The sequence below is a fragment of the Micromonospora sp. WMMC250 genome (assembly GCF_027460215.1).
Lineage (GTDB): Bacteria > Actinomycetota > Actinomycetes > Mycobacteriales > Micromonosporaceae > Micromonospora > Micromonospora taraxaci.
This window is the reverse complement of the sequence record NZ_JAPZBJ010000002.1, coordinates 6,292,942-6,407,010: the sequence shown is the minus strand read 5'-3', so window position 1 is coordinate 6,407,010 and position 114,069 is coordinate 6,292,942. Positions and strand designations below refer to the sequence as shown.

Annotated in this window: 104 protein-coding genes, 2 tRNA genes, 3 rRNA genes and 1 pseudogene (1 of these 110 only partly in view); 31 read left to right on the top strand and 79 right to left on the bottom strand. The window is 70.6% G+C overall.

The annotated features are described in order from the left end of the window. Nucleotides 1-42: 42 nt before the first annotated feature. The gene (locus O3438_RS29145) at nucleotides 43-1,431 is read right to left on the bottom strand and encodes a serine hydrolase domain-containing protein (protein ID WP_269682780.1); all 1,389 of its coding nucleotides are present in this window, start codon (nucleotides 1,429-1,431) and stop codon (nucleotides 43-45) included. A gap of 76 nt (nucleotides 1,432-1,507) precedes the next feature. Further along, complete coding sequence (locus tag O3438_RS29140; protein ID WP_088988083.1) at nucleotides 1,508-1,867, bottom strand: histidine triad nucleotide-binding protein; 360 nt, start codon at nucleotides 1,865-1,867, stop codon at nucleotides 1,508-1,510. 46 nt (nucleotides 1,868-1,913) lie between these two features. Here O3438_RS29140 and O3438_RS29135 point away from each other — a divergent pair, with 46 nt between their 5' ends. Then, entirely contained in the window at nucleotides 1,914-2,675 is a 762-nt protein-coding gene (locus O3438_RS29135) for an SDR family NAD(P)-dependent oxidoreductase (RefSeq protein WP_269682779.1), read from the top strand. 72 nt (nucleotides 2,676-2,747) lie between these two features. Beyond that, nucleotides 2,748-3,659 carry a polyphosphate kinase 2 gene (ppk2, locus tag O3438_RS29130; protein WP_269682778.1) on the top strand — a complete coding sequence of 304 codons (912 nt, stop codon included), beginning with the start codon at nucleotides 2,748-2,750 and terminating at the stop codon, nucleotides 3,657-3,659. A gap of 4 nt (nucleotides 3,660-3,663) precedes the next feature. Here the strand turns inward: ppk2 and O3438_RS29125 are convergent, their stop codons facing one another. The 3 genes from O3438_RS29125 to hrcA all read right to left on the bottom strand — a co-directional run bounded on the left by O3438_RS29125 (nucleotide 3,664) and on the right by hrcA (nucleotide 6,639). After that, a complete protein-coding gene (locus O3438_RS29125; protein ID WP_269682777.1) occupies nucleotides 3,664-4,398 on the bottom strand; it encodes a 16S rRNA (uracil(1498)-N(3))-methyltransferase in 735 nt (244 codons plus the stop codon). 1 nt (nucleotide 4,399) lies between these two features. Next, entirely contained in the window at nucleotides 4,400-5,545 is a 1,146-nt protein-coding gene (gene dnaJ / locus O3438_RS29120; protein ID WP_030491782.1) for a molecular chaperone DnaJ, read from the bottom strand. A gap of 71 nt (nucleotides 5,546-5,616) precedes the next feature. Then, nucleotides 5,617-6,639 carry a heat-inducible transcriptional repressor HrcA gene (gene hrcA, locus O3438_RS29115; protein WP_130403671.1) on the bottom strand — a complete coding sequence of 341 codons (1,023 nt, stop codon included), beginning with the start codon at nucleotides 6,637-6,639 and terminating at the stop codon, nucleotides 5,617-5,619. A gap of 226 nt (nucleotides 6,640-6,865) precedes the next feature. On the opposite strand from hrcA, the gene O3438_RS29110 reads away from it, so the two are divergent. Then, complete coding sequence (locus O3438_RS29110; protein ID WP_269682776.1) at nucleotides 6,866-7,495, top strand: DUF4870 domain-containing protein; 630 nt, start codon at nucleotides 6,866-6,868, stop codon at nucleotides 7,493-7,495. A 39-nt stretch (nucleotides 7,496-7,534) separates the two neighbouring features. On the opposite strand, the gene hemW is transcribed toward O3438_RS29110, so the two are convergent. After that, nucleotides 7,535-8,758, bottom strand: a complete 1,224-nt coding sequence (hemW, locus tag O3438_RS29105; protein ID WP_269683790.1) for a radical SAM family heme chaperone HemW — start codon at nucleotides 8,756-8,758, stop codon at nucleotides 7,535-7,537. A gap of 19 nt (nucleotides 8,759-8,777) precedes the next feature. Here hemW and O3438_RS29100 point away from each other — a divergent pair, with 19 nt between their 5' ends. Continuing rightward, nucleotides 8,778-9,587, top strand: coding sequence for an enoyl-CoA hydratase-related protein (locus O3438_RS29100; RefSeq protein WP_269682775.1), 810 nt, complete (start codon nucleotides 8,778-8,780; stop codon nucleotides 9,585-9,587). A gap of 61 nt (nucleotides 9,588-9,648) precedes the next feature. On the opposite strand, the gene O3438_RS29095 is transcribed toward O3438_RS29100, so the two are convergent. Next, on the bottom strand, nucleotides 9,649-10,413 hold the full coding sequence (locus O3438_RS29095; RefSeq protein WP_269682774.1) for an SDR family NAD(P)-dependent oxidoreductase: 765 nt from the start codon (nucleotides 10,411-10,413) through the stop codon (nucleotides 9,649-9,651). A 345-nt stretch (nucleotides 10,414-10,758) separates the two neighbouring features. On the opposite strand from O3438_RS29095, the gene O3438_RS29090 reads away from it, so the two are divergent. Further along, nucleotides 10,759-11,619, top strand: coding sequence for a hypothetical protein (locus O3438_RS29090; protein WP_269682773.1), 861 nt, complete (start codon nucleotides 10,759-10,761; stop codon nucleotides 11,617-11,619). Nucleotides 11,620-11,840: 221 nt separating this feature from the next. Then, entirely contained in the window at nucleotides 11,841-12,743 is a 903-nt protein-coding gene (locus O3438_RS29085) for a phytanoyl-CoA dioxygenase family protein (protein ID WP_088988074.1), read from the top strand. Between the two features lie 218 nt (nucleotides 12,744-12,961). Here the strand turns inward: O3438_RS29085 and O3438_RS29080 are convergent, their stop codons facing one another. Next, entirely contained in the window at nucleotides 12,962-13,603 is a 642-nt protein-coding gene (locus O3438_RS29080) for an MOSC domain-containing protein (protein WP_269682772.1), read from the bottom strand. A gap of 134 nt (nucleotides 13,604-13,737) precedes the next feature. Here O3438_RS29080 and O3438_RS29075 point away from each other — a divergent pair, with 134 nt between their 5' ends. Together O3438_RS29075 and O3438_RS29070 are read left to right on the top strand one after the other, a co-directional pair. Further along, nucleotides 13,738-14,217, top strand: coding sequence for a hypothetical protein (locus tag O3438_RS29075; RefSeq protein WP_269682771.1), 480 nt, complete (start codon nucleotides 13,738-13,740; stop codon nucleotides 14,215-14,217). Then, nucleotides 14,214-14,528, top strand: coding sequence for a winged helix-turn-helix domain-containing protein (locus tag O3438_RS29070; RefSeq protein WP_269682770.1), 315 nt, complete (start codon nucleotides 14,214-14,216; stop codon nucleotides 14,526-14,528). Before O3438_RS29075 ends, O3438_RS29070 begins: the two co-directional genes overlap by 4 nt. 34 nt (nucleotides 14,529-14,562) lie before the next feature. Here the strand turns inward: O3438_RS29070 and O3438_RS29065 are convergent, their stop codons facing one another. The 7 genes from O3438_RS29065 to O3438_RS29035 form a co-directional block, all read right to left on the bottom strand. After that, the gene (locus O3438_RS29065; RefSeq protein ID WP_269682769.1) at nucleotides 14,563-15,393 is read right to left on the bottom strand and encodes a carbohydrate ABC transporter permease; all 831 of its coding nucleotides are present in this window, start codon (nucleotides 15,391-15,393) and stop codon (nucleotides 14,563-14,565) included. After that, complete coding sequence (locus O3438_RS29060) at nucleotides 15,390-16,376, bottom strand: carbohydrate ABC transporter permease (RefSeq protein ID WP_332367474.1); 987 nt, start codon at nucleotides 16,374-16,376, stop codon at nucleotides 15,390-15,392. The genes O3438_RS29065 and O3438_RS29060 overlap by 4 nt, the downstream gene beginning before the upstream one ends. After that, complete coding sequence (locus tag O3438_RS29055) at nucleotides 16,373-17,659, bottom strand: sugar ABC transporter substrate-binding protein (protein WP_269682767.1); 1,287 nt, start codon at nucleotides 17,657-17,659, stop codon at nucleotides 16,373-16,375. Before O3438_RS29055 ends, O3438_RS29060 begins: the two co-directional genes overlap by 4 nt. A gap of 271 nt (nucleotides 17,660-17,930) precedes the next feature. Next, nucleotides 17,931-18,215, bottom strand: a complete 285-nt coding sequence (locus O3438_RS29050; protein ID WP_145779401.1) for a GlsB/YeaQ/YmgE family stress response membrane protein — start codon at nucleotides 18,213-18,215, stop codon at nucleotides 17,931-17,933. Nucleotides 18,216-19,071: 856 nt separating this feature from the next. Next, nucleotides 19,072-19,356: a GlsB/YeaQ/YmgE family stress response membrane protein gene (locus O3438_RS29045; RefSeq protein WP_145779401.1), complete on the bottom strand. Its 285-nt coding sequence runs from the start codon at nucleotides 19,354-19,356 to the stop codon at nucleotides 19,072-19,074. 421 nt (nucleotides 19,357-19,777) lie between these two features. Beyond that, nucleotides 19,778-21,652, bottom strand: coding sequence for a translation elongation factor 4 (lepA, locus tag O3438_RS29040; RefSeq protein ID WP_269682766.1), 1,875 nt, complete (start codon nucleotides 21,650-21,652; stop codon nucleotides 19,778-19,780). Between the two features lie 116 nt (nucleotides 21,653-21,768). Continuing rightward, nucleotides 21,769-22,305 (bottom strand): DUF4240 domain-containing protein, encoded by a 537-nt coding sequence (locus tag O3438_RS29035; protein ID WP_269682765.1) that lies wholly within the window; start codon nucleotides 22,303-22,305, stop codon nucleotides 21,769-21,771. Between the two features lie 61 nt (nucleotides 22,306-22,366). Here O3438_RS29035 and O3438_RS29030 point away from each other — a divergent pair, with 61 nt between their 5' ends. Both O3438_RS29030 and rpsT read left to right on the top strand, forming a co-directional pair. Beyond that, on the top strand, nucleotides 22,367-23,353 hold the full coding sequence (locus O3438_RS29030; protein WP_269682764.1) for a phosphotransferase family protein: 987 nt from the start codon (nucleotides 22,367-22,369) through the stop codon (nucleotides 23,351-23,353). Nucleotides 23,354-23,704: 351 nt separating this feature from the next. After that, entirely contained in the window at nucleotides 23,705-23,971 is a 267-nt protein-coding gene (rpsT, locus tag O3438_RS29025) for a 30S ribosomal protein S20 (protein WP_030336508.1), read from the top strand. Between the two features lie 244 nt (nucleotides 23,972-24,215). Here the strand turns inward: rpsT and O3438_RS29020 are convergent, their stop codons facing one another. From O3438_RS29020 to pepN (O3438_RS28970), 11 genes are all read right to left on the bottom strand, one after another. Further along, on the bottom strand, nucleotides 24,216-24,638 hold the full coding sequence (locus O3438_RS29020) for a hypothetical protein (protein ID WP_269682763.1): 423 nt from the start codon (nucleotides 24,636-24,638) through the stop codon (nucleotides 24,216-24,218). After that, nucleotides 24,635-25,615: a DNA polymerase III subunit delta gene (gene holA, locus O3438_RS29015; RefSeq protein ID WP_269683789.1), complete on the bottom strand. Its 981-nt coding sequence runs from the start codon at nucleotides 25,613-25,615 to the stop codon at nucleotides 24,635-24,637. The genes O3438_RS29020 and holA overlap by 4 nt, the downstream gene beginning before the upstream one ends. A 134-nt stretch (nucleotides 25,616-25,749) precedes the next feature. Further along, nucleotides 25,750-28,146, bottom strand: coding sequence for a ComEC/Rec2 family competence protein (locus O3438_RS29010; RefSeq protein ID WP_269682762.1), 2,397 nt, complete (start codon nucleotides 28,144-28,146; stop codon nucleotides 25,750-25,752). Further along, a complete protein-coding gene (locus O3438_RS29005; protein WP_269682761.1) occupies nucleotides 28,143-28,976 on the bottom strand; it encodes a helix-hairpin-helix domain-containing protein in 834 nt (277 codons plus the stop codon). The genes O3438_RS29010 and O3438_RS29005 overlap by 4 nt, the downstream gene beginning before the upstream one ends. Nucleotides 28,977-29,146: 170 nt before the next feature. Then, nucleotides 29,147-29,809 (bottom strand): hypothetical protein, encoded by a 663-nt coding sequence (locus O3438_RS29000; protein ID WP_269682760.1) that lies wholly within the window; start codon nucleotides 29,807-29,809, stop codon nucleotides 29,147-29,149. Nucleotides 29,810-30,045: 236 nt separating this feature from the next. Beyond that, nucleotides 30,046-30,420, bottom strand: coding sequence for a VOC family protein (locus tag O3438_RS28995; RefSeq protein WP_269682759.1), 375 nt, complete (start codon nucleotides 30,418-30,420; stop codon nucleotides 30,046-30,048). 223 nt (nucleotides 30,421-30,643) lie between these two features. Next, nucleotides 30,644-31,498, bottom strand: coding sequence for a DegV family protein (locus O3438_RS28990; RefSeq protein ID WP_269682758.1), 855 nt, complete (start codon nucleotides 31,496-31,498; stop codon nucleotides 30,644-30,646). A gap of 72 nt (nucleotides 31,499-31,570) precedes the next feature. After that, complete coding sequence (locus O3438_RS28985; RefSeq protein ID WP_269682757.1) at nucleotides 31,571-32,200, bottom strand: histidine phosphatase family protein; 630 nt, start codon at nucleotides 32,198-32,200, stop codon at nucleotides 31,571-31,573. Continuing rightward, entirely contained in the window at nucleotides 32,197-32,604 is a 408-nt protein-coding gene (gene rsfS / locus O3438_RS28980) for a ribosome silencing factor (protein ID WP_269682756.1), read from the bottom strand. The genes O3438_RS28985 and rsfS overlap by 4 nt, the downstream gene beginning before the upstream one ends. Before the next feature lie 110 nt (nucleotides 32,605-32,714). Next, nucleotides 32,715-33,311 carry a nicotinate-nucleotide adenylyltransferase gene (nadD, locus tag O3438_RS28975; protein WP_269682755.1) on the bottom strand — a complete coding sequence of 199 codons (597 nt, stop codon included), beginning with the start codon at nucleotides 33,309-33,311 and terminating at the stop codon, nucleotides 32,715-32,717. Between the two features lie 108 nt (nucleotides 33,312-33,419). Continuing rightward, nucleotides 33,420-35,936, bottom strand: coding sequence for an aminopeptidase N (gene pepN / locus O3438_RS28970; RefSeq protein ID WP_269682754.1), 2,517 nt, complete (start codon nucleotides 35,934-35,936; stop codon nucleotides 33,420-33,422). Between the two features lie 69 nt (nucleotides 35,937-36,005). Between pepN (O3438_RS28970) and O3438_RS28965 the strand changes: the two genes are divergently transcribed. Beyond that, nucleotides 36,006-36,224: a DUF397 domain-containing protein gene (locus O3438_RS28965; protein ID WP_030491749.1), complete on the top strand. Its 219-nt coding sequence runs from the start codon at nucleotides 36,006-36,008 to the stop codon at nucleotides 36,222-36,224. Between the two features lie 90 nt (nucleotides 36,225-36,314). Here O3438_RS28965 and O3438_RS28960 read toward each other — a convergent pair whose 3' ends face one another. Then, nucleotides 36,315-36,722 carry a hypothetical protein gene (locus tag O3438_RS28960; RefSeq protein WP_269682753.1) on the bottom strand — a complete coding sequence of 136 codons (408 nt, stop codon included), beginning with the start codon at nucleotides 36,720-36,722 and terminating at the stop codon, nucleotides 36,315-36,317. A 141-nt stretch (nucleotides 36,723-36,863) separates the two neighbouring features. On the opposite strand from O3438_RS28960, the gene O3438_RS28955 reads away from it, so the two are divergent. Together O3438_RS28955 and O3438_RS28950 are read left to right on the top strand one after the other, a co-directional pair. Next, the gene (locus O3438_RS28955) at nucleotides 36,864-38,111 is read left to right on the top strand and encodes a cytochrome P450 (RefSeq protein WP_269682752.1); all 1,248 of its coding nucleotides are present in this window, start codon (nucleotides 36,864-36,866) and stop codon (nucleotides 38,109-38,111) included. Between the two features lie 76 nt (nucleotides 38,112-38,187). Then, entirely contained in the window at nucleotides 38,188-39,153 is a 966-nt protein-coding gene (locus O3438_RS28950; RefSeq protein WP_269682751.1) for a glycosyltransferase, read from the top strand. A gap of 62 nt (nucleotides 39,154-39,215) precedes the next feature. Here the strand turns inward: O3438_RS28950 and O3438_RS28945 are convergent, their stop codons facing one another. Genes O3438_RS28945 through O3438_RS28935 form a run of 3 tightly spaced genes read right to left on the bottom strand, consistent with a single transcriptional unit; the run spans nucleotide 39,216 to nucleotide 41,183 of the window. After that, complete coding sequence (locus O3438_RS28945) at nucleotides 39,216-39,866, bottom strand: DUF3618 domain-containing protein (protein ID WP_269682750.1); 651 nt, start codon at nucleotides 39,864-39,866, stop codon at nucleotides 39,216-39,218. Then, nucleotides 39,863-40,330 carry a phage holin family protein gene (locus O3438_RS28940; protein ID WP_269682749.1) on the bottom strand — a complete coding sequence of 156 codons (468 nt, stop codon included), beginning with the start codon at nucleotides 40,328-40,330 and terminating at the stop codon, nucleotides 39,863-39,865. Before O3438_RS28940 ends, O3438_RS28945 begins: the two co-directional genes overlap by 4 nt. Before the next feature lie 31 nt (nucleotides 40,331-40,361). Next, a complete protein-coding gene (locus O3438_RS28935) occupies nucleotides 40,362-41,183 on the bottom strand; it encodes a hypothetical protein (RefSeq protein WP_269682748.1) in 822 nt (273 codons plus the stop codon). A 230-nt stretch (nucleotides 41,184-41,413) separates the two neighbouring features. On the opposite strand from O3438_RS28935, the gene O3438_RS28930 reads away from it, so the two are divergent. Together O3438_RS28930 and O3438_RS28925 are read left to right on the top strand one after the other, a co-directional pair. Next, the gene (locus O3438_RS28930) at nucleotides 41,414-41,905 is read left to right on the top strand and encodes a DUF4383 domain-containing protein (protein WP_269682747.1); all 492 of its coding nucleotides are present in this window, start codon (nucleotides 41,414-41,416) and stop codon (nucleotides 41,903-41,905) included. 63 nt (nucleotides 41,906-41,968) lie between these two features. Continuing rightward, nucleotides 41,969-42,628: a DUF6766 family protein gene (locus tag O3438_RS28925; protein WP_269682746.1), complete on the top strand. Its 660-nt coding sequence runs from the start codon at nucleotides 41,969-41,971 to the stop codon at nucleotides 42,626-42,628. A gap of 15 nt (nucleotides 42,629-42,643) precedes the next feature. Here the strand turns inward: O3438_RS28925 and O3438_RS28920 are convergent, their stop codons facing one another. From O3438_RS28920 to O3438_RS28870, 11 genes are all read right to left on the bottom strand, one after another. Continuing rightward, nucleotides 42,644-43,093, bottom strand: a complete 450-nt coding sequence (locus O3438_RS28920) for a GNAT family N-acetyltransferase (RefSeq protein WP_269682745.1) — start codon at nucleotides 43,091-43,093, stop codon at nucleotides 42,644-42,646. A 70-nt stretch (nucleotides 43,094-43,163) separates the two neighbouring features. Further along, the gene (gene obgE / locus O3438_RS28915; RefSeq protein WP_269682744.1) at nucleotides 43,164-44,624 is read right to left on the bottom strand and encodes a GTPase ObgE; all 1,461 of its coding nucleotides are present in this window, start codon (nucleotides 44,622-44,624) and stop codon (nucleotides 43,164-43,166) included. Nucleotides 44,625-44,719: 95 nt separating this feature from the next. Then, entirely contained in the window at nucleotides 44,720-44,974 is a 255-nt protein-coding gene (gene rpmA / locus O3438_RS28910) for a 50S ribosomal protein L27 (protein ID WP_007464062.1), read from the bottom strand. Nucleotides 44,975-44,985: 11 nt separating this feature from the next. Then, a complete protein-coding gene (gene rplU, locus O3438_RS28905) occupies nucleotides 44,986-45,300 on the bottom strand; it encodes a 50S ribosomal protein L21 (protein WP_007464063.1) in 315 nt (104 codons plus the stop codon). 166 nt (nucleotides 45,301-45,466) lie between these two features. Next, on the bottom strand, nucleotides 45,467-45,946 hold the full coding sequence (locus tag O3438_RS28900; RefSeq protein WP_269682743.1) for a hypothetical protein: 480 nt from the start codon (nucleotides 45,944-45,946) through the stop codon (nucleotides 45,467-45,469). Nucleotides 45,947-46,063: 117 nt separating this feature from the next. After that, nucleotides 46,064-49,162, bottom strand: a complete 3,099-nt coding sequence (locus O3438_RS28895; RefSeq protein ID WP_269682742.1) for an Rne/Rng family ribonuclease — start codon at nucleotides 49,160-49,162, stop codon at nucleotides 46,064-46,066. Between the two features lie 131 nt (nucleotides 49,163-49,293). Continuing rightward, nucleotides 49,294-50,106: a TIGR03936 family radical SAM-associated protein gene (locus O3438_RS28890; protein WP_269682741.1), complete on the bottom strand. Its 813-nt coding sequence runs from the start codon at nucleotides 50,104-50,106 to the stop codon at nucleotides 49,294-49,296. 148 nt (nucleotides 50,107-50,254) lie between these two features. Next, the gene (gene mycP, locus O3438_RS28885) at nucleotides 50,255-51,622 is read right to left on the bottom strand and encodes a type VII secretion-associated serine protease mycosin (RefSeq protein ID WP_269682740.1); all 1,368 of its coding nucleotides are present in this window, start codon (nucleotides 51,620-51,622) and stop codon (nucleotides 50,255-50,257) included. A 10-nt stretch (nucleotides 51,623-51,632) separates the two neighbouring features. Continuing rightward, complete coding sequence (locus O3438_RS28880; protein ID WP_269682739.1) at nucleotides 51,633-53,096, bottom strand: hypothetical protein; 1,464 nt, start codon at nucleotides 53,094-53,096, stop codon at nucleotides 51,633-51,635. A gap of 11 nt (nucleotides 53,097-53,107) precedes the next feature. Further along, nucleotides 53,108-53,548 carry a hypothetical protein gene (locus O3438_RS28875; protein WP_269682738.1) on the bottom strand — a complete coding sequence of 147 codons (441 nt, stop codon included), beginning with the start codon at nucleotides 53,546-53,548 and terminating at the stop codon, nucleotides 53,108-53,110. A gap of 246 nt (nucleotides 53,549-53,794) precedes the next feature. Next, complete coding sequence (locus O3438_RS28870; RefSeq protein ID WP_269682737.1) at nucleotides 53,795-55,789, bottom strand: TIGR03960 family B12-binding radical SAM protein; 1,995 nt, start codon at nucleotides 55,787-55,789, stop codon at nucleotides 53,795-53,797. Nucleotides 55,790-55,867: 78 nt separating this feature from the next. Between O3438_RS28870 and O3438_RS28865 the strand changes: the two genes are divergently transcribed. Further along, nucleotides 55,868-57,157 carry a hypothetical protein gene (locus O3438_RS28865; RefSeq protein WP_269682736.1) on the top strand — a complete coding sequence of 430 codons (1,290 nt, stop codon included), beginning with the start codon at nucleotides 55,868-55,870 and terminating at the stop codon, nucleotides 57,155-57,157. Between the two features lie 205 nt (nucleotides 57,158-57,362). Here the strand turns inward: O3438_RS28865 and O3438_RS28860 are convergent, their stop codons facing one another. Both O3438_RS28860 and ileS read right to left on the bottom strand, forming a co-directional pair. Then, on the bottom strand, nucleotides 57,363-58,052 hold the full coding sequence (locus tag O3438_RS28860; RefSeq protein WP_269682735.1) for a lysophospholipid acyltransferase family protein: 690 nt from the start codon (nucleotides 58,050-58,052) through the stop codon (nucleotides 57,363-57,365). Nucleotides 58,053-58,149: 97 nt separating this feature from the next. Further along, a complete protein-coding gene (gene ileS, locus O3438_RS28855) occupies nucleotides 58,150-61,296 on the bottom strand; it encodes an isoleucine--tRNA ligase (protein WP_269682734.1) in 3,147 nt (1,048 codons plus the stop codon). Nucleotides 61,297-61,672: 376 nt separating this feature from the next. On the opposite strand from ileS, the gene O3438_RS28850 reads away from it, so the two are divergent. The 3 genes from O3438_RS28850 (at nucleotide 61,673) to sigJ (ending at nucleotide 64,242) form a co-directional block, all read left to right on the top strand. Then, the gene (locus O3438_RS28850; protein WP_269682733.1) at nucleotides 61,673-62,803 is read left to right on the top strand and encodes an acyltransferase family protein; all 1,131 of its coding nucleotides are present in this window, start codon (nucleotides 61,673-61,675) and stop codon (nucleotides 62,801-62,803) included. Nucleotides 62,804-62,929: 126 nt separating this feature from the next. Further along, nucleotides 62,930-63,370: a carboxymuconolactone decarboxylase family protein gene (locus tag O3438_RS28845; RefSeq protein WP_269682732.1), complete on the top strand. Its 441-nt coding sequence runs from the start codon at nucleotides 62,930-62,932 to the stop codon at nucleotides 63,368-63,370. Next, entirely contained in the window at nucleotides 63,319-64,242 is a 924-nt protein-coding gene (gene sigJ / locus O3438_RS28840) for an RNA polymerase sigma factor SigJ (RefSeq protein ID WP_269682731.1), read from the top strand. Before O3438_RS28845 ends, sigJ begins: the two co-directional genes overlap by 52 nt. Before the next feature lie 9 nt (nucleotides 64,243-64,251). On the opposite strand, the gene ndk is transcribed toward sigJ, so the two are convergent. Continuing rightward, nucleotides 64,252-64,677 (bottom strand): nucleoside-diphosphate kinase, encoded by a 426-nt coding sequence (ndk, locus tag O3438_RS28835; protein ID WP_269682730.1) that lies wholly within the window; start codon nucleotides 64,675-64,677, stop codon nucleotides 64,252-64,254. A gap of 142 nt (nucleotides 64,678-64,819) precedes the next feature. Between ndk and O3438_RS28830 the strand changes: the two genes are divergently transcribed. Beyond that, on the top strand, nucleotides 64,820-66,325 hold the full coding sequence (locus O3438_RS28830; protein ID WP_269682729.1) for a VOC family protein: 1,506 nt from the start codon (nucleotides 64,820-64,822) through the stop codon (nucleotides 66,323-66,325). 34 nt (nucleotides 66,326-66,359) lie between these two features. Here O3438_RS28830 and O3438_RS28825 read toward each other — a convergent pair whose 3' ends face one another. The 3 genes from O3438_RS28825 to O3438_RS28815 are packed head-to-tail and all read right to left on the bottom strand — an operon-like array spanning nucleotide 66,360 to nucleotide 70,743. Continuing rightward, nucleotides 66,360-66,797: a DUF4233 domain-containing protein gene (locus O3438_RS28825; RefSeq protein WP_269682728.1), complete on the bottom strand. Its 438-nt coding sequence runs from the start codon at nucleotides 66,795-66,797 to the stop codon at nucleotides 66,360-66,362. Next, nucleotides 66,794-68,128, bottom strand: coding sequence for a bifunctional folylpolyglutamate synthase/dihydrofolate synthase (locus O3438_RS28820; protein WP_269682727.1), 1,335 nt, complete (start codon nucleotides 68,126-68,128; stop codon nucleotides 66,794-66,796). The genes O3438_RS28825 and O3438_RS28820 overlap by 4 nt, the downstream gene beginning before the upstream one ends. Next, a complete protein-coding gene (locus O3438_RS28815; RefSeq protein WP_269682726.1) occupies nucleotides 68,125-70,743 on the bottom strand; it encodes a valine--tRNA ligase in 2,619 nt (872 codons plus the stop codon). Before O3438_RS28815 ends, O3438_RS28820 begins: the two co-directional genes overlap by 4 nt. A 69-nt stretch (nucleotides 70,744-70,812) precedes the next feature. Between O3438_RS28815 and O3438_RS28810 the strand changes: the two genes are divergently transcribed. Further along, entirely contained in the window at nucleotides 70,813-71,499 is a 687-nt protein-coding gene (locus O3438_RS28810) for a hypothetical protein (RefSeq protein ID WP_269682725.1), read from the top strand. A 23-nt stretch (nucleotides 71,500-71,522) separates the two neighbouring features. On the opposite strand, the gene O3438_RS28805 is transcribed toward O3438_RS28810, so the two are convergent. The 4 genes from O3438_RS28805 to O3438_RS28790 all read right to left on the bottom strand — a co-directional run bounded on the left by O3438_RS28805 (nucleotide 71,523) and on the right by O3438_RS28790 (nucleotide 77,168). Continuing rightward, nucleotides 71,523-71,762, bottom strand: coding sequence for a hypothetical protein (locus O3438_RS28805; RefSeq protein WP_269682724.1), 240 nt, complete (start codon nucleotides 71,760-71,762; stop codon nucleotides 71,523-71,525). Between the two features lie 198 nt (nucleotides 71,763-71,960). Further along, nucleotides 71,961-72,077: ribosomal RNA gene (gene rrf / locus O3438_RS28800) — 5S ribosomal RNA — on the bottom strand. Between the two features lie 88 nt (nucleotides 72,078-72,165). Next, nucleotides 72,166-75,274: ribosomal RNA gene (locus tag O3438_RS28795) — 23S ribosomal RNA — on the bottom strand. 379 nt (nucleotides 75,275-75,653) lie between these two features. Continuing rightward, nucleotides 75,654-77,168, bottom strand: a 16S ribosomal RNA gene (locus tag O3438_RS28790). The 16S, 23S and 5S rRNA genes sit together here, the layout of an rRNA operon. A 660-nt stretch (nucleotides 77,169-77,828) precedes the next feature. Here O3438_RS28790 and O3438_RS28785 point away from each other — a divergent pair. Next, nucleotides 77,829-78,053 (top strand): hypothetical protein, encoded by a 225-nt coding sequence (locus O3438_RS28785; RefSeq protein WP_269682723.1) that lies wholly within the window; start codon nucleotides 77,829-77,831, stop codon nucleotides 78,051-78,053. A gap of 4 nt (nucleotides 78,054-78,057) precedes the next feature. Here O3438_RS28785 and O3438_RS28780 read toward each other — a convergent pair whose 3' ends face one another. Beyond that, entirely contained in the window at nucleotides 78,058-78,855 is a 798-nt protein-coding gene (locus O3438_RS28780) for a carbon-nitrogen hydrolase family protein (RefSeq protein ID WP_269682722.1), read from the bottom strand. Nucleotides 78,856-78,894: 39 nt separating this feature from the next. Continuing rightward, nucleotides 78,895-79,728: a DMT family transporter gene (locus tag O3438_RS28775; protein WP_269682721.1), complete on the bottom strand. Its 834-nt coding sequence runs from the start codon at nucleotides 79,726-79,728 to the stop codon at nucleotides 78,895-78,897. Between the two features lie 41 nt (nucleotides 79,729-79,769). On the opposite strand from O3438_RS28775, the gene O3438_RS28770 reads away from it, so the two are divergent. Further along, on the top strand, nucleotides 79,770-80,396 hold the full coding sequence (locus tag O3438_RS28770; protein WP_269682720.1) for a helix-turn-helix domain-containing protein: 627 nt from the start codon (nucleotides 79,770-79,772) through the stop codon (nucleotides 80,394-80,396). A gap of 24 nt (nucleotides 80,397-80,420) precedes the next feature. Here the strand turns inward: O3438_RS28770 and clpX are convergent, their stop codons facing one another. The 5 genes from clpX to O3438_RS28745 form a co-directional block, all read right to left on the bottom strand. Continuing rightward, a complete protein-coding gene (clpX, locus tag O3438_RS28765) occupies nucleotides 80,421-81,716 on the bottom strand; it encodes an ATP-dependent Clp protease ATP-binding subunit ClpX (protein ID WP_088988029.1) in 1,296 nt (431 codons plus the stop codon). A 211-nt stretch (nucleotides 81,717-81,927) separates the two neighbouring features. Continuing rightward, the gene (locus O3438_RS28760; RefSeq protein ID WP_088988028.1) at nucleotides 81,928-82,590 is read right to left on the bottom strand and encodes an ATP-dependent Clp protease proteolytic subunit; all 663 of its coding nucleotides are present in this window, start codon (nucleotides 82,588-82,590) and stop codon (nucleotides 81,928-81,930) included. Between the two features lie 10 nt (nucleotides 82,591-82,600). After that, the gene (locus tag O3438_RS28755) at nucleotides 82,601-83,242 is read right to left on the bottom strand and encodes an ATP-dependent Clp protease proteolytic subunit (RefSeq protein ID WP_088988027.1); all 642 of its coding nucleotides are present in this window, start codon (nucleotides 83,240-83,242) and stop codon (nucleotides 82,601-82,603) included. Nucleotides 83,243-83,436: 194 nt separating this feature from the next. After that, nucleotides 83,437-84,783: a trigger factor gene (gene tig, locus O3438_RS28750; RefSeq protein ID WP_145779356.1), complete on the bottom strand. Its 1,347-nt coding sequence runs from the start codon at nucleotides 84,781-84,783 to the stop codon at nucleotides 83,437-83,439. A 138-nt stretch (nucleotides 84,784-84,921) separates the two neighbouring features. Next, nucleotides 84,922-84,995, bottom strand: a tRNA-Pro gene (locus tag O3438_RS28745). A gap of 326 nt (nucleotides 84,996-85,321) precedes the next feature. Between O3438_RS28745 and O3438_RS28740 the strand changes: the two genes are divergently transcribed. After that, nucleotides 85,322-85,395: transfer RNA gene (locus O3438_RS28740), tRNA-Gly, on the top strand. Between the two features lie 235 nt (nucleotides 85,396-85,630). On the opposite strand, the gene O3438_RS28735 is transcribed toward O3438_RS28740, so the two are convergent. Both O3438_RS28735 and O3438_RS28730 read right to left on the bottom strand, forming a co-directional pair. Further along, nucleotides 85,631-86,476 carry a hypothetical protein gene (locus tag O3438_RS28735; protein ID WP_269682719.1) on the bottom strand — a complete coding sequence of 282 codons (846 nt, stop codon included), beginning with the start codon at nucleotides 86,474-86,476 and terminating at the stop codon, nucleotides 85,631-85,633. Then, nucleotides 86,473-86,982: a SigE family RNA polymerase sigma factor gene (locus tag O3438_RS28730; protein WP_269682718.1), complete on the bottom strand. Its 510-nt coding sequence runs from the start codon at nucleotides 86,980-86,982 to the stop codon at nucleotides 86,473-86,475. The genes O3438_RS28735 and O3438_RS28730 overlap by 4 nt, the downstream gene beginning before the upstream one ends. Before the next feature lie 215 nt (nucleotides 86,983-87,197). On the opposite strand from O3438_RS28730, the gene O3438_RS28725 reads away from it, so the two are divergent. After that, a complete protein-coding gene (locus O3438_RS28725; protein ID WP_269682717.1) occupies nucleotides 87,198-89,342 on the top strand; it encodes a M14 family zinc carboxypeptidase in 2,145 nt (714 codons plus the stop codon). A gap of 183 nt (nucleotides 89,343-89,525) precedes the next feature. On the opposite strand, the gene O3438_RS28720 is transcribed toward O3438_RS28725, so the two are convergent. Continuing rightward, a complete protein-coding gene (locus O3438_RS28720) occupies nucleotides 89,526-90,071 on the bottom strand; it encodes a hypothetical protein (RefSeq protein WP_269682716.1) in 546 nt (181 codons plus the stop codon). 140 nt (nucleotides 90,072-90,211) lie between these two features. Here O3438_RS28720 and O3438_RS28715 point away from each other — a divergent pair, with 140 nt between their 5' ends. Further along, nucleotides 90,212-90,553 carry a hypothetical protein gene (locus O3438_RS28715; protein WP_145779351.1) on the top strand — a complete coding sequence of 114 codons (342 nt, stop codon included), beginning with the start codon at nucleotides 90,212-90,214 and terminating at the stop codon, nucleotides 90,551-90,553. A 9-nt stretch (nucleotides 90,554-90,562) separates the two neighbouring features. Here the strand turns inward: O3438_RS28715 and O3438_RS28710 are convergent, their stop codons facing one another. The 4 genes from O3438_RS28710 to O3438_RS28695 all read right to left on the bottom strand — a co-directional run bounded on the left by O3438_RS28710 (nucleotide 90,563) and on the right by O3438_RS28695 (nucleotide 93,726). Next, complete coding sequence (locus O3438_RS28710) at nucleotides 90,563-91,030, bottom strand: ribose-5-phosphate isomerase (RefSeq protein WP_269682715.1); 468 nt, start codon at nucleotides 91,028-91,030, stop codon at nucleotides 90,563-90,565. A gap of 89 nt (nucleotides 91,031-91,119) precedes the next feature. Further along, nucleotides 91,120-92,319, bottom strand: coding sequence for a DUF1015 family protein (locus O3438_RS28705; protein WP_269682714.1), 1,200 nt, complete (start codon nucleotides 92,317-92,319; stop codon nucleotides 91,120-91,122). A gap of 87 nt (nucleotides 92,320-92,406) precedes the next feature. Further along, the gene (locus O3438_RS28700; RefSeq protein WP_269682713.1) at nucleotides 92,407-92,928 is read right to left on the bottom strand and encodes a hypothetical protein; all 522 of its coding nucleotides are present in this window, start codon (nucleotides 92,926-92,928) and stop codon (nucleotides 92,407-92,409) included. 171 nt (nucleotides 92,929-93,099) lie between these two features. After that, nucleotides 93,100-93,726 carry a mycothiol-dependent nitroreductase Rv2466c family protein gene (locus tag O3438_RS28695; protein WP_269682712.1) on the bottom strand — a complete coding sequence of 209 codons (627 nt, stop codon included), beginning with the start codon at nucleotides 93,724-93,726 and terminating at the stop codon, nucleotides 93,100-93,102. Between the two features lie 219 nt (nucleotides 93,727-93,945). Between O3438_RS28695 and pepN (O3438_RS28690) the strand changes: the two genes are divergently transcribed. From pepN (O3438_RS28690) to O3438_RS28680, 3 genes are all read left to right on the top strand, one after another. After that, nucleotides 93,946-96,495 carry an aminopeptidase N gene (gene pepN / locus O3438_RS28690; protein ID WP_269682711.1) on the top strand — a complete coding sequence of 850 codons (2,550 nt, stop codon included), beginning with the start codon at nucleotides 93,946-93,948 and terminating at the stop codon, nucleotides 96,493-96,495. A 251-nt stretch (nucleotides 96,496-96,746) separates the two neighbouring features. Then, nucleotides 96,747-100,013, top strand: a complete 3,267-nt coding sequence (locus O3438_RS28685) for an RHS repeat domain-containing protein (protein WP_269682710.1) — start codon at nucleotides 96,747-96,749, stop codon at nucleotides 100,011-100,013. A 52-nt stretch (nucleotides 100,014-100,065) separates the two neighbouring features. After that, complete coding sequence (locus tag O3438_RS28680) at nucleotides 100,066-100,251, top strand: hypothetical protein (RefSeq protein WP_269682709.1); 186 nt, start codon at nucleotides 100,066-100,068, stop codon at nucleotides 100,249-100,251. Between the two features lie 74 nt (nucleotides 100,252-100,325). Here the strand turns inward: O3438_RS28680 and O3438_RS28675 are convergent, their stop codons facing one another. The 14 genes and pseudogenes from O3438_RS28675 to O3438_RS28610 form a co-directional block, all read right to left on the bottom strand. Then, nucleotides 100,326-100,733, bottom strand: coding sequence for a DUF5130 family protein (locus O3438_RS28675; RefSeq protein WP_088988018.1), 408 nt, complete (start codon nucleotides 100,731-100,733; stop codon nucleotides 100,326-100,328). Further along, nucleotides 100,720-101,040 carry an aa3-type cytochrome oxidase subunit CtaJ gene (ctaJ, locus tag O3438_RS28670; protein ID WP_442929671.1) on the bottom strand — a complete coding sequence of 107 codons (321 nt, stop codon included), beginning with the start codon at nucleotides 101,038-101,040 and terminating at the stop codon, nucleotides 100,720-100,722. The genes O3438_RS28675 and ctaJ overlap by 14 nt, the downstream gene beginning before the upstream one ends. Before the next feature lie 51 nt (nucleotides 101,041-101,091). After that, a complete protein-coding gene (locus O3438_RS28665; RefSeq protein ID WP_269682708.1) occupies nucleotides 101,092-102,555 on the bottom strand; it encodes an amidase in 1,464 nt (487 codons plus the stop codon). Nucleotides 102,556-102,663: 108 nt separating this feature from the next. Then, complete coding sequence (locus tag O3438_RS28660) at nucleotides 102,664-103,665, bottom strand: amidohydrolase family protein (protein ID WP_269682707.1); 1,002 nt, start codon at nucleotides 103,663-103,665, stop codon at nucleotides 102,664-102,666. Continuing rightward, nucleotides 103,665-104,189 (bottom strand): 3-hydroxyanthranilate 3,4-dioxygenase, encoded by a 525-nt coding sequence (locus tag O3438_RS28655; RefSeq protein WP_269682706.1) that lies wholly within the window; start codon nucleotides 104,187-104,189, stop codon nucleotides 103,665-103,667. Before O3438_RS28655 ends, O3438_RS28660 begins: the two co-directional genes overlap by 1 nt. After that, nucleotides 104,186-104,608: a RidA family protein gene (locus tag O3438_RS28650; RefSeq protein WP_269682705.1), complete on the bottom strand. Its 423-nt coding sequence runs from the start codon at nucleotides 104,606-104,608 to the stop codon at nucleotides 104,186-104,188. The genes O3438_RS28655 and O3438_RS28650 overlap by 4 nt, the downstream gene beginning before the upstream one ends. Continuing rightward, nucleotides 104,605-105,378, bottom strand: coding sequence for a 2-keto-4-pentenoate hydratase (locus O3438_RS28645; protein WP_269682704.1), 774 nt, complete (start codon nucleotides 105,376-105,378; stop codon nucleotides 104,605-104,607). Before O3438_RS28645 ends, O3438_RS28650 begins: the two co-directional genes overlap by 4 nt. Further along, a complete protein-coding gene (gene dmpG, locus O3438_RS28640) occupies nucleotides 105,375-106,472 on the bottom strand; it encodes a 4-hydroxy-2-oxovalerate aldolase (RefSeq protein ID WP_269682703.1) in 1,098 nt (365 codons plus the stop codon). Before dmpG ends, O3438_RS28645 begins: the two co-directional genes overlap by 4 nt. Continuing rightward, on the bottom strand, nucleotides 106,469-107,401 hold the full coding sequence (locus tag O3438_RS28635) for an acetaldehyde dehydrogenase (acetylating) (RefSeq protein WP_269682702.1): 933 nt from the start codon (nucleotides 107,399-107,401) through the stop codon (nucleotides 106,469-106,471). The genes dmpG and O3438_RS28635 overlap by 4 nt, the downstream gene beginning before the upstream one ends. Next, complete coding sequence (locus O3438_RS28630) at nucleotides 107,398-108,195, bottom strand: 2-keto-4-pentenoate hydratase (RefSeq protein WP_145779339.1); 798 nt, start codon at nucleotides 108,193-108,195, stop codon at nucleotides 107,398-107,400. The genes O3438_RS28635 and O3438_RS28630 overlap by 4 nt, the downstream gene beginning before the upstream one ends. 20 nt (nucleotides 108,196-108,215) lie before the next feature. After that, complete coding sequence (locus O3438_RS28625; RefSeq protein ID WP_269682701.1) at nucleotides 108,216-109,724, bottom strand: 2-hydroxymuconic semialdehyde dehydrogenase; 1,509 nt, start codon at nucleotides 109,722-109,724, stop codon at nucleotides 108,216-108,218. Continuing rightward, complete coding sequence (locus O3438_RS28620; protein ID WP_269682700.1) at nucleotides 109,721-111,058, bottom strand: FAD-dependent oxidoreductase; 1,338 nt, start codon at nucleotides 111,056-111,058, stop codon at nucleotides 109,721-109,723. The genes O3438_RS28625 and O3438_RS28620 overlap by 4 nt, the downstream gene beginning before the upstream one ends. Nucleotides 111,059-111,135: 77 nt before the next feature. Further along, nucleotides 111,136-112,398, bottom strand: a pseudogene (kynU, locus tag O3438_RS28615) (kynureninase); the annotation flags it as partial. Between the two features lie 14 nt (nucleotides 112,399-112,412). Beyond that, complete coding sequence (locus O3438_RS28610) at nucleotides 112,413-113,315, bottom strand: tryptophan 2,3-dioxygenase (RefSeq protein ID WP_269683787.1); 903 nt, start codon at nucleotides 113,313-113,315, stop codon at nucleotides 112,413-112,415. A 148-nt stretch (nucleotides 113,316-113,463) separates the two neighbouring features. Here O3438_RS28610 and O3438_RS28605 point away from each other — a divergent pair, with 148 nt between their 5' ends. Together O3438_RS28605 and O3438_RS28600 are read left to right on the top strand one after the other, a co-directional pair. After that, complete coding sequence (locus tag O3438_RS28605; RefSeq protein WP_145779335.1) at nucleotides 113,464-113,928, top strand: Lrp/AsnC family transcriptional regulator; 465 nt, start codon at nucleotides 113,464-113,466, stop codon at nucleotides 113,926-113,928. A gap of 102 nt (nucleotides 113,929-114,030) precedes the next feature. Further along, nucleotides 114,031-114,069: the 5' portion of a hypothetical protein gene (locus O3438_RS28600; protein ID WP_269682699.1), read on the top strand. The gene runs 486 nt beyond the window's last position; only the first 39 of its 525 coding nucleotides appear in the window; it begins with the start codon at nucleotides 114,031-114,033; its stop codon lies off the right edge, out of view.

Sequence of the window (114,069 nt, the reverse complement as noted above, 5' to 3'; positions counted from 1 at the left end):
GTTCGACGCGGGCCGCATCGCGCCCATTTCCGCTGGCCGCGATCAACGCCCGGCCCGGAAGTCGTACCGGTCGAAGGTCTCCTGGTGGCGGGTGAACCGGTACGTCGCCCAGTGCATCCGGACCACCACGCCGGCCTCGTCCCGGGTCAGTCGCAGCAGCTCGCCGACCTCCCGACCGGAGGCCGTGCGGAACACGTCCGGCTGCTCCGGTAGGGGCTCGAAAACCGCCGGCGGACGGCCGGCCGGGTCCCCCACCCCACGGGCCCGCAGGGATCCGTCGTGCCAGGAGAAGACGTACTCGGAACCCTCCCCCCACCAGCGGCCGAGCACGCCGCGCAGGGCCGCCGGCGCGGGCACCCCCGGCCGCCACGGCGCGATGTCGGCCGGGTCCCGCTCGACCGCCGCGCCGAGCAGCCGGTGCGTCAGGTCGAACAGTTCGGCCGCCGTACCGGACGAGCCGAGCACCGCGGCGCCCATCGCACCGGCCGTGCCGTCGCCTCCCCGCCGGCCGTAGACACCGGCGAGGAAACCGGGCATCGCCCCGTCGTGCCCCACGTGCACCACCCGTTCCCCCTGCGGGATCAGGATCAGCCCGAGCCCGAAGCCCGCGCCCCAGAGCGTCTCGTCGGTGGTGGTCACCGGCCAGCGCATCTCGTCCAGCGTCGCGGGGGCGAGCACCGCGCCGGCCGGGTCCAGCGCCACCGGGTCGGCCAGGAACGCCGCCCACCGCGCCATGTCGGTGGCGGTGCTCCAGAGCTGCGCGGCCGGGCCGACAGCGCCGAAGTCGGTCGGTGGCTCCGGGTGCGCCTCGTCGGAGTACGCGTCGACCAGGAACCCGGTGGCCGCCGTCGGCCGGGGGGTCACAGTGGTGTCGGTCAGCCCGAGCGGCGTCAGGATCCGCTCGGTGAGCGCCTGCGCCCAGCTCTCGCCGCGCAGCCGGGCGACGAGTTGGCCGAGCACGGCCATGCCCAGGTTGGAGTAGTGGAACCGGCGGCCCGTCGGCAGCACCCGCTCGGCCCGGACCAGCTCCGCCACCAACTGGTCGTCGTCCGGTGCGCGCAGGCTGTCCCACACGTCGCCGAACGGCTCGCGTTGCAGGCCGGCGGTGTGCGACAGCAACCGGCGCACGGTCAGCTCGCCGTATGCGGGCAGGTCCAGGTGCCGGCCGACCGGGTCGTCCAGGTCCAGCAGCCCGTCGTCGCGGCACTGGAGGGTGAGCGCCGCGGTGAAGGTCTTCGTCACCGAGCCGATCCGGAACTGGGTGTCCGGCGTCAACGGGCTGTCGGTCCCGGTCTCACCGACGGTGCAGGTCCAGAGCGGCCGGTCGGCCCGGTGCAGCGCCACCGACACCGCCGGCACCCGGGCGTCGGCCTGCACCTGCCGGACGAGTCGACCCAGGTGCTCGTGCACGCGCCTGTCGGGTTCGCTCACGCCGTCACTCCGCTTCGCTGCGTGCCGCCATGAGACACCTCCGCACCGAGCCCGATGATTCGCTCGCTGCGCTCGCTCATGCCAGGTCCCGGGCGAGCATCGGGCCGAGCGGCGCACCACCGAGCAGGTGCGCGTGCACGTGGAACACCTCCTGCCCGCCGTACGCGCCGGTGTTGAACATCAACCGGAAACCGTCGCCGAGCAGACCCTCGTCCTCGGCCACGGCGGCGGACGTCGCCAGCACGTCGGCGGCCAGCGCCGGGTCACCCTGCGCGAGGGTGGCGACGTCGGCGTAGTGCTCCTTCGGAATGACCAGGACGTGCACCGGCGCCTTCGGGTCGATGTCGCGGAAGGCGAGCGTGGTGTCGGTCTCCCGGACCACGGTGGCCGGGATCTCCCCGGCGACGATGCGGCAGAACAGGCAGTCGGATCCCATCGGGGCAGTGTAAGGACGAGCTCGCGGCTCGGGCAGGATGGCCGGCATGACGGATCGGGCGGTACTCGTGACCGGAGCCTCGCGCGGGATCGGCGCCGCCGTGGCGCGGGCGTTCGCGGAGAGCGGCGACCGGGTGGCCATCCACCACCGCGACTCCGCCGACGCGGCCGAGGAGGTGCGCGGGCGACTCCCCGGCGCGGGGCACGTGGTGGTCCGCGCGGACCTCACCGACCCGGACGCGGTCCGGGCCATGGTGGACCGGGCCGCCGAGGCGCTCGGCGGGTTGGACGTCCTGGTGAACAACGCCGGGACGTACGGCGACCGGGACGACCCGCACCCGATCTTCGGCGCCTCGTACGAGGAGTGGCAGAAGCGTTGGCGGCAGGTGCTGGAGACCAACCTGACCGGTGCCGGCAACGTCATCTGCTGCGCTGCCCAGCACATGCGCGACAGTGGCGGCCGGATCGTCAACGTCTCGTCCCGGGGCGCGTTCCGCGGCGAGCCGCACCAGCCGGCGTACGGTGCCAGCAAGGCGGGGCTGAACGCGTTGGGTCAGTCCCTCGCCGTGGCGCTCGCGCCGTACGGCATCAGTGTCGCCACGGTCGCGCCGGGCTTCGTGGCGACGGACATGGTCACCGAGTACCTGCACGGTGAGCAGGGCGCGGCGATCCGGGCGCAGAGCCCGTTCGACCGGGTGGGCCGACCGGAGGAGATCGCGGCCGCGGTGCACTGGCTGGCCTCGCCGCAGGCCGAGTGGACGTCCGGCACGATCGTCGACCTCAACGGCGCCTCCTACCTGCGCAGCTGATCCCGCGCTCGGCGGCACATCACCTGGCCGAACAGGTGGTTCGGGGTGCGCGGGCGGGTAAGGGCCTTCGACATGGCCGACTCCGCGTTGCTGGACCTCACTGCCGACTACCGGGTGGCCGACGGCCACGACGACGACCCCGTCCTACTCCGACCCGACGGGACGCCCGTCGAGACCTGGCGTGAGGACTACCCGTACGACGAACGGATGGACCGCGACGAGTACGACCGCGACAAGCGGCTGCTCCAGATCGAGCTGTTGAAGCTCCAGGACTGGATCAAGGAGTCCGGAGAGCGGCTGCTGATCATCTTCGAGGGCCGGGACGCGGCCGGCAAGGGCGGCACCATCAAGCGCTTCATGGAGCACCTCAACCCGCGCGGCGCGTCCGTGGTGGCACTCGCCAAGCCGGACGAACGGGAAGCCGGCCAGTGGTACTTCCAGCGGTGGCTGGCGCACCTGCCGGCGGCCGGTGAGATCGTGCTGTTCGACAGGTCCTGGTACAACAGGGCCGGCGTCGAGCGGGTGATGGGCTTCTGTGGTCGCAAGGAGTACCTGGAGTTCCTGCGTCAGGCCCCGGAGTTGGAGCGGATGCTGGTGCGCTCGGGCATCCGGTTGGTCAAGTTCTGGTTCTCCGTCTCCCAGAACGAGCAGCGCACCCGGTTCGCGATCCGCCAGGTCGACCCGGTCCGGCAGTGGAAGCTGTCCCCGATGGACATCGCCTCGCTGGACCGCTGGGACGACTACACGGAGGCCAAGGAGGCCATGTTCTTCTGGACCGACACGGCCGACGCGCCGTGGACTGTGGTGAAGAGCAACGACAAGAAGCGGGCCCGACTGGAGGCCATGCGACACGTGCTGAACCGCTTCGACTACGCCGGCAAGGATCCCGAGGTGGTCGGCACACCGGACCCGCAGATCATCGGAAACGCCGGGCTGGACCTGGGGCCGGAGGAGGAGGTCGTGCCGGTGTTCCCGAGGCCCTGAACGGTCACCAGCGGCCGAGGCGGGTGGCGAGCACGCTGAGCGCGGCCACGCCGGCGGTCGAGGTGCGCAGCACTGCCGGCCCGAGTCGCACCGCCCGGCCGCCGGCCTCGCGGAACGCGGTCAGCTCGGCCGGGGCGATGCCGCCCTCCGGGCCGACCACCAGGACGATCTCACCGGCGGTCGGCAGGTCGGCGGTGGTCAGCCGCTCGTCGGCCTCCTCGTGCAGCACGAACCCGGCGGCGGCACCGGCGATCCGACGGGCCACGGTGGCGGTCGACTCGTCGGGCGAGCCGGCCACCACCGGCAACCACGGCCGGCGGGCCTGCTTGGCTGCCTCCCGGGCGGTCGCCACCCACTTCTCCCGCGCGCGTACGCCCCGGTCACCGCGCCACTGGGTCACCGAGCGCGAGGCCGCCCACGGCACGATCTCGTCGACGCCGACCTCGGTCATCGCCTGCACCGCCAACTCGCCCCGGTCGCCCTTCGCGATGCCCTGCACGGTGACGATCCGGGGTACGGGCGCGTCCACGTACCCCCGGGAGGTGATGGTGACCTCCAGGCTGCCCCGGCCGACGGCGGTGACCACGGCGGCGGCGGTGCCGCCCCGCCCGTCGGCGAGCAGCAGCTCCTCCCCGACGCGCAGCCGCTGCACGGTGGCCGCGTGGTGCCCCTCCGGGCCGTCCAGGGTCAGCGCGTCGCCGGTGGGCAGCGCCTCGACCAGGAACAGCGGTGCGGACACCTCAGGCGTGCCCGTTGAACGCGTCGCGCATCCGGGAGAAGAAGCCGCCCTGCTTGGATAACTCGGCGACCTCCTCACCGCGGGTCTTGGCGAAGTCGCGCAGCATCTTCTCCTGGTCCGGGTCGAGCTTGGTCGGGGTCCGCACGTCCAGGTGCACGTAGAGGTCGCCCCGGCCGGTGCCGCGCAGGTGCGGTACGCCCCGGGCGCGCAGTCGCAGCGTGCTGGCCGGCTGGGTGCCGGCCTTGACGTCGACGGTCTCCTCGCTGTCCAGGGTCTTGATGGTCAGCCGGGTGCCCAGCGCCGCCGCGGTCATCGGCACGGTGACCCGGCAGTGCAGGTCGTCGCCCTTGCGGGAGTAGACGTCGTGCGGTCGCTCGTGGATCTCCACGTAGAGGTCGCCGGCGGTGCCGCCACCCGGGCCGACCTCGCCCTGCTGGGCCAGCCGGATCCGCATGCCGTCCTCGACACCGGCCGGGATCTTGACGGTCAGCGAGCGGCGGGTGCGCACCCGGCCGTCGCCGGCGCAGGTGGGGCAGGGGTGCGGGATGGTCGTGCCGTAGCCCTGGCACACCGTGCACGGCCGGGCGGAGACCACCTGGCCGAGGAAGGTGCGCTGCACCGACTGCACCTCGCCCCGACCGGCACACGCCTCGCAGGTCGCCAGGTGGGTGCCGGCGGCCGTGCCGGCGCCGGAGCAGGTGGTGCAGAGCACTGCGGTGTCGACGGTGATCGGCGCCTCGACGCCGAACGCCGTCTCGTGCAGGTCGAGTTCGAGTCGCAGGATGGCGTCGGCGCCCGGACGGGTACGCGGGCGCGGGCCACGGGCGTTGCCCCCGGCTCCGCCGAAGAACGCGTCCATGATGTCCTGGAAACCGACGAACGGGCCGGCGCCGCCGGGACCACCGGGGCCTCCCGCGCCACCGCCGCCCGGGGCGAGCGGGTCGCCACCCAGGTCGACGATCTGCCGCTTCCGGTCGTCCGAGAGGACCTCGTACGCGGCGTTGATGTCCTTGAACTTCTCCTGAGCCTCCGGGTCCGGATTGACGTCCGGGTGGAACTGGCGCGCCAGCTTGCGGTAGGCGCGCTTGATCTCGTCATCGGAGGCTTCCCGGCTCACACCGAGAATGCCGTAGTAGTCCCTGGCCACTGCGTTCCGTGTCCTCATGTTCGTCTCGCGTTGCGCCGATCCGGCAGCCGCCGGCCGTCGGCCCTGACTGGTCAGTTCTGGGCCAGCAACTCGCCCACGTAGCGTGCCACGGCGCGCACCGTGGCGATGTTGCCGGGGTAGTCCATCCGGGTGGGCCCCAGCACCCCCAGACCGCCGACGATCGTCGCGCCCGGGCCGTAGCCGGTGCTGACCACCGACGCGGCCCGCAGGTTGTCGAACTCGTTCTCGTCGCCGATCAGCACCCGGGTCGTGCTCGGCTCGGTCTCACCGATGAGCTTGAGGAGCACGACCTCCTCCTCCAGGGCCTCGAGGATCGGCCGCAGGGAACCCTGGAAGTCGAGCAGGCCACCCCGGGTGAGGTTCGCGGTGCCGGCCAGCGCGATGCGTTCCTCGTGCCGCTCGACGAGCGTCTCGAGCAACACCGTGGAGAGCATCGTCATCATCGGCCGCAGCTGGGCCGGTGCCTCCTCGACCAATGCCTGCACCAGTGGTGGCGTGTCGGACAGCCGGGCTCCGGCCAGCTTCTCGTTGACCAGCCGACGCAGGTCGGTGACGTCGTCGGCGGGCACCGGCCCGGGCAGCTCCACCAGCCGCTGCTCCACCCGCCCGGTGTCGGCGATCATGACGAGCATCAGCCGGGTGGTGGAGATCGGCACCAGCTCCAGGTGCCGCACCGAGGATCGGGCCAGCGACGGGTACTGCACGACGGCCACCTGCCGCGTCAACTGGGCGAGCAGCCGCACCGTGCGGTGCACCACGTCGTCGAGGTCCACCGCCCCGACCAGGAAGCGCTCGATGGCCCGGCGCTCGGCCGGGCTGAGCGGCTTGACCCGGGACAACCGGTCGACGAAGAGTCGGTAACCGCGGTCGGTGGGCACCCGGCCGGCACTCGTGTGCGGTTGCCGGATGTAACCCTCCTCCTCCAGCACGGCCATGTCGTTGCGGACCGTGGCCGGGGAGACCCCGAGCTGGTGCCGCTCGACCAGCGCCTTGCTGCCAACCGGCTCCTGGGTGGAGACGTAGTCCTCGACGATGGCGCGGAGCACGGCGAGTTTGCGGTCGTCGAGACCCATCCTCCGCACCTCCTGTCGCACGTCGGCCGCCGGCTTCCTGAGCCGGCCGGGCCGTCCTGGCACTCGACTGTAGCGAGTGCCAGTCTACGTCGAGGTACCCGTCGACGCGATGATCAACGGCGGCCCGTCGGTGCGGCCCGCGCCACCCCGCCGGACCCGAACGGCCCACACTGCCGGGAGGTGTTGCTCTGGTGCGGCGTTGCCAGATGCCCCTACCGTGACATCCATGACTGAACCTCCTCGCCCTCCCGGCGCGGGTGACCCCGGCAACTACCCGCCGGAGCCGACCTCCCCGGGTTCGTACCCGTCGGCCGAGCCACCCACCGCACCACTGTCCGGGGCACCCGGCCCGGGCGGCTATCCCCCGCCCGGTGGCTATCCGCCGCCCACCGGTGACCAACCGCCGTCAGGCGGCTACCCTCCGGCGGGCGGCTACCCTCCGCCCGGGGGCTATCCCCCGCCCGGCGGCTACCCGACCGGCGGCGCGTACGGCGGCCCCGGCGGCGGCTTCGCCAACAACGAGGACAAGACCTGGGCGCTCGTCGCGCACTTCGGCGGCGCCGCCGGCATGATCATCAGCGGCGGCGTGCTCGGCTGGATCGGCCCGCTGGTCGCCATGCTGGCCCGGGGCAACCAGTCCCCCACCGTGCGGACGCACGCCGTGGCGGCGCTGAACTTCCAGCTCATCTGGTCGATCGTCGGCCTGATCGGCTGGGTGCTGTCCTGCATCCTGATCGGCTTCATCGGGGTCGGCGCGGCCATCATCCTCGGTGCCGTGTTCGGCATCATCGCCGGCATCAAGGCCAACGAGGGACAGCTCTACCGCTACCCGCTCTCGGCGAGCTTCGTCAAGTGAGACCTCGGGCCGGCCGCTCCCCCGGCCGGCCCGCCCCGCTCAGGGCAGCAGGTCGCGCACGACGGCGTCGGCGAGCAGCCGCCCGCGCAACGTGAGCACGGCCCGGCCGGCCGCGTACTCGTCGGCGGCCAGCAGGCCGTCGGCCAGCGCCCGCTCGGCGCCCGCCCGGCCGGCGGCGTCGAGCACTGTCAACGGCAGTCCGCTGGCGAGGCGCAGCCGCAACATCACGTCCTCCATGTGCGCCTCGTCGGCAGTGAGCACCTCCCGGGCGAGGCCCGGAGACGCGCCGGCGGCCAGCCGCTGGGCGTACGCGGAGGGGTGTTTGACGTTCCACCACCGCACGCCGCCGACGTGGCTGTGTGCTCCCGGCCCCAGCCCCCACCAGTCCGCCCCGGTCCAGTAGAGCAGGTTGTGCCGGCACCGGGCCTCGTCGGTGGCCGCCCAGTTGGAGACCTCGTACCAGGAGAGTCCGGCCGCGTCGAGCGCGGCCTCCGCAGCCAGGTAGCGGTCCGCGGCCACGTCGTCACTGGGGTACGCCAGCTCGCCGCGCTTCATCCGGGCGGCGAGCCGGGTACCGTCCTCGACGATCAGCGCGTACGCGCTCACGTGGTCCACCCCGGCGGCCACCACCTGCTCCAACGAGGCGGCGAAGTCCTCGGCCCGCTCGCCCGGCGTCCCGTAGATCAGGTCCAGGTTCACGTGCTCGAACCCGGCGTCGCGGGCTTCCAGAGCGGCGGCGGTGGCCCGGCCGGCGCTGTGTTTGCGGTCCAGGATCGCCAGCACCCCCGGCGACGCGGACTGCATGCCCAGCGAGATCCGGGTGTAGCCGGCGGCCCGCAGCAGCTTCAACGATTCCGGCGTGACCGACTCCGGGTTCGCTTCGGTGGTCACCTCGGCGTCGGCGGCCAACCCCCAGGTGCGGTCGATGCCGTCGAGGATGCGGGCCAGGTCGTCGGCGGGGAGCAGGGTGGGCGTACCGCCGCCGACGAAGACGGTGTCGACCCGGGGCGGTGGGCTGTCGCCCAGCACCCGCGTGGCGAGCGCCAGCTCGGCCAGGACGGTGTCGGCGTACCCGTCGCGGCTCGCGCCGCCGCCGAGCTCGGCGGCCGTGTAGGTGTTGAAGTCGCAGTAGCCGCAGCGACTGGCGCAGAACGGCACGTGGACGTACACGCCGAAGCCGCGCGCGCCGACCGCCGTGGTGGCGGTGGCGGGCAGCGATCCGTCGACGGGGACGGTCTCACCATCTGGAAGGACGCCGGGCATGGCCACTAGTGTGCCCGGCATGACCTCTCCCGACGTCCTCGTGCGGGTCGCCACGGCCCGTGGGGTGACCACCCTCACCCTGGACAGCCCACACAACCGCAACGCGCTCTCCACAGCTCTCATGACCCAACTGCTGGCCGGGCTGGGCGACGCGGTCGCCGACGAGACGGTCCGGGCGATCGTGCTCGACCACACCGGCCCGGTCTTCTGCTCCGGCGCGGACCTGAAGGAGACGGCCGCCGCGTACGCCAGCGGGACGGTGCCGGCCGGCATGCTGGGTGACGTGCTCGCGGCGATCTGGGAGTGCCCGAAGCCGGTGCTGGCCCGGGTGGGTGGGCCGGCGCGGGCGGGCGGTCTGGGCCTGATCGCCGCCGCCGATCTGGCGGTCTGCGCCGACGAGGCGACGTTCGCGTTCACCGAGGTGCGGATCGGGGTGATCCCGGCGGTGATCTCGGCGACCGTGCTGCCCCGGTTGCACCCGCGTGCCGCGGCCGAGCTGTACCTGACCGGGGACACCTTCGACGGGCGGCGGGCCGCCCAGGTCGGCCTGGTCACGGCCTCCGTGCCCGCCGCCGAGCTGGACGCGGCGGTGCGGGGCTACTGCGACTCGCTGGTGCAGGGCGCTCCCGGCGCGTTGGCGGGCGCGAAGGAGTTGCTCCGTCGGCCGGGCACCGCCGAGCTGCGCGCCGACCTGGCCCGGCTGTCCGTCCTGTCGACGAGCTACTTCCTGTCCGACGAGGGGCGCGAGGGGGTCACCGCGTTCCGGGAGAAGAGATTGACTCGATGGGTGGCCGCTCTGGACGGCGGTTCCGCTGAGCAGGCCGGCTGACCCGGCCCGTCACCGGTGACCGTCGTGGGCGCCGCCGGGAGCGGCGGCACCCACACCTCGGTCACCACGCGGTCGCGCCGCCGTCGACCGGGTAGTTCGCGCCGGTGATGTAGGACGCCCGGTCGGAGGCCAGGAACACCACCAGTTCGGCGACCTCCTCGGGTTGGGCGAACCGCTTCAGCAGCGTCTTGCCGGTGATCGCGTCCCGGGCCGCCTGGTTGTCACCCAGATCGCGCTCACTCGCCGGGCTGATGATGGGCCCGGGGCTGACCGCTACCGCCCGGATGCCGTGCGGCGCGCCTTCGAGAGCGAGTTGTCGGGTCAGACCGATGACGCCGGCGTTAGCCGCGGTGTGGCCGACCATCGGGGGGACGTGCCCGGCGATCGTCCCCGCCATGGAGGCGGCGTTGATGATCACGCCACCACCGCGTCGCACCAGGTGCGGCCAGGCGAACTTCGACACGAAGTACGGAATGTCGAGTTCGCCGGTGATGGTGTACCGCCAGTCCTCGACCGAGAAGTCGGGCATCGGGCCGAAGCGCAGCGCCGCCGCGTTGTTGTAGACCACGTCGAGCCCGCCGTAGGCCGCGACGGCGTCCTCGACGAGTGTGCGCACCTGTTCCGGGTCGGTGAGGTCGACCGGCGCGATGCCCGTCATCTCACCGCCGGCGGCGCGAACGAGTTCGACGGTCTCGTTGTTGCCGTCGACCTGGATGTCGGCTCCGACGACCTTCGCGCCTTCCCGCGCGAAGATCTGCGCGGCGACGCGTCCCAGACCGCCGCCGGTGCCGGTGACGAGCACGACCTTGCCGTCGAGCGTTCCCATGGAACTCCTCCTTGCTCCGTGCCGATCCGGTCGCCTGGATCGACGATCGGGCGGACCAGCAATTGACATGTCAACTGAGGTAACCCCTTGATCGGTCAACCACTTCCCGCTCAACCGAGGCCGTGATCGGCGCGACAGGTCTGCCACGCGGCCACGCACAGTGCTGACGACGGACAGACAGGGCGGGCGCCAGATGACCCGATTATCGGCCGTTTCGGCAGGTGAGACCGGGGCCAAAGCGGGAATGCCCCGATCGGCACGCCTCGGCAGAGCCGGTCCCGAACCGCTCAGACGACCCGGAGAGGGCCCCGGGGGACGTACGCTTGTCGGACTGTCGATCTGGGGGTGTGGGTGCGAACTCGGGCAGCCGTGGCGGGTGGAGTGGTGCTCATCCTCGTCGCCGTGATCGCGATCTGGCTCGTCGTACGGCAGGTCGGTGACCGCCTCCAGTTGCCGCTGGCAACCCGGAAGTGCACGGTGCAGGCCGACGGCCGGGTCGCGCTCGACGCCGACCAGATGGCCAACGCGGCGACCATCGCGGCGATCGGCGCCCAGCGCAAGATGCCCGAGCGGGCCGTGGTGGTCGCGTTGGCCACCGCGTACCAGGAGTCGGGGCTGCGCAACCTCGCCGACGGCGACCGCGACTCGGTCGGCCTGTTCCAGCAGCGGCCGAGCCAGGGCTGGGGCACCCCGGCGCAGATCCGCGACCCGCGCTACGCCGCCAACCGGTTCTACGCGGCGCTCAAGAAGGTGCGCGGCTGGGAGAAGATGCGCGTCACCGACGCCGCCCAGCGCGTCCAGCGCTCCGCCTTCCCGGAGGCCTACCAGAAGTGGGCCGACGACTCCGAGGTGCTCAGCCGAGCCCTGCTGGGAGACGCCACCGGAGCGGTCGCCTGCACTGTGGGGCGTACCCCGGTGATGCACGGCGCGGCGGCGGCCGCGCAGTTGACCCGCAACCTGGTGCTGGACTGGGGGCTGAAGGGCACCGACCCGAGCGACCCGACCGGGTTGGCGGTCACGCCGGTCGACCAGCGCGACGGCTGGCGGTACGCGCACTGGCTGGTGTCGCACGCACAGGACCACGGGGTGAAGCGCGTCCGCTTCGGCGACCTGGAGTGGACCGCCCGAGCGGGCACCTGGGGTCGGGCGAACGGCGGGCAGAGCCCCGCCGGCCAGGTGGTCGCCGAGGTGTTCAACGAGGGCTGACCGACCCGGATCTCTTAACCGGCAGTCACCGCACAATCGGACAAGTGCCCATCAAAGGCTGTATCGATCACGAAGATCTCACTCTCCGCAGCTCTCCCGCTGCACGGGGTCCCGCCGCGGCCCACGCATCGAAGACCTCCTCCCCGAGGCCTTGTCCGTCGCGTTACGATCGGCGGCCTGTGCCAGAAAATGATTCACCTCATGGGGAGGGGTACGACGCGGTGTTCGATTACGGCGACCGGACCGGTTACGAACCGATCAGCGACACTGACCGCAAGGAGTTCCACGAGCAGGGCTTCCTCCTGCTGCGCAACGTCCTGACGGAGGACCACCGGGCGGCGCTGGAGGCGGCGGTCGACCGCGTCTACGCGGAGGAGCAGGCCAAGGGCACCACCAAGAAGGACGGCACCCTGCACCTGCTGGGCTTCCTGGAGCGCGACGAGCTCTTCGGCGAGCTGCTCACCCACCCGATCGCCTTCCCGTACATGTGGGGGCTGGCCGGCTGGAACATCTACACCCACCACAACCACCTCGACGTCACCCCGCCGGCCGCCGAGCCGGAGAAGCCGTACTGGGGTTGGCACCAGGACGGGTACCGGCAGAACTCCGACCCGGAGACGATGGACCCGAACCTGCCTCGGCCGATGTTCTCGCTGAAGGTCGCGTACGTGCTGTCGGACCTCTCCGAGACCGGCCGCGGCGCCACCAAGGTCATCCCGGGCAGCCACCTGTGGAACTCGCTGGACCGGCCCAAGGACCTCAGCGTGCACAACCCGGACCCGGAGGGCACTGTAGAGATCACCGCCAACCCGGGTGACGCCTTCATCTTCGACCGCCGGCAGTGGCACTCGCGGTCGACGAACCTGTCGACCATCACCCGCAAGATGCTCTTCGTCGGCTACACCTACCGGTGGATCCGTCCGCTGGACGAGCTGCACCCCGACGTGAACGGCGAGTGGTACCGCAACCGCACCCCGGTCCAGCGCCAGCTGATCGGTGAGGGCACCCACACCGCCAACTACTGGGGCATCAACTGGGACGGGTACGTCGACGACGAGATCCCGCTGCGCAAGGAGCTCAAGGAGCGCGGTCTGCTCGACCGCAACATCCCCTGGCTCCGCTGACCCGATCGCGCCCAGGGCCTGTTTCATAAGGGCGGTCGAGCCGAGGCGGAGTCCGGACGGCGACCCGGCAAGGCGCGGTTTCGTCCGGATACCGGTGTCGTATCCGGACGAAACCGCAACGCCGCCGGTCGTCGTCCGGGCCCGCCGCAGGCCGGCCAGTTCTTATGAAACAGGCCCTCAAGCCCCTGCCGTCCGCTGACGGCAGGGGCTTTCGTGTCTCAGCCCCGGGCGGCGAGGCGGCGGCGGGCCTTCTCCCGGATCGGCTCCGGCAGGTCCTCCGCCTGGAGCAGCCGAGGCAGCAGCTCCGGCTCCAGGCTGGTCGCCCGGAACACCTCGCCGATGGTCACACCGTGCGCCGGCCGTTCCACCACCTCGACCGGGTCGCCCGGGCCGACCTCCCCCTCGCGCAACACCCGCAGGTAGGCGCCGGGCAGCGCCCGGGCGGTGAACCGCTTGATCAGATCCGGTACGCCCCAGAACCCGGCAAAGGTGGTGCACGGCGTACGCGGCTTGGTGACCTGGAGCAGGGCGGAACCAACCAGCCACTGCTCGCCGATCACCGCGCCGGTCACGTCGACCGCGTAGGTGGACAGGTTCTCCCCGAAGCCGCCCGGTCGGACGTCGCGGCCCAGCTCCGTCGCCCACCAGGCAGCGTCCTCCTCCGCGTAGGCGTAGACCGCCTGGTCGGGGCCGCCGTGGTGGGCGCGCTCGCCGATGAAGTCGCCGACCACGCCGTCGACGCGGACCAGCACCGGGCCGCCCACCGGCCGCTTGTCGATGCCGCTGCGACCGCTCGCGTCGCCGGCCCACTCCGCCTCGGTCACCGCGCCGAGGTTCACCGCTGCCACCCTGCCCGTCATGACGGCCAGCCTAACCGCACGTCGTTGCCGGGAGGGGCCACCTCATGGCCGAATCGGAAAGTACTTGCCCAACTGGCAAGTGCCTGCTCTACTTGCCTGACAGGAAAGTTCTTTCCTTCTCTTCAGGAGCAGCCGTGACCGAGCCCGGCATCACCTCCGCAGCGGCCGCCGACGCGCTCGCCGAGATCCGAGCCCGCCGCGACCAAGCGGTCACGGCCTCCCTCGTTCCAGCCTGGTTCTGGCCCGCCGTGGCCGGGCTCATGGTGGCCTTCACCGCCACCGTGGAGAGCCACCGGCCGTGGCTGGTCGCGGTCGGGTCGGCGGCGTACGCGATCGGCCTGACCGCCGTCGTGGGCCTGCTGGTGGTGCGGCACCGCGCCCAGGTCCACGCCCACATCATCGGCGTACGGGGGGTTGGCGTCATCGCCGCCTACGTGCTCGCCCTGGTCGCGCTCGGCGTCTGCACCGGGTTCACCGCCGAGGCGGTCGGTCTGAGCTGGCCCGCGACGGTCGGCACGGCGACCGCCGGCGGCGCGATGACCGCTACCGGGGAGCCACTGATGCGCTACCTTCGCCGGATGATGACCACCCGACCGCTGGGCGGCGGCCGGTGAGCACCGCCCGGTTCGACGAGCTGATCCACGCGCCGACCCGGCTGTCCCTGGTGAGCCTGCTCGCGGCCACCGAATGGGCGGAGTTCCGCTACCTGCGCGAGCATCTCGGGCTCTCCGACTCGGCGCTGTCCAAACAGCTCACCACGCTGGAGCAGGCCGGCTACGTGGAGATCCGCAAGAGTTTCGTGGGCAAGCGCCCGCGTACCTCGGTGGCCCTGAGCAGGGCCGGCCGGGCGGCGTTCGACGGGCACGTGGCGGCATTACAGGAGATCGTCGCCCGGTCGGGGCTCACCGTCCTTCCCGGCGGTTGACCACCGCCCCGGCGGTCGTGCGCGGCGGCCGGTTTCAGCCCTTGACGGCGCCGGCCACCAGGCCGGAGACCATCCGGCGCTGCACCAGCAGGAAGAAGATGATCACCGGCAGGGTGAACAGGGTGGACGCGGCCATCACCGGCCCCCAGTTGGTGTCGTCGCGACCGAAGAAGAAGGTCATCGCCACCGGCAGCGTGTAGCTCCCCTGGTCGTTGATGAACGTCAACGCGAAGATCAGCTCGTTCCACGCCGTGATGAAGGAGAAGATGCTGGTGGCCACCAGGCCGGGCGCGACCAGTGGGAAGAGGACCCGCCGGAAGGTCTGGGCCCGACTCGCCCCGTCGATGGCCGCCGCCTCCTCCAACTCCTTGGGCACCGCCGCGACGAATCCGCGCAGCATCCAGACCGCGAACGGCAGCGAGAAGCCGAGGTACGTGAGGATCAGGCTGGGCAGGGTGTTGTAGAGCCCCAGCCGCTGGATCATCAGGAACAGCGGGATGACCAGCGCCTCCAACGGGATCATCTGCACCACCAACAGCATGATCAGGAAGCTGGTCCGCAGCTTGAAGCGGAACCGGGCCACCGCTGTCGCGGCCAGCAGGGCCACCAGGCCGCTGAGCACCACGGTGGAGACGGCGACCAGCGCGCTGTTGAGGAAGAAGTCGAGGAAGCTCACGCCGGGGATCAGGTTGCCGGTCAGGATCTCCCGGTAGTGCGCCAGCGTCGGGTGCGTCGGCACCGGCTGCGGAGTGGCCGAGAAGATCTCGTTGCTGGGCTTCAGCGACGTGGAGATCATCCAGTAGACCGGGAACGCCGCGAAGAGCGCGACCAACAGGCCTGCTGCGTTGAGGGCGACCTTCTTCACGACTCGTCCTCCTGCCTGAGCACCATCCGAACGTAGAAGCCGGTGACCACGAGCAGGATCAGCGTGAGGATCACCGCGATGGCCGCGCCGAGTCCGTACTTCGGCGGTGGAGAGAAGGCTTCGGCGTACGAGTAGATGGCGAGCATGAACGTAGGCCGGTCCTGGGTGCCGCCGGCCAGCACGAACTGCTGGGTGAAGACCTTGAAGTCCCAGATCGTGGAGAGAATGATCAGGATCCCGAAGACCGGGCGCAGCAACGGGAACGTGATCTTCCAGAAGACCCGCCACGGGCTCGCGCCGTCCACCCGGGCTGCCTCGTGCAGCTCGCTCGGTACGCTCTTGAGACCGGCCAGCACGCTCACCGCGATGAACGGGAACGAGTGCCAGACCACCACCAGGGTGAGGATGGCGAAGAAGAGCAGCGGCGAGTTGAACCAGCCGTAGCCGGTCCAGTCGCTCCTCCCGAACAGGGCGTTCGAGAGCCCGTCCGGCAGGGCGTTGAACAGCCATGTGGCGAGGCCGCTCGTGTCGTCGAAGATCCACTTCCAGACGATGGTGCCGGTCAGCGCCGGGGTGGCCCAGGCGAGCATCACGCAACTGGCCACGAAGGTCGCCATCTTGCGGCCGAGCCGGTTGAGCAGGAGACCGACCAGGGTGCCGAGGACCATGGTGAGCAGCACGTTGGCAGCGGCGAACAGGACCGTGTTGCGCAACACGGTCAGGAAGAACGGGTCGGAGAGGATGTCGGCGTAGTTGCCCAGCCCCACCCAGGGCCACTCGCGGTCGCCGCGCAACTGCCGGACGTTGTTCAGCCGGTAGAAGGACATCACCACCACCTGGCCGAGCGGCCAGAGCAGCAACACCCCGATGATCACCAGCGCGGGCAGGAGCAGCAGGTAGGGCAGGCGGTCCACCCGGCGACGCCGCCGCGCGGGGGTCTCCCGCGCGGCGGACGTCTCGGGGTTTTTAGTCTGTGACCTCACTTGCTGTTCAAAATGCCTTCCATCTCGGCGGCCGCATCGGCGGTGGCCTTCTCGACCGTCTTCTGACCCTTCATGACCGAGCTGTTCATCGCCTGGGTCACCGTCTTGGTCCGGCTGACCTCCACCCACTTCGGGGTGAGCGGCGTGAGCTTGGTGTTCTGCATGGTGGTGGCGAACGCCGCCATGACCTTGTCGTTGGCGTAGGTGTCACCCGCGACCAGATCCTGGTAGACCGGGAAGAACCCGAGGCTGCTCGCGAAGCTCTGCGCGTTCTTCTTGTTCAGCAGCACGGTCAGGTAGTCCCAGGCCAGGTCCTGCCGCTCGCTGTCCTTCCAGATCGCCACGTCCGAGCCACCGGCGAAGCCGGGTGCCGCCTTGCCGTCCGGGCCGGGGATCGGGAACGTACCCCAGACCTTCTCGATCTCGGGGTTGTCCTTCTTGATGGCGCCCTGCTGCCAGCTTCCGGCGAAGGCCATCGCCGCCTTGCCGGTGGCGAACTGGGTCCGCGCGTCGATCTCGTTCCAGCCGGCCGCGGCGGGCGGGGCCACCTTGTGCACGGTGACCAGGTCGGTCCAGTACTTGACAGCCTTCTGCGCCTCCGGCGTGGTGTAGCCGGACTTCCAGGTGCCGCCCTGGTTGTTGGCGATCTCGCCGCCGGCGCCCCAAAGGAAGGAGTAGAAGGGCAGCTCGGAGTTGCCGGGAAGGGCGATGCCGTAGGTGCCCTTCTTCTTCGCCTGCACGGCCTTGGCCACGGTGACCAGGTCGTCCCAGGTCTTCGGGGGCTGCACGCCGGCCTCGGCGAACCAGTCGGTGCGGTAGTAGATGGCGCGCACCCCGGCGTACCAGGGAACGCCGTACTGCTTGCCGTCGAGCTGCGCGTTGCGGACCAGGTCGGGCAGCAGGTCCTTGCCGTCGGCCCAGCCACCCATCCGACCACTCACGTCGGCGAGCGCCTCCTGCGCCGCCCAGCCCTGGGTCTCGGTGTTGCCCAGCTCGGTGATGTCCGGGCCCTCACCGCCGGCGAGCGCCGCCTGGAACTTCTTGGGCGCCTCCAGCCAGGGGATGTACTGCACCACCACATCGGTGTCGGGGTGCTTCTGGCGGAACTCCGTCTCGACGGAGTCGAGAAAGGTGTTCTGCGCCTCGCCACCCTCGCCCATCATCCAGACCGTGAGCTTGCTGTCGTCGGCAGCATCCTCGCCGGAGCCCCCACAGCCGGTCAGCACCATCGCGGCCGAGGCCACCATGGCGGTGACCGGGGCCAGCCGCTTCCACCTGTTCACGCCACTTCTCCCCTCGCGCCGCCTGGAACTAACCTTCTCCGCCGCACCCTAGTACGGAGAATTCCTTTACGACAGTGGGCGGGGCTGGCCGAAGCGTGGCGACCGTACCGCAGCGGCCCGACCAACGCCCCTGCGGCACCGGGTCGAAGTCGGGCACATCCGCACGAAAGAGCGCCCGGCCGAGGCCGGGCGCTCTTTCGATTGGTGCTGTCCTGTCAGTGCTGTCCTGCCAGGTGATGCACTGTCGTTATCGGGTGACGCGGCGACGTCGTTATCGGGTGACGCGGCGACGCCCGCCGACACCAGCCACCAGCGCGACCGCGATCGCCGCGACAACCACCTGAACCAGCAACTCCGTCCAGTCCACACCAGCGGTCTCCGTCGCGATACCCATCGCCCGCGCCAACACCGTACCCAGCAGCGCCGCACCCACACCGATCAACAGGTGCAGCCAGATCGGCATGTTCTGCCGACCCGGAACCACCAGGCGGCCGAGCGCGCCGACAATGAGACCAACAACGATCGCAGTGATGATGCCCCACACGGTGAGCTCCACGGCCACCCTCCCTCAAAGAATGTCTGACACACGATGTGTGTGCTTTCTGTCGTGACCCCTAAGTGCCCGACCCGCCGAAAATCCAAACCGACTTCGACCACCAAACGATCACGAGGTGGCCGACCAGGACACGTTCCACCAAGCCTGCTGGCCGGTCAGGACCCCACTGCCACCACCACCAACCAGACCGACTGGGCCGCGCTCGGTCGCGCTCGGCCGCGCTTGGCCGGCGAGACCGCGCTCAGCCGACCGGGCCGCACTCGGCCGGCAAGACCGCACTCAGCCGACCGGGCCGCACTCAGCCGGCGAGACCGCACTCGGCCGACCGGGCGAATGGGCGGCGAGGCTGCGCTCGGCCGGCGGGGCCGTGCTCTGCCAGGCTGGGCTGCGCTCTGCCACGCTCGGCAGGCTGGGCTGCGCTCTGCCGACTCGGCCGGCGGGACCGTACTGGGCCGCGCTGGGCCGACTGCCACGCTGGGCCGCCCTCCGCGCGCGATTGATCGACTCCACCTCGGCGATATTGCGGCATCCGGATAGCCAGAGGCCGCCAGATCGGCGATACGGAGTCGATCAGCGCCTCGGGCTCGACGTCCGAGTCGGCGTCGGCGTCAGCGTGGGCGTGGGCGTGGGCGTCGCATGATCGACACGAGGTCGCCGAAACAGGGGTATCCGCGGCACCGGGACAGCCCGACTTCGCCGAACCCGAGTCGATCAAGGCTGCTGTCGGCGGATCGGGCCGACGAACTGGGCTCGCGCGGCCACCACGCTCAGGAGAAACGCCGAGGGGCGCCCAGCTTGTCGGCTGGGCGCCCCTCGGAAGCGGTGTTTCGGAAGCGGTGTTACAGCAGTGCTGGTGTTATCGGGTAACGCGTCGACGCCCGCCGACACCAGCCACCAGCGCGACCGCGATCGCCGCGACAACCACCTGAACCAGCAACTCCGTCCAGTCCACACCAGCGGTCTCCGTCGCGATACCCATCGCCCGCGCCAACACCGTACCCAGCAGCGCCGCACCCACACCGATCAACAGGTGCAGCCAGATCGGCATGTTCTGCCGACCCGGAACCACCAGGCGGCCGAGCGCGCCGACAATGAGACCAACAACGATCGCAGTGATGATGCCCCACACGGTGAGCTCCACGGCCACCCTCCCTCAAAGAATGTCTGACACACGATCTGTGTGCTTCCTGTCGTGACGGTTAGATGCCCGAGCCAACGAAAATCCAAACCGACTCAGTCACAAACAAGTTGCCAGCATCGATGCCGATAGGTTGCGTCGATTGAGTTGGGCGCACGTCCACACAGGTCAGGCATCATGTTGCCCAGGGCGACTACCGGAAACCGAGCCCCAAAAAACCCACCCACACCCCGCCCACCCACACCCCCGGCCCACCCGCCGGTGATCAAGAGGTTTGCGTCAAAATCCGGGGCTCGGATGACGCAAACCTCTTGATCACCGGCGGCAGGCAGCAGCCGGCAGGCAGCAGCCGGCAGGCGGCAGGCGGCAGACAGCCGAACGCGGCGGGCGGCGGGCAGCCGAGGACGGGCAGCCCCAGGTGGGGTTACTTCTTGGGGGCCTTGTTGTCGCCGGAGTCGGAGGAGAGGGCGGCGATGAAGGCCTCCTGCGGGACCTCGACCCGGCCGACCATCTTCATCCGCTTCTTGCCTTCCTTCTGCTTCTCCAGCAGCTTGCGCTTACGGCTGATGTCACCGCCGTAGCACTTGGCGAGCACGTCCTTACGGATGGCACGGATGGTCTCCCGGGCGATGACCCGGCTGCCGATGGCCGCCTGGATCGGCACCTCGAACTGCTGGCGCGGGATCAGCGTACGGAGCTTGGCGGCGATGGTGACGCCGTAGTTGTACGCCTTGTCCTTGTGCACGATGGCGCTGAACGCGTCCACCGGCTCGCCGTGCAGCAGGATGTCGACCTTCACCAGGTCGGACGCCTGCTCGCCGGAGGGCTCGTAGTCCAGTGACGCGTAGCCCTTGGTGCGGCTCTTCAACTGGTCGAAGAAGTCGTAGATGATCTCCGCTAGGGGCAGCGTGTAGCGCAGCTCCACCCGGTCGGCGGAGAGGTAGTCCATGCCCAGCAGGGTGCCGCGCCGGCCCTGGCAGAGCTCCATCACCGCGCCCACGTAGTCGTTCGGGGTCAGTACGGTGGCCCGGACGACTGGCTCGTACACCTCGGCGATCTTGCCGGTGGGGTACTCGCTCGGGTTGGTCACGACGATCTCCGCGCCATCGTCGGTGATCGCCCGGTAGACGACGTTCGGGGCGGTGGAGATCAGGTCGAGGTTGTACTCACGCTCCAACCGCTCCCGGATGATCTCCAGGTGGAGCAGGCCGAGGAAGCCGCAGCGGAAGCCGAACCCGAGCGCGCCGGAGGTCTCCGGCTCGTAGTCCAGGGCGGCGTCGTTGAGCTTGAGCTTGTCCAGGGCCTCGCGCAGGTTCGGGTAGTCGGACCCGTCGATCGGGTAGAGGCCGGAGTAGACCATCGGCTTCGGGTCCTTGTAGCCACCGAGCGGCTCGGCCGCCGGTCGGCTGTTGATGGTGACGGTGTCACCGACCCGGGACTGCCGGACGTCCTTCACGCCGGTGATCAGGTAGCCGACCTCACCGACGCCGAGCGCCTCGGCCTTGACCATCTCGGGCGAGATGACGCCGATCTCCAGCAGCTCGTGCACGGCGCCGGTGGACATCATCTTGATGCGGTCGCGGGCGCTGATCCGGCCGTCGATGACCCGGACGTACGTGACGACGCCGCGATACACGTCGTACACCGAATCGAAGATCATCGCCCGGGCGGGCGCCTCGGCGTCACCGACCGGCGGAACGAACTGCCGGACGATCTCGTCGAGCAGGTGCGGGACGCCCTCGCCGGTCTTGCCGGAGACCCGGATGCAGTCGGCGGGATCACCGCCGATGAGGTGGGCCAACTCCTCGGCGTACTTCTCCGGCTGGGCGGCCGGCAGGTCGATCTTGTTGAGCACCGGGATGATGCGCAGGTCGTTCTCGAGCGCCAGGTAGAGGTTCGCCAGGGTCTGCGCCTCGATGCCCTGCGCGGCGTCGACCAGCAGCACGGCGCCCTCGCAGGCGGCGAGCGACCGGGACACCTCGTAGGTGAAGTCGACGTGCCCCGGGGTGTCGATCATGTTGAGCACCGCGCTCTCGCCAGCCCTCTCACCCTCACGGATGGTCCAGGGCATGCGGACGGCCTGGCTCTTGATGGTGATGCCGCGCTCGCGCTCGATGTCCATCCGGTCCAGGTACTGCGCGCGCATCTGGCGGGGGTCGACCACGCCGGTGAGCTGCAGCATCCGGTCGGCCAGGGTCGACTTCCCGTGGTCGATGTGGGCGATGATGCCGAAGTTCCGGATGCGACCGGGGTCGGTGGAACCAGGGGCGTTCGCGCCGGGATCGAGCTTCGGTGGCACAGCGGTCCGTTCTGGTCGGCTGACGTGAACAGGCCGGCGCGCCGCCGACCCCCTCTATGTTCCCACGCCGCCGGGGTGCGCCCACTGCGCGGGCGATGCATCGGTCCGCGGACGCCTCACTCCAGCGGCGGTTCGACGAAGAGCGCGGCCAACCGGGGCAACCGCCGACGCGCCTCCTCCTCGTCGTCGAAGTCCCAGAAGTCGTTCAGGTCCGGCGTCCGCACCGGGTCCCGGTCCGCGGGGAGTTCGGTGGCGGTGGCCTTGCGGTACGCGTCCCAGGGCACCGACAGCATCCGCTCCGCGGAGAACTCCTCGCCGCTGAGCGATGCCGCCCGCACCTGCGGCAGTTCGGCCAGGGAGTCCGGTTCGGCGACCGCGCGGGCGAAGACCGCCCGCCCCTGGGTCATCAGCCAGCCCCGGAAGTGCTCGAAGCCGTCGGCCGAGGCGCCACCGTTGATCAGGTACGCCGCGCCCCACAGGTCCGCCTTGTGCGAGGCGGCCAGCACCCGCGTCTGGTGCCGGGCGTACCCGACGATGTCCTCCGGATCCCGCTCGGCGAGCAGGGCGACGGCCCGCGCGGCGACCGGCTCGGGCTCTCCCCCGCCGCCGGCCCGAGCCTCGTCGATCAGCTGCCAGAAGTCCTCGGTCCTCATGGCTTGGCAGTCTGGCAGTGTCGCCGCGCGTCGCGCACGCACCCCGGGGCAGCATGGTGCGGTGTCCTCTCCCTCGTTGCCGCCGGTGCCGTACCACGCGAGCGCCCAGCGGCCGTCGTGGTCGACGTTGCCGGCGACGCTGCGGGCCGCGGTCGCCGACCGGCTCGGCGCGCCGGTGGTCACCGCCCGGGTCGCGGGCGCGGGCTTCACCCGCGGCTTCGCCGCAGTGCTCCACACCGCCGCCGGTGGCCGGGCCTTCGTGAAGGCGGCACCCGCCGCCGAGCAACCGCACCTGGTCGAGTGGTACGCCCGGGAAGCAGCGATCCTGGACCGGCTGCCGGCCGACCTTCCGGCGCCCCGCCCCCGGTGGACTCTGTACGAGGCCGGCTGGTTCGTGCTCTGCACCGACGCCGTCGACGGCCACACCCCACGCCTGCCCTGGGTGCCCGCCGAGCTGGACGCCACCCTCGCCGGGTACGCGGAGGTCGCCGCCGCACTGGCCGAGCCGTCGGCCGAGCTGACCGCCCTCGGCCTGCCACACCTGGCCGATCTGGCCCGCTCGGACATCCTCTGGTGGGAGGAGGTCGCCGCCGGTCGGGAACCCCCGCCCCCGCTGCCCTCGTCGGCAGTGGGCCGGTTGCCCGACCTGGTCGCGTTGGAGTCCCTCCTCCCCCGGTACGCCGCCGAGGCGACCGGCCTGATCCACGGGGACCTGCGGGTCGACAACGTGCTGATCGGCGCGGACGGCCGGGCCTGGTTCTGCGACTGGACCTGGGTGTGTTCCGGGCCGGCCTGGTTCGACCTGGCCGGTCTGCTCCTCACCGCGTACGCCAGTGGGCTCGACGCCGACCGGCTCTTCGCCACCCACCCGGCGACCGCCGACGCACCGCCCGACGCGTTGGACGCGACCCTGGCCGCGTTAGCCGGCTACTACCTCACCGGAGCGGCGGCGGCACCGGCGACGGCTTCGCCACACCTGCCCGCCCACCAGCGGTGGAGCGGCGAACAGTCGCTCGACTGGCTGGCCCGCCGCCAAGGCTGGCGCTGACAGCGTCCCGCCCACAACCCCAGCGGCCCCGGCCACCATCCCCGCACACCAACGCGGTGATCAAGAGGTTTGCGTCAGAAGAAGGCCGCCTGGTGACGCAAACCTCTTGATCACCGGGGACAGCGCGGTGCTGTCAGCCACGGTTGGATGCCGCTGTTTTCCAGAAGCCGAGTGGGTCGAGCGGTCGAGCGTTCGGATAGGCTCCCCACCCAGGACGGAGCCCCGTTCGGGCCGAGCCGTTTTGGCTCGTCCCGGGCGACCTGGTAACCTGGCTCTTCGCGCGGCGGTGACGCATGTTCGTCATCGAGCGCACAAGCTGACCAACCCGAGCTATCAAGACGAGGCTGTCGCGTGGCGAACATCAAGTCCCAGATCAAGCGCAACCGGCAGAACGAAAAGGCCCGGCTGCGCAACAAGTCGGTCAAGTCGTCGCTGAAGACCGCCGTCCGGAAGTTCCACGAGGCTGCCGAGGCCGGTGACGTCGAGAAGGCGACCGCGCTCATGCTGGACGCCTCGCGCAAGCTGGACAAGGCCGTCAGCAAGGGCGTGATCCACTCCAACCAGGCCGCGAACCGCAAGTCCGCGATCGCGAAGCGCGTGGTGGCGCTCTCCGCCTGACGACTTCACCGTCAGACTGATTCGGAAAGCCCCGGGCCCAGGCCCGGGGCTTCCGTGTGTCCGCAGCCGGACTTGGCTGGTGGCCCGCTCCGGGTTGCGCAACCCGGAGGCGGTCCATCGAGCAGCAGTCGGGCCGGCAGTCTGGGCCTGACGGATCGTTTCCCGGCGGCCGGGCGCATGCTGACGGGGCTCAGTCCGACCGGTGGGCTCAGTCTGACGGGTGGGCTCAGTCTGACGGGTGGGCTCAGTCTGACGGGTAGGCGCGGCGTGGGGGTGGCACCGAATCCCCGGTGATCACCACGCCGGTGACACTGTGCGAGATCCACTCCACCTGGGCTCGCCCGACCGCCGGTTCCACTTGGCGGCGGAACCGGTCCCGTTCCTGCTCGGGCACGAGCGCCGCCGAGCGGACCACGATCGCGGCCACCATGTCGTTGAGCTTGACCATCGCCGCCACCACGACGGGCAGCACCAGCACCGCCCACCAGGTGACAAGTTCGGCGAGGGCGAGCAGCACCGCCAGGGCGATGGTGCCCTCGAAGAAGAGGAAGCACAGCACGCCGCCGGGGTTGACGAATCGCAGGCCGAGGATCCGGGCGTAGAGCGGCCGGTACCGCTCCTCGTCCACTCCGACGGTGGCCCACGCCGGGCGGTTAGCCCCCGTCACCTGGTGCTGCCCTGCCGGGCCGCCGCGACGGAGAAGACCGCCCGCTCCAGGGCGTACGCCCGGTCGTCTGATCCGCCCTTGACGGCCGCGTTGCACTCGGCGGCGACCTGCATGGCCCGGACCAGCCCCTCCGGGGTCCAACCGCGCCCCTGTCGCTGCGCCCGTTCGATCTTCCACGCGGGCATGCCGAGGCTGCTGGCCAGCTGGTACGGGCTGCCCCGCCCGGCAGACGCCACCCGGGCCACAGTGCGCACTCCGTCGGCCAGGGCATCGGCGATGGGTACCGGGTCGACCCCGACGTGCAGGGCCCAGCGCAGCGCCTCCAACGCCCCTGGCACGTCACCGACCATGGTGGCGTCCGCCACCGTGAAGCCGGTCACCTCGACCCGACCCCGGTAGTAGCGGGCGACAGTCTCGGCGCTGATCCGCCCGTCGGTGTCGGCGATCAGCTGGGAGCAGGCGGCGGCCAGTTCGCGGAGGTCGTTGCCGACGGCCGCGATGAGCGCCTCGGCGGCGTCGTCGGTGCACTTACCTCCGGCTCGGCGGATCTCGTCCCGGACGAAGGCCACCCGGTCGCGGTGTCCCTTGAGTTTGGCGGCCGGTACGACGGTCGCGCCGGCTGCCCGCAGCCCGTCGGCGAACGCCTTGCCCTTGGCGGCACCCAGGTGCAGCACCAGCAGTTGGACGTCCGGGTCGGGGTTCTTCGCGTACGCCAGCAGCGCGGCGACCAGGTCCTTGCGCGCGTCCTGACCGGAACGCAGGATCAGCAGCCGCCGCCCACCGAACAGCGACGGGCTGAGCATCTCGGCGATCTCGCCGACGGTGAGCGTTCCGGCCTGGTACTCGCGGACGTCCACCTCGGGGTCGACGCTGCGAACCTTGGCGACAGCTTCGGTGACCGCGCGCGTGGCGAGCAGCTCCTCGTCACCGAGGACGAGCAGAATGGGGGCGAGGCTGGCGGGGGTCACGCCGCCCATATTCGCACGCCCCGGCGTGGGATCGTGACTGCTCATCAGCTGCTCGGTCGGCGCAGCCCGCACACAACGCAAATCCCGACATCTGCCTCAATTGCCATTTGGTGCGCAATTCAGGCAAGGTCGGTTCGCCCGTCTCAGGCCTGCCGGCCCGGTGGCACCCCTCGGTGGGCCACTGCCAGGCCGTTCCTCGTCCGAACCGCTGCCAGGTCACCGTCGGTGTCGGTACGCAGCACCCGGGCACCGCCCCTGCCCAACCGACTGAGCAGCCCGGGGCTCGGATGCCCGTAGGTGTTGCCGGCGCCGACCGGCACGAGCGCGACGGCGGGCCGCACCGCGTCGAGGAATCCGAGATCCTGGTACGCCGAACCGTGGTGGGCGACTTTCAGCACGTCCGCCCGCAACTGGCCGGGCGTCGCCCTCGCCACCATCGCGTGCTGCTCCTCGGCCTCCGCGTCGCCGGGGAGCAGGATCCGCACCCCGGCCACCGTGGCGCGCAGCACCAACGAGTTGTTGTTCGGGTCGGACCTGGTGCCGGCCAGCGGGTACGGCGGGCCGAGCACCAGCAGCTCGACCCCACCCATGGGGTGTCGGGCGCCGGCCACTGTGGTCAGCAACGCGGCCCGCCCGCCGGTCGCCGCCGCCCGGACGAGGTCCCGGCCGCTCTCCGGGTCGGTCGACGACGGCGTCAGCACGGCACCGACCCGCCGTCCCCGGAACACCCCGGCCACCCCACCCACGTGGTCGGCATGGAAGTGACTGATCACCAGCAGTGGCACCTCCCGTACGCCGAGCCGCCGCAGGCAGCCGTCCACAGCACCCGGCTCCGGCCCGGCGTCCACCACCACGGCCCGGCCGGGTGCTACCGGCAGCACCACGGCGTCGCCCTGGCCCACGGCGCAGACCACCACCACCCAACCCGGCGGCGGCCAACCGGCGAAGACCAGCCGCACCGGCAGCGCACCCAGCACCGTGGCCACCCCGACGACCGCCACCAGCCGCCGTACGAGTGGTCGGCGCACCGCGACCAGCAGCGCGACGGTCAGCGCGGTCAACAGCAGAGCGCCGGGCAGCCCGCCCAACCACGGCACGGTGCCGCCCGGCAGCCGGGCGCCCTGCCGGGCGATGACCACCAACCACCAGGCCGGCCAGCTCGCCAGCCAGGCGAGGAACTCGGCGCCACCCGGCCAGACCGGCGACACCACGGCCGCCAACACACCCAGCACTGTCGCCGGCGCGATGGCCGGCACCGCCAGAAGGTTGGCCGGCACCGCCACCAGGCTGACCGTGCCGGAGATGCCGGCGACGACCGGGCCGCAGGCCAGTTGCGCCGCCGCCGGCACGGCCAGCGCCTCCGCCAGCCCGGCCGGTACGCCCCGGCGACGCAACCCGTCCCGCCAACGCGGCGCGAGCAGCAACAGGCCGCCGGTGGCCAGCACGGAGAGCGCGAACCCGGGATCACCGGCCAATTCGGGGTCGACCAGCACCAGCACGGTGACGGCGGCGGCAAGCGCGGGTAGCGCGGCTCGGGGCCGACCGGCGGCCAGCGCGGCGAGACCGATGGCTCCCATCGTCGCCGCCCGTACGACGCTGGGCGACGGACGGACCAGGATGACGAAGCCCACCAGTGCGACCCCGCAGAGCCCGACGGCGAGCCATGGCCCGGCCCGTGACCATCGGGCCAGCAGCAACACGGCGCCTACGACAATCGCGACATTGCTCCCCGACACGGCATTGAGGTGTGTCATTCCGGTTGCTTGGAAGTCCGCCTCGACGTCGGGCGGCAGCCGGCTGGTGTCCCCCACCACCAGCCCGGGCAGCAGCCCACCCGGATCGTCGGGCAGCGGGCCGCAGGCCCGTTGCAGGCCGGCTCGCAGCGACCCGGCGGCACGCTGCGCCCAGGACGACACACCGTGCCGCTGCGGCGGGCCGTCCGTGCTGAGCACGGCCGCGGTGAGGTCGCCACCGCGCGGAACGCCGAGCCGGCCGTCGGCGCTGAGGCGCTGCCCGGGCAGCAGGCCCTGCCAGGCCGGGTCGGTCGCCAGGACGAGCAGCCGCACCGACGCGTGGATCCGGCGGCCATCCGGGCCGGTGAGCCGGACCGACTCCGTCGACACCAGGAGCATGCCCGGTCGGCCGGCGCTCCGGATCGGACGCGGATCATCCCTCACCACCAGGTCGACGGTGACCGGAGCACGCTGTTCGGCCAGGGCCCGGATCGCCGGTGCGTCCCGAACGGCGAGCCGGGCAGCGGTGGCGGCACCACCGCAGACCACACCGAGGCCGACCGCCACGGCGACCCACCCGTAGCGTCGCACCACTGCTCGGGGACGACCGAGGCCGCCAAGCAGGTGCACACCGCCAAGCACCGTCAGAACCGCCGCCGTGCCGGTCACCAGCAGCGCGGCTCGGCTGCCGAGGTGCAGGGCAGCGAACGCGGTGAGCCAGGCCGCCACGGCGAGCCCGGCCAGTCGCAGATCCGGCGGCTCGGACCGCGCCCCGCCGGCCGTCGGCGCGTCGGCAAGCTCGCTCACACCGTCACCAGGTCCTTGAGCTGCTCGTAGCGAGCATCGCCGATCCCGTCGACCTGGCGCAGGTCACCAACAGACTTGAACCCGCCGTGCTGATCCCGGTGGGCGAGGATCCGCTGGGCGAGCACCGGCCCCACCCCGGGCAGCGCGTCGAGCTGCGCCAGGGTCGCGGTGTTGAGGTTCAGCGGCCCGGTGGCCGGGGCAGCCCCGCCGCCGGGCGGCGCGGCCGGGCCGCCCGGCGGCGGCGTCACCCCGACCACGATCAACTCGCCGTCGGTGACCTTGCGGGCGGGATTGAGCAACGCCACGTCGACCCCGGGCAGCGCGCCGCCGGCCGCCTGCACCGCGTCGGCGAGACGGGAACCGGCCGGCAGGCGCACCAAGCCGGGTTTTCGGACCTTGCCCGCGACCGTCACCACCAGCTCGCCGAAGCCGGACGCGCTGGGGTCACCCACCGATGCCGCCGCTGTGCTCTCGCTGACCGGCGGGGCGACCGGCTCCGACTGCGGCCGGGAACGCCAGGCCCAACCGGCGGCTACCAACACCACCACCACGGCGACGACCGCCAACGCCCGCACACCCCGTCGCCCGGGGTCGAACGCCCCTGGCCCGGGCAGCCGCGACCCGGGCGCAACCGCAGATTCGCCCGGCGTCGGCTCCGACGCCGGCGCGGCGGGTCGAGCGGACAACACGTCCGAGCCCACCGCAGTGGACGGCACACCAAACCGGGGTACGCCCCCGGGCTGCGCCTCGGGTCGGGGCGGTGGTGCGACAGCAGTCTCCGTCAGCCGGCGCAGGCGCTGGCGTACCTCTGTCTCCTCGTCGTGCGACACAGCGCGACGCTATGGCGGCGGCCGGGACGGTGGGGTGTGCCGGCACCGCCCTGTGGACAGCCAGCCGCGCTGTGGACAACTACCTGATCAAGCCTCGATCTGCTAAGGGACGCAGGGAGGTCCGGCAGGCGCAGACCGACGGACACCTCATCAACACCGCCGGCGCTGACTCAACGACGGGCGTCGGATCGTCCCGGCGGTCTCCACCATTGCGGCGCGTCCTCGTCGGGCAGTGGCCGCCCGGCCAGTAGACAGAGCACGGCGAGGATGACGAAGACACCCGGCAGGAGGATGAGGTAGCCCTGGCCGGTGTCGATTTCTTCGGGCAGGCGCGGATCGACCAGGCCCTCGGGATCCCGTACCACGACGACGCGTTGCCCGATGCCGCCTTCCGGGTTGTTCGAGGCGCCGATGCTGCTCCCCGGCCACATCCCCAGTTCCCCCGGAATACGCCGATCGCGCTGGTCGGCGAGGGTGTAGTAGAGGTGGCGGCCCTTCTCGCGGCCATCCCGTACGTCGATGACGGTGGCCACGACCCGCTCGCCGCGCTGCGTCAGGACCGTCGACCACAGCCCTCCGGCGGCCACGAACATGAGCAGCGGACTGACCAGCCAGGCCACCGACAGCATGAGCATCCGGGGTGGCGGCGACACCACCAGCCCGGCCACCATCAGCGCGACACACCACAACACCGTGCCCGGCACCGCCACCTTGTCGGCCCGGACCCAGGTCGTCGCCGCCAGGGCACCGAGCGCGCCGGTAACCGTGAACACCGCCAGATACACCGCGCCGAGCGGGTTGAGGAAACGACGACGACAACCGCGAGACCTCATGGGCAGCAGAGTAGATCCGCCGGGCAACGGCGTGACTGGGACTGCGCGCGCGGCGAAGCAGCCGTGGCACAGGTGTTTCGGATTAGGGCCAGGCCGATCACCGCCGGTCACCTTCGCCGGGGCGGACGCGATATCAAGCGCTATACCTCAGAGGCATGAATATGCCTCTGAGGTATAGCGCTCCCCAGCATGGCCAGCCAGCCGAGCCCACCAACCTTGCGTCGGGAATTACCCGTCTAGAGGTACGGCCGGGTGATGATCTCGATGGCGTGGCCGGCCGGGTCGAAGAAGTAGAAGCCGCGTCCGCCGTGTTCGGTGTTGATCTCCCCTTCCCGCTTCAGTTGCGGGTCGGCCCAGTACGTGATGCCTCGCCCCTCGATGAACGCCAGGCACCGCACGAACAGCTCGTCGTCGACGAGGAACGCGTAGTGCTGCATCTGGATGTCCACCGGCGGCTCGGCGAACTGGAGCAGCACGCCCTCGTCCAGCTGCACGTTGGTGAACGGCCCCCACGAAGGCGCCGCCGGCAGCTCGAACAGCTCCCGGTAGAACGCGGCCGATGCGCTCTTGTCCTTGCTGGCGATGATGGTGTGGTTGAACGTGACTGTCACGCGTACCGTCTTCTTCCCGGTCGATCCGAAGACCCGACCGGAAGCCCACAGCGTTCACCCAGCCACGCAGATGACGAAGCCCCGAGGGCGCCGACGCCCCGGATCCCGCACGAGAGACGCGTGGTTCGCGTCGATCTCGGCGTGGTGGCTGAAGTAGCCAGAACCTCCGGGGGGTAGGCCCATCTGGGGCGCGCACGGAGGCTAACACGGCGGGGCCAGCCGGTCAGTCGGCCGGACGACGATGGACGACCACACAGGCCAGACCCGGGCCGGCGTGGGCGGCGACGACCGCGCCGGCCTCGGAGACGTACGTGTCGTGCAGCCGGTCACCGAACCGCCCGGTCAGCGCGACGAGCAACGCCTCGGCTCGCTGCGGCGCGGCCAGGTGGTGCACCCCGAGGTCGACGTCGTCGTCCCCGGCCGCCTCGACGGCCAGGTCGACGAGCCGGGCCACTCCGCGGCTGGCGGTGCGGACCTTCTCCCGCAGCACGATCGCCCCGTCCGGCATGTGCATGATCGGCTTGACGGAGAGGGCGGTCCCGAGCAGCGCCTCGGCCGCGTTGATCCGGCCGCCTCGGCGGAGGAACTCGAGCGTGTCGACGTAGAACCAGACGGTGGTACGGGCGACGGCGGCGAGCGCGGCGTCGCGTACACCGGCGAGGTCGACGCCGGCTTCGGCGGCGGTGGCGGCCGCGATGGCCGGGAAGCCGAGACCCATGCCGGTCGAGCGACTGTCCACGACCTCGACGCGGCCGTCGAGGTCGGCGGCGGCCAGGCGGGCTGCCTCGACGGTGCCGGACAGGGCGGCGGAGATGTGCACCGAGACGATCCCGTCGGCGCCGTCGTCCAACAGACGGCGGTACGTCCTGGCGAACTGTTCCGGCGCCGGCCGGGAGGTCGTCGCGGTGACCCGGCGGGCGCTCAACGCCAGTGTGGCGTCGGCCGGCTGGGTCTCCACCCCCTCCAACCCCTCCGCACCGTTGAGGACGACTGTCAACGGCACGACGGTCAGCCGGTGCGCGTGCACCAGCTCGGGCGGGAGGTAGGCGGTGGAGTCGATGACGACCGCGACGGGCATGCCCGGCACGCTAGCCGATCGGGACGCCGAACGACGAAGCGCGATGGCGCCCGGCCGGGGCGAGGGTCGTGCTCAGACCGCGTCGACGGTGACCGGGGCGGTGATCAGGCCGACGTTGTGCGCCCGCAACTGCCAACCCCGGACGTCGTCGTGGCGCAGCTCGGTCCAGTGGCAGTTGGCGAGCGAACCGACGGCACGCAGCACTGTCGCGTCCCAGCCGAGGAGGTGACCGACGCCCTGCCGGGAGGCCCCGCCGTGGGTGGCGATCACCACGGTGCCGCCCGGTGCCGCGTGGGCGGCCTCCAGCAGCGCTGCGGCGACCCGTTCCCCGAGGTCGGGCAACGGTTCCACGTCGACCCCGGGAGCGGGGTCGCCGGCCTGCCAGCGGGCGTACTCATCGGGGAAGCGCTCGGCGACCTCGGTGAGGTGCAGCCCCTGCCACTGGCCGAAGTGCCGCTCGCGCAGCCGTGCGTCGGTGCGCACCGGCAGGCCGGTCAGCGCGACCAGCGCGGCGGCGGTCTCCGCGGCGCGGCCCAGGTCACTGGAGACGATGGCGTCGGGCCGCAGCGCCGCGAGCAACGGCGCGGCGGCGCGGGCCTGGTCGCGACCCAGCTCGTTCAGGGGTACGTCGGTCTGCCCCTGGACCCGGTTGGCGGCGTTCCAGTCGGTGTTGCCGTGCCGCCAGACGATCAGCTTGGTCATTCGGCTGCGGCGGACCCGCTGGCGTCGGCCTCGACCAGGTCGCGGTCGACGAACGGGATGGTGGGGCAGTCCTTCCAGAGCCGGTCGAGGGCGTAGAACTCGCGCTCCTCGGTGTGCTGGACGTGCACCACGATGTCGACGTAGTCGAGCAGCACCCAACGGCCACCGCGCTCGCCCTCGCGCCGTACCGGCTTCGCCTTGTCCGGAAGCTCCAGCAGGCTTTCCTCGATGGCGTCGACGATGGCCAGCACCTGACGCTCGTTGGGGGCGGCGGCGAGCACGAACGCGTCGGTGATGGCGAGCTGGTCGCCGACGTCGATGATCGTGATGTCCTGCGCCTTCTTGTCGGCGGCGGCCTGGGCGGCCGCGATAGCCAGCTCGTGAGCGCGTTCGGAAACTGTCACCGTTCTCCTTCGATCAGGCGTGCGATCCTCCAAGCGTCTCACACCCGTCGGCGGACCGACCGGGCAGTTCTGGTCGGTTTCAGGCAGTAACAGGGGCATACCGGGCGGGTTCAGCGCTGATAGAGGCTCCGCTTGGCGATGTACTGCACCACACCGTCGGGGACCAGGTACCAGACCGGTTCACCCCGGGCGACCCGAGCGCGGCAGTCGGTCGACGAGATGGACATCGCCGGCACCTGGATCAGACTGACGGTGTCCGCCGGAAGGTGCTTGTCGGTCAACGCGAACCCGGGCCGGGTCACACCGACGAAGTGGGCCAACTCGAAGATCTCGTCCAGGTCCTTCCAGGACAGGATGCGTTGCAGGGCGTCCGCTCCGGTGATGAAGAACAGCTGCACCTTGGGGCCGTACTCGGCCTGGAGGTCGCGCAGGGTGTCGACCGTGTACGTCGGCCCACTGCGGTCGATGTCGACCCGGCTGACCTGGAAGCGGGGGTTGGAGGCGGTCGCGATGACGGTCATCAGGTACCGGTCCTCGGCGGGGCTCACCGGTTCGTCGGCCTTCTGCCACGGCTGCCCGGTCGGGACGAAGACCACCTCGTCCAGGCCGAACCGGTCGGCCACCTCGCTGGCCGCGACGAGGTGCCCGTGGTGGATCGGGTCGAAGGTGCCACCCATGATCCCGATCCGCCGGATATCTTCCTCCACCCCGTGATCGTAGGCCGAACGCGTGAGCGTGCTGTTGCGGCCCGGGGCAGTTCCGGTCAGGGCGGTGGGTGTGGGGTGGCTCGTCGGCCACCCCACACCCGACGGCTCTCATGCCGACGCGGCCGCCACCGCCGTCCGGGCGACGAGCGCGCGGCGCAGGTCGTCGTCGGCGTCGGTCACCACCCGGCGCAGGCCGGGGGTCAGGTCGTCGCGGGCCAGCAACGCCGCGGCCGCCTCCCGGGTCGGCTGCGCCACGGCGTAGCGGGGGAACGCCAGGGCCGCCACCCGGTCGGCCGTCCAGGGGGTACGCCGACTCGCGGCGGCCGGCATCTCCGCGAAGTACCTGTCGGCGTACGCGGCGGTCAGCTCGGCCTGTTCGGGTTGCCAGAACCCCTCGGCTGTCGCCTCCAACAGCCGGTTGGACAGGTCGGTGTCCCGCACGATGATCTCCCAGGCAGCCTGCTTCGCCGCCGGGTCGGGCAGGGCTGCCCGGCAGTGGGCGGCCCGTTCCGCACCCGTGGCGCTGACGTCGGCGGCTGCCTCGATGGCGATCTCCGCCTCGCCGGCGGCGCCCAGCACCACCAGCCGGCGCAGCACCGCCCAGCGCAGCTCCGCGTCGACCTTCAGGCCGGCCGGCACGCCCCGCCCGGCCAGCCAGCCGACGAGCAGGTCGTCGTCGGTGGTCGCGGCGATCCAGCCCCGTGCGGCGGCGAGCTGCAACGACTCTCCGGCCGGTGCGCCGTCGAGCAGGCGCTGGCACGCCTCGGCGACCCGGGCCAGCGCCGCCGACCGGGTCAGCGGGTCGAGGTAGCGGTCGACGAGCGACCGGCTGAGAGTCAGCACGTCCTCCGCGATGATCACCTCGGTCTCGGCGGGCAGCGCGGCGACCATCAGGTCGACCAGGCCGGCGACCGGCCGCTCCCCGTCGGTAGCCGCGTCCAGTGCCTCGCCCCACAGCACAGCCCTGGCCAGCGGGTCGTTCAGAGCGGGCAGCACCAGCGGAACGGCCTCCGCCGACGCCGGGTCGAGGCGCACCTTGGCGAAGGTGAGGTCACCGTCGTTGAGCAGCAGCAGCCGGGCCGCCGGCAGGCCCTCCAGCTGACCCAGCACGGTCCGATCACCGTCGACGGCCGGGTCGATGTCCACCTCGTCGCGCAGGACGCTGCCGTCCGCCGAGTAGCGGCCCACCCCGATGCGGTGCGGACGCCGCACCGGGTGCGACTCGGGCGCGGTCTGCACCACCGCCACCTCGGTGTAGCGGCCGTCGGCGTCCACGGCGACCTCGGCGCGCAACGTGTTGACCTGCGGCCGACGCAACCACAGCTCGGCCCAGCCGGAGAGGTCCCGCCCGCTGGCGCTGGTGAGGCTGGCCAGCAGGTCGTCGAGGGTGGCGTTGCCGAAGCGGTGCGCGGCGAAGTGCGCGTTGAGGCCGGCCAGGAACGCCTCGTCGCCGAGCCACGCGACCAGCTGCCGCAGCACGCTGGCCCCCTTGGCGTACGAGATGCCGTCGAAGTTGAGCAGGCCCTCGTCGGCGTCGGCGACCTCCTCCGGGGCGATCGGGTGGGTGGAGGGGCGCTGGTCGGCGGCGTAACCCCACGCCTTGCGGCGCATCGCGAAGGTGGTCCACGCCTGGTCGAAACGGGTCGCCTCGGCGGTGACGCGGGTGCCCAGGTACTCCGCGAAGGACTCGTTCAACCACAGGTCGTCCCACCAGCGCATGGTGACCAGGTCACCGAACCACATGTGGGCCATCTCGTGGGCGATGGTGCTGGCCCGCTGCTCGCGCTGGGTGTCGGTGACCGCGGAGCGGAAGATGTAGTCGTCGCGGAAGGTGACGATGCCCGGATTTTCCATCGCGCCGGCGTTGAACTCGGGCACGAACGCCTGATCGTACTTGCCGAACGGGTAGCGCTCGGTGAAGAGCTCGTGGAACCGGTCCAGGCACTGCCGGGTGACGGTGAAGATCTCGTCGGCGTCGGCGTCCAGGTGCGCGGCCTGCGACCGGCGGCAGTAGATGCCCAGTGGCACACCGTCGTGCTCGGCCCGCCGGACGTGCCACGGCCCCGCGATGAGCGAGAAGAAGTACGTCGCGAGCGGCGCGCTCGGGGCGAACTCCCAGCGCCCGGGAGCCGGGTTGGCGGCCACCTCGGCATTGCCGGAGACCGTCCACTCCGGTGGCGCGGTCACCGAGAGGGTGAACGGGGCCTTGAGGTCAGGCTGGTCGAACGCGGCGAAGATGCGCTGCACGTTGTCGAGGAACGACACCGCGTAGAGGTAGGTCTCGCCGTCGGCCGGGTCGACGAAGCGGTGCATCCCCTCCCCGGTCTTGGAATACGCCATCTCCGCCTCGACGACGAGCGTGTTCTGCGCGTCGAGGTCGTCGAGCGGCAGCCGGTTGTCGGCGAGCAGGCCGGGGTCCAAGTCGCGGTCGTTGAGGCGTACACCCAGCAGGGTGGTGGGCTTGACCTCGGCGAAGGTCGCGGTGCCGGGGGTCGCCCGGAACCGGATCTCCACGCGGGACCGGAACAGCTCCGCGCCGCCGGTCAGGTCGAGGTCCACCTGATAGGACTCGACAGTAATCGCCGCGCCACGCGCGGTCGCCTCTACACGGGTCAGGCTCGGCATCCGCTTATCCTGCCCGATGGGGATCGGCACCCGGTCACCACACGACCCTCGGCACTGGAGGAAAGAACCATGGCGCAGCACCCCAAGGGCGACTTCGACCTCTCGCGGGCGGTCTGGCAGCGGGCCGAGGGGGACACCTCCGACAGCGCCGTTGAGGTCGCCTTCGTCGACGATCTGATCGGGATGCGCAACTCGGCGGAGCCGGAGGGACCGGTGCTGGTCTTCACCCAGGCCGAGTGGGACGCATTCGTGGCCGGCGCCCAGGACGGCGAGTTCGACCTGGACTGAACGCGCCGGCCGGTGTGCTGTGCCGGTGCCCGCCGTCGGGGCGCCGGCACGGAACTCTCCCCCACCGGAACGGTCGGCCGGGGCCGGTGGTCAACCATCGGCCCGGCCGGGGCCGTCGCCGTCGCCCCAGCCGAGGCCGCCCGGACCGGGGGCGTGGTGGAAGCCAGGATGGTCGGCGACGTCGACGCAGCGCTCGCCGTCCGGGCCGAACGCACCGCAGAACAGCCGCTCGGCCCGCTGCCAGGCGTCCGCCGGTGACAGGGCCGCCGCACCGAGGGCGACCTCCGCGCGGAGCAGGCTCAGCGCCTCCGCGTACGCCACCGCCAGTTCGCGGGCCTCGGCCGCGTCGGGCGCGGTGAAGCCCAGGTGCACGGTGAAGAACCGGCGTGGCCGGCTGGGCCGCCGGGGCGGCCCGATCAGTGACCGCCCGTCACGGCTCCCGCCCAGCGCCCCGAGCGCCCTCCGCTGCCGCCAGTGCGGTGATGTGTTGTCGCGCATCCGCCCTCCCGTGGTTGCCCCACCAGCAGCAAACCAGGTTCCGCCGCCCCTGGGAGGGGCCAGCCGGTGTGCCGTCCACGCGGGGATTCAGCTGCGGCGACCGGGGTAGACAGCCGGCCGGACCCCGTGTGAGGAGACCCGATGGCGAACATGCCGGCCGACCGCAGCCCGGACAGCACCCTCGCGCTGCTCCGCGCCGGCTACCGCTTCATCGGCGAACGCTGTGAGCGCTACGACAGCGACGTGTTCCGGACCCGGATCCTGCTCGCCCCGACCATCTGCCTCCGCGGCCGGCCGGCGACCGAGTTGTTCTACGACACCGAACGCTTCCAACGCGCCACCGCCATGCCACTGCGGGTGCAGCGGACCCTCACCGGTCGGGGTGGTGTGCAGGGACTCGACGGAACGGAACACGCCGGCCGCAAGGCCATGTTCATGTCGATCATGACGCCGGCCGCCATCCGGCAGCTCGGTCAGCTCTTCGACGACGAGTGGCGGTCCCGGATCCCCGCCTGGGAGGCCGCCGGGCCGGTGTCGCTCTACGACGAACTGGGCCGACTACTGACCCGGGTGGTGTACGCCTGGGTCGGGGCGCCGCTGCCCGCCTCGCAGGTCGCGGACCGCGCCGTCGAGCTGCACGCCATGATCGAGGCACCGGCGCTGGCCGGGCCCCGGCACTGGCGGGGACGGCTCGCCCGTCGCCGCGCCGAACGCCGGCTCGCCGCCCTGGTCGAACGGACCCGGACCGGTCTCGCTCCGGCCCCGGCCGGCAGCGCCCTGGCAGTGATCGCCGAACACCGGGACGGGCGGGGCAACCTGCTCCCCCGCCGGATCGCGGCGGTGGAGCTTTTGAACCTGCTGCGCCCGGTGGTCGCCGTCGACCAGTACATGACCTTCGCCGCACTCGCCCTGCACGACCATCCGGGCTGGTCGGGCCGGGTCCGCGACGACGACGAGGCCACCGAGCAGTTCGTCCAGGAGGTACGCCGCTACTACCCGTTCTTCCCCATGGCGGCGGCCCGGGTCCGACGCTCCTTCGAATGGCAGGGCCACCACTTCCCCGCCGGCCGTCGGGTGCTGCTCGACCTGTACGGCACCAACCACCACCCGACGCTCTGGCCGGAACCGGAGTTGTTCCGTCCGGAACGGTTCGCCGGACGACGCGTGGACCCGTTCGCGCTGATCCCGCAAGGCGGCGGCGACCACTGGGCCGGGCACCGATGCGCCGGTGAGTGGATCACCATCGACCTGATGAAACGGGCGGTCGCCAACCTGACCACCACCATGCGCTACGACGTACCGGTCCAGGACCTGACCCTGGACCTGCGCCGGATGCCGGCGCTGCCGTCCCTCGGCCTGACCATCACCAACATCCGCCGCACCGACTGATCGGACGACGCCCGTGCGCGATCAACCACGGCGTGCAGAGGTACGACGGGGGCCGGCTCCGCCGGTCCGCCTGCCGATGACGTACGTGCTGCCGCTGCGCTGGCACTCCGACAGCGGCTTGGCCGAGTTGACCGACTACCTGCGCTGGCTGGCCGACCGCGTCGACGTGCTCGTGGTCGACGGCTCGGCGCCGGACCTCTTCGCCCGGCACGCCGACGCCTGGGCGGGGCTGGTCCGACACCTCCCACCCGACACCACGGGCTCAGGGCTCAACGGGAAGGTGCTCGGCGTCCGCACCGGCGTCCGCGCGGCGGACCACGAACACGTGGTGATCGCCGACGACGACGTCCGGTACGACGAGGCCGGGCTGACCGCCGTACACCTCCTGCTCGACGAGGTCGACCTGGTCCGACCGCAGAACTACTTCGACCCGCTGCCCTGGCACGCCTGGTGGGACACCGGTCGGACGCTGCTCAACCGGGCCCTCGGCGCGGACTACCCGGGGACCCTCGCCGTGCGGCGCAGCACGTTCCTCGCCGTCGGTGGGTACGACCCGGACGTGCTCTTCGAGAACCTGGAACTGATCCGCACGATGCGCGCGTACGACCGCACCGAGGCGACGCCGGCCTGGCTGTACGTACGCCGGTTGCCTCCGGACGCCGCGCACTTCCGAAGCCAACGGGTCCGTCAGGCGTACGACGACCTGGCCCAGCCGGCGCGTCTGCTGGCCGCGCTCGCGGTCCTGCCGGCACTGGCCGCGGCGGTCGCGGCCCGGCGACCCGCGCTGGTGCTCGGCGCGGCGGCCGGCGCCGTCGCCCTCGCCGAGGCGGGTCGCCGCCGCGCGGGCGGCAGCGCGGTCTTCCCTCCGACGACGGTGCTGGCGGCGCCGGTCTGGCTGCTGGAACGCGGGGTGTGCGGCTGGCTCGCCGTCGCCCAGCGGTTCCTGCTCGGCGGCGTCCGGTACGGCGACGGTCGGATCCGCATGGCCACCCACCGGACCCGCGCCCTGCGCGCCCACCAGGGGCGGCGTCCGAGCCCCTGACAGCACGACAGCTCGCGGTCACCGGGGTGGCCGCGAGCTGTCGCAACGGTGATCGGCCCGATTCAGGGGCTGACCTGGTGCCGGGCCTGCTGGGCCTGGTCCTTGACGTCGTGCGCGGCGGTCCTCGTGTCGTCCTTGACCGCGTGCACCGCGTCCTGAGCGGTGGACTTCACCGACTCGGCAGCCTGCTGGGCCGGCTCGCGCAGCTCTTCCTTGAGCTCGTTCGCCACCGCGCTCAGCTTCTCCGTCACCGCGCCACTGTGCTCGCTGACCCGCTCCTTGAGCTGGGTCGCGGCCTGCTGCTCACGGCGGGAGGCCGGGATCAGCGACGAGGCCAGCCAGCCGACGCCGAACGCGATCAGACCGGCGGCGAGGGGGTTGCCCTGGGACTTCTGCCGGATCACCCGCGGGGCGCTGTGGGCGGCGTCGCTGACCGTGGCAGCCGCCGACTGCGCGGCGTCACTGACGCTGGAGGCCGCCGACGAGGCGCGGTCGCCCACCGAGTGGGCGGCGTGGCCGGTGCCGTGGCCGAGGTCAGACGCGGTTCCCATGACCTTGTCCCTCACATTCTGCAGAGCGGAACGGGCCCGCTGCTTGCGGTCGTCGACGATGCGGCTCGGGCTGACCTTGTACGCCAACGCGTCCACGTCGGAGCTGAGGCTGTTACGGGTGGCTTCGATCTCCCGGCGGATCTGATCGGGATCGGTGCTCATCGGGTGACTCCCTCCGGGTGTGGCTTGAGCGCGTCGGGGATCCGCTGCACGCTGTCGTTGGTCTTCTTGAGCCCGCGTACGTGCTGGGCGTTCTTCTTGGCCATGGAGTAGAGGACGGCGGCGACCGCGGCCCAGATCACGGCCACGATCAGCGCGGCCAGGCCGGAGTCCATGACGTTGTCCAGGAACTGCCACACGGCGATGGACACGAAGAGCGCCACCATGTAGCCGCCGAAGCCGGCGCCGCCGAAGAGCCCGGCGGCCTTGCCGGCCTTCTTGCCCTCCTGGCGGATCTCCGCCTTGGCCAGTTCGACCTCCTGGCGCATCAGCGTCGACAGGTCGGTGGTGACCTGACGCATCAGGTCACCCAACGAGCTGTTGCGCACCTCGTCGGCGGTGTGCGGGGCACCCGCGTCGGGGTGGTAGCCGGAGCCCGGTCCGGGCCCCTGCGTCGGCATGGTCATGCCGTCGCCTCCCTTCGGATGACTCGGTGGCTCACGGACGAGGGCTGCCGGTGGACGGCACGCCCGGCAGCGGGTCGGTCTGGGTCACCGGCGGCAGCGGCTGGCCGGTGCCGGAGTGCTGCGGGTAGTCGCCCCGGGTGGGCTCGGCGTAGCTGCCCGGCGTCGGGTCGGTGTAGCCGCCCGGAGCCGTGTCGGCGTAGCCACCGGACGTCGGGGCGGTGTAACCGCCCTGCGGGACCGCGTCCGGCGTGGTGCGCGGCGCCGGGGGTGGCGTCGGGATCACGGCGGTCTGCTCCGGGTCGTACGCCCCGGCACCCCGGAAGGTCGAGGATCCGTTGCCGGAGTCGTCGCCGGCGGCGGAGATGCTGCGGGTCAGTCGGCCGGCGAGCACACCGAGGACCGCCGCGCCGACCAGGAAGGTGCCCGGGTTGCGCCGTGCGTAGTCGCGGACCTCGGTGATCAGGTCACCGGGCTCGCGCTCCTCCAGCCAGCCGGCCACACCGTGCACCCGGTCAGCGGCCTGGCGGGCCAGCTCGGTCACCGGGCCGGCCTGGCCACCCTGCTCGGCCATCGAGCGCATCTCGTCGGCCAGTGAACGCAGCCCGCCGGCGGCCTTGCGCTGCTGCTCACCGGTCTGGCTGGCGAGCTGGGTGCGGGCCTCGCCGTACAGGTTGCGGGCCTGCCGGGCCGCCTCACGGCCGACCTCGGTGCCCTGCTCCTTGGCGGTCTGTGCGACAGCGCCGCCGGCGTGCGCGGCCTCGGAACCAACCTGGCGCGCCTGTTCGCGGACGCCACCGCCGTTGGCCGACTCCTGCCCGTACGTGGAAGACGTAGGTGAAACTTCGTAAGACATGATTTCCCTTCCGCTCGGAAAGTCGTAGCGGTTGTACTGGGGGGATGCGATCGCGTCGCCACGACCGCTGACCATTCACCTACCCTGCGTTTCGGCTTCCATACCTCTTCATGCATTCCTCTGCGCGGCCGGCCGGATCGACTTCAAAATGGAGGATCGTCGGGCTGCGTCACCACGCCGCTGCGGACAGCGAGGTTCGCGAGGCTGGCAGATCCACGGAGGGGGCAGCGATGGCACGAGACGCGCGAGGTGGCCGAGCGGCTGCCCCCCGGCCCCGGGTCCAGGTGGCCGCGTTGGCCGTCGCCGGCGTCTTCCTGCTGATCGGCGTCCTCGGCTTCATCCCCGGCATCACCACCGACTACGGCGACCTGAGGTTCGGCGGGCACCACTCGCACGCCAAGCTGCTCGGGCTGTTCCAGGTGTCGATCCTGCACAACGCGGTGCACCTGATCTTCGGGCTGGCCGGCCTGGCGCTGGCCCGCAGCGTCGCCGGCGCCCGCGTGTTCCTGGCCGCCGGCGGTGCGATCTACCTGGCACTCTGGCTCTACGGGCTGGTGATCGAGGCCGTCAACCCGGAGGGCGGGGCGAACATCCTGCCGGTCAACGACGCCGACAACTGGCTGCACCTGGCGCTCGGCTTCGGGATGCTCGCGCTCGGGCTGCTGCTGTCGAACCACGCCGGCACCGGCGGCCGTCTCGACAGCCCCGCCGACCGCCACTGACCTGGCGCTACGGGTTTCGCGGTCACGCCGGCAGGGGTAATCGGCCAGCGAAGGAGGTACGACATGCCTCGCTGGCTCCGCGACAACGCGCTGGCCGTCGCCATGATCGGCGCGTTCCTGGTCTTCCTCGTGCTGCAGAGCGTCTTCGGGTGGCAGACCCACAACGAGGAGTTGACCGGGTTCGGGGCCGCGCCGCTGAGCTGGCCGGCGTACCTGACCAGCGGGCACTTCGTCGAAGCCGTCTTCGAGAACTGGGAGTCCGAGTTCCTCCAGATGGGCGGGTACGTGCTGCTCACCGCGTACCTGGTGCAGCGGGGCTCGGCCGAGTCGAAGCCGGTGGACCAGAACGACCGGCCGCAGGACGACGAGCGCCGGGCCACCCCGCAGTCACCGTGGCCGGTACGCGTCGGTGGCCTGCCGCTGGTGGTCTACCGCAACAGCCTCTCCCTCGCCCTGCTGCTGATCTTCGCCGGCTCGTTCGTCGGTCACCTGCTCGGCGGCACCGCCGCGTACAACCAGGAGCAGGCACTACAGAGCGGCGCACCGCCGATCGGGGTGTGGGAGTTCCTGGGCACCAGCGACTTCTGGTTCCAGTCCATGCAGAACTGGCAGAGCGAGTTCCTCGCCGTCGGCGCGCTCATCCTGCTGAGCATCGTGCTGCGCCAACACGGCTCGCCGGAGTCGAAGCCGGTGACCGTCGAGCACGCCAGCACCGGCGCCTGAGCGGAGACCCGGCGGTCAGGCCGCGACCGGCAGACGCTTGGCGAAACAGACGCTGTACGGGTTGTCCACGTACTCGCCGTACACCGGGATCGGGTCGTAGCCGCACGAGGTGTACAACCCGATGGCCGCCGGCAGGTAGGTGCCGGTCTCCAGGCAGACCACCGAATGCCCCTGCCGGAACGCGCACTCCTCCAGCGCGGCCAGCAACTGGCGGGCGATGCCCCGCCCCCGGTACGCGGGCCGGACGTACATCCGCTTGACCTCGCCGGTCTCGGCGTCGAGCGCTTGGAGCCCCCCGCAGGCGACCGCCCGACCGTTGACCACCACCGCCAGGTAGCGGACGTCGTCGTGCGGCACGAAGACCTGCCCGTCCAACCCGCCGTCGGCCTCGCGCAGCTCACGCTGCTGCGCGACGACGAGGGCGGCGATCTCCGGATCGGTGGCAGGCCGGGACTCGATCAGCATCACCCCACGCTAGGACCGGTGGATTTCGCGGAGGTTTCCGGAAATCAACCCGATCACGGAGCGCAACGGACTACTCGGCGTCGTCCTCGTCGATGTCGTCGGACGCGTCCGCGCCCACCTCGTCCTCGGACCGCACCCGGCGGGCCTTCCGAGCGGCGAGCCGCTCCGCGGCGGAGGCCCGGTTCGACTTCTCCTCCAGGCGGACGTCGGTGCCCCGGTTACCGGGTACGAACTCCACGCCGGCGAAGAGCGTCGGCTGCCAGTCGAACTCGCGCTGACCGATCCGGACCAGGTCACCGGGCTGCGCGCCGGCCTTGGCCAGCTTGTCCTCCACCCCGAGCCGGGCCAGCCGGTCGGCCAGGTAGCCGACCGCCTCGTCGTTGTCGAAGTTGGTCTGCTTGACCCAGCGCTCCGGCCGGACGCCGTGAACGGTGAACGAGCCGTCCGCCTCGGCGGTGATGGTGAACCCGGCGTCGTCCACCGCCATCGGGCGGATCACGACCCGGGTCGGCTCGGCGGGCGGCGCGGCCTTGCGCTCCGCCTCGACCAGCTCGGCCATCGCGTAGGTCAGCTCCTTGAGCCCTTCCCGGGTGGCTGCGGAGACCTCGAACACCCGGTAACCGCGCTCCTCCAGGTCCGGGCGCACGATCTCGGCGAGGTCCCGGCCGTCCGGCACGTCGACCTTGTTCACGGCCACCAGTCGGGGGCGCTCGGTCAGCCCGCCGTACTGGGTCAGCTCGGCCTCGATGGCGTCGATGTCGGCGACCGGGTCGCGTCCGGGCTCCAGGGTCGCCGAGTCGATGACGTGCACCAGCACCGCGCAGCGCTCGATGTGCCGGAGGAACTCCAGACCCAGCCCCTTGCCGGTGGCCGCGCCGGGGATCAGACCCGGCACGTCGGCGACGGTGAAGGTGTGGTTGTCCAGTCGGACCACGCCGAGGTTCGGCACGAGGGTGGTGAACGGGTAGTCGGCGATCTTCGGCTTGGCCGCGGAGATCACCGAGATCAGCGACGACTTGCCGGCCGACGGGAAGCCCACCAGACCGACGTCGGCGACGCTCTTCAGCTCCAGCACGATGTCGAGCTGGTCGCCGGGCTCGCCCAGCTCGGCGAAGCCCGGAGCCTTGCGCTTGGCGTTGGCCAGCGAGGCGTTGCCCCGCCCGCCGCGCCCGCCGCGCGCGATCTCGAAGGTGGTGCCGGCACCCACCATGTCGGCGAGCACCGTGCCGTCCGTGCTCTGCACGACGGTGCCGTTGGGCACCTTCAGCACCAGGTTGTGGCCGTTGGCCCCGTCCCGGTTCGAGCCGGCGCCGCCCTTGCCGTTGTCGGCCTTGACGTGCGGGTGGAAGTGGAAGTCGAGCAGCGTGGTCACCTGCGGGTCGACCACCAGCGAGACGCTGCCGCCGTGCCCGCCGTTGCCGCCGTCCGGCCCACCGAAGGGCTTGAACTTCTCGCGGTGGATCGAGACACAACCGTGCCCACCATCGCCGGCCTGCAGATGCAAGACGACCCGGTCAACGAACGTCGCCACGGTGTCAATCCTTCCAGCGAGGTCCGACCCCGCACTTCGAAAAAGGCTAAGCGGGCCGGGACCCGTAGGTCCGCGGCCCGCTTGAGCGAAGAGAACTACTGCTGCGGAACGATGCTGACGGTCTTGCGACCACGCTTCGTGCCGAACAGGACCGCACCGGCGGACAGCGCGAACAGCGTGTCGTCGCCGCCACGGCCGACCAGGTCACCGGGGTGGAACTTGGTGCCACGCTGCCGGATGATGATCTCACCGGCGCTGACGACCTGACCACCGAAGCGCTTCACGCCGAGTCGCTGGGCCGCGGAGTCACGACCGTTACGCGAGCTGGACGCACCCTTTTTGTGAGCCATTGGAGGACGACCTACTTCCCGCTGGAGATGCCGGTCACCTTGACCTGGGTCAACGGCTGACGGTGACCCTGGCGCTTGTGGTAGCCAGTCTTGTTCTTGAACTTGTGGATCCGAATCTTCGGGCCCTTGGTGTGCGCGGCAATTTCGCCGGACACCGCGACCTCGGCAAGCTTTGCCGCGTCGGTCACCAGGTCGTCACCGTCGACGAGGAGCACCGCGGTGAGCTTCACCGCGTCACCGGGAGCACCGGTGAGCTTCTCGACCTCGATCACGTCGCCCTCGGCGACCTTGTACTGCTTGCCGCCGGTCTTGACGATCGCGTACATCGGAGGCGGACTCCCTGTCGTTGAGGCTGCTGGCGGTCGTTCCCGCGGCGGCTCGCCGGGTAGCAGTGCACGGCAGCGCGGGCACACGGGAACTCGGCACACCAAAAGTGCGCCGCAGGCAAGAGTACGCCATTGCCGGCCCGGACCCCAAACCGGCCCGCCCTGGTCAGCGGGCGCAGAGCTGGTCGAGACGCTGCTGGAGCCGGTCCAGCTCGGTCTCGTCGATCGACTCCACGTCGGCGCGGAGCGCGGCCACCTCGGTGCCGAGGTCGGTCAGCATGGTCTTGAGCTGCGGATCGCTGGCCCGCTCCGACTGCTCCCGTAGCTCGGTCCGCCAGCCGTCCAGAGCCGCCTCGGCCCGCCCCCGGGCAACCTCAGCCGCGGTGCTGTCGCCGGCGCCCACCGCCGCGACCATCCGGCCCAGCTCCGCCACGTACGTCCGGACGGCGGTGGTGCTGGCCCGCTGGGCGGCGGCGCAGACCTGTTCGGCGTCGCCCGCCGCCGCGCTACTGGCCGGCCCGGACGCCGGGCTCTGGGTGGCCACCCTCGTCACATCCGGCCCGACGTTCCCAGACCGGTCGGTGGAGCATCCGACCGCGCCGGATAGCACGGTGACCACCGCGGTGACGGCGAGCAGACGACGCATCTTCTTCTCCTGACGCGGGTCGACCGGTCCCGGGCCGGGGTGGCCGGAACGGCGAGGTCCCTCCCCCGTCACTTTGCCGGGGAAGGGACCTCGTCAAACACTGCGCCGGTCAGGCGGTCAGGGGCGCGTCCGGCGACGGGTGCCACCCCGGCGTGAACGACGTCGGCCGCCGCCACCCTCGTTGGTCTCCTCGTCGCCGTCACCGTCGGCGAGCGCGTCCGGGTCGTCCGCCGCGGCCAGCCGGGCCGACTCACCCTGCTGGCTGTCGGAGACCGCCGGAGCGGCAGCGGTGTCCGACTCGTACCGGGACAGGTCGTAGCCCATGGTGTCCTGGTAGTCGGCGTCCGCTTCGGCGCTGGTGTCGGTGTCGACGACCTCGACGACGGTCCGCTCGGCCGGGGCGTTCTTGCGTGCCCGACGGCGGGACGAGGTCGTGCCCTGCTCGACGGCCGGAGCGGCGGGCGCCGACGAGGCGACAGCCTTGACCTTCTCCCCCGCGCCGGCGGCGCGCGGCTTCTCCGGCACCGGCTCGGTGTGGATGATCACGCCCCGGCCCTTGCAGCACTCGCAGGTCTCGCTGAACGCCTCCAGCAGGCCCGCGCCGATCCGCTTACGGGTCATCTGCACCAGGCCGAGCGAGGTGATCTCGGTGACCTGGTGCTTGGTGCGGTCCCGGCCGAGGCACTCGGTGAGTCGGCGCAACACCAGCTCCCGGTTCGACTCCAACACCATGTCGATGAAGTCGATCACCACGATGCCGCCGATGTCGCGGAGCCGGAGCTGACGGACGATCTCCTCCGCCGCCTCCAGGTTGTTACGGGTGACGGTCTCCTCCAGGTTGCCCCCGGAGCCGGTGTACTTACCGGTGTTGACGTCGACGACAGTCATCGCCTCGGTGCGGTCGATCACCAACGAGCCACCGGAGGGCAGGAAGACCTTACGGTCCAGACCCTTGATGATCTGCTCGTCGATCCGGTACTCGGCGAAGACGTCGCTCGTGCCGACGTGCCGACGCACCCGGTCCACCAGGTCCGGAGAGACGTGCGACAGGTACGACTCGACCATCTCGTACGACTGCTCGCCCTCGATGACCAGCTCGCGGAAGTCCTCGTTGAACAGGTCGCGGACCACCCGGATGACCAGGTCGGGCTCCCCGTAGAGCAGCACCGGAGCGCCACCCTCGGCGGCCTTGGCCTGGATGTCCTCCCACTGCGCCTGCAGACGCTTCACGTCACGGGCCAGTTCGTCCTCGGTGGCGCCCTCGGCGGCCGTACGGACGATAACGCCCGCGCCGTCCGGAACCAGCTTCTTGAGCACGTCCCGCAGCCGCTTGCGCTCGTTGTCCGGCAGCTTGCGGCTGATCCCCGACGCGTTGCCGTTGGGCACGTAGACCAGGTGCCGACCGGAGAGCGCGATGTGGCTCGTCAACCGGGCACCCTTGTGCCCGATCGGGTCCTTGGTGACCTGGACCAGCACCGAGTCCCCGGAGCGCAGCGCCTGCTCGATCGAGCGGGCCCGCCCCTCCAGGCCGGACGTGTCCCAGTTGACCTCGCCGGCGTACAGCACCGCGTTGCGGCCCCGGCCGACGTCGACGAATGCCGCCTCCATGCTCGGCAGCACGTTCTGCACCTTGCCCAGGTACACGTTGCCGGCCATCGTGCCGGAGGAGTTACGGGTGACGTAGTGCTCGACCAGGACGCCGTCCTCCAGGACCGCGATCTGGGTGCGGTCACCGCGCTGGCGGACCGCCATCACCCGGTCGACGGCTTCCCGGCGCGCCAGGAACTCCGACTCGCTCAGGATCGGCGGCCGGGTACGCCGCTGCTCCCGGCCGTCCCGGCGGCGCTGACGCTTGGCCTCCAGTCGGGTCGAGCCGGAGACGCCCTGCACCTCGTCGACCGTGCGGCGCGGCTCGCGGATCTTCACCACGGTCGGGACACCGTCGTCGGCGGCGCCCTCCGTGTCGCCCGCGCCCCGACGGCGACGCCGCCGGCGGCGACGGGTCAGGCCATCGCCACCCTCGGCCTCCTCGTCCTCGTCGCCCTCGGACTCGGCTTCGGCGGTCTCTTCCTCGTCGGCCTGCGCCGCCTCCTCGGACTCCTCGTCCTCGGCGTCGTCGGCCCCGCCCTTGCCCCGGCCACGGCCGCGGCGACCACGCCGGCGGCGACGGCGCGCGGCGGCGCTGTCCTCGTCGTCCTCATCCGCCTCGGTGGCCTCCTCGGCCTCCTCGACCGGCGCCTCCTCGGCCTCGACCGCCTCGATCGGCTCAACCGGCTCGGCGTCGCGGCGACCGCGCCGGCGGCGGCGGGACGGCTCGACGGCCTCCTCGACGGCCGGCTCCTCGGCGACCGGAGCGGACTCCACCGGCCGGGTCACCGGCACGGCGTCGGGCTGGGGCGCCATGAACAGCACGGTGGGCGCGGAGAGGGCAGCCCTCCGACGACGGGTACGCGGCTGCTCCGGCTCGACCTCGGCGGGCTCGTTCGGCTCGTCGCCCACACCGGGAACTGCCACACCCGGCGGGACCTCGCCCGAGCGGTCCTGAGCCCCGCTGGTCCAGGCCAGCTCGGCGGCGGTCGCACTCGGAGGGGTTTCCGTGTCGCCCAGCTCGGCCTCGGCCTCGCGCAGGTCGGACTCGGCGGGCTCCTCGGCGACCACCGGCTCCTCGGTCGCCGGCGGCTCCTCGGCGGCGGCTGGCTGCTCGGTCGCGGGAGGCTCCTCGACGGCGACTGGCTGCTCGGTCGCCGGCGGCTCCTCGACGGCGGCCGGCGTGGCCTTCTTACGCCGCGTCCGGGTCACCTTGACCGGCGGAACCACCTCGGCCGACGCCGCCTCCGCCGAGGCGGCGACCAAAGGCTCCTCGGCGGTGGTCTCGACGGGAGTGGCCTTGCGGCGGCGTCGGGGGGTCTTCGGGGCGACGTCCAGGTCACCGGAGACCGGAGCGAAGACCTCCGCCTGCGGTGACTCGACACTGCCGGCCCCACCGGTGGTCGCCTCGACCGGCGCGTCGGTCTGCTCCGGCTGGTTGAGCGGGGCGGCCCGGCGGCGGGTCGCCCGCGTGCGCCGCACCGGGGCGGCGGGCTCGACACTCTCCGCGCCGGCGGCGTCCGGCGGCCCCACCGGAGCCGAACCGACTGCCGTGGTGCTGTCATCGGCGGTCTCGTCGGCCGGCTGTGAACCGGTCCGTTCGCCGCCCTCGGGCTCGTTCTCGAGCATGGACGTTCTCCAGTTCTGGCTACCCCGGGCGCGGGTGAGCGCTGCCACGCAGGGTCGCCGCAAAAGTGTTTCCGCCGGGCGCGCGAGGTGCGCGACCGCCGAAGTCTGCCTGCCAGAGCACCGACCGTCGGTCAGTGCCCAACGATGGCTGCCCCGTCGCGGTCCGCATCCAACGGATCCACGATCGCACCCTGCGCGGTCAACGTGCCCTGAGCCAGCCGGGTCACCCTCGGCGAAACCGGCGGCTCCAGGTCGGCCACCACGCGGAGGCCGGAAAGGACGTCATCGGGCCGTACGGACGGGGTGACCTGCCGCACGACCAGTTCGAGTATCGCACACGGGACGTCCGGTGCCCCGGAAGGCGTCGGCGTCGGTGCCGATGCATCGATCGATATCACCGCCGCGCGGGCGTCGAACGTCCGTCGGCCCTGCTTGGTCATCCGCTCCACCAACACCTCGTCGGCGGCGACGAAGGCATCCACAGCGGCGCGCAGCACCGCCGGGTCCACCTCGGGCATCTCGATGTGCCAGAGGGACGCCTCGATCCGGTCCGGGAGATTGCCACCCTCGGCGATCACGGCGTCCAGGACGTCCAGCCCCGGCGAGAGAGCGGCGTCCAGCGCGGCCCGCAGCGCCTCCGGGTCGACCGGCGCCTGGAGGCCGATCTCCAGGTACTCCGCCTCGCTCGCCACCCCGGTGGGCGCGGCGCTGGCGTAGGAGATCTTCGGGTGCGGGGTGAAACCCTGGGAGAAGGCGATCGGCACGGCGGCCCGGCGGAGCGCGCGTTCGAACGCCCGGGCGAAGTCCCGGTGCGACGTGAACCGCAGCGGCCCGCGCTTGGCGTAGCGGATGCGGACGCGCTGGACGACCGGCGCCTGGCCGCCCTCGGGTTGAGGCTTTCTGGCGATCGTGTGCTCCTCGGGGGTACCTGCGTGTCCACCCATCCTGGCGCAGGCGTCGTGACGGTACGCGACCGGGGCGGTCGGTTGGCGTCGACGGACTGCGGCAAACCGGTCGCCAGGGACGTTACCGCCGCCACGAAGGCCGATGGCCGGCCAGCGACGCGGAGGTCACCAGCCGGCCGTCACGTGGTTACCGCCGGGTCGGCGGCGGGGGCGGCGGACCGCCCGGCGGGCCGTAGTTCGAGGGCGGGGCGTACCCCGGCGGAGGCGCGTACCCGGAGGGCGGAGGGGCGTAACCGGGCGGCGGGGCGTAACCCGCCTCCGGCGACGGGTACGCGCCCGGATCCGCCTGGTCGAGCAGGTGGTCCGGGATGTCGGCCGCCCGTGCGGCATCCCGACGGTAGCGACGGCGGTTCCAGATCAGGAACACCGCCAGCCCCAGCAGCAACACCAGCACCACGGCGATCCCGATGCCCACCACCATGACCTGCTGGTCGGTGGGGCCACCGCGGTCGCCGTGCTGGGTGACGTCGAACTCCTCGTCCGCGCCCCCGGTGCGGGCCGGACCCGGGTCGGTGGCCGCGGCCGGGTCGAGCAGCGGGTTGGCGGTGACCGGCGGCACGTCCGCGGTCAGCGCCTTCACCGGGTCGATCATCCCGAAGCCGTACTGCGGGTCCCGCCCGGCCGGGCCGGCGTCCCGCGCCGTCCGGATGATCCGGTTGATCACGCTCGGAGCGTTCAGGTCCGGGTACTTCGCCCGAATCAGCGCGGCGAGACCGGAGACGATCGCACTGGAGTCGGAGGTGCCGTCGCCCCAGCCGTACCCACCCTCGTTGGTGGCGTTGTAGACACGATCGCCGGGAGCGGCGACAACCGCCTCCGGCCCCTGCACGGAGCCGGACCAGAAGCTGCCGCCTCGGGCCGTTCCGGTCACCGCGATCACACCGGGGCTGTTGGCCGGGCTGATGACGGCGGTGTCGCCGGCCGCCTTGTTGCCGGCGGACGCGACCAGGACGACATCGCGATCCAGCGCGTACTGGATCGCGCTCTTCTCCTCCGCGCTGGCAGCGCCGGGGCTGCCGATCGACATGTTGATCACCTTGGCGCCGCCGTCGACGGCCATCCGGATGCCGAGAGCGATCGCCGCGTCGGTGTTCGACCCGCCGTCCTTGCTCACTTTGATGGGCAGGATCTTCGCCCCGGGGGCAATGCCGTCCACACCGTCCTGGCTGGCCTTCGCGGCGATGATGCCGGCCATGTGCGTGCCGTGGCCGTTCTCGTCGGATCGGGCGTCGCCGGAAGCGCCGTAGCTGCGACCACCGGCCAGCACCCGACCGCGCAGGTCCGGGTGGCTGGCCTCGACGCCGGTGTCGAGCACGGCCACGACCACGCCCTGCCCGGTCGAGATGTCGTGCGCCCGGTCGATGCGGAGCTCGTCCAGATACCACTGCTCGGCCCGCCGCGGGGCGGCGGCTGCCGGCTGGGCGGCCCCCACCACCAGGAACCCGGCCAGCAGGCCGGCGATCACCGGTCGGAGGCTTCCGACGTTCACAGTCATCAGTCCGTCCTCAACGAAGGACACCCGGGGACGCCCCGTCACCGGGACCCCACGGATCGTCGTCCTCAGTCAACCACGACGAGTGCTCGGAGCCGCCACCGCCGCCGTGCCCGGCCCCGCCCGCGCCGCCCATCATGCCGCCGCCCATCATCCCGGCACCGCCGATGCCGCCGGCGCCACGCGCGCCGCCCGGCATCCCGGCACCGCTCGCGCCGGCAGCGGTGCGGAGTGCGTTCGCCGCACTGGTCATCGGTGGCACCTTGCCGTTGCCGCCACCCACCATGCCGGGGATGCCGCCGACGCCGATCCCGCCCGCGCCCAGCCCACCACCGGCGCCGATCCCACCGGCCGAGCCCACGCCGGGCCCGCCCCCGAAACCACCGCCGGCGCCACCGAGACCGGCGCTACCGACCCCGGTGCCACCGAGGCCACCACCGAGGCCGCCGATGCTGCTCGGGCTGGCACCGGCCAGGCCGCTGCTGTAGCCGTCGTCGCCATCCGGATAGCCGGATCCGGTCGACGGGGGCGTGAACTGACCGGTGCCGGGAGGCGAACCGTCGCCGATCCCGCCGGGCTTGGTCGGCGAGAACGGGTCGACGCCGGACGTCGGACCGCCCACCTCGCCGATGCCCGGTGGCCTGCTGCCGATCGAGGGGCCGCCACCGCCGATGTCGGGCTTCCCGCCGAACTCGCCACCACCGACGTCGGGCCGCCCGGTCGGCGGGACACGGGGGTCGCGTTCGACCTCGCCTCTGGTGATGTCCGGGCCGTTCACCTTGAGCTTCGGACGCTCGGTGTAGACCGCCTGCGGCAACGGCGACATCGCCGCGTTCGCCGCCTGCTGGTTGTCCCGGTACCAGTTGTCCAGGTGGGACTTGGTGTCCCACCACCCGCCGCGCTTCTGGTCGCCGGCCTGACCGTCGACCTTCATCGTCGCTTCCAGGTCGTCGGCCTTGTCGCGGAACGCGCCGTCGGCGTACGACGCCGGGTTGTTCTGGTAGTCCTGGCGCAGGGCGGCGAGGAACCCCGACGAGCTCTCACCGTCGCGGGCGTCGTCGAGCTCGGTGCCGTTGGGCAGGCTCCACTCGTTGATGCCGAAGTCGTCCATCAGCGGGATCGGGATGGTGGTGACCGACTTGCGGATGTCGCCCTCGATCCGGATCAGGGCACCACTGACGTTCGTCGCGTCGGTGATCAGATCCTCGATCTGCTTGCCGATCGTGCTCAGGTGCTCGCGGTACGCGTCACCACCGCTGCCCTTCCAACCGGCGAGCATCCCGGGCAGACCGCCGACGTGCGGGCGTTCCTGACCCGTGGCGACCGGCCCGACGAACGATCGGCCGACCAGCGCGTCGCGCAGGTGTTGCAGGCCGGTGGAGAGGTTGTTCCACCCCGCTCCGACCGAACCGACGGTTTCCGGATCCGCGGACAGCGTCACCTCACGGACGCACCGCTCCCAGGTTCCTCCAGCCATGACCGTCCCCCTCAGGCCGTGTACGGGTAGGTGGGCGTGCCGCCGGCGGTGGGCGGCGGCGCGGCGGACTCCAGCAGTCGCTCGATCTCCTTGCCGTTGGCGGCGTTACGCGCCTCGGCGTCGCGGAAGGCCTTGGCGATCTCCTCGGTGCCCTGCTTCAGCGCGGCGAGCTTCTGCGCGAGCGTCGTGAGGTGCGCCTCCATGTTGCCCGTGGAGGTGGTCAGTGCCGCCCACTGCATGCGGGCGTCCTCGTACGCGCCGAACGGGGTGCCGTTCGGAACGGTCTGGGCGTTGTTGCTGTCGCCCTTCATCCGTTCCTTGATGCGCTCCATCTCGTATTTGAGGGTGTCCTCGACGTACTCCTTCAGCCGTTCGACGTACTCGGCCGCGGCGTCCAGGTCCTCGACGCTGACGTGCAGATCGCCGGTGCTCGGCGGCGGGATGCTCCCCATGCGATTCCTCCCCCGTTCCCGACCCGCCGGGTCGGTCCATGTCGGACGCAGCGTATCGAAGTCTGACCACGTCGGGGCAGCCCCCGTTCGCCGTCGGCGCACACCGACAGACGTCGATGCGATGGAACCGCGACGTGGTGTGCGACCCGGCCAACGCCAACGGGCCCGCGAGACGCGGACCCGTCGGGTGACATCGGAAGTGGAGAGTAGTGGGCGACGCCACCCGGCGCTGCCCCGATGGCGAGGTCAGGCGGAGTGGTCGCTGGCCGGCACCTTCATGCCGTTGCCACCCAGCGGGGTGAGCGGCAGCAGCTTCTTGCCGGTGGGGCCGATCTGGATCTCGGTGTCCATCGACGGGCAGACGCCACAGTCGAAGCAGGGCGTCCACCGGCAGTCGTCCTGCTCGAACCCGCTGACCGAGTCCTGCCAGTCCTGCCAGAGCCAGTCCTTGTCCAGCCCGGAGTCGAGGTGGTCCCAGGGCAGGACCTCCAGCTCCTCGCGCTGCCGGGTGGTGTACCAGTCGAGGTCCACCCCGAATGCGGGCAGCGTCTCGGCCGCCGCGTCCACCCAGCGCTGGTAGGAGAAGTGCTCGCTCCACCCGTCGAACCGGCCGCCGTTCTCCCACACCTTGCGGATGACCGAACCGACCCGTCGGTCGCCCCGGGACAGCAGCCCTTCGATCAGCGACGGCTCGCCGTCGTGGTAGCGGTAGCCGATGGCGCGGCCCAACGAGCGGTCCGAGTTGATCGCCTGCTTGAGGATCTTGAGCCGGTGGTCGATGACCTCGGGACGCTCCATGGCGGCCCACTGGAACGGGGTGTGCGGCTTCGGCACGAACCCGCCGATCGAGACGGTGCAGCGGATGTCCTTGGAACCGGTGGCGGCCCGACCGGCCCTGATCACCTCGTGCGCCATCTCCGCGATCTCGAGGACGTCCTCGTCGGTCTCGGTGGGCAGGCCGCACATGAAGTAGAGCTTCACCTGCCGCCAGCCGTTGCTGTAGGCGGTGACGACGGTGCGGATCAGGTCTTCCTTCGACACCATCTTGTTGATGACCTTGCGAATCCGCTCGGACCCGCCCTCCGGGGCGAAGGTCAGACCGGTACGCCGCCCGTTGCGGGACAGCTCCTGCGCGAGGTCGATGTTGAAGGCGTCCACCCGGGTCGAGGGCAGCGACAGCGAGACGTTGGTGCCCTCGTACTGCTGGGCGAGGCCCGAGCACATGTCGCCGATCTCCGAGTGGTCCGCCGAGGAGAGCGACAGCAGGCCCACCTCGGAGAAGCCGGAGAACTCCAGGCCCTCGCGGACCATCTGCCCGACCGTGGTGATCGACCGCTCCCGCACCGGACGGGTGATCATGCCCGCCTGGCAGAACCGGCAGCCCCGGGTGCAGCCCCGGAAGATCTCCACCGCGTACCGCTCGTGCACCGTCTCGGCCAGCGGCACGAGGGGCTTCTTCGGGTACGGCCAGGCGTCCAGGTCCATCGTCGTGCGCTTGTGCACCCGGAACGGCACGTCCGCCCGGTTCGGCACGACCCGCTGGATCCGCCCGTCCGGCAGGTAGTCGACGTCGTAGAAGCGCGGCACGTAGACGCTCTCGGTGCGGGCGAGCCGCAGCAACAGCTCGTCACGCCCACCCGGGGAGCCCTCGGCCTTCCACTCCCGGACGATCGCGGTGATCTCCAGAACCGCTTCCTCGCCGTCACCGAGCACTGCGGCGTCGATGAAGTCGGCGATCGGCTCCGGGTTGAACGCCGCGTGCCCGCCGGCCACGATCACCGGGTCGGCGTCGGTGCGGTCGGCGGCCAGCAGCGGAATGCCGGCCAGGTCGATCGCGGTGAGCATGTTGGTGTAGCCCAGCTCGGTCGAGAAGGAGAGACCGAACACGTCGAAGTTCCGTACCGACCGGTGCGCGTCGACGGTGAACTGGGGCACCCCGTGCGTACGCATCAGGTTCTCCAGGTCCGGCCAGACCGCGTACGTCCGCTCGGCGAGGGTGTCGGGCAGCTCGTTGAGCACCTCGTAGAGGATCTGCACGCCCTGGTTGGGCAGGCCCACCTCGTACGCGTCGGGATACATCAACGCCCAGCGCACGGCTGCCGCGTCCCAGTCCTTGGTGACCGCGCCCAACTCGCCCCCGACGTACTGGATGGGCTTGGAGACCTGGGGCAGCAGCGGCTCGAGCTGGGGCCAGACCGAATTGGTCGCGGCCGCGCGCGGCGTCAAGGACGGGGCACTCATGATGCCCAAGGGTACGCGCCCGTCCGGCGGTGGCGACGCGGTACTAACCTCGGACCGGCGCGAGAGGAGATTGCCGCGATGCCCGAGCCTCAGCCGGGAGCACGGCCGGCCGACGGGAGCACCCCGGGCACACCGCCGGACCGCGATCCGGCGGCCGCCGACAAGCCGACCTCCCCACCCGTACCGTCGGCCCAGCCTGAACCCTCGACGCAGCCCACGGCTGCCGAACCCTCGACGCAGCCCACGGCTGCCGAACCGTCGACGCAGCCCACGGCTGCCGACCAACCGGAGCCGTCGGACCAGCCGGAGGCCACCGCCACCGAGGATGTCCCCGCGCCCAAGTGGAGCGGTTCGGCCTCGGTGCCGCCCCCGTTGCCGCGCCGACCCGCCTGGGGTGAGTCGGCCGAGCCGACGCCGCCGCAAGCCGTGCCCGTCGGGCTGCCGGAGCACCAGACCCCGGTCGACCCGTGGGCCGGGGTGGACACCGGCGGCTGGGACCTGCCCTCCGCCGAGTTGCCTCCGCTGCCCCCGACGACGCCCTACCCGGTGCCGCCCGCGACCCGGCAGTGGTCCGGTCCGCCCGCTCCCCCGGTCGGGTCGCACCCGGTGCCGCCGGCCGCCCCGGTGCCGCCGCCGGTCGCTCCGGCGTCGCCGCCGGCCGCCCGGCCCACGATGCCGAGCCGGCCGATGTCGCCGCCGCCACCGCCGCCCGCACCGGCCAGACCTCCGAAGCAGCGCCGCGGCGGCCGGCCCAGCACCCCACCGGCGGCGCCCCCGCCGGGGCGGCAGACCCCCAAGGGGTACGCGCCGGCCCGTCGGCGCCGCCGCTGGCCGTGGCTGCTGCTGCTCACGCTGGCGTGCTGCTGTGGTTGTCCCGCCTACTACGGCTTCCCGATCTCAGCCCAGTACCCGGCCCGCGCCGCGCTGCCAGAGCAGATCGAGGACCTCACCCTGCGTCAGGACAACCGGAGCGCGGAGACCGCGAAGCAACTGGAGAACGAGGTACGCAACGAGCACCTGCTGGCCGAGGACACGTTCGCCGGCGTCTACTCCACGACGAACGGCAAGCGGGTGACCCTCTTCGGCGGCACCGGGTTCCGGCTGACGCCGGAGGCGGACGCGGAGGCCGAGATCAGCCGACTCGCCGACCGGTACGCGTTGGCGACGGCCGAGACCGTCGACACCGGTGTCCGTGGCCGGCACGAGCGTTGCGCCGTCGGCCGGGCCGACGGCAGCGACGTGGTGGTCTGCACCTCGGTCGACCACGGCAGCATCGCCACCGGGGTGTTCACCCGGCTGTCAGTCACGGACAGCGCCACGCTGCTGAACACTCTGCGTATCCAGATCGTCCAACCCGAGCGAGGCTGAACCACACCCCGGGCGGCCGACCAGGGCCGCCGGGGTTCCGGCGGTGACGTCCGTGACGCCGCGTGGGAACGACAGACCTCATCGAGCGATATACCTCTGAGTCATATTTATGACTCAGAGGTATATCGCCTCCTGGACCGGGTGTGGCCGAACGCTGGCCACCGAGCGCGAGCGGCCGACCGCAGGTGGTCGGGCCGCCGACGAGTCACGCGTCCCGGGTCGGGTCCGGGTGCGCGCGGGGCGGGGCGTAGCGGGGCACGTACTCCTGGCCGGTGAGCTTCTGGATCTCGCTCATCATCTCGTCGGTCATCTGCCGCAGCGAGGTGCGGTCGTCCGGCCGGCCCGTGAAGTCCAACGGCTTGCCGAACCGGACGGTGATCTTGGCAGTGCCGGGGCGGGGCACCCGGGCGCCGATCGGCTGCGCCTTGTCCGTGCCGATCATGCCGACCGGGATGATCGGCACGCCTGCGGCGATCGCCAGCCGGGCCGCACCGGTGCGTCCGCGATAGAGCCTGCCGTCCGGCGAACGGGTGCCCTCCGGGTAGACCACCACCAGGTCACCGCCCTTGAGCGCCGGGATCGCCGCGTCGAACGCGGACAACGCGGCACGGCCGCCGGCCCGCTCGACGGGAATGGCGCCCAGGCCGGTGAGGACGAACTTGGAGATCGCGCCCTTCACCCCGGTGCCGTTGAAATACTCCGACTTGGCCCAGAACGCCAGGTGTCGGGGCACGACCGTGCCGAGGAACAGCTCGTCGGCCACCGAGAGGTGGTTGCCGGCGAAGATCGCGCCGCCGGTCTCCGGCACGTGTTCCAGACCCTCCACGGTCGGGCGGAACGCCACCCGCAGCGTGGGGCCCACGGTCAGCTTGCCGATGGTGTAGAGCAGCGGCACTGGTCCTCCGGCAGATGAAATGCGAGCAGGCGGTGTCACCGTAGCGGACGCCTCCACACCCCGCAGACGGAGGTGTGGAGGCGTCCGCGTCCGCGCGCTACGACCGGCGGACGGTGACCGTGATCTGCTCGCCCTCGCCGACCTCACCAACGAAGCCGTCGAGGCCCTCGGCGAAGTCCACCGAGTCGGCCAGCACCTCGCCGGAGACGAAGTCGACATACGCCGACACCGCCGCACGAACCTCCTCGGAGGCCGACACCGACACCACGATCCGGTCCGACACGTCCAGGTCGGCGTCCCGACGGGCCTGCTGCACCACCCGCACCACGTCGCGGGCCAACCCCTCGGCGGCCAACTCCGGCGTCACCTCGGTGTCCAGCACCACCACACCCTCACCGCCCGGCAGGGGCGCGGAGTGCTCGGCGTCGGCGGCGACCAGCCGCAGCTCGTACTCGCCCTCGGCGAGGGTGACGCCGGCGGCCACCGGGGCGCCGTCGACCAGCTCCCAGTCGCCCGCCTTGACCGCCTTGATCACCTGCTGCACCTGCTTGCCGACCCGCGGGCCGAGCGCCCGGGGCACCACCGTCAACACCTGCTCGCAGTACGCGGACAGCTCCGCGCTGAACTCCACCGCCTTCACGTTGACCTCGTCGGCGACCAGGTCGGCGAACGGTCGCAGCTGCTCCGCCACCGGCGAGGCCACTGTCAACGTCGACAGCGGCAGCCGCACCCGCAGCCCCTTGGCCTTGCGCAACGACAGCGCCGCCGACGCGACCGCCCGTACGTTGTCCATCGCCGCCACGAGATCGTGGTCGGCGGGGAACTCCTCCGCCGAAGGCCAGTCGGTCAGGTGCACCGACCGTTCTCCGGTCAGCCCGCGCCAGATCTCCTCCGCGGTCAGCGGCGCGAGCGGCGCCACCACCCGGCAGAGCGTCTCCAACACCGTCCAGAGCGTGTCGAACGCGTTCACGTCACCGGACCAGAACCGGTCCCGGGAGCGGCGCACGTACCAGTTGGTGAGCGCGTCCAGGTAGGACCGGACGGTGGCGCAGGCGCCGGAGATGTCGTACGCGTCCATCTGCGCGCTGACGGTCGACACCAGCTCGTTCGTCTTGGCCAGCACGTACCTGTCGAGCAGATGGGTCGAGTCGGTGCGGCGACGCGCCTGGTGCCCGTCGGCGTTGGCGTAGAGCGTGAAGAAGTACCAGACGTTCCACAGCGGCAGCAGCACCTGCCGGACCGCGTCGCGGATGAGCGTCTCGGTCACCGCCATGTCGCCGCCGCGCAGCACCGGTGACGACATCAGCATCCACCGCATCGCGTCCGACCCGTACGAGTCGAACACGTGGTAGACGTCCGGGTAGTTGCGCAGGCTCTTGGACATCTTGCGCCCGTCCGAGCCGAGCAGGATGCCGTGGCTGAGGCAGTTGCGGAACGCCGGCCTGTCGAACAGCGCGGTGGCCAGCACGTGCATCGTGTAGAACCAGCCACGGGTCTGCCCGATGTACTCGACGATGAAGTCACCCGGGTAGTGGTGCTCGAACCAGTCCGCGTTCTCGAACGGGTAGTGCACCTGGGCGAACGGCATGGACCCGGACTCGAACCAGCAGTCCAGCACCTCCGGCACCCGACGCATCATCGACTGACCGGTGGGGTCGTCCGGGTTGGGGCGGACCAGGTCGTCCACCACCGGCCGGTGCAGGTCGGTCAGGCGTACCCCGAAGTCCCGCTCGATGTCGGCCAGCGAGCCGTAGACGTCCAGTCGCGGGTAGTTCGGGTCGTCGGACTTCCACACCGGGATGGGCGAGCCCCAGAACCGGTTGCGGCTGATCGACCAGTCCCGGGCGTTGGCCAGCCACTTACCGAACGAGCCGTCCTTGATGTGCCCCGGCGTCCAGTTGATCTCCTGGTTCAGCTCGACCATCCGGTCCCGGAACTGGGTCACCGCGACGAACCACGACGACACCGCCTTGTAGACCAGCGGGGTGTCGCAGCGCCAGCAGTGCGGGTACGAGTGGGTGTAGGTGTCCTGCTTCAGCACCACCCCCCGGTCCTTCAGCTCCCGGATCACCGGCTTGTTGACGTCGAAGACCTGCTCACCCTGGTACGGCGGCACCAGCGCGGTGAACCGGGTGTGATCGTCGACGGTGACGATGGTGGGGATGCCGGCGGCGTTGCAGACGTTCTGGTCGTCCTCGCCGAACGCCGGGGCCAGGTGCACGATCCCGGTGCCGTCCTCGGTGGTGACGAACTCCGCGCCGAGCACCTGGTAGGCGTTGTCGCCGGCCTGCTCGACGAGGAAGTCGAACAGCGGCGTGTAGCGGCGTCCGACCAGGTCCCGGCCGTACACCGTGCCGACCTGCTCGTACCCGTCCAGTTCCTTGGCGTACGCGGCCAGCCGCGCCGCGCCGACGACGTACCGCTGACCCTCGCGCTCGAGCACCGCGTACTCGATGTCGGGGCCGACGGCGAGCGCCAGGTTCGACGGCAGGGTCCACGGCGTGGTGGTCCAGACACCCAGCTTGACCGGCCCACGCACCAGCTCCGGGGCGGAGTCGTCGGCGGTCAGCCCGAACCACACCGACAGCGTCGGGTCGTGCCGGTCCCGGTAGACGTCGTCCATCCGGGTCTCGGTGTTCGACAGCGGCGTCTCGCACCGCCAGCAGTACGCCAGCACCCGGAAGCCCTCGTAGATCAGACCCTTGTCGTGCAGGGTCTTGAAGGCCCACATGACGCTTTCCATGTAGTCCAGGTCGAGGGTCTTGTAGTCGTTGGCGAAGTCGACCCAGCGGGCCTGCCGGTTGATGTACCGCTCCCAGTCCTGGGTGAACTCCAGCACGGAGGTGCGGCAGGCCTCGTTGAACCGGGCCACGCCCAGGTCGATGATCTCCGCCTTGCTGGTGATGCCGAGCTGCTTCTCCGCGACCACCTCGGCGGGCAGGCCGTGGCAGTCCCACCCGAAGCGCCGCTCGACGTGCCGCCCACGCATGGTCTGGTAGCGCGGCACCACGTCCTTGACGTACCCGGTGAACAGGTGCCCGTAGTGCGGCAGGCCGTTGGCGAACGGCGGGCCGTCGTAGAAGACGTACTCGTTCTTACCGTCGGTTCCGGCGGGACGAGCCTCGACGCTGGCCTCGAAGGTCTTGTCGGCCGTCCAGTGCTCCAGCACCCGGCGCTCGACCGCGGGCAGGTCCGGGCTCGCCGGGACACCGGCGGCGGTCGGGTCGTGCAACGGATAGGCCATCGGGGGTCGCTCTCCTCGCAGCTCACTCTTCGTGGGTCTGCGAGGACGAAACCCTCCGGGGTACGCCTCGAACGACGCTCCCCGGGTGGCCCGCGGTACCACCCCGCTTGGCGGTCAGGATCGACCGCCCGCTCATTACCGGCTGTGACGGGCCGCACCCGTCCGGTTCTACTGAGCCGGTCGCCCGGCCGTTCTTCCGGAGGCTCACCGGTGATGGCCGGGTCATCGCCTTACGGCTGTCCACGATACAAGACCCATCGGCCGGCCCGCCGCCGAGTAATCCCCTCACCAACCCGGGATCCGCTGGCTTGACCCGAATGGCGCGCTCGCGCAAACTTCGCCGGTGCGTTCGCTTCGGTACGACGAATTCCAAGCCATGCGTCGATTCCCCGCCCTGGACGGGCTGCGGGCGCTGGCCGCTGTCATGGTCATCGCCTTCCATTACGGTGGCCCGTCCTGGAAATGGCTGACCGGCTGGATCGGCGTACACCTGTTCTTCGTGCTCTCCGGCTTCCTGATCACGACGCTGCTGCTGCGCGAGGAGCACCGTTACGGCCGGGTCTCGCTGCGCGCCTTCTATCTGCGGCGGTTCTTCCGGATTCTGCCGGTCTACTTCCTGGTGCTGTTCCTGTACTGGGGGCTGGCCCGGATCAACGGCACCGCCGAGTCGATCGAGCGCGGCATGAAGTACTACCTGCTGTTCCTCAACGAGCTGCTGGAGCCGAACGCACCGTTCCTGCACTCCTGGACGATCGGCATCGAGCAGAAGTTCTACCTGTTCTGGCCGGCCATCGCCTTCGTGGCGGTCGCCGGCCTGTTCCGTCGCCGCCTGCTGGTGACGCTCTGCCTCCTGGTGCTCTTCATTGCGGTGATCCCACCGGACATCGCCTGGTTGAGCTGGCCGATCCACTACGTGGCGATCCTGCTCGGCTGCCTCACCGCGATCGTCATGCACAACCCCCGGGGCTTCGCCCTGGTCCGACCACTGACCCATCCGGTGTTCGCCACCGTCGTCATCCTGGCGTTCGTCGTGGTGCAGGTGTGCGTGCAGTTCTGGCCCACCCGCTTCGGCCAGGAAGCGTTGATCGGCAGCTACGCCGCCGCGACGGCGGTACTGCTACCGGCTCTGCTCTCCCGCAGCCCGCTCGCCCGCGGGCTCGGGGTGCGGCCACTGGTCTTCGTCGGCGAACGCTCGTACTCGCTGTATCTCGTCCAGGCCATCGCGGCGCGGGCGGCGGCCGGGCTGGTGCCCGCGATCGCGGGCAAGAGCACCGCGTTCTTCCTGGCGGCGACGGTGGTGGGGCTGGTCATCGCGGACGTGCTCTACCGCTGGATCGAGCTGCCCATGATCGAGGTGGGCCGCCGGCTGGCCGCCCGGGTGAGCCGCCCCGGCCCACGCGACGGCGACGGAACGGCGCCGGCCCCGGCGCAGGCGCCCGTCGAGAACGTCCAGATCCCCCGTCCCCGCGAGGTGCTGCCCGACACCGTGCCGGCCGCCCGCGGCTGACCCCGCTCGGGCCGTCCGACACCGGTCCCCGCTCCGCCCCGGGCATGAGCGAGGTCACATCCGCGACTGTCACAGCACGCCCCGGCCGAACGTCGTGACCGTGTCGGACCGATCAGGGAGGTAGTCATGCAGCGGATGAACGCGGCCGAGGTCGCGCCACAGGGGTACCAGGCCGTCCTGGGGCTGGAGAAGTACGTCCGGGCGAACGTCGACCACACCGTGCTGGAGCTGGTCAAGCTGCGGGCGTCGATGATCAACGGGTGTGCGTTCTGCGTCGACATGCACAGCCGGGACGCGCTCGGCGCCGGCGAGTCGAGTCGGCGGCTCTTCGCGGTGGCCGCCTGGCGGGAGGCGCCGTTCTTCGACGAGCGGGAGCGGGCCGCGTTGGCGCTCACCGACGCGGTCACCAAGCTCGGTGAGCACGGCGTGCCGGACGACGTGTGGGACACCGCCGCGAAGGTCTGGTCGGAGAAGGAACTCGCCGACCTGATCCTGGCCATTGCCACAATCAACGTGTGGAACCGAATCGCCGTGACGACGCGCTCGGAGCCTCCGGCGCAGGTGTGACGACCGAAGCGGGGCAGGCGGCCGGTGCGCTCCAGGCGCACCGGCCGATGCTGCTCGGGCTCGCGTACCGCCTCCTCGGCAGCCGTCACGACGCCGAGGACGTGCTCCAGGAGGCGTACCTGCGCTGGTTGGGCGTGGACCGGTCGACGGTGGCCGACCCACGCCGCTACCTGTCCCGGGTCGTCACCCGGCTGGCCCTGGACCGACTGCGGGCGCGGCAGGCGAGCCGCGAGACGTACGTCGGGCCGTGGCTGCCCGAGCCGGTACCGACCGAGCCCTCCCCGTTCGGGCCGCTGGACCGCGCCGAGCTGCGCGACTCGCTCTCCACAGCGCTGCTGCACGTCCTGGAACGGCTCACCCCGCCGGAGCGTGCCGTGTACGTCCTACACACCGCCTTCGACCTGCCGTACGCGGAGATCGCCGAGATCCTGGGCCGGACCCCGGAGGACTGCCGGCAGCTGCACCACCGGGCGGCTTCCCGGGTGCGCCAGGAGCAACGTCGGTTCACCGCCAGCCGCTCCGAGCGGGAGCGCCTGCTGGACGCGTTCCTCGCCGCCGCCCGAGACGGTGACCTGGCGACGTTGACCAGCCTGGTCGCCGCGGACGCCACCGCGTGGAACGACGGCGGTGGCCGGGCGCGGGCCGCCCGCAACCCGGTCAACGGGGCGGAACGGATCGCCCGCTTCTTCGCCGGGATCTACGGCCCCGCCCGGGAATGGTCGTTTCGCCGGCTGGAGCTGAATGGCGAACCCGCCGCCCTGCTCACCCGCGCCGACGGCAGCCGTTACGCGCTGACCGTCGCCGCGGCCGACGGCCGAATTACCGGCATCTACGTGGTGGGCAACCCGGCGAAGCTGCCGCCGACCAGCTGACGGTGAGCGTCAGCCCAGCTCGGGGAACCAGAGGGCGATCTCGCGCTTGGCGCTGTCCGTCGAGTCGGAGGCGTGCACCAGGTTCTCCCGGTTCGACAGCGACAGGTCGCCCCGGATGGTGCCGGCGGCGGCCTTCCGGCCGTCGGTCGCGCCGACCAACCCGCGGACCACGTCGATGACCTGGTCGCCGGAGAGCACCAGGGCGACCAGCGGGCCGCCGGTCATGAAGTCCTTCAACGGCGGGTAGAACGCCTTGTCGACGTGCTCGGCGTAGTGCTCGTCGGCGAGCGCCGCGTCCATCGTCCGGTGCGCCATCGCGTCGATCCGCAGCCCCTTGCGCTCGAAGCGGGAGAGGACCTCGCCGACCAGGCCGCGGCGTACCGCGTCGGGCTTGATCAGAACGAGGGTGCGCTCATCCGGGCTGTTGCTGGACACGCTGGGTTCCTCCTGTACGCGTTGAACGCTCGAGATCGGTACGGTCAGCCTAGCGACCCGGTCCCGGCGCCGGCGCGGCGGCCGGTCTTTCCCCCGGCGGCCGATCCGGCCTAGCCTGGCCCTGACCCCCGGGAGGTCCACTGTGGCGAATGGCGGGAACCGGCCCATCGCGCCGGTACGCAAACTGATCGGCACGGTGCTGGGCACCGTGGCCACCTTCGTCGTCCTCTTCGGGCTGGGCATGACCAGCTGGGCCATCGTGGCTCTCGGGGTCGCCCTGCTGGTGCTGGCCATCGCCCTGGCGACCGTGCGCGGCGGCGGACGCACGTGGGTGGTCGGCGTCGGGCACGTGCACAGCGCCTCCGAACCACCCACCCAGTACGCGTTCGGCCGATGTGAACTCCAACTGGTCATCGACGCGCCCGGCCTGCCACCGCGATCCAAGAAGATCATCGAACCTCGGGTGCCCGTCTCCAAGTGGCCGTCGCTGGGCCAGACCCTGCCGATCCGGGTCGCCTTGGACGACCAGCGGCACGTCAAGGTCCTCTGGGACGAGGTGCCGACCCACGCCGAGACGGCCGCCGCCGTCGCCGACCTCCCGCCGGAGTTCGCCGACGTCGACGCGTTGGACGAGGTGTTGATCCAGCAGGACGCCCCGCCGTGGGCCGACCGCGCGCCGGACGACGACTTCCGGGACGACTTCCGCGACCCGCACGGTGATCCCTTCCGCGACCCGCACGGCGACCCCTTCCGCGATCCGCACGGCGACCCGGTACGCCCCGATCCCCTGCGCGCCGATCCCCTGCGGGACGACCCGGCCGTCGCATCCGAGGAGCGCGAGCCGGTGGTCGTGCACCAGACCCCGGGCGGTCCGGTGTTGGAGGGTGTCCTCGTCGAGCCCCAGGCCAGCGGTCTGCCCCGGAGGGCCACCCCGGCGCCACGCACCGCCCCCGAGGAGCGCTTCGACGAGCCCGACGCCGACCGTTACGACCCCCCGCGGGACAACCTGTCGACAGCAGGACCCGTCGACCCGCCGCCCGCGCAGCGCGCGGACCCTGTCAGCGCGCAGCGCTCCGATCCACTCAGCGCGCAGCGCGCCGACCCGCCGCCCGCGCAGCGGTCCGGAACGGGCGCGACCGACCCGTTGGATCCACTCGATCTGCCGCTGGACGACCCCTCCACGGCTCGGGCGGGCCGCGAGACCGTGAGCGACGAGGACCTGGACCGGGCGATCTTCGGGTTCGACACGGCGTCGGCCACGGATCCGACCGCGCCGATCAGCGGGGTCGGGCTCACCCTGCTGGTGACCGACCTGTCCCGGTCGCTCGGCTTCTACCGCGACATGCTCGGTTTCAGCGAGGTCGACCAGGGTGCCCACAACGCCGTACTCGCCTCCGGCACGACCCGGCTCGTCCTCCGCGAGGTCACCGGGGCGGCACCGATCAGCCGCCGGCTGGTGCACGTCAACCTCGAGGTGAACGACATCGAAGCGGCGTACGAGCGGCTCCGCGAATCGGGCGTCCGCTTCACCTACGCGCCCCGGGTGGTCAACCGGGGCACCAAACTGGAGGTGTGGGCGGCGGCGTTCCGTGACCCCGACGGCCACGGCATCGCCCTCACCCAGTGGCGCGAACGCGCCGACGCCTGAACCGGCCGCGCTCGCCTCGGCTGACCCGGCCGCGTCAGCCGAGGATGACCCGACGAACGTGCAGCGCGTACGCCCAGACCAGGGCGAAGATGATGCCCAGCCCGAACAGCGACCAGTGCAGCAGACCTCCCAGGATCAGCAGGCCCTGGAGGACGGTGCCGGCGTTCCAGGCCCACGGTCGCCGCATCATGCCGGCGAGCACGACGGCGGCCACCGCCAGTGCCACCACCACACCGATCGCGGCGCCGCTCAGGTCACCGCCGACCACTCGTACCGGCTGGATCGCCAGCAACAGCACCAACGCCTCCAGGGCGAGGGTCCCCGCGCCCAGACCGCGTACCGCCGCCTCCGGGTTGCGCAACCCGGAGCGGCGCGGCTGCCCCGCGACGGGCTCCTCCACCGGCTGGTCAGCGGGAGCGCCCGGCCCGGTCGGGTCGTCGGTGGCGTGCGGGTCCCGCTCCGGACCGCTCATCGCTTCAGCAACCGGCGGGCGTCCGCGACAGTGACCACCGACCCGGTGACGAGGACCCCGACGCCGCTGAGCTCACCGGGGACGTCCTCCTCGGCCAACGCCACCGCGAGCTCGATCGCGTCCGGTATCTCCTCGGCCGACTCCACCCGCTCCTCGCCGAACACCTCGGCGGCCAGCGCGGCGAGTTCCGCCACCGGCATCGCCCGTGGCGAGCTGTTGCGGGTGACCACCACCAGGTCGGCCACCGGCTCCAGCAGCTCGAGCAGGGCCTCCGCGTCCTTGTCGGCGAGGACGCCGACCACCGCCACCAGCTTGCTGAACGCGAACTCCTCCTGCAGGGCGTTGACGGTCGCGGCCATGCCGTGCGGGTTGTGCGCGCCGTCCAGCAGGACGGTCGGGGCGCTACGAACCCGCTCCAGCCGCCCCGGGGAACTGGCCGAGGCGAAGCCCTCCCGGACCGCCTCGATGTCGAGCTGCCGGCGAGCCCCGGCACCCAGGAACGCCTCCACCGCCGCGAGTGCCACCGCGGCGTTCTGCGCCTGGTGGGCGCCGTGCAGCGGAACGAACACGTCGTCGTACACACCGCCGAGGCCCTGGATGCTGAGCACCTGGCCGCCGACCGCGACCGCGCGACTCAGGACGCCGAACTCGGCGCCTTCCCGAGCGATGGTGGCCCCGACCTCGGCACAACGATCCAGGAGTGGACGCGCCGCCTCCTCCTCCTGGGCGGCAGCGATCACGGTGGCGCCCGGGTGGATGATGCCGGCCTTCGCCAGCGCGATGTCCTGGAGTGTGTCGCCGAGCCACTCGGTGTGGTCCAGCCCGATCGGGGTGATCACGCAGACGCCCGCCTGGATCACGTTGGTGGCGTCCTCGGCGCCGCCGAGCCCCACCTCGACCACAGCGATGTCGACAGGCGCGTCGGCGAACGTGGCGAACGCCAGCGCCGTGGTCATGTCGAAGTACGTCAGCGGCTCGTCCGACCGCGCGTCGACCAACTCGGCCAGCGGCTTGATCTCGCGGTAGACCGACGCGAACCGGTCCTCGCTGACCGGCTCCCCGTCCAGGCTGATCCGCTCCCGCACGGTCTCCAGGTGCGGGCTGGTGTAGCGGCCGGTGTGCAGCCCGAACGCCCGCAGCAGCGAGTCGATCATCCGCGCGGTGGAGGTCTTGCCGTTGGTGCCGGTCAGGTGGATCGCCGGGTACGCCCGCTGTGGGCTGCCGAGCAGGTCCAGCAGCGACTCGATCCGGTCCAGCTCGAAGACCATGCGGGTGAAACCACGGGCGTTCAGCTCCGCCTCGACGGCGGCGAAATCGGTACGGTCGGTCACGAGGACAGTGTCTCCAGAGCAGCGTCGATCCGGACCAGGTCGGCCTCGGCGGTGGCGAGCCGGTCGCGGATCTTCGCGACCACCGGCTCGGGGGCCTTACCGATGAAGGCGGGGTTGTCGAGCTTCGCCCGCGCCTGCGCCGCCTCCTTCTCGGCCGCCGCGCGGTCCTTGGTCAGCCGGGCCCGCTCGGCGGCCACGTCGATCGACCCCCGGGTGTCCAACGCGACACCTACCGCGCCGGGCATGGCCAGCGTGGCGCTGGCCTGGAAGTCGTCACCGGCCGGGTCCAGCCGGACCAGCGAACGGATCAGCGGCTCGTGGGCGGCGATGCCCGCACCGGCCAGCCCGTCCAGGCGGGCTGCCACCCGCTGCGTCGGACGCAGCCCCTGGTCGGAGCGGAACCGACGGATCTCGGTGACCACCCGCTGCACGCTCACCAGCTCGGCCTCGGCGGCGTCGTCGACCAGCGCCCGGTCGGCCACCGGCCAGGAGGCGGCCTGCACCGTCTCGCCGCCGGTCAGCGCGAGCCACAGCTCCTCGGTGACGAACGGGATGACCGGGTGCAGCAGCCGCAGCAGCTGGTCGAGCACGTGCCCGAGCACCCGGCGGCTGACCTCCGCCCGCTCACCGCCCTCGGCGAGCACCGGCTTGCTCAGCTCCACGTACCAGTCGCAGACGTCGTCCCAGGCGAAGTGGTAGAGCAGGTCGCACACCTTCGCGAACTCGTACGCCTCGAACTGCTCGTCGACCTCGGCGGTGACGTGCGCCAGCCGGGACAGGATCCACCTGTCGACGGTGGAGAGCTGCTCGACGGGCGGCAGGTCACCGGTGGTGTGCGCGCCGTTCATCAGCGCGAACCGGGTGGCGTTCCAGAGCTTGTTGCAGAAGTTGCGGGAGCCCTGGCACCACTCCTCGCTGACCGGGACGTCCTGGCCGGGGTTCGCGCCCCGCGCCAGGGTGAACCGGGTGGCGTCGGCACCGTAACGGTCGATCCAGTCCAGCGGGTCGACCACGTTGCCGAACGACTTCGACATCTTCTTGCCGAACTGGTCGCGGACCATCCCGTGCAGCGCGACCACGTCGAAGGGCGGCCGGCCGTCCATCGCGTAGAGGCCGAACATCATCATCCGGGCGACCCAGAAGAACAGGATGTCGTACCCGGTGACCAGCACACTGGTCGGGTAAAACTTCGCCAGGTCCGGGGTCTGCTCTGGCCAGCCCAGGGTGGAGAACGGCCACAGGCCGCTGGAGAACCAGGTGTCCAGGACGTCCTCGTCCTGGTGCCAGCCCTCGCCGGTCGGCGGCGCCTCGTCCGGGCCGACGCACACGATCTCGCCCGCCGGGCCGTACCAGACGGGGATGCGGTGCCCCCACCAGAGCTGGCGGGAGATGCACCAGTCGTGCATGTTGTCGACCCAGGCGAAGTACCGCTTGGCCAACTCGGCCGGCTCGATGCGGACCCGGCCGTCGCGCACCGCGTCACCGGCGGCCTGCGCCAGCGGGGCGGTGTTGACGAACCACTGCAACGACAGCCGCGGCTCCACGGTCGTCTTGCAGCGCGAACAGTGACCGACCGCGTGCACGTACGGCCGCTTCTCGGCGACGATCAGACCCTGCTCACGCAACGCCGCGACGATCGCGGGCCGCGCCTCGAACCGGTCCAGCCCCTCGAACGGGCCGGGAACGGTGATGACGCCGCGCTCGTCCATGACGGTCAGCGAGGGCAGGTCGTGCCGCTGCCCGATCTCGAAGTCGTTCGGGTCGTGCGCGGGTGTCACCTTGACCATGCCGGTGCCGAAGGACGGGTCGACGTGCGCGTCGGCGACGATCGGGATCCGTCGGCCGGTGAGCGGAAGCTCGACCTCGGTGCCGATCAGGTGCTGGTAGCGCTCGTCGTCGGGGTGCACCGCCACGGCGGTGTCCCCGAGCATCGTCTCGGCCCGGGTGGTGGCCACCACGACCTCGTCGCTGTAGCGGATCGAGATCAGCTCGCCGTCGTCATCGGTGTGCTCGACCTCGATGTCCGAGAGCGCGGTCAGGCAGCGTGGACACCAGTTGATGATCCGGTTGGCCCGGTAGATGAGGCCGTCGTCGAAGAGCTTCTTGAAGATCGTCTGGACGGCACGGCTCAGGCCGGCGTCCATGGTGAAGCGCTCCCGGTCCCAGTCGACGGAGTCCCCCAGGCGGCGCATCTGGCCGAGGATCTTGCCGCCGGACTCGGCCTTCCACTGCCAGACCCGCTCGACGAACTTCTCCCGGCCGAGGTCGTGCCGGGACAAACCCTCGCCGGCGAGCTGACGCTCGACCAGGTTCTGGGTCGCGATGCCGGCGTGGTCCATGCCGGGCAGCCACAGCGCCTCGAAGCCCTGCATCCGCTTACGCCGGGTCAACGCGTCCATGAGGGTGTGCTCGAAAGCATGGCCCATGTGCAGCGAGCCGGTGACGTTCGGCGGCGGAATGACGATGGTGAAGGGGGGCTTGTCGCTGTCGGCGGAGGCCCGGAAGTGCCCGCCGGCTACCCACTGCTCGTACCGTCGCTGCTCTACCTCACCCGGCTGGTACTGGCCGGCAAGGGTCGGGGCGTCGGGGCGGTGGGCATCCAGTCTCTCGGTCACCTGACAAGTCTACGGAGGGCTTCTCCGGACCTGACGTGCGCCACCTCTCGTTCGCGTACGGTGTCGGCTATGTCCGACGCACATCTCACCGACCGGTCGCTCGACGGCAGTCACGAGCCGGTCGAGCTGAGCGAGGAGCCGATCCAGCTCAGCACCCGCGACTCCGGGGGCGACCCCGACGAGCGTTCCGGCGGCTGGTCCCGGCGCCGCAAGATCGGTTGGGCGATCGCGCTGGTGGTCGGCCTCGCGGGCGCCGGTGTGCTGGGCGTCGGCGGATGGCGGGTGGCGCAGCAGAAGGACACCCAACTGACCTCACCCGATCGGGTGGCGGGCCTGACCCGCGACGACAGCGAGCGTGCCACGAGCACCGCCGACTACCTGCGCAGTGGCCTGGCCGCCAACATCGAGCTGGACCGCAGTTTCGGCACTGTCTACCGCGACCCGGCCGACGACAAGCGCTCGGTGCTCATCTTCGGGGGCACCACACTGCTGTGGCAGCCGGAACGGGACCTCGACAGCCTCTTCCGCCTCATGTCGGACGAGACCGGCTCGGTGAACGGCCTGCGCGAGTCACCCGCCGGCGATCTTGGCGGCGTGATGAAGTGCGGCAGCACCAGTGGAGAAGGCGGCGACTTCGCGGTGTGCGGTTGGGCGGACCACGGCAGCGTCGTGATGGCCATGTTCCCGGGTCGGTCGGTCAGCGACGCCGGCGGCCTGATGCGCAACCTCCGCAGCGAGATGCAGACCCGGGGCTGATCCGAGACCCAGCGCCCGTCATATCACCGCCCTGACCCGGGGCGCTTCCTGGCACCCTGCGGCGGCGTCGGCACCGTACGCGCCTCCTGCACGCGGATCTCGGCCCGGAACCGGGGCGCGGCGGGATGCCACATCTCCTCGAACGGGCCCATGACCTCACCACCGATGCCACGGCGGCGTACCCGAGCTCCCAGCCACGTGAGGATCCCCAGGATCGCCGCCACGCAGGCTGCCACCACCAGAGCGATCAGAACGTCATCCACGCGTCCAACGTAGCCGCGCCGAGCCTCCCGCGCGGTGATCGACTTCGTTTCGCCGATATGGCGGTATCCGCAGCGGGAAATACCGCCGGATCGGCGACCTGGAGTGGATCACACCAAGAGTGCGCCGTGACGCAGCAACGGCAGTACAGGAACGCAGAAAAGGCCACCCCTGTCAGGGGTGGCCTTTTCTGGAAGATTGTCCGGCGGCGTCCTACTCTCCCACACCCTCACGAGTGCAGTACCATCGGCGCTGGAGGGCTTAGCTTCCGGGTTCGGAATGTAACCGGGCGTTTCCCCTCCGCCATGACCGCCGTAACTCTATGAACATATCAAACAACCCCGGCACGGACCTCACGTGGGTGTTCGCTTGTTCAGAGTTGCACAGTGGACGCGTAGCAGCTTAGTAGTCAAGTCCTCGGCCTATTAGTACCGGTCAACTGAACCCGTTACCGGGCTTACATTTCCGGCCTATCAACCCAGTCGTCTAGCTGGGGGCCTTACCCCACCAAGGTGGGTGGGATACCTCATCTTGAAGCAGGCTTCCCGCTTAGATGCTTTCAGCGGTTATCCCTTCCGAACGTAGCTAACCAGCCGTGCCCTTGGCAGGACAACTGGCACACCAGAGGTTCGTCCGTCCCGGTCCTCTCGTACTAGGGACAGCCCTTCTCAAGTATCCTACGCGCACGGCGGATAGGGACCGAACTGTCTCACGACGTTCTAAACCCAGCTCGCGTACCGCTTTAATGGGCGAACAGCCCAACCCTTGGGACCTGCTACAGCCCCAGGATGCGACGAGCCGACATCGAGGTGCCAAACCATCCCGTCGATATGGACTCTTGGGGAAGATCAGCCTGTTATCCCCGGGGTACCTTTTATCCGTTGAGCGACACCGCTTCCACTCGCAAGTGCCGGATCACTAGTCCCGACTTTCGTCCCTGCTCGACCTGTCAGTCTCACAGTCAAGCTCCCTTGTGTACTTGCACTCAACACCTGATTGCCAACCAGGCTGAGGGAACCTTTGGGCGCCTCCGTTACCTTTTAGGAGGCAACCGCCCCAGTTAAACTACCCACCAGACACTGTCCCTGAACCGGATAACGGTCCGAAGTTAGATACCCAAATCAACCAGAGTGGTATTTCAAGATTGCCTCCACCCATACTGGCGTATGGACTTCACCGGCTCCCACCTATCCTACACAAGCTAATTCGAGTACCAATGTCAAGCTATAGTAAAGGTCCCGGGGTCTTTCCGTCCTGCCGCGCGTAACGAGCATCTTTACTCGTACTGCAATTTCGCCGGGCCTGTGGTTGAGACAGTGGGGAAGTCGTTACGCCATTCGTGCAGGTCGGAACTTACCCGACAAGGAATTTCGCTACCTTAGGATGGTTATAGTTACCACCGCCGTTTACTGGCGCTTAAGTTCTCCGCTTCGCCCCGAAGAGCTAACAGGTCCCCTTAACGTTCCAGCACCGGGCAGGCGTCAGTCCATATACATCGAATTACTTCTTCGCATGGACCTGTGTTTTTAGTAAACAGTCGCTTCCCCCTGCTCTCTGCGGCCATACAACGCTCCACCCGCGCGGGGCTTCACGTCTCCGGCCCCCCTTCTCCCTAAGTTACGGGGGCAATTTGCCGAGTTCCTTAACCACAGTTCGCCCGATCGCCTCGGTATTCTCTACCTGACCACCTGTGTCGGTTTGGGGTACGGGCCGCTAAGAACTCGCTAGAGGCTTTTCTCGGCAGCATAGGATCACTGACTTCACCTGAATCGGCTCGGCATCACGTCTCAGCCCTCATGTGGTGCGGATTTGCCTACACCACGGCCTACACGCTTACCCCGGCACAACCACCGGCCGGGCTCAGCTACCTTCCTGCGTCACCCCATCGCTTGACTACTACCCGCCAGGTTCCCACGCTCCCCACCATCCGTCCGAAGACATCAGGCAGTTCGGGTGGTTAGCACAACGAGGTTCATCAGGGACGCTCTTTCGCGGGTACGGGAATATCAACCCGTTGTCCATCGACTACGCCTCTCGGCCTCGCCTTAGGTCCCGACTCACCCAGGGCGGATTAGCCTGGCCCTGGAACCCTTGGTCATCCGGCGGAAGGGTTTCTCACCCTTCTTTCGCTACTCATGCCTGCATTCTCACTCGTGCCGCGTCCACAACTGGGTCACCCCGCTGCTTCACTCGCGGCACGACGCTCCCCTACCCATCCACACACCTGCACAAGGAATCAAGTCCAAGCGAGGATAAAATGTGAATGCCACAGCTTCGGCGGTGTGCTTGAGCCCCGCTACATTGTCGGCGCGGAACCACTTGACCAGTGAGCTATTACGCACTCTTTAAAGGGTGGCTGCTTCTAAGCCAACCTCCTGGTTGTCTATGCGACCCCACATCCTTTTCCACTTAGCACACGCTTAGGGGCCTTAGCTGGTGATCTGGGCTGTTTCCCTCTCGACTACGAAGCTTATCCCCCGCAGTCTCACTGCCGCGCTCTCACTTACCGGCATTCGGAGTTTGGCTGATTTCGGTAAGCTTGTGGGCCCCCTAGACCATCCAGTGCTCTACCTCCGGCAAGAAACACGCGACGCTGCACCTAAATGCATTTCGGGGAGAACCAGCTATCACGGAGTTTGATTGGCCTTTCACCCCTAACCACAGGTCATCCCCCAATTTTTCAACATTGGTGGGTTCGGCCCTCCACGCGGTCTTACCCGCGCTTCAGCCTGCCCATGGCTAGATCACTCCGCTTCGGGTCTAGGACACGCGACTGAATCGCCCTATTCAGACTCGCTTTCGCTACGGCTCCCCCACACGGGTTAACCTCGCCACATGCCACTAACTCGCAGGCTCATTCTTCAAAAGGCACGCCGTCACCCCGCAAGGCTCCGACGGATTGTAGGCGAACGGTTTCAGGTACTATTTCACTCCCCTCCCGGGGTACTTTTCACCATTCCCTCACGGTACTCGTCCGCTATCGGTCACCAGGAAGTATTTAGGCTTACCAGGTGGTCCTGGCAGATTCACGGCAGATTTCAGGGGTCCGCCGCTACTCGGGAACACCCACAGAAGGTCAGCAACTTTCACCTACCGGACTTTCACCGTCTACGGTCAGCCATTCCAGACTGTTCGACTAGCCACTAACTTTGTAACTCCTCGAACAAGTGTCAGCTTGTTCAGTAGGGTCCCACAACCCCGACCACGCAACCCCTGACAGGTATCACACGCAGCCGGTTTAGCCTCGATCCGCTTTCGCTCGCCACTACTCACGGAATCACTATTTGTTTTCTCTTCCTACGGGTACTGAGATGTTTCACTTCCCCGCGTTCCCTCCACACACCCTATGTGTTCAGGTGTGGGTGACACCACATGACTGGTGCCAGGTTTCCCCATTCGGACACCCTGGGATCACAGCTTGGTTGACAGCTCCCCCAGGCCTATCGCGGCCTCCCACGTCCTTCATCGGCTCCTGGTGCCAAGGCATTCACCGTTCGCCCTTGACAACTTGACCACAAAGATGCTCGCGTCCACTGTGCAATTCTCAACAAACGACCAACCCACAACCCCAACAGCCCCACACCAAACCCAACACCAGTTGGCGGTATGTGAGGCCAGGCCATGCCTGGCAACCTCGCGTGATCTTCAGACCACGCACAAGGCTCTGAAACAACAACACCATGGTTGTTCTTTCAGGACCCAACAGGGTGCTCACATTCTCCCCCAGCCGCACCAGAAGCCACCGTTCCCACCACCCCGAAGGATCGCTGTACTAGGCGCCGCCGGCCGTTGCCAGGGCAAAACTTGCCAGTGTCTCCGCCATTCGAGCACCCCACCACCACATTCGGGCAGTGCGGGCTCCTTACCGACTTTCGTCGGAAGGTGCTCCTTAGAAAGGAGGTGATCCAGCCGCACCTTCCGGTACGGCTACCTTGTTACGACTTCGTCCCAATCGCCAGCCCCACCTTCGACGGCTCCCTCCACAAGGGTTGGGCCACCGGCTTCGGGTGTTGCCGACTTTCGTGACGTGACGGGCGGTGTGTACAAGGCCCGGGAACGTATTCACCGCAGCGTTGCTGATCTGCGATTACTAGCGACTCCGACTTCACGGGGTCGAGTTGCAGACCCCGATCCGAACTGAGACCGGCTTTTTGGGATTCGCTCCACCTCACGGTATCGCAGCCCATTGTACCGGCCATTGTAGCATGCGTGAAGCCCTGGACATAAGGGGCATGATGACTTGACGTCATCCCCACCTTCCTCCGAGTTGACCCCGGCAGTCTTCGATGAGTCCCCGCCATAACGCGCTGGCAACATCGAACGAGGGTTGCGCTCGTTGCGGGACTTAACCCAACATCTCACGACACGAGCTGACGACAGCCATGCACCACCTGTGACCGCCCCCGAAGGACCCCCCATCTCTGGAGGTTTTGCGGCCATGTCAAACCCAGGTAAGGTTCTTCGCGTTGCATCGAATTAATCCGCATGCTCCGCCGCTTGTGCGGGCCCCCGTCAATTCCTTTGAGTTTTAGCCTTGCGGCCGTACTCCCCAGGCGGGGCGCTTAATGCGTTAGCTGCGGCACAGGGAACCGGAGAGGCCCCCCACACCTAGCGCCCAACGTTTACAGCGTGGACTACCAGGGTATCTAATCCTGTTCGCTCCCCACGCTTTCGCTCCTCAGCGTCAGTATCGGCCCAGAGACCCGCCTTCGCCACCGGTGTTCCTCCTGATATCTGCGCATTTCACCGCTACACCAGGAATTCCAGTCTCCCCTACCGAACTCTAGCCTGCCCGTATCGACCGCAGGCTTGGGGTTGAGCCCCAAGTTTTCACGGTCGACGCGACAAGCCGCCTACGAGCTCTTTACGCCCAATAAATCCGGACAACGCTCGCACCCTACGTCTTACCGCGGCTGCTGGCACGTAGTTGGCCGGTGCTTCTTCTGCAGGTACCGTCACTCTCGCTTCGTCCCTGCTGAAAGAGGTTTACAACCCGAAGGCCGTCATCCCTCACGCGGCGTCGCTGCATCAGGCTTCCGCCCATTGTGCAATATTCCCCACTGCTGCCTCCCGTAGGAGTCTGGGCCGTGTCTCAGTCCCAGTGTGGCCGGTCGCCCTCTCAGGCCGGCTACCCGTCGTCGCCTTGGTAGGCCATCACCCCACCAACAAGCTGATAGGCCGCGAGCCCATCCCAAGCCGAAAAACTTTCCACCACCAGCCATGCGACCAGCAGTAATATTCGGTATTAGCCCCCGTTTCCGAGGGTTATCCCAAAGCTTGGGGCAGGTTGCTCACGTGTTACTCACCCGTTCGCCGCTCGAGTACCCCGAAGGGCCTTTCCGCTCGACTTGCATGTGTTAAGCACGCCGCCAGCGTTCGTCCTGAGCCAGGATCAAACTCTCCAACAAAAAATTAGTTGAACAGCTATCCCGGCAACAAACAAATTGTTGCCAAAGGAATCCCAACCAGCCAGCAAAAACTGACCAGTCCGGGGTATAAATCATCATTGGCACTGGCTTTACAAGCACCCTGTTGAGTTCTCAAAGAACAACCACACACCGACCAGAAGCCCCACACTCAGTGGAACCCCGTATCGGGGCAACCGCTCAAACTTACTTGGTCGAACTTTCATTGTCAACCTCGTGTTCGAGGCGATCAATGTGGCTCGTCCGATTCCACGATGACGCACGCCGTACCCGGCGGTCGCTACTGTCGTGGGAAGCCGCAGACCGGCCGATCGCCGCTTCGCGGCTCTCCGCCCGGCTCCTGCCGGCTTCAGAACTCTACCCGGTCGGCTTCGCGTTCGCAACTCCGTATCCGGAGTGTTCCGCACCGCCCGATCCTCGGTCTCGCTCGGCGTCACCGCCACGAGCCCGGCGCCCGTTGTCAGCCGGTTTGTCCGGCCTCCCCCGTGCAGAGAGAAAGTTACGCGGACGGCCCGGAGAAGGCAAATCAGGGTTCATCACTGGTTTGGCCGAACGGCTCGCGCAGCCTCGGACGCAGCTCAGGCGACAGTCCCTCGCCCAGCCGGGGGACGCGGGCTGCGCCGACGTGCCAGAGTGTCAGGCATGGATGAGTCCGGGCGCGGGACCAGGGTGTTCGCCGAGGAGGCGCTGCTCGGTCTCCTCCTGCCGTTCTGGCAGGTGGTGATCGGCGCGATCGTGCTCGTCGTCCTTGTGCTGTCGGTCGGACGGCTCGCCCGGCGGGGCAGGTCCCGGATGACAACGGCGCTGTTGGTCACCGCTGCGGCGATCGCCGGCTTCGCGGTGATCGGCGTCCTGCTGGAGGGCTGAGGCTCTACAGCCGACGGTTCGCCAGGCTGGGCAGCTCGGCCCGGATCGTGGCGAGGCGGTCGAGGTCCAGGTCGACGACCGACACACCAGGGCCGTCCGGTAGCTGCGTGAGGACCGTCCCCCACGGGTCGACCACCATGCTGCGGCCGAAGCAGGTGCGCCCTGGTTCGTGGTCGCCGGTCTGACCGGCCGCTGCCACGAAGCACTGGTTCTCGATCGCCCGGGCCCGCAGCAGAACCTCCCAGTGGTCCCGCCCGGTGTGCATCATGAATGCCGCCGGCACCACCAGCAGGTGCGCTCCCCCATCGGTGGCGAGCAGCCGGTACAGCTCCGGGAAGCGCAGGTCGTAGCAGATCGACAGACCGACCCGCAGACCCTCGACGTCCACCACCACCGGTTGGACCCCGGGCGCGACGGTTGCGGACTCCAGATAGGAGACCCGACCGGGGATCTCGACGTCGTACAGATGGATCTTTCGGTAGCTGGCGGCCAGGCTGCCGGTGCGGTCGAAGACCAGCGACGTGTTCCAGGTGTGCTCCGGGTCGGGACCGGCCTCGTGGAACGAGCCGGCCACCAACCAGATCCCGAGCCGGCGGGCGATTCCGGCGAAGAAGCTGCCGACCTCTCCGTCCACGGGCTCCGGGTCGGGCAACCCGGCGGCCGGGCCGAGGTAGTCGACGTACTCAGGTAGGACGGCCAGGTCCGCGCCACCCGCCGCCGCACGTTCCAGCAGGACCTCCGCGGCGGCCAGGTTGGCCTTGCGGTCGTCCCGGGCGTTCAGCTGGCAGACGGCGACACGCATGAGCACAGGGTACGACCGGAAGGGCCGGCCTGGACAGGTTCAGAGGCTGGCCAACACCAGAGCCCCGGCGGCGAACCCGAGCCCGGCGACCTGGACCGGGCGCAGTCGCTCCCGGTCGACGGCCAACGCCAGCAGGACGGTGCTGGCCGGGTAGAGCGCGGCGATCGCCGCGACGATGCTCAGGTGACCCCGGGCAGCCGCGGCCAGGAACAGCCCGTTGGCGGCACTGTCCAGCAGACCGGCGACCGCCGCCCAGCCCAGCACCCGTCGTTCGAGTCGCAGGCGCACGCCGGTGCCGGCGGCCAGCGCGAGGCCGACGGCGATCGAGCTGGCCCGTACCGCCGCCACCGGCCACATCCCGGCGCTCTCGTCGGCCTGGCCGAGGAGGGTGAAGAAGACACCGAAGAGCGCGCCGGCGGCGAGGGCGAGCCCGACGAGGCGTGCCGGGACACCCTTCCCTCCGCCGCTCTCCCCCAGGCTGACCAGGGCGATAGCCAGCACCGCGAGACCCGCGCCGGTGAGCGCCAGGGCACCGGGGAAGGACGCGGTGAACAGGCCGGCGATGATCGGCACCACTGCGGCGGTGATGGCGGTGACCGGCGCCACGACGGCCATCATCCCGCCCGCGAGGGCTCGGTAGAGCAGCATGACCCCGCCGGCGCCAGCCACCCCGGCGAGCAGACCCCAGGCGATGTCACCTGCGGTCGGGGTGCCGGGAACCGCCACCACGAGTACGACCAGCAGTGGAACGCTCAGGAGTTGGGAGACGACGGTGACGGCGATCGGGTTGGCACGACGGGACGCCTTGCCGCCGGAGAAGTCGGCGATGCCGAACGCGACGGCGGCCACCGTTGCCAGGACAATGGGGAGCATGCCACTGTCGTACCATAATAGTGACCGTGAGGGATAGTTTAATGACCGAGACGGGAGCGGATCGGGTGGGCGCGGTGACCGCCGCGGTGGCCCGACAGGTACGCGACCTACGGGCCGCCCGAGGCTGGTCCTTCGAGGAGTTGGCCGGCCGGTCCGGGGTGAGCAAGGGAATGCTCGTGCAGATCGAGGGCGCGCGCACCAACCCGAGCGTCGGCACGCTGTGCCGGGTCGCGGACGCCTTCGGCGTCAACATCGCCCAACTCCTGGAGCCGGCCGAGGAACAGGCCGTGAAGATCACCTCGGCGGCCCAGGCGCCGGTGCTCTGGCAGGGTGAGCACGGCGGCACGGCCCGCCTGCTGAGCGGCCTGGGCGAGCCGGACCTCGTCGAACTGTGGGACTGGCAGCTCGCGCCGGGCGAGGATCACCGGTCCGCCGACCACCCGCGCGGCACACGGGAGGTGCTGCACGTGCTCACCGGCACTGTGGTCGTCCGCGTCGACGGGCAGGACCACGGCGTACGGGCTGGGGAGACCATCGAGTTCCACGCCGACCGGGAACACGGCTATCGCAACGACACCACCGAGCCGGCTCGGCTGATGATGGTGACCGTCACCCCGTCGGGCGAGTGGGACCGCCGAACGCGATCACGCCGGCCGCGTCAGGACTGAGCGGCCGGCGTGTGGCGGGGAGGATCAGGCCGACTTCTCCTCGCGCTCGCGCCGGGCCCGTCGTCCGGTGAACTCGCGCGGCACGATCGTCGGGTTGACGTTTTCCAGAACGACCTCGCGGGTGATCAGCACCCGGGCGGCGTCCGGGTTGCTCGGCACCTCGTACATCGCGGAGAGCAGGACCTCCTCGATGATGGCCCGCAGACCACGGGCACCGGTGCCCCGCAGCATGGCCTGGTCGGCGATCGCCTCCAACGCCGGCTCGTCGAACTCCAGCTCGACGCCGTCCAGCTCGAACAGGCGCTGATATTGCCGGACCAGCGCGTTGCGTGGCTCGGTGAGGATGCGCACCAGGGCGCTGCGGTCGAGGCTGCGCACGTTGGTGATCACCGGGAGCCGGCCGACGAACTCCGGGATCAACCCGAACTTGAGCATGTCTTCCGGCATGACCTGGCTGAAGATGTCATCGGTCGACCGCTCCGACACCGACCGGAGCCGGGCACCGAAGCCGGTGCCGCCCTGCCCGGTGCGGGACTCGATGATCTGATCCAGACCGGCGAACGCACCACCGCAGATGAACAGCACGTTCGTCGTGTCGATCTGGATGAACTCCTGGTGCGGGTGCTTGCGCCCACCCTGCGGTGGCACGTTGGCCACGGTGCCCTCGAGCATCTTGAGCAGCGCCTGCTGCACGCCCTCGCCGGAGACGTCGCGTGTGATCGACGGGTTCTCCGACTTACGGGCGATCTTGTCGACCTCGTCGATGTAGATGATGCCGGTCTCGGCGCGCTTGATGTCGTAGTCCGCGGCCTGGATCAGCTTGAGCAGGATGTTCTCGACGTCCTCGCCCACGTAGCCCGCCTCGGTCAGCGCCGTGGCGTCGGCGATGGCGAACGGGACGTTCAACATGCGGGCGAGGGTCTGCGCCAGGTGGGTCTTGCCGCACCCGGTCGGGCCGAGCAGCAGGATGTTGGACTTGGCCAGCTCGACGGCATCACTGCCGGAGCCGGGAGCGTTGGCCGCCTCGGCCTGGATCCGCTTGTAGTGGTTGTAGACCGCCACCGCGAGGGCCTTCTTGGCCTGATCCTGCCCCACGACGTAGTTGTCGAGGAACTGGCAGATCTCCATCGGCTTGGGAAGCTCTTCCCACTTCACCTCGCCGGACTCGGCCAGCTCCTCTTCGATGATCTCGTTGCAGAGATCGATGCACTCGTCGCAGATGTAGACCCCTGGGCCCGCGATGAGCTTCTTGACCTGCTTCTGCGACTTGCCGCAGAAGGAGCATTTCAGTAGGTCGCCGCCGTCACCGATCCGTGCCACCTACGTTCTCCCTGCACTCATCGGCCGGAACCCCGGCCCCTGACCTGCTGACGCTGCGCGCCGCCCGGCTGGTTCACCCCACCGGCCCGACCGGCGAAGCGGTACGGACCCGACGTTACCCGCTGCCGGGGCAATCTCCGACCCCCAAAACGGGTGTGTCAGAGGTCGGCCGGGAACTTCACGCCCCGGCCAACCTCTGACCCGGTACTGCTCAGCTGGCGGCCTGCGCGGCCAGCAAGCCCTTCTTGCGGCTGGTCAGGATCGTGTCGACCAGCCCGTACTCCTTGGACTCCTCGGCCGTCATGATCTTGTCACGGTCGATGTCCTTGCGAACCTGCTCGATCGGCCGGTTGCAGTGGCGGGACAGCATGTCCTCCAGCTGCGTCCGCATCCGCAGGATCTCCCGAGCCTGGATCTCGATGTCCGAGCCCTGCCCGTAGCCGCCCTCGGTGGCCGGCTGGTGGATGATGATCCGCGAGTTCGGAAGCGCCATCCGCTTACCCGGGGTGCCCGCCGACAGCAGCACCGCCGCCGCGCTGGCGGCCTGCCCGAGGCAGACCGTCTGGATGTCCGGACGGACGTACTGCATGGTGTCGTAGATCGCCGTCATAGCGGTGAACGAGCCACCCGGCGAGTTGATGTACATGATGATGTCGCGGTCCGGGTCGGTGCCCTCCAGCGTCAGCAGCTGGGCCATCACGTCGTTGGCCGACGCGTCGTCCACCTGGACGCCGAGGAAGATGATCCGGTCCTCGAAGAGCTTGTTGTACGGGTTGGACTCCTTGACCCCGTACGACGTGCGCTCGACGAACGACGGCAACACGTAACGGTTGTGCACGGCCGCGAACTGGGGCGGCAGGCTCAGATCAGTCATCGTCAGCTCCTCAGCTCAGGGTCCCGGCGCCATCCGGAACCTGAGCGGCCCCGATGATCACCTTGTCGATGAAGCCGTAGTCCATGGCCTCCTGGGCGGTGAACCAACGGTCCCGGTCCGAGTCCGCCTCGATCTGCGACTGGTCTTGGCCGGTGTGGTGCGCGACCCGCTCCTGGAACATCCGCTTCGTGTAGAGCATCTGCTCCGCCTGGATGGCGATGTCGGACGCCGTGCCGCCCAGGCCGCCGGACGGCTGGTGCATCATGATCCGGGCGTGCGGCAGGGCGTAACGCTTGCCCTTGGTGCCCGCGCAGAGCAGCAGCTGGCCCATCGAGGCCGCCATGCCCATCGCCACGGTCGACACGTCGTTGTCGATGAACTGCATGGTGTCGTAGATCGCCATGCCGGAGTAGACCGAGCCACCCGGCGAGTTGATCCACAGGTTGATGTCGCGGTCCGGGTCCTCCGCGGCGAGCAGCAGAAGCTGCGCGCAGATGCGGTTGGCGACCTGGTCGGTCACCTCACTGCCCAGGAAGATGATGCGTTCCTTGAGCAACCGGTTGTAGACCGAGTCGTCGAGGTTGCCAATGGAGTCGCCACCGCGCGCGTCAATCGCCCGGAGCGACTTCTTGGGGATGTGCATGTCGGTCATGGCAGCCCTTCGCTCTCCGTACCGTCTTTCCCGACACTAACCGGTGTGCGGGGCGGCAGAGTCCCGGTCGGGGCACTGTTCGCTCTCAGCGCAGCTGTGTCGGGCACACCCGCGGCGCGGGCTCCCGGCGTACCCGGGGAAAGGATTCGGCCGCCGTCCACCGCACAGCGGCGGACGGCGGCCGCACCCGACGATCAGTGCTGGTGGTTGTGCTCGGCCTCGTTGGCGGCGCGCAACGCGTCAAGGGTGATGCCGTTGCCGGCCGCGTCCTTGATCGTGATCCGCTCCATGACGGCGGCGAGCGCCTTGCCCCGCCGCACGTCGCCGAAGACGGCGGCGGCCGCGCCGGAGCGCACCAGCTGGTCGTAGTACTGCTGCGGGGCCATGCCGGCGCGCTGCGCCCGGTGCACGATCTCGTGCCCGAACTCGTCGTCGGAGACCTGCACGTCCTCGGCGTCGGCCAGCGTGTCCAGCAGGAGCTGGACCTTGACGCCCTCGGTCGCCGCCTCGGTCAGCTCGGCGTCGATCTGCTCCTCGGTCTTGTCCTCGGCCGCGAGGTACTCCTCCATCGAGGCGCCGATCCGTTCCAGCTGGTCGACCATCGCCTGCTTGCGGCTCTCGACCTCCTCGCGGACGACACCCTCCGGGGCCGGGATCTCGGCGGCCTCGACCAGCTGCGCCAGGGCCTTGTCCCGAGCGGCGTAAATCTGCTCGACCTGCTTGCCCTGGGTGACCCGCGAACGCAGGTCGCCGCGCAGCTCCTCGATCGTGTCGAACTCGCTCGCCATCTGGGCGAACTCGTCGTTCAGCTCGGGCAGCTCCTTCTCCTTGACCGTGCGCACGGTCACCGCCACCTCGGCGTCGCGGCCGGCGAAGTCGCCGCCGACCAGCTGGGTGGTGAAGGTGGTGTCGTCGCCGGCGGCGAGGCCGACAACGGCCTCGTCGAGGCCCGGGAGGAGCTGCTTGCTGCCCACCTCGTGGGAGATGTTGCTGGCCTGGCCGCCCGGCACGTCCTCGCCGTCGACGGTGGCGTTGAGGTCGATCTGGACGTAGTCACCCTCGGCGGCGGCCCGCTCGACCGTCTTGAGGGTGGCGAAACGCTCCCGCAGGTTCTTCACCTGCTCGTCGATCTCGCTCTCGTCGATCTGCAGCTCGTCGACGACCACCTCGATCGTCGACGCGTCCGGGATGGTGATCTCCGGGCGGACGTCGACCTCGGCGGTGAAGTTCAGCGAGTCACCGTCGTTGAACTCGGTGATCTCGACCTCGGGACGCCCCAGCGTCTTGAGGTCGTGCTCGCGCACCGCGGCGAGGATGTTCTCCGGGATGGCCTCCTGGACCGCCTCGTTGAGGACGGTGCCCCGGCCGACCCGCTGGTCGATCACGGCGGTCGGCACCTTGCCCCGGCGGAAGCCCGGAACCTGGACCTGCGAACCGATCTCCCGGTACGCCTTCTTGAGGCTCGGCTCGAGCTCGACGAACGGCACCTCGATGGCGAGCCGCACGCGCGTCGGGCTCAGAGTCTCGACGGTGCTCTTCACAGGCGTACTCCTTGACGGATCTCAGTTGAGTCTGGGCGTGATTCAGCCCATCGAGTGTAGGCGAGCCGGCCTGACGCTCCGGCATCGCCCGGGGACCGCACTGGGCGGCACCCGGGTCGGCCCGGCCGCGGACGACAGTCGGGGTGGCGGGATTTGAACCCACGGCCCCTCGCTCCCAAAGCGAGTGCGCTACCAAGCTGCGCCACACCCCGTGGCGACGAGCAGTCTATGCCGTCGTCGCGCCCCAGGCGGTGCCGGGGCATCCGCCACCCGGACACATCTCCCGAAAGGGCGCACACCGCCCACTTGTGAATCGCACGCTGCCGCGCTGCAGGTTGATCCACTCCGTTTCGGCGAAGGCGGGGTATCCCGGGCGCTCGGATACCGCGATATCGGCGAACCCGAGTGGATCAAGACGGCGCCGTCGCCGATGGGCGGGCCTCACGCCGTGCCCGGGCACGGCGAGGCGGTGGCGCGGTTACGCGTCGGGAGTCGCCATTGGTACGCTGTCGGTGCGCCTCGTTCCGGCGGGGTGCACGCGGGCGTAGCTCAATGGTAGAGCTTCAGTCTTCCAAACTGACTACGCGAGTTCGATTCTCGTCGCCCGCTCCAACGGCCACCGGCCCAGGTCAGACGCTTCGCCCCCGGGTCGGTCGACCACTCCCCTGTCACGCAGTGCTCACGGGCGGACCGGCCCCGTCCGAAGCGACTGCCGACCGGGCTGCGCTGTCCGGCCGCCTGCGGCGTCGCACACTGATGATCAAGACGACCCGTCAAATTGACGAAGGCCCAGGTGGACCGCATGGTCGCGGCACCTGGGCCCACCCGGGGCGACCGGGTCACCGTGTCACTTCAGGTGGAACCGCTCGTCGGTCGCGAGGGCCGCCAGTTGTGGCACTGAGAACGGCAGCTTCGTCAACTCCGGCCGAAGCTCGTCGAGCTTCTTGCCCTGCGCCACGTACACCACCACGCCGTCCGGATGCCGGTACGCCGACCACTGGTCCAGCCGCTCGTCCCTGCCGGGTCGAACCACCACGCCGACCTGCGCCGCTCCCACTGTCTCGACCTGACATTCGCCCTCCATGCCCCAGAACGTCTGGGCCAGGGCACACGGTTCGGTGGGCAGTTCGCGGATGCCCGCCTCCTGCACCTCGACGATGACGCGCCCGGTGGCCTCGCCCTGCGCCACGGCCACGGAGGTCATGTAACTCCACCTGTCGACACCGTCCACGGTGTCCTCGAACTGCGCCTGGTGCGTCCGCAGGGTCCGCTGGTCGTAGAGGGTGTTCGGGGGGTCGTCCGGGGTGCTGTAGCCGGTGGGCATGATCGCGACGACATCTCGGAGCAGTTTGGCCCCCTGGTCGTACCTGGTGCCGGCCCGCGCCGTCCGGTCCTCCTGCGGTCGACCGTCGGGACCGGTCGGCCACGGCTTCGCGGTGTCGCCCGACGCATCCGGCGCGACCTGCGGACCAGGACCCGCGGGTTGGTAGACAGGGCCGTCCGGTGTGGCGACGGCCGCGAAGCCGGTGACCGCCAACACGACGGCCGCAGTCCCGACCGACGCCCACACCGCGCGGTGGCGGACGTTCGCCCGCCGGGCCACGCCGAGCGTGGCCGCCGTACTCAATGGTGGTGGCGGGGTGAGGCTCGCCATCTCCCCGCGCAACCCCGCACGCAACTCGTCCTCGTTCATCGCTCCCCCATACCGATCTCGTCGTAGGTGGGTGCCAGGAGGCCACGCAACGTGTCGAGCCCGCGTGCCGCCTGGCTCTTCACCGTCCCTGGAGAGCACTCCAGCAGCGCCGCGACGTCCTCGACCGACAGGTCCTCCCAGTAGCGGAGGACCAGCACGGCGCGTTGGCGCGGAGCCACGCACGCCAGTGCCTGGAGCAGCAGCAGCCGGCTCTCCGGTGAGTCCGGCGGGGCCACCTGCTCGGCGTCCTCGCCTCCCACCCGTTCGCGCCGCCACCAGCCACGCCGTCGCTCGTCGAGGAATGTGCGGATCAGGATCTGGCGTACGTAGCTGTCGAGCACCTCGTGCCGGGAGATCCGGTTCCAGACCCGGTAGAGCTTGACGAACGCGGTCTGGACCAGGTCCTCGGCACGGTGCCAGTCGCCGCACAGCAGGTACGCGGTGCCGCGCATGGCACCCGACCGAGCCGCGAAGTACTCGGCGAACGCCGTGTCGCGGTCGCTCATTCAGGCCTCCGATCCCCGTTTCGAGGTAGTCACGCGGGGTCGGGCGCAGCGGGTTGCTCCAGAACTCGCACTCGTTTCAGGAGAGTCAACGACCGACTGCCGTGTTCAGCGGCTCGGGCGGATCAAACGTCGGGTACGGCACGCACAACCTTGACAGGTGTCGATCTGTGGACTGGTGTAAGGACCAGAGACATCGACATCCGTCAGGAGGGCACATGATCGTCCGACGACGGTGGACAGCTGCCGCCACCACAGCGATCCTGTTCAGCGCAGTGTTGTCCCACCCCGCACCGGGAACCGCGGCACCAGCCGATTCGGCCCCACCGATCACACTGAGCGCCACCGAAACCGCACTCGTCCGGGTGCAGCTACGCGATCAGGCGCAGCTCGACCGGCTGGTCGCCACCGGCGCGGACCTGGCCAACCGGCCCCGCACGCGGGACGGGCGGATCCTCGCCGACCTCGTGCTGAGCGGCGCACAACTCGCCGACCTGACCGCGCAGGGCGCCACGGCCGTGCAGATCGTGCAGCGTGCCGGGGACGGCAGCCGAAACTACGCCGAGAGCGTCCGCGCGGCGCAGGCCCGCACCGCCACCGGACTGCGCGCTCCGGCCGGCCAGCGCACCGCCACCAACACCGACACCCTCCAGGTCCAGCAGGCGTACTGGTGGACCACTACCGGCCAGACGTTCCTCCAGGCGCAGGTGGCGACCACCGCCACCGACGACCCGGACGTGGAGATCACCGTCAGCTGGCGGACGGCGGACGGGGCGACCGGCTCGTTCCCGCTCTACCGCTTCGAGGACTCCGGCGAGTACCAGTACCACTATGCGCTCCCCCAGCCGGTGCCCGGTCGACCGGTGCAGCTGACCGCCGCCTCCAGCCTCGGCGGGGTCAGTCGGGCGGTCACGCCGACGCTCTGGCCCAACGCCGCCCCGCCACCGCTGCCGACCGGCTACCAGAAGGACTTCATCGACGCGTACCTGACGCCGGTGGACATCCAGTCACGGATCAAGCGGCTGGCCCGCCAGTACCGGGACCTGGTCGACGTGATCGACCTGCCGAACACAACCCAGGGGTACCGACGTACCGCCGCCGCCTACCTCGGTGACCCGGCCGTGGCCGCCGTGGTCGTGGACTCGGTGCGCTTCGGCGACCAGGGTATGAACGGTGTGCAGGTGCGCACCGTCGACCCGGGTCGTCCGAACCGGCCGCTGACCGTCGGCTACCGCGACCGCGTCCTGACCGTGTCGCTGGCCACCGACACCGGGGGCAAGACGGTGAGCACCACCGACGAGGTCGCCGCGGCGATCAACGCGCGCCAACCGGACCGGTTCCGGGCCACCGTCGAGGACGGCTCGACCGGGCTTCCGATGCCCGTCGCCGGTCCGGTCCGACTCGACGACGGTCTGCAGGGCACCGAGGTGCCGGCCCGGCCGTGGACGGTGCAGGCGCTGCGCCTCGGCGTACACCGGGACGGCTCCCGGGTGGGTGTGCTCGCGTACTCCCAGGAGCATGCCCGGGAGTGGGCCACCCCGCTGGTGACGTTGGAGTTCGCCGAGCGGATGCTGGCCAACGCCCGGACCGACCCGGCCACCCGTGAGCTGCTGGAGCAGGTCGACATCTTCGTCATCCCGACGGTCAACCCCGACGGCGCGAACTACTCGTTCAACGACTACAACTTCCAGCGCAAGAACCTGGTCAACCACTGCACCGGGCCGGCCCGCGACCCGAAGAACCGCACCTCGTGGGGCGTCGACATCAACCGCAACTACACGGTCGGCTCGTACTTCGACGGCTACGTCGGCGCCAGCGCCAACTGCCTCTCCGGCAACTACGCGGGCACGGCCGAACTGTCCGAGGCGGAGAGCCGCAATGTGATCGCGCTCGCGCAGGACCACCCGAACATCAGGTTCGCGATGAACGTGCACTCCTACGGCGGGTACTTCATGTGGCCGCCGGGGGCGTACCGGGCCGACGGCCGGGTCACACTGCCCCGGCCGTCGATCGACGAGTCGACGCTGTTCCTCGACAGCGCCCGGCGGATCGTCGGCGCCATCGCCCAGGAGCGCGGCACTGTCACCTGGCCGTCGCAGACCGGGCCGGTGGCCGACGTGCTCTACTCGGCCGCCGGCAACTCGGCCGACCAGCTCTACTACGAGCTGGGCATCTTCGCCTGGGACTTCGAGGTCGGCAACGACCGGTGGAACCCGGCCACCGGCCAGTGGGAGGGCGTCGGCTTCCAGCCGCCGTTCGACGAGGCGCACGGCGAGTCACAGGAGTACGCGGGCGGGCTTGTCGAGATGGTGCGGGTGGCCCGCGACTACGCCGCCGCCGAGGGGCACGGCGGAACCCACTGACCGCCGCACCGGCGGGCGGCCCGAACGAGGTACCAGACCGACCGGCCGGCCACGGATGAACCGTGGCCGGCCGGGTAAGCAGCGACAGTGCCTGGTGGGGAGACGACCGGCGTCGCGGGGTGCCGCGACCGGGCGTACGGGCGGGTCGGCCCCCGGGGTCGACCCGCCCGTACGCGCTCCGAATCAGTTCGAGGAGATCCAGTTCCAGGCGGAGACGACCCACGCCGTCTGCTGGAGCCACGCCACGCCGAGGCCGGCGAGGAACACCGCCGTCGCCAGGTGCGCCCCTCGGGCGCTGCGCCGGACCCGACCCAGCTGCCGTTCCAGCACCACCCTGCCGACCAGCCGGGACAGCGAGAACAGGCCGACCGCCACCAGCGCGCTGAGCACCAGCACCAGCAGCGGGCCGCTGAGGTCACCCTGACCGGAGAGTGCCCAGATCCCCCAGCAGACGAACGCGAAGAGCCCGGCCGCCGCACTCCACTCACCGCCGCGACGCAGCTGCGCCATCCGGGAGCTCAGCGACTGGCGAGGGACCGGCCCACCGGGCCAGCCGGTGCCGGTCGGCTCCTGCTCGACCACCGGGAACGGCTCGGTCCGCGGGGTGCGCGGCTGACCGACCGGCGCGACGCCGCGGCGGAACGCGTCCCGCTGCTGCGGCACCCCGACGCCGGCCTGCGGCGGCACCTCCACGGTCCGCTCCGCCCACGGCTGCGTCTGGTCTGCCATCTTGTCCTCCCCCTGACCGACGGCATCACCACCGCCTGATTCCGAGGGTAGCCACCCGGCAAATCGGTCGCCGACCCCGCCCGAGACACGGGACGGCCCGACGGTGCCGGATCCACCGGCGGGCAGGGTACGGTCGGCTGATGGGCGACCCGGACCGACGGCGGCGACGGCTACGCCACCACCCCGACTCCGACACGGCCGGACGCGGCGCGGACACCCCGACGGCCAGCACCGCCGGGGTGCACGACGGGGACGACCCGCCGCCGCGCCGCAGGGGCCCGGGCGGCGACGACCGTGACGGCGAGCGGGGCCTACGCGGGCTGGTCGGTTCCGGCTCGTCCCAGGTGGGGCTGAGCGCCGCCCTGCGAGCCCGGGACGCGGCCCGACCGACCGAGGACGACCTGGCCGAGGCGGAGGCCCGGGTGGTGGTCGTCCGACGTAACTGGGTGCCCCGCGAGGAGCTGCCCCGCTCGCCGCGCTGACCGCCCGGCTCAGGGCAGGTCGGGCAGCTGCCGGGTCTGCTCGTACTCGGCCACCTGGGCGATCCGACGGGCGTGCCGCTCGTTGCCGGAGAACGGCGTGTTCAGGAACGCCTCGACGATGCCGGTGGCCTCGTCCAGCGTGTGCTGCCGGGCGCCGACCGCCACCACGTTGGCGTCGTTGTGCTGGCGGGCCAGCTGAGCGGTCTCCACGCTCCAGGCCAGCGCGGCCCGGACCCCGGCGACCTTGTTCGCGGCGATCTGCTCACCGTTGCCGGACCCGCCGATGACCACGCCGAGGCCCGTCTCGTCGGCCACCACCTGGGTGCCCGTGTGCAGGCAGAACGTCGGGTAGTCGTCGTCCGGGTCGTAGACGTGCGGGCCGACGTCGATCACCTCGTACCCCTGCTTGGCCAGGTGATTGGCCAGGTGCACCTTCAACTCGAAACCGGCGTGATCGGATCCCAGGTAGACGCGCATACCGGGCAGTCTGTCAGGCCGCGCTCTCCGACGTCGCAGCGGCGGCGTCGGAGAGCCGGGTTCGTCACACGGTCGTGCGGTGGACCACTTCAGTGGGGCAGCTCGGCGACGACCAGACCGCCGCGCGCCTTCGGGGTGAACCAGGTGCTCTTGCGCGGCATCTTCTCCCGGGCCAGGTTCACCGCGACGAAGTCCTCAACGGTCACCGGCGCGATCAGGATGGCCAGCTCGGCCCGGCCGGCGTCGACCTCACCGGTGAGCCAGCTCGCCGGGTAGTCACCGCCGACGTAGGTGATCCGCTTGTCGCCCGGGTCCAGACCGAGCGCGTCGCGCAGCAGCAGCCGCTCGACCAGGGCGTGGTCGAGGTTCTCCAGACGGGCGGAGGCCGTGGCCGGCAGGCGCACCGCGTACCCCTGGCCGTCGAGGCGGAGGTGCACGGTGCCGCCGCCCGTCGGGACCTCGACCGGGCCGTCGATCGGCTCGACAGCGGCGCCCGCGGCCCGCAGCCGGTCGAGCAGCTCGGCCGGCGTCGTGGTCAGCTCGCTGACCAGCCGGTTGTACGGCTGGATGGCCACCGACGCGGGGGTGGTGACCACGGCCAGGAAGCGGGACAGCCCGCCGGTCTGGGCGGCCAGGCTGCGGTGGTTGCCGTCGGCGACGACCAGCTCTCCGCCACCGGCGAGAGCGGTCAACGCCGTCTGCTCCGGGCCGGGGCCGAGCAACCAGATGGCGTGCGTGCGGCCGGCCTGGTCGGTGTCCGTCGCGGCCGGCGCGCCGGCCGTCTCGGTCGCCGTCGCGAGCGCGGCGTGCAGCTCGTCGCCACGCCCGGTCTGCAGCAGGAGTACGGGTGAGAGCAGGTGACCCAGCGCCTCGGCCAGTGCCACCCGCTCGCGCACCTTGGCGATGAACACGTCCTCGTTGCGGATGACCAGGCCCGGCTCGTCGGCCCGGGTGGAGATCTGGTCGGTGTCCACCATCGCGAAGAGCCCGTAGGCGGGCGCCTCGCCCGCTGCGGTGATCCGGTAGAGAACCACCACCTGCTCGGCGGGGGTGTAGCTGCCGTCCGCCTTGGCCTCGGCGAGGCGGGCGACCGCGTCCGGCAACGCGTCGAGGAACGGCTTGCCCAGGCTCTGCGGAGCGCGGTGCGGCATCTCGATGCCGAGGGCACTGTGCGGGTTCGACTCGATGATCGCGGTGATCTCCGCGTCGTCGGCGAACTCGTCGTAGTTCTGTGCGCCGGTGCCACCAGTGGTGACCCACGCCCGGGAGATCGGATGCACGACCGTCATACCCGTGACGCTACCGGCGACGATGTCGCCGCCGACGGGGACCCGCAGGGCGTCCACCAGATGAAAGCACCAGGCCCGGCGCGGTGGTCAGCCGGCGCGGTCGGACATGCCCCGACGGTGTCGGCCCGCGCTCACCGGCCCGTTGTTGCCCCGTCGGACGGTTCCGATGGGGCCGCTGTTCACGCTGCGGCGGGGCGAGGCGGGGGGGCCCGGCACGGGACGGTCCGGGGGCGGCGACGGGACGGGCCGCGGGTTCAGCGGCGGCGTCGGCACCGGGCGCGGCGCGGCCGGCGCCGGGGGTGGAGGCGCGGGTTCCGCCGGCGCCGCCAGGGCCGGCAGATCCGGCAGGGCTGGCCGATCCAGCAGATCCGGGTCGGCGGCTGCCGGCAGCGGGTCGGCCGGGGCGGGCGGTGTGAGCCGGGAGGTCACCGGCACCCGGGCCACGCCGACCACGATGGGCGGCGCGAGCAGATCGACCAGGTGGGCGGGCAGGTCCGGACGGACCGCCGGCCAGCGGGAGTCGTCGACGGACCAGTAGGCCGCTCCGGAATTGTCGATCACCCCCGGCCGGGTCAGCTGATCGTCACCGGACGCACGGTGCTTGGCCATCGGGAATGCCTCCACGGACTGCGGCTTGCGACCCTGCGGGTCGCTGCGGCGGACATGCAGGCCAACGAGCGCGGCGGTCTCCCGGTGACGGCACGGGCAGGGCCGCGACCCGACACGCCGTGCGGCGTACGCGGAAGGGCCCCGGTCCGCGCCGGGGCCCTTCCGCCCCACTCAGTCGAAGATCGGGCCCTGCTCGCGGGTGCGCTTCAGCTCGTAGAAGCCGGGCGTGCCGGCGACCAGCAGGACGCCGTCCCAGAGCCGACCGGCGGCCTCCCCCTTCGGGGCCGGGGTGATCACCGGACCGAAGAACGCGACCGGGCTGCCGTCCGGGCCGGGCGCGTGCACGACCGGGGTACCGACGTCCTGGCCGACCGGGCGCATGCCGGCCTCGTGGCTGGCCCGCAACGCCTCGTCGAAGTCGGTGCTGTCGGCGGCGTCGGCCAAGGCCGGGTCCAGGCCGGCGTCGGTCAGCGCGGCGACGTAGAGCTCACGCTGCCGCTCCTCCTTGCCGAGGTGGATCCGGGTGCCGAGCGCGGTGTAGAGCGGGCGCAGGACGTCGTTGCCGTACCGCTGCTCGGCGGCGATGCAGACCCGGACCGGGCCCCAGGCGGTGCGAAGGAAGGACTTGTACTCCTCGGACAGCTCGTCCCGACCGTCGTTGAGCACAGCGAGGCTCATCACGTGGAAACGGATGTCCACGTCCCGGACCTGCTCGACCTCGAGAAGCCAGCGGGACGTGATCCACGCCCACGGGCAGGCCGGGTCGAACCACATGTCGGCGGTGACGCGATCGGTCACGGTGAGGTCCCTTCTCAACAGGGGCGCCGGCGCTCCGGCGTCTCATCGGAATCCTCACCCCACGGCGCGTCGATCGGCACCCGAATGAGAGCGTGACCTCGGCCACCGCGGGCTGCCCGTACGTGGAAGACTCGAATCGGGCCAGCCGTCACGAGTGGCTGGGAGACGGACGCCGCCGGGCGTCGGCGTGATGTGGGATGGAGACGAACAGTGCCGGGAGTGCGCAACCTGACGCAGGTGGAGGCGACCGAGCGGGCCCGCCTGCTCAACGTGACGGGGTACGACATCAGGCTGGACCTGTCGAGCGCCGTACTGGCGGCGGACGGCCGTACGTTCCGGTCCGTCACCGAGGTTCGTTTCCGCTGTTCAGAACCAGGTGCGAGCACGTTCATCGAGTTGGCCGCCGACTCGGTGCGGTCCGCGACGCTGAACGGCGCCCCGGTCGACCTCTCCGAGTGGTCGGCCGAGAAGGGCCTGGTGCTGTCCGGATTGGACAGCGACAACACGCTGGTGGTCGACGCCGACTTCGCCTACTCCAACAGTGGTCAGGGGCTGCACCGCACCGTCGACCCGGTGGACGGCGAGACGTACCTCTACAGCCAGTTCGAGACCGCCGACGCGCAGCGGGTGTTCGCCTGCTTCGACCAGCCCGACCTGAAGAGCGTCTACACCTGGCACGCCACCGTGCCGGCGCACTGGCGGGCGGTGTCCAACATGCCGGTGCAGCGGGAGGAGCCGGCGGGTGAGGCGCTCAAGACGCTGCACTTCGCCGAGTCGCCGCGGATGAGCACCTACATCACGGCGATGTGCGCCGGGCCGTACCACGAGGTGCGGGACAGCCACGACGGCATCGACCTGGGCGTGTTCTGCCGCGCGTCGATGGCGCGTTACCTCGACTCCGACGACCTGTTCCTGATCACCAAGCAGGGCTTCGACTTCTTCCACGAGAAGTTCGGTGTGCGCTACCCGCTGCCGAAGTACGACCAGCTCTGGGTCCCCGACTTCAACGCCGGCGCGATGGAGAACTTCGGCTGCGTCACGCACGCCGAGTCGCACTACCTGTTCCGCTCACAGGTCACCGACTTCGAGTACGAGCAGCGGGCCAACACGATCCTGCACGAGCTGGCCCACATGTGGTTCGGTGACCTGGTCACCATGCGCTGGTGGAACGACCTGTGGCTCAACGAGTCGTTCGCCGAGTGGGCCAGCCACTGGTGCAACACCAACGCCACCCGGTTCACCGAGGCGTGGACGACGTTCCTGTCCATCCGGAAGAACTGGGGCTACCGGCAGGACCAGCTCTCCTCCACGCACCCGGTCTACACCGAGATGCCGGACATGGAGGCCGTCGAGGTCAACTTCGACGGCATCACGTACGCCAAGGGCGCGAGCGTGCTCAAGCAGCTCGTCGCGTACGTGGGTGAGGAGCCGTTCGTCGCCGGGTTGCGGGCCTACTTCGGCAAGCACGCCTGGGGCAACGCCACCTTCGACGACCTGCTCACCGAGCTGGAGGCGGCCTCCGGCCGGGAGCTGCGCAAGTTCGCGGCGCAGTGGCTGGAGACCGCGCAGGTCAACACGTTGCGCCCCGAGGTGACCATCGGCGCGGACGGCACGTACGAGCAGGTGGCGGTCCTGCAGGAGGCGCCGACCGCGTACCCGACGCTGCGGACGCACCGGATCGGTGTGGGTCTCTACGACCTGACCGACGGGCGGCTGGTCCGCCGTGAGCGGTACGAGGTGGACGTGACCGGTGAGCGGACGGACCTCGCCGAGCTGCGCGGTGTGCGCGCCGCCGATGTGCTGCTGCTCAACGACGACGACCTGAGCTACACCAAGTTGCGCCTCGACGAGCGTTCGATGGCGACTGTGGTGCAGCACATCGGTGGCTTCGAGTCGTCGCTGGCCCGGGCGCTGTGCTGGACCGCCGCGTGGGACATGACCCGCGACGCGGAGCTGTCCGCCCGCGACTACGTGGCGCTGACGCTGAGCGGGCTGCCCGCCGAGACCGACATCAACCTGGTCACCGCCACCCTGCGGCAGGCGACCACCACGCTCACCGTGTACGCCGACCCGGCGTGGGCGCCGACCGGCTGGGCCGACCTGGCCCGGACCGCCCGGGACGCGCTCGCCAACGCCGAGCCGGGCAGCGGTTTCCAGATCGCCTGGGCTCGCGCGTTCACCTCGGCGGCGCGCTCCGACGAGGACCTGGCCACGTTGCGGGGTTGGTTGGACGGCACCGGCATCCCGGCCGGGCTGACCGTGGACACCGAGTTGCGGTGGTCGGTCCTCGCCGCTCTGGTGGCGAACGGCGCGGCGGGTGCCGCCGAGATCGAGGCGGAGCTGGCCGGCGACCGCACCGCCAGCGGTGAGCGGGAGGCCGCGTACGCCCAGGCTCTGGTGCCGACGGCGGAGAACAAGGCCGCCCTGTGGGCGCTGCTGACCGGCCCCGACGCGTTGCCGAACTGGCGGCACCGGGCGCTGTTGCAGGGCTTCGCGCACCCGACGCAGGTGGAGCTGGTCGCCCCGTACCGGGAGCGGTACTTCGCGACCGTCGCACAGGTGTGGGCCACTCGGGACAGCGAGCCGGCGCAGGAGTTCGCGCAGTTGGCGTACCCGACCTACCTGGTGGAGGACGACACTGTGGCGGCCACCGACGCGTGGCTGGCCGGCGACGGGCACCCGGGCCCGCTGCGCCGGTTGGTCGCGGAGGGTCGCGACGGTGTGGTGCGGGCGTTGAAGGCCCGCGCGAAGGATGCCCAGAGCGTCTGACCAGCGGTGTCCGGCCCGGGGCCGGCGTGGGTGGGAGCCCGCGCCGGCCCCGGGCCGTTGTCGGTGTCGCGTCCGAAGATCCGGCTTTGATCGGGTCTGCGCGGACTAATAACACGCGCCCATCGGCATTGATATAGATCGACGGAAGTTTCGGCGTCGTCGAGAAAAGATCCGAATGGTTGTCACGCGTAAAGTAATCGACGTGTGACGATCCCGTGCGTTGCCGCCACCAACACACGGGGAGGGAAACCGTGGCCCTACGCCACCGCGCGTTCTGGACACTACTGGCCGTCACCGCATCGGTCCTCACAGTACCGGCGCCATCCGCCGCCGCACTCACTCGGCCGGAGTCCGCCACCGCCCGCACCGCACCCGCACAACCCGGTTCACCCGGCTCATCCAGCACGATCGCGCTGGGCCCGTCGAGCGCGCCGGTCGGCATGCTCGCCGGCCCGATCTCGGTACCGGTCGGCACCGGATCGGTGCGCAACGGCTCGTTCACCAGCTTCGCGTTGACCGACCGGGTGACCGCCGAGGTCAACACCGGCTCCGGCAACCTCCTCATCCGCACCACCGACCTGGTGCTGCCGGGCATCGCCCGCGACCTCGTGATCGGATCCGCCTACAACAGCCTGTTCACCGGAAGCGGGCTGGCGACCGGGTCACTCGGTCACGGCTGGCGGACCCGCTCCGGCGTGGACGTCAAACTGATCAAGGCCGACGACAACTCGGTCACCTACGTCGCCTCCGACGGGGTGGTCGGCCGGTTCACGCCCAACGGGTCCGCATACAACACCCCGAACGAGTTCAAGGCCACCCTCGCCACCGACAACGGCGGGTGGAAGCTGACCGAGCACGAGAGCGGCCGGCGGCTCCACTTCACCTCGTCCGGGCTGCTGGACCGCAGCCTGGACCGCAACGACAACGTCACCGACTACGCCTACGACGGCAACGGCCGACTCACCACGATCACGTCGGACCGGGGCAGCCAGGCCGTCCGCACGGCCACTGTGGTCTACGGCTCCCACGGTTACATCTCCAAGATCGAGCAGCACGGTGACGGCGGCCTGTACCGGCGCATCGAGTACGCGTACAACTCCAACGGCGACCTCACCGAGATCTGCTCGCTGACCGAGGACGACATCCGCTTCTCCTACGACTCGTCGCACCGGATCACGAAGATCTCCAGCGGGATCAGGGGTTCCGACCCGGGATCGGTCGCCACCCTCACCTACGACTCCGCGCACCGGGTCACCTCGATCCAGCGGGTCGTCGACGAGGTGGAGGCACCGGGAGCGACCGCCGTCACCCGATGGGCCTACCCGTCGGCCACGCAGACGCTCGTCGCGGACGCCAACACCAACCAGTCGCAGCCGGTCACCTCGGTGCCACGCACCACGTACACGATCAACTCCGACAAGCGGGTCACCAAGGCGGTCGACCCGGAGGGCAAGACCCGGGAGAACTCGTACACGCCGTACAACGACGTGCTCACCTCGACGAACGGCACGGGCGGCGTCACCAGCAACGGCTACGCGGCCAACAACGGGCAGTCGCTGACCGCCTCGGCCGCGCCGACCGGCGCGGACATCGCCTACGCGTACGCGAACTCCGCCACCACCAGCAACCCGACGGCAAACTTCCAACCGTCGTCCAGCTCGGACGCCCAGGGCAACACCAGCACCTACACGTACAACGGGGCGGGCAACCGACTGTCCTCGAAGGACGCCCAGGCCGCCGAAGCGAAGATCGAGTACAACAGTGACGGCACCGTGAAGTCCTCGACCGACCCGGGCAACGGCACGAACAAGACCACCTACCAGTACGACTCGAACAAGCAGCTGATCTCCGTGACCCCACCGAGCGGCACCTCACTCGGCGTACGCACGATCAACTACGACGAGTTCGGCCGGGTGCACGAGGCCACCGACGGCGCGGGACGGACCACGCACTTCGACTACGACCTGAACGACCGGGTCACGACGATCAGCTACTCGGACGCGACGCACGACGTCTCGTACACCTACGACGCCGCCGGCAACGTCTACGCCCGCGAGGACGGCAACGGCTACCAGAACTTCGCGCACGACCGGCTCAACCGGCTGGTCGGCCGGCAGGCCACCAACGAGTACGTCTACGACCCGGTCGGCAACCTCATCGAGCTGCGGGACCAGCGGGGCAGCTCGTTGTACACGTACAACGCCCGCAACCTGCTCACCAAGCTGGTCGCCGCGACCGGCACCTACACCTTCGAGTACGACGACGACGGACGGCGGACCGCCACCAGACTCGCCGTCTCCTCGGTGACGGTGGCCGAGACGGTCAACGCCTTCGACCAGTCCGGCCGAATCACCCGCACCACGAGCAAGCGCTGGCAGTCCGGCGCCGCCAGCACCATCTTCGACGTGTCCTACTGCTACGCCAAGCGGGTCGGCACCGCCGCCTGCTCCACCGCCAAGACCGACGACACCGGCCTACGGCAGTGGCAGACGGATCACCACCGTGGCGGCGCGGTGAGCGTCTACACCTACGACCAGGGCAACCGGCTGACCAAGGCCACCAGCATCGACGGCAAGACCTACGACTATGCGTACGACAGCAACGGCAACCGCACGTCGGTCAAGGTGGACGGTGCCACCACGCAGACGTTGACGTACAACGCCGGTAACCAGATCACCAGCTCCGGCTACAGCTACGACGCGGCCGGCAACCAGAAGTCCGGCTCGGCGGCCCGTTCCTTCGTCTACAACGCCGCCGGGCAGTTGACCAGCGGGAAGGACTCGACGAACGCGTCCGTCACCTGGGAGTACAGCGGACCCGACCAGATCGAGCTGGGCTGGAAGACCACCCCGTCGTTCGAACACCGCTACCTCTACGGGTTGGACGACCAGAACGGCCAGCCGATGCTGCAGAGCTACACGGTGCCCAGCTCGTACAGCAGGCACTACGTGGAGCGCGACCAGCTCGGTGCCCCGCTGGGCTTCCGGGCGAAGACGAACGGTGTCTTCCACCACTACTTCTACGTCCTCGACGGGCTCGGCTCGGTGGTGGCGCTGGTGAAGCACGACGGATCGCTGGCCGCGTCCTACACGTACGACCCGTACGGCAAGGTGGTCAAGACCGTCGACAACGGCGACGAGACCGAGGAGAACGCCATCGGGTTCGCCGGCGGCCTGCGCAGCGACGACCTGACCAAGTTCGGCCGCCGCTGGTACGACCCGGCGACGGGTCGCTTCACGCAGCAGGACAGCCTCGCGTTCATCGGTGACCCGGCCACCGGCAACCGGTACGCGTACGCCGGCGCGAACCCGGTCAACTACCTCGACCCGACGGGCCTGGCCATCGACTACGGCGAGTCCTGCGCGATCGGTGCCGCCGGCGGCCTCGTCACCGGGGCCATCGGTGGGGCGACCGGAGGGGTCGCCGGCGCCCTCGCCGGCGGTGCCCTCGGCGCGGTGGGAGGCTGCGTCGGTGGCGTCGTCACCAAGTACCTGACCGACGAGGCCGACAAGGACTGACGCCGCCAGCCGAACGATGCTGGCCGACACCGTGACGAAGGAGGACACGCGGATGAGAACGTCGCTACGACCGGTGCTCGCGACGTCGTTGGGGCTGCTGCCGGTGTGCGTCCTACTGGCGGTGCTCAACGACGGTCCGATCTGGGTCGGCCTGGTCGGCTGGGTCGCCGCCACCGCGGTGATCGTTCCGCTCGGCCTCGCGCTCAACCGGCTCCGGTCGCGGAGCGGCTCACGCTGACGACGTGAGCAGTGCTCCGCACACGACGAACCCCGGCCCGCACAGAGCGGACCGGGGTTCGTCGTGTGTCTGGATCAGCCCTTGCCGGCGTGGCTGGCGAGCTGGTCGAGGCCGTTGATGATGCCTCCGGCCAGGTCGCCCCCGCTGAACGCGCCGGCCATGGAGAGCGCGGCCAGCTTCGCGTACGTGTCCGGGATGCGCTTGCGGGCGTACCGCCCGGTGATGATCTCCAGCTGACGCTGGTTGGGTGACACCGCGATCAGCACCGACTTGTCGGGGTCGGCGAGCTGGCGGTGCAGCCGCTGGGCGTGCTCCCGCACGGGCTCGTCGAGACCACCGACGAAGACCGAGAAGACCAGGCCGGTGCCCTGGTCGGCGAGGCGCAACGCCTCGTCGATGCGCAGCAACTGGCGGGTCGAGAAGGGCCCGTCCAGCACCTCGGGCGGATTCTCCGACCCGGTCTGCTTCTCACCAACGGTCACTTGCGCCTCCGGTTCCACCGGCCGGCGCCTCGACGCTGGCCTGCTCAAGCTTGCGGCTGGTCAGCGCGGGCGCCTGCGCCCCCGCCGTCAGCGCGGTGCCGGCCGAGTCGGCCAGCTGCTCCGGACGGCCCAGGAACCAGACCGGAGTGAAGTCGAAGGGCCGGCCCGGGCGGTAGCGCTTGTGGCCACCCCCGCCGGTGGTGGCACCACCACGGCTGCCGGCGTAGGTGAGACCGGTGATGACCAGCACCGCGGCCAGCGGGATGCCGACGAAGACCAGCAACGTCTCGGTAACAGACAATCCCAACGCCCCCAGGCGGAAGAAGGACGACCTCGAACAGCCGGGTCGAATGGACGATCATGATGCCGACCACCCGACGCCGTCACCATTCACGTTAGCGGAGTCGGCGGCCCGCCAGATTGCGGGGTGCCGATCCCATCCGTCACTGAAGTTCTCCAGTTGCGCAGCGGTCGCGATCAGCCGCGCGTCGTCACCGTACCGGCCCGTGAGCAGCACCCCGACGGGCAGTCCGTCGGTCGTATTGCCCACCGGCAGGGAGACGGAGGGATCGCCGGTGACGTTGAAGACGGCGCAGTAGGGCGAGAAGCGGCGTTGCCTGTCGAAGTCGGCCGCCGGGTCACCATCGGCGGTGAACCAGCCCACCGGTGCCTGCGGGGCGGCCAGGGTGGGACAGAGCAGCAGGTCGACCCCGGCCGTGCGGCGGGTGCCGAGGCGGACCTGCGCCTGCAACTCCCCCAGGGTGGCGGCGAGCGTGCCGGCGCTGATCTCGGCACCCCGGGCGCGCATCAGCCGCGTCAACGGCAGCAGCTCCGCCTCCCGTTGCGGCGGCACCGGGGCGAGCGCCAACACGTACCAGAGGATCTCGAACAGCGGCCACACCGCCGGCGTGAGCGGCGGCGGCACCTCGACCACCTCGTGCCCGGCCGCGGCGAGCAGCGCGGCGGCGGTGTCCACGGCGGCCACGCAGTCGGGGTGCACCGGCTCGTCGGCGAGCATCGGCGTGGTGAACCGGCCGATCCGCAGCGGGCCGGGCTCGGCCCGGCGCGCCACGCCCAGATAGCCCTCCGGCGGCGCGGTCGGCGAAAGGTAGGGTTCGCCGGGCACCGGCACGGCCATGACGTCGAGCAGCGCGGCGACGTCGGTGACGGTCCTCCCGAGCGGGCCACCGGTGGGCAGGCCGAACGCGCCGGAGCCGACCGGCCCGCCGGAGACCAGGCCACGACTGGGCTTGTAGCCGACCAGGCCGCAGAGCGACGCCGGGATGCGCAGCGAGCCACCACCGTCGGAGCCCTGGGCGACCGGGACCAGCCCGGCGGCCACCGCCGCCGCCGCGCCGCCGCTGGACCCACCAGCGGTGTACGCCAACTGCCACGGGTTGCGGGCGGGCGGCGCGACCCGACCCTCCGAGTAGAGCGAGCAGCCCAACTCGGAGGTGGTCGTCTTGCCCAGGCTGACCAGGCCGGCGGCCTTGATGAACCGGACCACGTCGGCGTCGACCGGCGGGACGAAGTCGAGGAAGGCGGCCGAACCGAAGGTGGTGCGGACCCCGGCGGTGAGGGTCAGGTCCTTGATGGCGGTCGGCACGCCGTGCAGCGGGCCACGCGCCTCGACCGGCACTGCGTCGGCGGCACGGGCAGCCTGCCGGGCCAGGTCCGGTGTGACGGTGACGAACGCCCCCACGGTGTCGCCGAGCGCGGCCACCCGGCCCAGGCAATGCTCGACCAGCTCGACGCTGGTCAGCTCACCGCGCGCGATCGCGGCGGCCTGCTCCAACGCGGTCAGGTCGTGCGGCTCGGCCATCCCGCCATCCTGCCGGTCGCCGGCCCTCGGCGCAGCCGACACGCGCTGCCGGCCGAAATCGGACCAACCGGACCTCGGGACAGCTCTCCTCGCAGGGGCGCCGTGGCTTCAGCCGTGCAGGAAACGCAGGGCGTTGGCGGATTGGATCTTGTCGCGTTGGGCGTCGGTGAGGAAGTCGGCGTCGCGAACCACCGCGCCGGCCGGCCGTTCGCCCAGGGGGTACGGGTAGTCGCTGCCCACCAGCACCCGGTCCTCCCCCATCGTGTCGACCAGCAGCCGCAGCGCGGGCGCCGCGAAGACCACCGAGTCGACGCTGAACCGGTCGACGTAGCTGCTGGGCGGGGCGACGGACGCGCCCCGCACCAGGTCACCCCGGCGGTGCCAGGCGTTGTCGGCGCGGCCGAGCCAGAACGGGAAGCTGCCACCGCCGTGCGCGAAGCAGATCCGCAGCGACTCGGGCACCCGGTCGAACACACCGCCCAGGATCATCGCCAGCACCGACAGGTGCGTCTCGGCGGGCATCCCGGTGAGCCAGCGGGCCATCCAGCGGCCCAGCCGCGGACCGTCCGGCATGTCCCACGGGTGGACGAAGACGGGTGCCCCCACCTCGGCGCAGTGCTGGAGGAAGGTCACCACACCGGCGTCGTCCAGATCCCGGTCGCCGACGTGGTTGCCGATCTCCACACCCACGTGGCCGGCGGCGAGGCTGCGATCCAGCTCCGCGCAGGCGGCGTCCGGGTCCTGCAGCGGCACCTGACAGAACGGCACCAGCCGGTCGCCGCCGGCGGCGGTGACCTCCAGGGTCAGGTCGTTGAAGATCCGGGCGACCTTCACCGCCTGGTCGGCCGGACGGTCGTAGCTGAAGAACACCGGCGTGGGCGAGACCACCTGCACGTCCACCCCGTCGGCGTCCATGTCGGCCAGCCGCTGGGACGCGTCCCAGCACTCGGCGCCGACCGGGCGGAACTCCGTCTCCCCCACCATGATCATGGCAGCGCGCTCGGAGTCGACCCGCAGCCACGGCCAGTCGGACCCCCCGCACGCCGCGCCGAGGTCGGGCCATCCCTTCGGTACGACGTGCGTGTGCACGTCGACCACACCTGCGGGCATCAGCCCTTGCCCGGGTGCAGGGTGCCGCAGTCGGCGCAGGTACGCGCCGCCTCGTCGGCGTAGAACGTCTGGAACACCGGCGGGAGGTCGGCGGCGATGTCGCGGACCTGCAACTCCACCTCGTGCACCTTGTTGCCGCACTCCGGGCAGTACCACTGGAAGGTCTCCAGCGTGCCCTCCTCACGGACCCGCTCGACGACCACACCGATCGAGCCGGCCTCCGGCCGCTGCGGGGAGTGCGGGGTGTTGCGCGGCAGCATCCACATCTGACCCTCGCGCACGTGCACCGTACGCGGCCCCTCCGGGGTCATCAGGTTGATGTGCATGTTGCCCTTGACCTGGTAGAAGAACTCCTCGTACGGGTCCACGTGGAAGTCGGTGCGCTGGTTGGGCCCGCCCACCACCATCACGATGAAGTCGTCGCCGCCGGGGAACATCTCCTTGTTGCCCACCGGCGGCTTCAACAGGTGCTGGTTGTCAGCGATCCAGCCCGGGAAGCTGAACGGTTCGGCGATCTCACTCACGACTGACCTCCTGAGGGAAGAAGGGCCACGGCCTGGATCTCGATGAGCAGGTGCGGATGCGGCAACTGGTGCACCGCGACTGTCGTACGGGTCGGCCCGGACGCGTCGAAGAACTCCGCCCAGACCTCGTTGTAACCACCGAAGTCGTTCATGTTGACCAGGTACGACGTCACCTGGACGAGGTCGGCGAGGTCCGCGCCGACCGAGCGCAGCAGATCCCGCACGTTCTCGATGACGGCCCGCGTCTGGGCCCGGATGTCCAGGTTGGTGGTGCCGAGATCGTCCACCTCGACACCGGCGAAACTGTTGTCCGGCCGCCGCGACGACGTACCCGAGACGAAGACGAACCCGCCCGCCACCTTGACGTGCGGGAAGGCCCCGCGAGGGACGGCCTTTCCCGCGACGACCCGCGCGGTCACGACGACGCCCGCAACGACGCGGTGCCGAGCTTCTCGACGACGGCGCGGACGTGTGCGCCGGGACGCAGCGGAACGGCTGCGGTCGCGGCGCCGGCCAGGAAGACCCAGCCGGACTCCAACCGCACCCCGTGCCGCCCGGCCAGCCGGATGCCCTCGTCGAGCGCCCGGCGCGGGTCACCGAGGATCGCGGCCGTCGAGCCGACCTGCGCCACCCGGCCGTCGACCTCCAGCAGCACGCCCAGGTTGTCCAGGCCGGCCGGCACCGGCGACCACGCCCCGATCACGAACGCGGCGGCGGAGGTGTTGTCGGCGATCACGTCCGGCAGCGAGAAGCGGAAGTCCGCGTACCGGGAGTCGATCAGCTCGATGGCCGGGGCGACCGCGCGGACCGCGTCGGCGAAGTCACCGACCGGCTCGCCCGGCTCGGGCAACCGGTCCAGCAGGAACGCCACCTCCGGCTCGACCCGGGGGTGGATGTACGCGGCCGGGTCCACCACGCCACCGTCGGGCACCCGCATCGCGTCGGTGAGCCGCCCCCAGATCACCTCGTCCACGCCGACCTGGGCCATCTTCGCCCTGCTGGTCAGCCCCATCTTCAGACCGACCAGCCGCTGACCGGCGTCGACCCGGCGCTGGAGCAGCGCGGCCTGCACGGCGTACGCGGCGTCCACGTCCAGGCCGGTCTCGGCGGCGAGCTGCGGGATCGCGGTGGCCGTGTCGGCCGCCGTTCCCAACGTCTCGGCGATCCCCACGATGTCCGGTCCGATCATGCTGCGTCATCCTCCGTCCGCGACCGCGGGTCACGCGAACGCTCCGTGCCGGCCAGGTCGAGCGCGACGTCCACGATCATGTCCTCCTGGCCGCCGACCATCCGACGCCGGCCCAGCTCGACCAGGATCGACCGGACGTCCACGCCGTACTTCGCGGAGGCCCGCTCGGCGTGCCGCAGGAAGCTGGAGTAGACACCCGCGTACCCCAGGGAGAGCGTCTCCCGGTCCACCTGGACCGGCCGGTCCTGCAACGGGCGGACGATGTCGTCGGCCGCGTCCATCAGCGCGAACACGTCGCAGCCGTGCTTCCAGCCGTGCAGCTCGGCGACCGCGACGAAGACCTCCAGCGGCGCGTTGCCGGCGCCCGCGCCCATGCCGGCGAGGGACGCGTCGACGCGGACGGTCCGGCCGTGGGGTGCGTCGGGACCGACCGGCGCGGAGCCGGTGACCCGGCCGTGTTCGACGGCGAGCACGCTGTTGGCGACCCCGAGCGACAGGTTGTGGTGCGCGTGGATGCCGATCTGCGTCTCCGGGGCGAGGACCTGCCGGTACGCGTCGACCCGCTGCGCCACGTCGGACATCAGCAGCCGACCGCCGGAGTCGGTGACGTAGACGCAGTGCGCCCCGTACGACTCCATCAGCTTGGCCTGCCCGGCCAACCCGGCCGGATCGTTCATGTGCGACATCATCAGGAACCCTGCGACGTCCATGCCGTTCTCCCGGGCCCACGAGATGTGCTGGGCGCTGATGTCCGCCTCGGTGCAGTGCGTGGCGATGCGCACGCTGGTCACCCCGAGCGCCTTCGCCGCCTTCAGGTCGGCGATGGTGCCGATGCCGGGCAGCAGCAGCGTGGTCAGCTTCGCCGTGGTCAGCACCTCGGCGGCGGCGGAGATCCACTCGGCGTCGCTGGCCGCGCCGTGGCCGTAGTTGACGCTGGAACCGGCGAGCCCGTCACCATGCGCCACCTCGATGGCGGCCACCCCGGCGGCGTCCAGCGCGGCGGCGATCGTCCGCACCTGGTCGACCGTGTACCGGTGGGCGATGGCGTGCATGCCGTCGCGCAACGTCACGTCCTGGATGTACAGGTCGGTCATGCCACCGCTCCCGTCGACCGCAGGGCGACCAGCCGCTCCGCGGTACGCAGCGCGGCGGAGGTCATGATGTCCAGGTTGCCGGCGTACGCGGGCAGGTAGTGCCCGGCGCCGGAGACCTCCAGGAAGACCGACACCTGTAGGGCGGTGAGCTGACGCCCGAGCGTCGGCAGGTACGCCTCGACCCTGTCGAACTGCACGTCCTGCTTGAGCCGGTAACCGGGGACGTACTCCTGCACCGTCGCCACCATGTCCGCCACCGAGGCGGCGATGGCGGCGGTGTCCGCGTCGGCGTCCGGGCAGAGGCAGTAGACGGTGTCCCGCATGAGCAGCGGCGGGTCCGCCGGGTTCAGCACGATGATCGCCTTGCCCCGCTCGGCTCCGCCGACCACCTCGATGGCCCGGGCCGTGGTCTCGGTGAACTCGTCGATGTTGGCCCGGGTGCCCGGGCCGGCGGACTTCGACGCGATCGACGCGACGATCTCCCCGTACGCCACCGGGGTGACCCGGCGGACGGCGGCGACGATCGGCACCGTTGCCTGCCCGCCGCAGGTCACCATGTTGACGTTCCGCTCGTGCAGGTGCTCGTCGAGGTTGACCGGCGGCACCACGTACGGGCCGAGCGCGGCCGGGGTCAGGTCGACCACCGTGCGGCCGTGGGCGCGCAGCACCTCGTCGTGGCGTCGGTGCGCGCCCGCCGAGGTGGCGTCGAAGACCAGCTCGACGTCGGCGAACTCGGGCATCGCGACGAGCCCGTCCACGCCGTCGGCGGTGGTGGCGACGCCGAGCCGGCGGGCCCGCGCCAGGCCGTCGGAGGCGCTGTCGATGCCGGCCATCGCCACCATCCGCAGGCTGTCACTCAGCCGCAACACCTTGATCATCAGGTCGGTCCCGATGTTTCCCGATCCCAGCACCGCCACGCCGACGCTCATGCCGAAACCTCCTTGCTGAAGCAGGTGCGCACCGAGCCGAGCCCGGAGATCCGGGCCTCGTACGCGGCACCGGGGGTGACCGGCACCATCGGGCCGAGCGCCCCGGAGAGCACCACGTCCCCGGCCCGCAGCGGGTCACCGGCGCGGGCGAGGGTGTCGGCCAGCCAGAGCAGGGCGTGCAGCGGATTGCCGAGGCAGGCCGCGCCCGCGCCGACCGAGACCGGCTCACCGGCGTGCTCCAGCACCATTCCGCACAGCCGCAGGTCGACGTCGGCGAGCCGGCGCGGGGTGGTGCCGAGCACGAAGAGCCCGCTGGAGGCGTTGTCGGCGACGGTGTCCACTATGGAGATGTCCCAGGCGGCGATCCGCGAGTCGACGATCTCGATCGCCGGCAGCACGTGGTCGACAGCCCGGATCAGGTCGACCGTGGTGATCTGCGGGTCCGGGAGGTCCTTGTCGAGCACGAACGCGATCTCCGCCTCGACCCGGGGCTGGAGCAGCCGGTCGATGGGCACCTCGACCCCGTCGCCGACCGCCATGGCGTCGGTCAGCATGCCGAAGTCCGGTTGGAACACCCCGAAGGTCTCCTGCACCGCCCGGGAGGTCAGCCCGATCTTCGCGCCGACCCGGCGTTCGCCCCGGCCCTGCCAGGCCCGCGCCTGGAGCTGCTGAACGCGGTACGCGGACTCGACGTCGCCCTCCGGCAGCAGCCGCCCGCGCAGTGGTGGGCACGGCTTGCCGGTGCTGCGCGCGTCGGCCAGCTCCCGGTTGGCGGCCTCGATGTCAGCTTCCATGCCCGCTCCCTCGCTACTGCTCACGACAGGTCCACGCAGACGTTCGTGAGTTCGGAGTAGAAGTTCAGCGAGTGCACGCCGCCCTCCCGACCGATGCCGGACGCCTTCACCCCGCCGAACGGGGTACGCAGGTCACGCAGGAACCAGGTGTTGACCCAGACGATGCCGGCGTCCAGCCGGGCACCGGCCCGGTGCGCGACACCCACGTCCCGGGTCCACACGGTCGCCGCGAGGCCGTACTCGGTGCCGTTCGCGAGGGCGTACGCCTCGTCCTCGGTGTCGAACGGCGCGACGTGCACCACCGGGCCGAAGATCTCCTCACGGTTGGTGCGGGCGTCCGGGCCGAGCCCGGTGAGCACCGTCGGCTGCACGTACGACCCGCCGTCGCGGGCGTCGCCGAAGGTGGGCGAGCCGCCGCCGGTCAGCACCTCGGCGCCCTCGGCCCGAGCCAGGTCGTACGCGCCGAGCACCTTCGCCCGATGCTGGTGGGAGATCAGCGGCATGGTGGCGGTCGCCTCGTCGGTCGGCCAGCCGTACGCCAGCTCGCCGGCCCGCTTCGCCAGCCGGGCGGTGAACTCCTCGAAGACCGGGCGCTGCACGTAGATGCGCTCGGTGCAGAGGCACACCTGACCGCCGTTGGTGAAGCTGGACCGCACCGAGCCGGCCACGGCGGCGTCCAGGTCGGCGTCGGCGAAGACCAGGCCGGCGTTCTTGCCACCCAGCTCGAAGCTCACCGCCTTCACGCCGTCGGCGGCGGCCCGCATGATCGCGCCGCCGGTGGCCGACTCGCCGGTGAAGGTGATGGCGTCCACGCCCGGGTGGCGGGTGAGGAACTCCCCCGCCGAGTCCGGCCCGAACCCGTGCACCAGGTTGAACACGCCCTCCGGTACGCCCGCGGCGGCCATCACCTCGGCGAGCACCGTCGCCGAGGCGGGCGTCTCCTCGCTGGGCTTGACCACCACGGCGTTGCCGCACGCCAACGCCGGCGCCACCTTCCAGGTGAGCAGCAGCAGCGGCAGGTTCCACGGCACGATGACAGCGACAACGCCCACCGGCTTCCGCAGCGCGTAGTTGAGCGCCCGGCCGCCGGTCGGGGTGACTGTCGTGAACGACTCGGTGGGCGCGGTCGCCACGATCTCCGCGAACGCCCGGAAGTTCGCCGCCCCACGGGGGATGTCCAGCGTGCGGGCCTGCGAGACGGACTTGCCGGTGTCGGCGACCTCGGCGGTGACCAGGTCGTCGAAGCGGCGCTCCAGCTCGTCGGCGACCCGGCGCAGCACCTCGGCGCGTTCCCGTTCGCCCATCCGGCCCCACGGCCCGTGTAGCGCCGCCCGGGCGGCGGCCACCGCGTCGTCGACAGTGGACTTCGACGCCTCGACCACCTCGAAGACCTGCTCGCCGGTCACCGGGCTGACCTTCGTGAACGTCGGCCCCCCGTCGACGAACTCACCGGCGACGAAGTTGCGCAGCCGCTGCGGGTCACCGTGCCCGTGACCGGTCATCAGTCGCGGATCCCAGTTGCCGGTCATGCTCGCCTCCCTCGACTCAGTGCCGCGCCGATCGCGCCGACCAGCAGCACCGCGGCTCCGCCGACGACCGCGCCGAGCACCCGGTGCTGTCGGCGCACCCGGCGGCGCACCTCCGCGTACGGGGTGGTGGAGAACGACACCAGTTCGTACTGCGAAACGTACCGGCCGGGCAGGGCCCGTTCCAACGCGTGCTCCACCCGCCGCCGGGCCTGGAAGACCGGCGAGGCGACCCTGTCCCGCATCTCCACGAAGTTGGTCAGCGCCATCGTCGCGATGGCCTCGGCGTTCTCCTGCCGGCGTCGCTGGAACAACGGCAGCGCCGCCGCCCAGTCGTCGGCGCACTCGTCCAGGCAGCGGTCCAGCTCGACCACGTCCTCGAACGCGCAGTTGGCGCCCTGACCGTAGAAGGGCACTATCGCGTGCGCCGCGTCTCCCAGCAGACCGACAGTCCCGTTGACCTGCCAGGGCGTGCAGCGGACCGTGCCGAGCACGCCCACCGGGTTCTGCTGGTAGTCGTCGACCAGGTTCGGGGCCAGCGGAACGACGTCCGGGTAGTGCTCGGCGAAGTGCCGCTCGATCTCCGCCGGGCCGGTCAGCGAGGCGAAGCTGCCGGCACCGTCGTTGGGCCAGAACAGCGTGCAGGTGAAGGAGCGGTCCGGGTTCGGCAACGCGATCATCATCGAGGTGCCCCGCGGCCAGATGTGCAGGGCGTCCGGGTCCAGGGCGAAGTCACCACCCAGCGGCGGGATCGTCAACTCCTTGTAGCCGTAGTCGAGGAAGTCCACGCTCTCGTTTAGCAGCCCGTACGCGAGCAACTGCCCCCGCACCGCGGAGCCGGCACCGTCGGCGCCCAGCACCACCGACGCCTTGGCCGCGACGGTGCCCTGCGGGGTGTCGAAGCTCAGCGAGCCGTCGGTCGGGTCGAGCCCGACGAGCCGGTGGTCGAAGACGACCCGCACACCGGGCAGCGCGGCGGCCTCGTCCAGCAGGGCGTTGTTCAACGCGCCCCGACTGATCGAGTTGATCGCCCGGTCACCGGCGGCACTGTACGACTGGAACTGCTGCTCCCCCTCGACCGGGTGGATCATCCGGCCGCGCATCGGCAGCGCGTCGGTCATGACCTGCTCGGCGAGCCCGATCCGACGCAACGCGTCCAGGCCGCGCTCGGAGAGCGCCAGGTTGATCGAACGGCCCCGCTCCGCCGTGCCGCCGCGTGGGTCGGAGCGGCGCTCGTAGAGCGCCACCGGGTAACCCCGCCGGGCCAGGAAGCAGGCGGCCAGACAGCCGGCCAGCCCGGCGCCGATGATCGCGACCTCGTCGCGTCGCGCGGTCATGCTGAGCCGCCTTTCGTTCGCGACTGCGGGGCTCGCAAACCCGGCTCACTCCTCGCGCTCACAGAGGTCACCGGCCCGACGGTTGCGGCGAGCGCGGTGGCGGCACGCCAGCAGTCGAGGTACGTGGAGTAGAGCGGGACCGGGGCGAACCGGACGATGTCCGGTTCACGGGCGTCGGCGATGACGCCGTGCTCGTACCGCAGGCGTTTGGTCAGCTCGGCGGCGCTGCCGGCGCCGATACGCACCGAGAGTTGGCAGCCACGCCGGGCCGGGTCGCGCGGGGTGACCACGCGCAGCGGCCGGTCGACGACGACCTCGTCCAGCAGCGACTCCAACCAGCCGGTGAGTCGCAGGCTGCGGGCCCGCAACGCCGGCATCCCGACGGTGTCGAACAGCTCCAGCGACGTGCGCACCGGGCCCATCGCGAAGATCGGCGGGTTGGAGATCTGCCACGCCTCCACGGTGGCCGGTGGCCGGGAGACCGGCGTCATCTCGAACCGGGTGGCCGCCGCGGTGCTCCACCACCCCTCGAAGCGGGGCAGGTCCGGATCGCCGAGGTGCCGCTCGTGCACGAAGACACCCGCCAGGGCGCCCGGGCCGGAGTTCAGGTACTTGTAGGAGCACCAGGCGGCGAAGTCGACGTCCCAGTCGTGCAGGGCCAGCGGCACGTTGCCGACCGCGTGGGCCAGGTCCCACCCCACCACCGCGCCGGCGGCCCGCCCGGCCGCCGTGATCGCCGGGATGTCCAGCAGCTCACCGGTGAGGTAGTTGACCCCGCCGAGCAGCACCACTGCCACCCGGTCGCCCTCGGCGGCCAGGTAGTCGGTCACGTCCTCGGTGCGCAGCGACGTCTCGCCGTCGCGCGGGCGCAGCCGGACCACTGTGTCGTCCGGGTCCAGGCCGTGGAACCGGGCCTGGCTGCGCACCGCGTAGCTGTCCGAGGGGAACGCGGCGTCCTCGATGACGATGCGGGTGCGGGCGCCGGCCGGGCGGTAGAAACTCACCATCAGCAGGTGCAGGTTGACGGTGAGCGAGTTCATCACCACGGTCTCCGCGGGCCGGCCGCCGACCAGTCGCGCGGCCGGCGCGGTCAACAGTTCGTGGTACGGCAACCAGGCGCGCTCCGCCTCCAGGTGCCCCTCGACACCGAGCCGCCCCCAGGCGTCCAGGTCGGCGAGGAGTTCGTCGCGGGTGGCCCGGGGTTGCAGGCCGAGCGAGTTGCCGGCGAGGTACGCCGCCTCGCTGTGGTCGCCGCCGTCGGCGGGCGGCACGTGGAACAGGTGCCGGTGGCCCGGGTCGGCCTCGTCCAGGCGCTGCGCTTCTTGTACAGGGGTGTGCATGTCTCGCTCTCCGGTCACATCGCGGTACGGGCCGACCACAGCTCCGGGAAGACCACCCGGGCCATGCTGCGTTGCAGCCACGCCAGGCCGGCGGAGCCTCCGCTGCCGACCTTCGCACCCATCGTCCGCTGCACCGCCTTGACGTGGTTCCAGCGCCAGTCGCCGAACTCCTCGGCCACCGCGCTCAGCGCCTCGCCGAGCATCCGCAGGTGGTTGTCCGGGGCGGCGTCGTCGTAGATCCGCACCCAGGCCGCCTCGACCGACGGCTGGGGATCGTGTTCGACGGCCACGTCCCGGTCCAGCAGGTCGGCGGGGAGGTCGAAGCCACGCCGGGCGAGCAGCGCGACCACGTCGTCCCAGAGGCTCGGGGCGGCCAGCGCGGTGGTCAACGCGGCGTACACCTCGGTCTGCCGACGGAACGGTCGGATCAGCGTCGGGTCGCGTAGCCCGAGGAGGAACTCCAACTGCCGGTACATGGCCGACTGGAAGCCGGAGGCCTCGCCGAGCAGGTTGCGGAACCGGTTGAAGTCGGCCGGGCTCATCCAGCGCAGGCCCTGCCAGGCGGCGTTGAGCCCTTCCAGGTGCAGCTTGGCCCGACGCAACGGGGTCATCGCCTCCCAGACCTGGTCGGCGCGGATCAACCGTTGGGTCTCCCGCAGCTCGTGGCAGGTCAACCCGAAGTACAGCTCCATGATCTGACTGACCATGAGGAAGGACATCTCGCCCGGGTCGCTGCTGAGCGGGTGCTGCATCTGGTGCAGGGCGCTGGCCTGCACGTACGCGTCGTACGGCACCATGTCGGCGAACTCCAGCGTCGGCTCGCCGCCGGTGCGTTCCGCCTGCTGCGCACGCTGCACAGGGGTTACCGGTCGCACCGTGGCGCGGCGGTTCGGCGCCCGCCGCTCCGTCTGATCCACCATCTCGTCTCCCTCCCCCGGACTGGCCGACGTCATGATCCCGCGGTCGGAACGGCCTGTGGAATGCCGAATCAACGGCTCTCGCCGCCATCTCCTGGCGAACCAAAGGCAACTAGGCGAAGTCGGTTCACGAAAGTAAGGTCTGAGCGTGGACGACATGGACTGGGCACTGCTGCGCGAGTTGCAGGCCGACGCGCGGCTCTCCTTCAGCGAGCTGTCCCGGCGGGTGCACCTGTCGCCACCGTCCGTCGCGGAGCGGGTCCGACGGCTGGAGGAGTCCGGCGTCATCACCGGCTACCACGCCCACGTCGACCTGAGCCGGGCCGGTCGCACTGTCGTCGCTCTGATCCGGATGTCCTGCTACGGCGCGCGGTGCATCCTGCACGACTCGTCCGTCGCCGGGTGGCCGGAGATCCTGGAGATCCACCGGATCACCGGCGACGCGTGCAGCGTGCTGAAGGTGGCCGCCGGATCGATCGGCGCGTTCGAGGGAGTGATCGACCGGCTCGCCCCGTACGGCCAGCCGTCCAGCACGATGGTCCTCTCCTCCCCGCTGGGCTGGCAGCCGATCACCCCGCTCCCCTCGGCCCCGGCCACCCCTCGCCAACGCTGACCCCACCCCTGCCCGCCTGCGGGTTTGCCCCCGCGCCAGCGGGAAAGCAGCGCGCGTGCCCAGGGGAGGGTTCCGGCGGTCGTCGCCGGTTGGGGGGTAATCATGCAGGGAATCCGCACTGTCAACCGCGCGCTCTCGTCC

Coding starts and splice junctions, on each gene's coding strand:
- O3438_RS28925 (WP_269682746.1), top strand. CDS start 41,969: ATGCCTCGCTGGCTCCGCGACAACGCGCTGGCCGTCGCCATGATCGGC.
- O3438_RS28680 (WP_269682709.1), top strand. CDS start 100,066: ATGAGAACGTCGCTACGACCGGTGCTCGCGACGTCGTTGGGGCTGCTG.
- O3438_RS29110 (WP_269682776.1), top strand. CDS start 6,866: ATGACTGAACCTCCTCGCCCTCCCGGCGCGGGTGACCCCGGCAACTAC.
- O3438_RS28825 (WP_269682728.1), bottom strand. CDS start 66,797: ATGAGCGGTCCGGAGCGGGACCCGCACGCCACCGACGACCCGACCGGG.
- pepN (WP_269682754.1), bottom strand. CDS start 35,936: ATGCCGAGCCTGACCCGTGTAGAGGCGACCGCGCGTGGCGCGGCGATT.
- O3438_RS28850 (WP_269682733.1), top strand. CDS start 61,673: ATGCGTCGATTCCCCGCCCTGGACGGGCTGCGGGCGCTGGCCGCTGTC.
- O3438_RS28930 (WP_269682747.1), top strand. CDS start 41,414: ATGGCACGAGACGCGCGAGGTGGCCGAGCGGCTGCCCCCCGGCCCCGG.
- O3438_RS28705 (WP_269682714.1), bottom strand. CDS start 92,319: ATGACGGTCGTGCATCCGATCTCCCGGGCGTGGGTCACCACTGGTGGC.
- O3438_RS28870 (WP_269682737.1), bottom strand. CDS start 55,789: ATGAGTGCCCCGTCCTTGACGCCGCGCGCGGCCGCGACCAATTCGGTC.
- O3438_RS28940 (WP_269682749.1), bottom strand. CDS start 40,330: ATGACCATGCCGACGCAGGGGCCCGGACCGGGCTCCGGCTACCACCCC.
- rplU (WP_007464063.1), bottom strand. CDS start 45,300: ATGTACGCGATCGTCAAGACCGGCGGCAAGCAGTACAAGGTCGCCGAG.
- O3438_RS28950 (WP_269682751.1), top strand. CDS start 38,188: ATGACGTACGTGCTGCCGCTGCGCTGGCACTCCGACAGCGGCTTGGCC.
- O3438_RS28635 (WP_269682702.1), bottom strand. CDS start 107,401: ATGAGCGTCGGCGTGGCGGTGCTGGGATCGGGAAACATCGGGACCGAC.
- O3438_RS28900 (WP_269682743.1), bottom strand. CDS start 45,946: ATGCGTCGTCTGCTCGCCGTCACCGCGGTGGTCACCGTGCTATCCGGC.
- hrcA (WP_130403671.1), bottom strand. CDS start 6,639: ATGGGTCTCGACGACCGCAAACTCGCCGTGCTCCGCGCCATCGTCGAG.
- ileS (WP_269682734.1), bottom strand. CDS start 61,296: ATGGCCTATCCGTTGCACGACCCGACCGCCGCCGGTGTCCCGGCGAGC.
- O3438_RS28875 (WP_269682738.1), bottom strand. CDS start 53,548: ATGGGGAGCATCCCGCCGCCGAGCACCGGCGATCTGCACGTCAGCGTC.
- O3438_RS28770 (WP_269682720.1), top strand. CDS start 79,770: ATGACCGAGACGGGAGCGGATCGGGTGGGCGCGGTGACCGCCGCGGTG.
- O3438_RS29035 (WP_269682765.1), bottom strand. CDS start 22,305: ATGAGGACCGAGGACTTCTGGCAGCTGATCGACGAGGCTCGGGCCGGC.
- O3438_RS28720 (WP_269682716.1), bottom strand. CDS start 90,071: ATGGCAGACCAGACGCAGCCGTGGGCGGAGCGGACCGTGGAGGTGCCG.
- rpmA (WP_007464062.1), bottom strand. CDS start 44,974: ATGGCTCACAAAAAGGGTGCGTCCAGCTCGCGTAACGGTCGTGACTCC.
- mycP (WP_269682740.1), bottom strand. CDS start 51,622: ATGACTGTGAACGTCGGAAGCCTCCGACCGGTGATCGCCGGCCTGCTG.
- dmpG (WP_269682703.1), bottom strand. CDS start 106,472: ATGACCGACCTGTACATCCAGGACGTGACGTTGCGCGACGGCATGCAC.
- O3438_RS28700 (WP_269682713.1), bottom strand. CDS start 92,928: ATGGCCAAGCACCGTGCGTCCGGTGACGATCAGCTGACCCGGCCGGGG.
- O3438_RS29140 (WP_088988083.1), bottom strand. CDS start 1,867: ATGGGATCCGACTGCCTGTTCTGCCGCATCGTCGCCGGGGAGATCCCG.
- O3438_RS28890 (WP_269682741.1), bottom strand. CDS start 50,106: ATGGGTGGACACGCAGGTACCCCCGAGGAGCACACGATCGCCAGAAAG.
- O3438_RS28620 (WP_269682700.1), bottom strand. CDS start 111,058: ATGACCGCGCGACGCGACGAGGTCGCGATCATCGGCGCCGGGCTGGCC.
- O3438_RS28710 (WP_269682715.1), bottom strand. CDS start 91,030: ATGCGCGTCTACCTGGGATCCGATCACGCCGGTTTCGAGTTGAAGGTG.
- O3438_RS28630 (WP_145779339.1), bottom strand. CDS start 108,195: ATGGAAGCTGACATCGAGGCCGCCAACCGGGAGCTGGCCGACGCGCGC.
- O3438_RS28960 (WP_269682753.1), bottom strand. CDS start 36,722: ATGCGCGACAACACATCACCGCACTGGCGGCAGCGGAGGGCGCTCGGG.
- O3438_RS28665 (WP_269682708.1), bottom strand. CDS start 102,555: ATGGCCGAGCCGCACGACCTGACCGCGTTGGAGCAGGCCGCCGCGATC.
- O3438_RS28935 (WP_269682748.1), bottom strand. CDS start 41,183: ATGTCTTACGAAGTTTCACCTACGTCTTCCACGTACGGGCAGGAGTCG.
- O3438_RS28965 (WP_030491749.1), top strand. CDS start 36,006: ATGGCGCAGCACCCCAAGGGCGACTTCGACCTCTCGCGGGCGGTCTGG.
- O3438_RS29080 (WP_269682772.1), bottom strand. CDS start 13,603: ATGACGGGCAGGGTGGCAGCGGTGAACCTCGGCGCGGTGACCGAGGCG.
- O3438_RS28730 (WP_269682718.1), bottom strand. CDS start 86,982: ATGAGCGACCGCGACACGGCGTTCGCCGAGTACTTCGCGGCTCGGTCG.
- O3438_RS29095 (WP_269682774.1), bottom strand. CDS start 10,413: ATGGGAACGCTCGACGGCAAGGTCGTGCTCGTCACCGGCACCGGCGGC.
- O3438_RS28660 (WP_269682707.1), bottom strand. CDS start 103,665: ATGCCCGCAGGTGTGGTCGACGTGCACACGCACGTCGTACCGAAGGGA.
- O3438_RS28990 (WP_269682758.1), bottom strand. CDS start 31,498: ATGCCCGTCGCGGTCGTCATCGACTCCACCGCCTACCTCCCGCCCGAG.
- O3438_RS28810 (WP_269682725.1), top strand. CDS start 70,813: ATGTCCGACGCACATCTCACCGACCGGTCGCTCGACGGCAGTCACGAG.
- ppk2 (WP_269682778.1), top strand. CDS start 2,748: ATGGCCGACTCCGCGTTGCTGGACCTCACTGCCGACTACCGGGTGGCC.
- O3438_RS28735 (WP_269682719.1), bottom strand. CDS start 86,476: ATGAACGAGGACGAGTTGCGTGCGGGGTTGCGCGGGGAGATGGCGAGC.
- O3438_RS28985 (WP_269682757.1), bottom strand. CDS start 32,200: ATGACCAAGCTGATCGTCTGGCGGCACGGCAACACCGACTGGAACGCC.
- O3438_RS29135 (WP_269682779.1), top strand. CDS start 1,914: ATGACGGATCGGGCGGTACTCGTGACCGGAGCCTCGCGCGGGATCGGC.
- O3438_RS28955 (WP_269682752.1), top strand. CDS start 36,864: ATGGCGAACATGCCGGCCGACCGCAGCCCGGACAGCACCCTCGCGCTG.
- O3438_RS28645 (WP_269682704.1), bottom strand. CDS start 105,378: ATGATCGGACCGGACATCGTGGGGATCGCCGAGACGTTGGGAACGGCG.
- O3438_RS28780 (WP_269682722.1), bottom strand. CDS start 78,855: ATGCGTGTCGCCGTCTGCCAGCTGAACGCCCGGGACGACCGCAAGGCC.
- O3438_RS28755 (WP_088988027.1), bottom strand. CDS start 83,242: ATGACCGACATGCACATCCCCAAGAAGTCGCTCCGGGCGATTGACGCG.
- O3438_RS28785 (WP_269682723.1), top strand. CDS start 77,829: ATGGATGAGTCCGGGCGCGGGACCAGGGTGTTCGCCGAGGAGGCGCTG.
- holA (WP_269683789.1), bottom strand. CDS start 25,615: ATGGGCGGCGTGACCCCCGCCAGCCTCGCCCCCATTCTGCTCGTCCTC.
- O3438_RS28775 (WP_269682721.1), bottom strand. CDS start 79,728: ATGCTCCCCATTGTCCTGGCAACGGTGGCCGCCGTCGCGTTCGGCATC.
- O3438_RS28920 (WP_269682745.1), bottom strand. CDS start 43,093: ATGCTGATCGAGTCCCGGCCTGCCACCGATCCGGAGATCGCCGCCCTC.
- O3438_RS28715 (WP_145779351.1), top strand. CDS start 90,212: ATGGGCGACCCGGACCGACGGCGGCGACGGCTACGCCACCACCCCGAC.
- O3438_RS28625 (WP_269682701.1), bottom strand. CDS start 109,724: ATGACCGGCAACTGGGATCCGCGACTGATGACCGGTCACGGGCACGGT.
- O3438_RS28760 (WP_088988028.1), bottom strand. CDS start 82,590: ATGACTGATCTGAGCCTGCCGCCCCAGTTCGCGGCCGTGCACAACCGT.
- O3438_RS29100 (WP_269682775.1), top strand. CDS start 8,778: ATGACCTCTCCCGACGTCCTCGTGCGGGTCGCCACGGCCCGTGGGGTG.
- O3438_RS28880 (WP_269682739.1), bottom strand. CDS start 53,096: ATGGCTGGAGGAACCTGGGAGCGGTGCGTCCGTGAGGTGACGCTGTCC.
- O3438_RS28845 (WP_269682732.1), top strand. CDS start 62,930: ATGCAGCGGATGAACGCGGCCGAGGTCGCGCCACAGGGGTACCAGGCC.
- hemW (WP_269683790.1), bottom strand. CDS start 8,758: ATGCCCGGCGTCCTTCCAGATGGTGAGACCGTCCCCGTCGACGGATCG.
- O3438_RS29000 (WP_269682760.1), bottom strand. CDS start 29,809: ATGAGGTCTCGCGGTTGTCGTCGTCGTTTCCTCAACCCGCTCGGCGCG.
- O3438_RS28725 (WP_269682717.1), top strand. CDS start 87,198: ATGATCGTCCGACGACGGTGGACAGCTGCCGCCACCACAGCGATCCTG.
- O3438_RS28945 (WP_269682750.1), bottom strand. CDS start 39,866: ATGAGCACCGATCCCGATCAGATCCGCCGGGAGATCGAAGCCACCCGT.
- O3438_RS28865 (WP_269682736.1), top strand. CDS start 55,868: ATGCCCGAGCCTCAGCCGGGAGCACGGCCGGCCGACGGGAGCACCCCG.
- O3438_RS28895 (WP_269682742.1), bottom strand. CDS start 49,162: ATGCTCGAGAACGAGCCCGAGGGCGGCGAACGGACCGGTTCACAGCCG.